The following is a 113127-nucleotide window of genomic DNA, read 5'->3' on the forward strand; positions in this document are numbered from 1 at the left end:
CGCTGCCGCCCGCCGTCCTGTGCTGCCGCCCGCCGTCCTGTGCTGCCGCCCGCCGTCCTGTGCTGCCGCCCGCCGTCCTGTGCTGCCGCCCGCCGTCCTGTGCTGCCGCCCGCCGTCCCGTGCTGCCGCCCGCCGTCCTGTGCTGCCGCCCGCCGTCCCGTGCTGCCGCCCGCCGTCCTGTGCTGCCGCCCGCCGTCCTGTGCTGCCGCCCGCCGTCCTGTGCTGCCGCCCGCCGCCCGTTTTGCCTAGTACCGGCGGGTGCTCCGGGTCGTCCCCCGACGCTCTCCCTCCGCCGTCCGCGTGCTCCTGGCCGCCGCCCTACGCAGCTGTGTCGCCCTCGGCAGTCCTCCGCAGTCCTTCGCCGTCCGCGTGTTGTCTGGTTGGCCCGCACCGCATTCAGCAGCCTGCGCCGCCGGTCGGCCCGCGCTGCCGATTCATCGCCTCGCGTTGACTCTCACTGCCGCGGGTTGGCTGGCTGCTGCCGTGTGCGCCCCGCGGTGTTTTTCATCGGCGTGCGGTGCCTTCGCTGCGCCTTGCCGACTCGCGCTGCTGGGCGGGTTGGCGTCGGCCCGGGTGGCGACAGTCGTGCGGTGCCGCGCACCGACTCGTGTATCGCCCTTGTGTGCAGGCTCCCGTTCCGCGTGCTGGGGCCCGTGCCGGTGGGGTGGGGGCGTGGTGGGGACGTGGTGGGGACGGGGTGCGGTCCGTTGCTCGGGGAGGCGGGCTGATACGTGTTCTAGAAGCGGGGCGGGTGGGCGTCCGGGATGAGATTCCTAACTAGAACCTGTTGCAGTTTTGCGGGTGCGCGCCTAGGGTCGTGGCTGTGCGGACACGAGTCACCGAACTATTCGGCATCGAGTACCCGATCTTCGCGTTCAGTCATTGCCGCGACGTGGTCGCGGCGGTGAGCCGCGCCGGCGGCATGGGCGTCCTCGGCGCCCTGCATTTCACCCCCGAGGAGCTCGAACTTGAGCTGAAGTGGATCGACGAGCACGTCGGCGGCAAGCCGTACGGCGTGGACGTCGTGATGCCCGCCAAGTACGAGGGCGCCGACGTGGGCGACGCCGAGGAGCTGCTCGGCAAGCTCCAGGGCATGATCCCGGCGCAGCACAAGGACTTCCTGGAGAACCTGCTGGCCGAGCACGGCGTCGACCCGCCCAGCGAGCAGGCCGGCAAGGCGCTGCTCGGTTGGACGGACGTGACCGCGCGGCCGCAGGTCGAGGTGGCGCTCAAGCACCCGATCGCGCTGCTGGCCAACGCGCTCGGCCCGCCCCCGGCGGACGTCGTCGAGCAGGCGCACGAGCACGGGGTGAAGGTCGCCGGCCTGGCCTCCAACGCCCGGCACGCCCGCAAGCAGGTCGACGTCGGCGTGGACATCATCGTCGCGCAGGGCACCGAGGCGGGCGGGCACACCGGCGACGTCGCCACGATGGTCCTCATCCCCGAGGTCGTGGACGCCGTCGGCGAGGACACGATCGTGCTCGCGGCGGGCGGCATCGGCCGGGGCCGGCAGATGGCCGCCGGCATGGCGCTCGGCGCGGACGGCGTCTGGACGGGCTCGATCTGGCTGACGGTGGACGAGGCCGACACCCCGGAGCGCGCCCTGCCGAAGCTGCTGAACGCCACGTCCCGCGACACCGTCCGCTCCCGGGCCTGGACGGGCAAGCCCGCGCGCTTCCTCAAGACCGCGTGGACCGAGGCGTGGGAGAGCGAGAACTCGCCGGGCTACCTGCCGATGCCCATGCAGTTCATGCTGATCGCGGACGCCCTGCCCCGCATCCAGCGGTCCGGCGACGGCGAACTGGTCACCTTCCCGGTCGGCCAGATCGTCGGCTCGATGAACCAGGTGAAGCCGGCCGCCCAGGTCGTCTACGACCTGATCGAGGAGTACGTGGAGGCGATCGAGCGCCTCAACACCATCACCGAGGGCTGACCGCCCGCGGGCCCCGGCCGGCGTCGTTCCTCCCGACGCCGGCCGGGGCCGCGCGCTTTCTCAGCTGCGGATCAGAAGCGGGTCATCCAGGACAGGGCGCGCGCCAGGACGTAGTAGACGGCGCCTGCGAGGGCCCAGTTGATGTAGAGCTGCTCGTCGGGGTCGGGCCGCGTGAACACGTCGTGGAACGGCGTGGCGAGCCAGCGTCCCGCGTCGAGGGTCGCGTCCACCAGGGTGTTCCCCGGATTCGCGTCGCCCCAGGTCAGCAGCATGCCGAGGGCGAGGATCGCGACCGCCGCCCAGCCCGCCGCCATGATCATCGCGCTGACCGGGTTCGGCCTGCTGCGCCGCCACCGCGGCGGCTTGCGCTCGACGGCCGTGCCGTCCGTCCGCCGCCAGAGCGCCCGCCGGGGCGGCCGCTCGGCCGTCTCCTCCGGGGTCTCGTGCCGCTTGCGTCCTAGATGCAAGGCCATGGCCTCGTCCTTCCGTGCTCGCCTTCGCCCCAGGCGGTGCCACGCAAGGAATCCCGCAAACCCGACCCCCGTTTACGGACAGCCCGTTATCCGCTCTCCGGCTCCAGGGGCCGGGCTCCCCGGTCGCGTGCGGGCTGCCCGGTCGCGTGCGGGCTGCCCGGTCGCGTGCGGGCTGCCTGGTCGCGCGCCGCGTTCGCCGGTCGTGTGCCGGGAGGGGGGTCACTTGCCGTGGTAGACGGGCGGGCGCTTCTCCTTGAAGGCGCGGGAGCCCTCCTTGGCGTCCTCGGAGCCGATGACCGGCCAGCCGATCTCGTCGGAGATCTTGAGGGCGTCCTCCTCGGAGAGGTGCTGGGTCTCGCGGTAGGTGCGCAGGATGCCCTGGACGGCGAGGGGGCCGCACTCGGCGATCTGGTCGGCGAGCTCGCGGGCGGCCGCGAGCGCCTGCCCGTCCGGGACGATCTTGTTGATCAGGCCCATCGCGAGGGCCTCCTGCGGGGTGACCGAGCGGGCGGTCAGCAGGATGTCCATGGCGTTGGCGTAGCCGATCTGGCGGGGCAGTCGGATCGCGGAGCCGCCCATGGGGAACAGGCCGCGCTTCGCCTCGTAAAGGCCGAGGGTGGCGCCCTCGGCGACCACGCGCAGGTCGGTGCCGACGAGCAGCTCGGTGCCGCCGGCGACGGCGTAGCCCTCGATGGCGCAGATCAGCGGCTTGGTCGGCTGGCCCTCGCGCAGCAGTCCCTTCCAGTGGAAGTTGGGGATCTGCGCCATCCGCTCCTGGACGCGGGGGTCGGACGGCTGCTGGCCCATCGCCTTCAGGTCGGCGCCGGCGCAGAACGTGCCCTCGGCCCCGGTGAGGATGCCGACGCGGACCTCGGGGGTGTCGGAGATGTAGGCCCAGGCGTCGGCGAGGCCGACCAGCATGGACGAGCTGAGCGCGTTGCGCGCCTCCGGGCGGTTCATCGTCACGATGACGACGTGGCCGTCCCGCTCGACGATGCAGTGCTCGGTGCTGATCGGCAGCCGTTCCGTCATGGTTCCTCCAGCTCAGATGTCAAACGAGAACAGATTCTAGTTAAGCCGTTGCCCTACCGGTAGGGGTTGAACTGCAAAACGAGAACGTGATCTACTTTGGCTGCCGGGCGCCCTCAGCGGGTGGCGGCGCGCTGTGGTTTCTGTGCTCTGTGCTTTCAGTGCTCTGTGTGCTCACGTAGGGAGATCCGATGGGGTCATTGGGCTTTTGGCGGCTGGCGCAGGCCGATCCCGAGTGGGTCGCCGCCGTCGATCCGGACGGGACGCGACACAAGGCGGGCGACCTGCTGTCCCGCGCGAACCGGCTCGTCCACGGCCTGCGTGCGCTGGGCCTTGAGAAGGGCGACGGCATCTGCGGGCTCGTCCCGAACGGCGCGGACGGGGTGGTCCTCTACTTGGCGGCGCTCCAGGCGGGCTGGTACTACACCCCGATCAACTGGCATCTGACCGGCCCGGAGATCGGCTACATCGTCGCCGACAGCGAGGCCAAGGCGTTCTTCGTCCACGAGCGGTACGCCGCCGAGGGCGCGCGGGCGGGCGAGGAGATCGAGGCCCACCGGCGGTTCGCGTTCGGCGAGGTCGAGGGCTTCCGGCCGGTCGCGGAGCTGGTCGACGGGCAGCCCGACACGCTGCCGGACGACCGCAGCAACGGCGCCACGATGCACTACACGTCCGGGACGACCGGACGGCCGAAGGGCGTCAAGCGGGCGCTGGCCGGGATCGACCCCGACGACAGCGCCGAGCTGATGACGTTCCTGCTCGGCATGTTCGGCATCCCGCCGGGCCTCCCCGCCGGTGGAGAGCACCAGGCGCACCTGGTCACCTCGCCGAACTACCACACGGCGGTGACCCAGTTCGGGGGCACGGCACTCCAGATGGGCCACACGCTCGTCTACATGGACAAGTGGGACGCCGAGGAAACCCTGCGGCTGATCCAGGAGCACCGCGTCAGCAACACCCACATGGTGCCGACGCACTTCAAGCGGCTCCTGTCGCTGCCGGAGGACGTCCGGTCCCGGTACGACGTGTCGAGCATGAAGTGGGCGATCCACGCGGCCGCGCCGTGCCCGGTGCCCCTCAAGCAGCAGATGCTCGACTGGTGGGGCGACTGCATCTGGGAGTACTACGCGGCGACGGAGGGCGGCGGGACGATCGCCAGCCCGGCCGACTGGCGCGCCCACCCCGGCACGGTCGGAAACGCGTGGCCGATCAGCGAGCTGCTGATCGTCGACGACGACGGCGAGCCCGTCCCGACCGGGACGCACGGCACGATCTACATGAAGATGGCCGGCGTCGAGTTCGAGTACAAGGGCGACAAGGAGAAGACGGAGAAGAACCGTCTCAAGGACTACTTCACCGTCGGCGACATCGGGTACCTGACCGAGGACGGGTTCCTGTTCCTGTCCGACCGCAAGGCCGACATGATCATCTCGGGCGGCGCGAACATCTACCCGGCCGAGATCGAGAACGAGATCATCCTGCATCCCAAGGTCGGGGACGTGGCCGTGTTCGGCATCCCGGACGAGGAGTGGGGCGAGCAGATCAAGGCCGTCGTGGAGCCCGCCGAGGGCGTCGAGCCCGGTCCGGCGCTCGCGGAGGAGATCCTCGCGTCGCTGGAGGGGCGGCTGGCCAAGATGAAGTGGCCGAGGACCATCGACTTCATCGAGACGATGCCGCGCGAACCCAACGGCAAGCTCCTCAAGCGCAAGCTCAGGGACCCGTACTGGAAGGACCGCGACAGTGTCATCTGACATCGCGCCATCTGACACCGCGCCATCTGACACGGCGCCCGCAGGCAGCACCGCGCAGGCAGCCACCGCGCAGGCCGAGCCGAACCACGTCCTGGAGTTCCCGGGCGGCTACACGCGCTCGGTCGGCCCGGTGATCGGCCGCTTCTTCAGCGAGCTGCGCGACGGCCGGCTGGTCGGCGTGCGGACGGCGGACGGCAGGGTCCTCGTCCCGCCGTCGGAGTACGACCCGGAGACCGGCGAGGACGTGACGGACGAGTTCGTCGAGGTCGGCCCGGTCGGGACGGTCACGACCTGGTCGTGGGTGGCGCACCCGGCGAAGGAGCACCCGCTGGACCGCCCGTTCGCCTGGGCGCTGATCCGGCCGGACGGCGCCGACACCGCGCTCCTGCACGCCCTCGACCTCGGCGTCTTCGAGCAGGGCGCGAAGCCGCCGAAGTTCCTCAAGACGGGCATGCGGGTCCGCCCCCGGTGGCGGGCCGAGCGCACGGGCGGGATCGGCGACATCGAGTGCTTCCAGCCCGAGGTCACGATGATCAACGCGCCGACGCGGCTGGAGTACCGCCTGAAGGGCGGTCAGGCTCTGCGGCGCTTCCTGGAGGGCATGTCCGAAGGCCGGATCCTCGGCCACCGCTGCCCGGTGTGCGAGCAGGTCATCGTCCCGATGAAGGGGCTGTGCCCGCGCGACGGCGTCCCCACCGCCGAGGAGGTGGAGCTGCCCGACACCGGCACCGTCACCACCTTCGCGGTCAACAACATCCCCGACCCGCGCGCGCCCGAGGTGCCGTTCGTGTCCGCCTACGTCCTGCTGGACGGCGCGGGCCTGACGATGCTGACGCTCGTGGCGGGCATCCCGGCCGACCAGGTGCGGATGGGCATGCGGGTGAAGGCGGCGTGGCGGCCCCGGGAGGAGTGGGAGCGGTCGATGAGCAACATCAAGTGGTTCGAGCCCATCGACGAGCCCGACGTCCCCTTCGAAGAGATCAAGGACTTCATGTGATGCCTCGTCCCGTAGCCGTGGTCGCGTTCGCGCAGACCGAGCACAGCGGTGAGGACCGGGGGACGGCCGAGATCGAGATCCTCGCCCCCGTCATCACCGAGATCAAGGAGCGGACGGGCCAGAAGCAGTTCGGCTTCACCTGCTCCGGGTCCTGCGACTACCTCGCCGGCGCGCCGTTCGCGTTCGTGTCGGCGCTGGACGCCCTCGGCGCGTGGCCGCCGATCTCCGAGAGCCACGTCGAGATGGACGCCGCCTGGGCGCTGTACGAGGCGTGGGTGAAGCTCCAGCACGGCGACATCGACACCGCGCTCGTGTACGGGTTCGGGAAGTCGTCGCAGGGCAGCCTCCGGGCCGTCCTCACCCAGCAGCTCGACCCGTACCACCTGGCGCCGCTCGGCATCGACGCGGTGTCCCTGGCCGCGCTCCAGGCCCGCGCCTACATGGAGCGGTCGGGTACGAAGGAGGACGACCTGCGCGCCGTCGCGGCACGGTCCCGCGAGGCCGGACGCGGCAACCCGTTCGCGCTGCACCTGCCTGAGCCGGAGGGCGACGGCGTCCAATCCGACTACGACGTCGCCCCGCTGCACCCCTACGACGTCGCGCCCATCACCGACGGCGCCGCCGCGATCGTCCTCGCCGCCGGCGACCGGGCCCGCGAGCTGTGCGAGCGCCCGGCGTGGATCACCGGGATCGACCACCGCACCGAGGCGCACGCGCCGGGCGTCCGCGACCTGAGCCGCTCGGAGTCGGCGCGCATCGCGGGTGAGAAGGCGGGCGCGACCGGGATCGAGGTCGCCGAGCTGCACGCGCAGTACACGCACGAGGAGCTGATGCTGCGGGAGGCGCTCGGCCTGGGCGAGGACGCGGTGGTCAACCCGTCCGGCGGGCCGCTGTCGGCGAACCCGATGATGGCCGCCGGCCTCATCCGGATCGGCGAGGCCGCGTCCCGCATCCACGACGGGTCGGCGTCCCGCGCGCTCGGGCACGCCTCGTCCGGCCCCTGCCTCCAGCAGAACCTCGTCTGCGTCCTGTCGGGAGAGAACCATGGCTAACCGTTGCGCGATCATCGGCGTCGGGCAGACGGCGTACAAGACCAAGCGGCTGGACGTGTCGATGGCCGGGCTGCTGCGCGAGGCGGCCCGGCGGGCGCTGGAGGACGCGCAGCTCACCTGGAAGGACATCGACGCGGTCGTCGTCGGCAAGGCCCCCGACCTGTTCGAGGGCGTGATGATGCCGGAGACGTTCCTCGCCGAGGCGCTCGGCGCGACCGGCAAGCCGATCATGCGGGTGCACACCGCGGGGTCGGTCGGCGGCTCCACGGCGATCGTCGCGGCGGGCCTGATCCAGGGCGGCGTGCACGACCGCGTCCTCACGATCGCGTGGGAGAAGCAGTCGGAGTCGAACGCGACGTGGGCGCTGACCGTGAACTCGCCGTTCACGACGTCGCTGGTCGTGGGCGCGGGCGGCTACTTCGCGCCGCACATCCGCGCCTACATGCGCCGGTCGGGGGCCCCCGACCACATCGGGACGCTCGTCGCGGTCAAGGACCGGCAGAACGCGCTGAAGAACCCGTACGCGCACCTGAAGATCCCCGGCATCTCCCGCGAGATGGTCGAGTCGACGCCCATGCTGTGGGAGCCGATCCGCTACCTGGAGACGTGCCCGTCGTCCGACGGCGCGTGCGCGATGGTGCTGGCCTCGGAGGACGCGGCGAAGAAGGCGCCCGCCCCGCCCGCGTGGGTGCACGGCACGTCGATGCGCTCGGAGCCGATGCAGTTCGCGGGGCGCGACACCGTGAGCCCGCAGGGCGGCAAGGACGCGGCCGCGGACGTGTACCGGCAGGCCGGTATCTCCGACCCGCGCCGCGAACTCGACTGCGCCGAGGTGTACGTCCCGTTCTCCTGGTACGAGCCGATGTGGCTGGAGAACCTCGGGTTCTGCGGCGAGAGCGAGGGCTGGAAGCTCACCGAGGCGGGCGCGACGGCACTGGACGGCGACATCCCGTGGAACCCGTCCGGCGGCGTGCTGTCGTCCAACCCGATCGGGGCGTCCGGGATGATCCGGTTCGCCGAGGCGGCGCTGCAGGTGCGCGGCCAGGCGGGAGAGCACCAGGTGGACGGCGCGCGGCGCGCGCTCGGCCACGCCTACGGCGGCGGAGCCCAGTTCTTCGCCATGTGGATCGTCGGCAGCGACAAACCCTGATTCCCGGAGGTCCGTCCGATGGAGTTCAACCACGCTGACCTGTTCGAGGGTGTCGCGGACGCGATCGGGGACCGTCTCGCCCTGGTGTGCGGCGACCGGCGGCTCACCTACGCCGAGCTGGACGAGCACGCGAACCGCCTCGCGCACCATCTGGCGGACGCGGGGGTGCGCCCCGGCCAGCACGTCGCCGTCCAGCTCTACAACGGCGTCGAGTACGCCGCCGCGCTGCTGGCCGCGCTGAAGATCCGGGCCGTGCCCATCAACGTCAACTACCGGTACGTGGAGAGCGAGCTGCTCTACGTGTACCGGGACTCCGACAGCGTCGCGCTGCTGTACGACGTGGAGTTCGAGGACCGCGTCGCGGCGACCGTCCCGGACGCGCCCGAGCTGCGGCACCTCGTCGCGGTGGGCGGCACGCCGTCCATCCCGGGGGCGGTCGCCTACGACGAGGCCTTGAAGAACGCGTCCGGAGCGCGCGGCTTCCCGGCGCGTTCCAAGGACGACGTCTACATCATCTACACCGGCGGGACGACCGGGATGCCGAAGGGCGTCATGTGGACGACCGAGCAGATGCTGCTCGCGTTCTGGAACCCGACGTACCCGCGCCCGACCAGGCCGGAGGACGTGGTCGACAACGCCCGCAACGGCGGGCCGATGACCATGATGCCGATCGCGCCGCTCATGCACGGCGCCGCCCAGATGGCCACCTGGATCGCCTGGTTCATGGGCGCGACGCTCGTCTACACGCGCAAGTTCGACGCGGCCGACGTGTGGCGGACGATCGAGCGCGAGAAGGTCAACTCGGTGACGATCACCGGGGACGCGATGGCGATCCCGATGGCCGAGGAGCTGGCGCGCGGTGACTACGACACCTCGTCCCTGCTGGCCTACGTCTCGACCGGCGCGATCTTCACCGGGACGGTCCGGGACCGCATCCAGAAGCTGCTGCCGAACACGATGATCCTGGACCGCTTCGGCTCCACCGAGTCGGGCTCGACGGCCGAGGCGGTCGCCGGGTCCACCCCGGAGAAGGGCCTGCGGTTCGCGCCGGACGTGGAGAACGTCACCGTCCTGGACGACGCGTTCCAGCCCGTCAAGCCGGGCTCCGGCGTGATCGGCCAGGTCGCCCGCACCGGCTACATCGCGCAGGGCTACTACAACGACCCGGAGAAGACCGCCAGGACGTTCCCCGTGGTGGACGGCAAGCGCTGGCTGCTCACCGGCGACATCGCGACCGTGGAGGAGGACGGCTCGATCGCCGTGTACGGCCGCGGCTCGCAGGCCATCAACACCGGCGGCGAGAAGGTGTTCCCGGAGGAGGTCGAGGCCGTCCTCAAGGGCCACCCGGGCGTGTACGACGCGGTCGTGACGGGCATCCCGGACGAGCGCTGGGGGAACCGCGTCGCGGCGGTGATCCAGCCCTCCGGGGAACGTCCGTCCGATGCGGAGCTGGACGAGCACTGCCGCAGGGAGCTGTCGGGCTACAAGGTGCCGCGCGTCTACGCGTTCGTCGCGGAGATGAAGCGCTCCCCGGCCGGCAAGGCGGACTACCGCTGGGCTAAGCAGGTGGCGGAGGAGGCAAGGTAGCGGCGGGCGCCGGACAGAGGTCGGCCCCGGACCTTCGTGGGATCCGGGGCCAGGAGCGGACCTCTGTTAGCGGTCCTAACAATGACCAGCGTAGGGGCCGTCCGGGTGTGGTGGGATCATTGACGCGTGTCGGCTGCGCCACACGCCGTCGCCGTCCCGCCTGGTCCTGTTCGGGGCGGGGTCGGTAGAATCTCCCTCAGAGAGTCGCTCTTGAAATGAGCGTCTCTATATGAGAGAAAAAGGGAGAGAGGTCTCAGGCGTGTCGACCCCGGAACGCGACCGGATGGCGGGCGAGCTGCAGATGGCGATGCAGCGCAGCACGATGTTCACGGTGCTGCTGCACCATGCCACCGCGAGCAAGGCGGGCATGAACGTCACCGACGCGCAGTGCGTCAACGCGCTGACGCTGGACGGCCCCCAGACCCCCGGCCAGCTCGCGCAGCTCATGGGCATCACGACCGGCGGCGCGATCACCGCCGTCATCGACCGCCTGGAGCGGGCCGGCTACGTCCGCCGCACCCGCGACCCCGACGACCGCCGCCGCGTGATCGTCGAACTGGTCGAGGAGAACGTCGCCCAGTTCGCCCGCTACTTCGAGCCGATAGGCCGCGCCTTCCGCGACCGCCTGGACACCTACACCGACGACCAGATCGCCCTCCTCCTCGACTGGATCCGCCACAACAACGAGACGATGCCGTCCGTAATAGAGGAAATCCGCAAACTCCCCTGACGGGCCAGAAGCAGCCGGTGTGCCACGACGCCTTTTCTAGGCCCGCGGGATATGGAGCCACGCGTCGGCTGAATACTCCTTGGTGGTGAAGTCGACGCGCTGAAAGGCCGCGGGATCGATGCCGGGGTAGCCGTTCGGTACGGTCTCCTCGTAGAAGTGGCGGGACAGCAGAGCGGCCGCCGGGACGGATTCCGGTGCCTGCGCCAGGGCCGTGCGCAGCGGTGCGGCGTCGAGCAGCCGGGCGAGGATCTCCAGCGGACGGCCGGTGGCCGTACCCATCTCATCTATGCCGACATCTCCGGCATGGAGGGCCACTCTGAGCCGGATCCGCGTCAGCGGCCGGGAGTGGGCGTTGTGGGCGCGGAGACGGTTCGCGAGGTCCTGGAGCAGCGGGTACACCATCCGGCTCTTCGGAGTGTCGCTGGGGGCCGCGACCCTGAAACCGTCGCCCAGGTCGTCGACCCGGCACCGCTCCCAGTCGATCCCGCTCTCCTCGAACGACCCGCGGAGCAGGGACAGGAGGGCTTTCCTGATGCTCTCCTGCGCGGCGGCGCCGCGACCTGCCGAACGTTCGATGTCGACGACCAGGAGCGGGCGATGGGCCGGGGGCTGGGACGCCGGTTCCGCCGCCGTTCCGCGCTCGATGCCGCCTCCTCCGGCATGCCGCACGTCGACGGTGGCGTGGTCGCCGACGACCACCGGGCCGGTCACGCTTCCGCCGATCTTCAAGGAGTGCCCGCCATCGGACCTCGCCATGGAAACCTCCGCACTGATCGGGTCGCTTACGACGACTAGTTCGAGGGGATCCGCTTCCATTCCCCGCATACGAAGCACTCGAAGTTGGGGACCTGGGAGCTCGCCGTGACGTTCGCCGTGGAGCCGTCCGGTGCGACCGCAATCGTGAGCGTCCCCGTCCCCTGCACGGGTCCGGTGCACGGGTCCCCTACGTGCACCGGCACTTGAGCGCTGTAGGAACCGCCGCTGCCGGTGATGTTCAGATCTCCGTCACACCGGGATTTGATGAGGTACGAGTCGGAGCCGGTGGCGACGACCGTCACCGGCCCCTGTCCGGTGCTCCAGTTCCCCGCCAGCCCGGTCGGCTCCGACAGGCCGCCTTGCCGCGTGATCACCTGGGAGGCGACGTTCACGACCGCCGCGCCGATGACCAGTGCCACCACGAGGCCGACGAGGGCGGCGACCTTCGCGGCCAGGCCCGCACCGATGACCGTGGACGCCAGGCCTCCGGCGGCCCCCGACACCGCCGTCCCGGCCGCCGCGGACCCGTGGGCCGCGGCCCCCGCCGCGGTATGGGGCATGGCGCCGGTGGCACCCGCATGGGTCGCCGCCGCGCCGGCGGGAAGGCCGGGCAGCGCTGGGACGGGGGCGGGAGGTGGCGGGCCGGGCGCCAGGCTCGCCATATGCGAGGCCGGTGATGGTGCGGCCCCTGGCATCGCGCTGGAGCCGTGCCCTGCCAAGGAGCTGTGTGCCGTCATGGAGTGATGCGCTGCCACGGGATCGTGCCCTGCCAGGGAGCTGTGCCCTCCCAGGGAGTTGTGCCCGGCCAGGGAGTTCTGCGCTGCGAGGGAGTCGGGCGTCGCCCCGGGGGCGGCCGGAGGCGGGGTGGAGGGCGATGGCAGGAACGGGGCGACGTGCTGGGCGGCGGCCGTCCCGTGCTCGTTGCCGAGGACGCGCCATAACTGGAACGCCGCCCCGATCAGCATGGCCGCGACGACCCGGCGGCCGCGGAGCAGACTGCGGACTCCCTCCTCGTGCAGGAAGTACGCTTTGGCGCCCTCGTCTCCCGCCGCCTCCGCCGCCTTGTAGCCGAGGCCCAGCATCCGCGCCCACGCGTCGAGCCGCCGCGAGCGCGCCAGCAACGGCTCCGCCGCCCGGGCCAGCCGTACGGCGGCGTCCGGTCGGCCGGCCGACAGCGTCAGCTCCACCGCGCGTTCCAGGACCCTGCTGCGGACGGCCACCTGGTCGGGTGTGGTGTCGGGCCGGTTCAGCCACGTGGCGTAGTAGTGCCAGATCTGATCCGCGGGGAAGGGCGCGGGCCGCAGCTGAACGATCAGCGGGAAGACGTCGGGGAGGCACCGGTAGCCGTCCTCCTCGGCGGTGGCGAGTCCGAGGCGGACCAACCGGTCGCACAGTTCGGCCGCGTCCGCCCTGCCGGTGAGCCCGCGGACGTCGGAGACGTCCACGGCGGTGCCGAACGTCGCCAGCAGGTGCAGCGCGTTGGTCGCCGGCTCGCCCAACCGGCCGAGGACCAGGGGGATCAGCTCGGCCACGTGTCCTGGGCGAGGCAGCCGGATATCGGCGTCCTCCGCGGCGCGGGCAAGCGCGGCGGCGCGCAGCAGCGGTAACGGCCGGCCTCCCGCGACCTCGCACAGGGCGACGGCCGTCGCCTCCTCGCGGGGAGGCAGCGTGCCCAGCTCTCGCGCGAGCAGTTCCATGCCCGTGGTTAGATCGAGTCCGCCGACCTCCAGCGCGAAACCGTCGTCCCCCAGCAGGACCCTCTGGTGGCCGGTGAAGACGAGTGTCGCGTCCGGGGCGCTGTCGGCCAGAGCCATGATCTGGTCACGCGTGAGGTCGGCGTTGTCGAGGTAGACGGTCACCGCGACACCCGCCATCAGGCGGCGCAGTTCCGCGGCGGACGGCACGTAGCCGCCGGTCTCGTAGCACGCCTCGAAGATCTCTTGGGCGAGGTCGTCGGCCTCGCGGTACCGGGCATCGAGGTAGACCACCCCGGCGCCCTCCGTCTCCGCCGCCACGTGCCGGACCAGGGTGCTCGTGCCGATCCCCGGCGGACCGTAGACCTGGACCAGCCCCCCGTCCCCGACAGCCCGGCGCAGTGCCGCGACTTCGGCGGATCGCCCGAGCGGCGCCGGCCGCCGCCGCGGCAGCAGTCGTATCACCTCCCGCCGGACCGGCGCGGGGCGCTCCTGCTCGGTGACCATCCGCACGGTCGAGCCGTACCTCGCGTCGACGACCAGGGCGTAGTCGCCCACCACCACCGGGCCGTCCACGTCGCCCTCGATGCTGACCTGGTACCTCGGACCGCCGGAACCCCGTCCGCGATCGTTCGCACTCTCGTCCAACCCTGTCTCACCACCCGAGAAAGCGTCCGGAACCACACGCGTGCCTGACGGCCGTCCGCATCCCGGCGACGGGCGCCCACGACCGAAGGCCCACTCTGCCAGCGGCGGCCGCCCCAACATGTGTCTACAGACGCAGATGTCTATTTGATCTGGTCTCTGACCGTCCCGAGCGAGAAGTCCCTGGTCAGGGGGTTAGGTGGCCTTGGAGAGGGGCGTCCGGGTGGCTTGGACGTCAGTGAAAGGGCCACGGTGCTGAAGGGGTGCATCGGTTCAGAGCGACGGTGCGGAGCTGAAGACGGTGTCGGCGGCCATGCCGGTGCCCAAGTCAGGACGCAGATCGCCGTCGGTCCCGCGCCGTGCAGGACACAGGGCTCTCAGCCTCGCAAATCAGATCCCGACTTCGTCGGTGTCCGCCTATCCAGGGGGCGACAGTAATGAAACCCTCGACCGGACGGGGATCGCTCATTTGTTCGATATACTCTGCGTATGTGTTCGGTCACGGATATGGATCTCGGTGTGGCGTCCACCCAGGAGTTGGTGGACGCCGCCGCCGTGATTGCCGCCGAACTCGCCACCCGCCCCGCCCCCGAATCCCCAGCGGCGTGCATGGAGCTCGCCGAGACGCTAGCGGCGGCGTCCGACACCCACGAGGCCGCGTTGGCCGGGTTCGTCGCCCGTGTGGACGCGGCGGGTGAGACGCGCCGGTGGGGGTTCCCCTCCACGCAGGCGTGGCTGCGGTCCCGACTGGGCATGCGCGACGCGCGCGCCAAGGAGCGCGTCACCCTGGCCCGCCATATCCACCGGCTCCCTGTGGTCGCCGAGCTCCTGGCCAGAGGTGAGTTGTCCTACGGCTACGCCACCACGGTCACCGACGCCGTGGCCCGCCTCGACGATGACGACTGCGCCAAGGCCGAGACCCTGCTGCTGGACATGATCGGCCAGGGCTTCTCGGCGGGGAAGGTCGCCGTGTTCGGGCGCCGCATCCGCGAGGTGATCGCCGAACGCGACGGGCACGAGCGGCCCCCCGACGACGTCCGGCGCGGGTATGAGCGGTCCTGGATCGACTCCACCCGGTCCCTGGACGGCGGCCGCTACATCAGCGGCTGGCTCAACCCCGAGGACGCCGCCGTCTGGGACGGCACCCTGGGTCCGCTGGCAAAGCCGGCCGGGCCCGACGACCACCGCGACCTGCCCGAGCGCACCGCCGCCGCCCTGTCGAGCGTGCTGTCGGGCGGGCACAAGGCCACCAAGGTCACCGTCATCTGCGACCTGGACACCCTCACCGGCGGCCACGCACCCGCCCGCCTCACCGACGGGACACCGATCCCCGCGCCCCAGGCCCGCCGCATCGCGCTGGCCGCCGGAGTCTCACCCCTGCTGCTGGGCACCGGGAACACGCCTCTGTACCTGGGGCACAAGGTCCGCTTCGCCACCGCCGCCCAGCGCCAGGTTCTGGAGACGCTGTATCCCACGTGCGCGGTGCAGGGCTGCGAGGTGCCCGGGACGCTGTGCGAGGTCGACCACGTCAACGGATGGGCCCTGGGCGACAGCCCCACCGACATCGACAAACTCGCCCTGTGCTGCGGATGGCACAACCGCTACAAACACACCAACTCCCAACAAATCCACACCACCCAAGACCCCGCCACCGGCCGCTACACCTACCGACTCCACCCACCCGGCACACCAACCAACCACCCACCCACCACCCCACCAACAGCCGAGCCATGGACGGCCGAGCGAAGGACGGCTGAACCATGGACGGCCGAACCATGGACGGCCGAGCCGCGACCAGGCGACCCGCAGACTGTCGAGCCATGGAAAGTCGAGTCGCGGACGGCCGAGTCATGGACGGCCGAGCCGCGACCAGACGAGCGGGGAACAGTTGAGCCGCGGGCCGCCGAGCCGTGCACGGGCGGGTCATGGAGCACTGGGCCGGGGACCACGGAGCCGCGGACGGCCGAGTCATGGACGGCCGAGCCGCGACCAGACGAGCGGGGAACAGTTGAGCCGCGGGCCGCCGAGCCGTGCACGGGCGGGTCATGGAGCACTGGGCCGGGGACCACGGAGCCGCGGACGGCCGAGTCATGGACGGCCGAGCCGCGGCCAGACGAGCGGGGAACAGTTGAGCCGCGGGCCGCCGAGCCGTGCACGGGCGGGTCATGGAGCACTGGGCCGGGGACCACGGAGCCGCGGACGGCCGAGTCATGGACGGCCGAGCCGCGGCCAGACGAGCGGGGAACAGTTGAGCCGCGGGCCGCCGAGCCGTGCACGGGCGGGTCATGGAGCACTGGGCCGGGGACCACGGAGCCGCGGACGGCCGAGCCGCGCAAAGGTGAGCCACTGCCGGTCGAGCCGCTGTTGTCCGAGCCGCTGTCGTCCGAGCCGTGGACGTCCGAGCCGCGAGAGGCCGGGCCGCGGGCTGGCGAGCCGCGAACGGGCGAGTCGCGGAGCACTGGGCCGCGGGCCACCGAGCCGCAAACAGCGGAGTCGCTGAGAGTTGACCGGCAAACAGCCGATCTGCGGACCGTCGAACCGCGGACCGTCGAACCGCGGACTGTCGAACCGCGGCCAGCCGGGCCGCGGACAGCCGGGCCGCCTACCACCTCCGGTCGGGCCGCCTAACGGGGGAACTGTTTCGGTGGGGGCTTGCGGGCGCGCTGATCCTGGTCCGGTCGGTGCGATCTCCCGGGGGTCGGAGAAGCTGCTGGTAGGGCGGTTGATCTCTGGCAAACGGCTACCGCTTGATCAGCGACTCCGCGTTGTGCTGCGTGTCGTTGCCGGGGCCGTTGCGGCTGCCGGGGCCACTAGCGTTGAGGGCCCCAACGGACCCACGCGGGCAGGCCTTTCGCCGACAGGACGAGGCGGGAGAGCGTCGCGGCCAGCGGGTCGTGCATGTTGCGGGCCAGTGTGGTCCGTTCCTCGGCGGCCGTCGCCTGCGCCGGCAGCTGCCGGCGCCTCCTCGGCGGCGGAGTGCTCCTCGAACAGGCGACGCAGCTCGAACAGGCGACGCAGCACGATGCCGACGAGCGCGGCGACCCCGCAGAAGAGGGGCCGCACCATGAGCAGTGACACTGCGGCGCCTTCGTCCTCGCGGGGTGGTTGGCGCAGTGGGCGGCGGTGCGGTGCCAGCCTGGTGCCGCTGCCGCTGCCGCTGCCGCTGCCGCTGCCGCTGCCGCTGGCGGTGCCGCTGGCGGTGCCGATGGCGGTGCCGATGGCGGTGCCGATGGAGCGGGTGCTAGGCCGTGTCTAGGAAGTCTCGTCCCAGGTCGGCATGTCGTGTCTGGGGATGAGTGAGGTCTCCGGTAGATGGATCAACGACCAAGAAGACCATCTGCACGGAGACCTCGGTGGCCAGGGTATCGATTGGAGCGCGTAAGGATCTGACCGACCGGCAGTGGCGGGTGCTGGAGCCGCTGCTTCCCCGGCCCAAGCGGCCGGACCGGCCTCGTAAATGGACGCGCAGGCAGTTGGTGGACGGGGTGCGGTGGCGGGTGCGGGCTGGGGCGCCGTGGCGGGATGTGCCCGATCGGTACGGGCACTGGCAGTCGGTCTACGGGCTGTTTCGCTGCTGGCAGCGAGCCGGGGTGTGGCCGCCGATCTGGGCGAGGCTGATGGCCTTCGCCGACGCCGCGGGCCTGGTGGGCTGGTCGGTGTCGGTGGACTCCACCATCTGCCGGGCGCACCAGCATGCGGCCGGTGCCCGCCGCGATGGGACCGCCCAGGCCGAGCCGCCCGGCGGGGCCGGTGGTCTCGAGCCGCCCGATCATGGGCTGGGCCGCTCACGCGGCGGGCTGACCACCAAGATCCATCTTGCCGCAGAGCAGGGCCGCAAGCCGATGGCGGTGCTGCTGACGGGCGGGCAGCGCGGCGACAGCCCGCAGTTCACCGCGGTGCTGGAGCGGGTGCGGGTCGCCAGGCTCGGGCCGGGACGCCCGCGGACCCGGCCCGAGCGTGTCCTGGCCGACAAGGCCTACAGCTCCCGCGCCAACCGGACCTACCTGCGGCGCCGGGGCATCCGGGCGACCATCCCGGTCAAGGACGACCAGCAGGCCCACCGCCAGGCCAAGGGCTCGGCCGGCGGACGACCACCGGCGTTCGACCCAGCCGCCTACCGGCAGCGCCACGCCGTGGAATGCGGCATCAACCTGCTCAAGCAACACCGCGCGGTGGCCACCCGCTACGACAAGCTCGCCGTCCGCTACCAAGCCACCATCCAAGTCGCTGCCATCAACATCTGGCTACAAGCCCTGGCCAACACCACTTTCTAAACACGGCCTAGCGCTGGGGGTGGCGCTGGCGCTGTGGGTGCGGTGCCGGTGTGGGAGTTGTTGCTGGTGGTGGTTTCGCTGGCATGTGGGGGCAGTGGTGCACTGTGGGTGGGGTGATGTTGCCGGCGTGGTTTGTCGGCGCGCGATTGTTTCGCAGGGAATGAGCCTGCTCTGCCGCTGGGTGTGCAGGCTCTTATGATCCGCGTCTGCCTGTGTAAAGGGGAAGTGGTCGGGAGAAGGGCCCGGACCAGGGGGTCAGGTTCCGGGCCCTCCCCATGCTTCACGTCTCAAAGCGGGTTGAGGTCGATGGATCACCTGCCTTTCTATGACGAGTGTCGCCAGGCGATGACGGGGAGGAACTCGCCTACTCCGTATCCCTGGATGGTCTGGCATGGGCCAGGTAGTCCCTGTACTTCTCGTCCTCACGTTCCATGAGGACCTTCAGCCGCTCTAAGGAGTCGGCTACCAGGCACGACTGGAGGCCGAACTCGATCTCGGCCTGTCCCAGCGGCCTTCGGGTGAAGACGGTCGGCTTTCCGGTTCGCTCGGAGAGGTAGGGGCAGGCCCATCGCCCTTCGGGCTGCGGAGGACACGGGAGCGGGTCCTTATGGCTGATGTGCGGGATGTCTGAACTGCGACTATTCGGGGAACTATGCGGGGGCATCGCGCTTCCAATTTTTTTTGCGTCTCCACCTCTTCGATGCACATCCTCAAGCATGGAGTTACGCTCGGATATGGAACCGCGCCTACAGATCCCCCCGTGCACCTACAGCGTGGTGTAGGTGGCCAGAGAGGTTCGCGTATGTCCGATATCGACCCCATGCTCTCCGCCCTCGACTTCTACCTCTTTCACATGAGGCGGCTCAGGGAGGGGGTGGGTCTCTCGCAGGAGGCTCTCGGCACGAAGGTCGGGTACACCGGCAAGTTCGTCGGCCTCGTGGAGACCAAGAAGCGCCGTCCCAATACCAAGCTCTCGGTCGCCATGGACGCCCTGTTCGAGATCCCGAAGTTCTTCGAGGCGATGCTTCCGCGCATCGCCGAGGAGGCCGGCCTCCCGCCCGGCTTCTGGGAGTACGTCGAGGAGGAGGCCCGGGCGTCCCGGATCCGGATGTACAACCAGAACTACATCCCCGGCCTGCTCCAAACCGAGGACTACGCCAGAGCAGTCGTAAAGGCCGGGAGGCGGCCCGACAAGGTGGAGGAGTTGGTGGCCACTCGAATGGGCCGACAGGAGATCCTTCTACAAGAGCTTCCGCCGAATGTCGTCGTCCTCTTGGAGGAAGGAGTCCTTCGAAAGGTGGCGGGGGACCTGGAAATCACCAGGCAGCAACTCTCTCGTCTGCTCAAGCTGATCCAAGAGCCGAACATCTCGATCTACGTCATCCCGACCAACGCGCAGGTCTTTCCGGAGAGCAGTTTCACCGTACTGTCCTTCGACAAAGAGCCCGACCTCGGCTACGAGGAATCCGTAGGGGGCCGAGGCCGCCTTCTGGAGGCGGGTCCACAAGTGACTGAGCTAGGAGTAGGGTTCGAAACGATCAGAGAATCCGCCCTGACGGCAGTGGACTCCGAGGCTCTGATCCGGTCGTTGTTGGAGGGTGCATGAACACGCAGACCACGTGGCGCAAGAGCAGTTACAGCGGCGGGGAAGGCGGCCAATGCGTCGAGTTGGCGGCGGTGGACGGCTCCGTGGGTATCCGGGACAGCAGGAACGTCTCTGGGCCCGCCTTGATGGTGGGCCGTGACGCTCTCAAGGGGCTCGTCGGGCGGATCAAGGCCGGAGATCTGGACCTTTAGGCCGCGGTGTCCGTGGCCCGTTCCGGGAGGGGCGGGCCACGGAGCATGGTTCTCGGCGGGGACTGGGGGCAGGGCGGGGAAGCTCGCCCAACCGCCGCCGCCTTGCCGATCGTGGTCGTCCTGGATTGCGGAGCCGCGCGAAACATGACGGTGGCTGTCAGGGTTTGCGGCGAGCATGGGCGACACCGGTCTGTGTTGGAGGACGTGGACCGGTGCCTACTGACAAGGACTTGCCATGCGTGAAACCCGTGAAGAACTCATCGAGCTCCAAGCCCTCTTGGACGACTCCCTCTCCCGCTCCACCTCGCATCTGCGGTCGATCATCAACGCGGAGAGGTCGCTGACCGCGGAGCAGCTCTGCCAGGTCCTCACCGGCATGTGCACCCTCGCGCTGTCCACGGTGACCGCCAAGGGAGAGCCGCGGATCAGCGGCGTGGACGGGCACTTCCTGCACGGGAAGTGGCACTTCGGCACGGCGCGCGACGCGGCCAAGGCCCGCCACATGGCCGCCCGTCCCGCCGTCAGCGCCGCGCACATGCGCGGGGAGGACCTGGGCGTGTTCACCCACGGAACGGTGGAGATCCTCAACCCTCCGGGCGGCGAGCCCGCCGCGGACTGGCCGGACCTGCTCGCCTACTTCAAGGGCTTCTACGGTGAGGACGCCTTCGACTGGGACAACGACATCGTCTACTACCGGCTGCGTCCGCACTGGATGGCCGTCTACGCGCCCGACTTCGCCAAGCTCATGACGACGGCGTGATCGGTGTGGCGGGGGTGACCTCCTGGCGGTGGACGATCACGTCGAACCACTGACGCAGCGTGCCGCCGTCCATGTAGGACCCGGGGCCGGTGTGGGGCAGGCCCCGGGTCTGGATGGGGGCGTCCACCCATCTGCGCACCGGCGGGGGAGCCGGTGTGCGCAGGTCGATGGTGAACTGCTTGGTGCGGACGCCTCCGAAGGGACGCTCGAACCAGTTCGGGGCGGGGCGCGGCATGGGCGCGGTCCGACCGCCGCCGAGGCTCACCGTCCCGTGGTCGAAGGTGAAGCCGATCGACCGGTAGCGCGGGCCGTACCAGCGGCGCAGGTACGAGCCGGCGGCGGCGAAGCGCATGTCCGGTTCGGGCGGCCCGACGATGCGCATCCGGGGCGCGTCGGCGGTGTGCGGGGAGGCCGCCCAGTACGCGATCTTGTCGCCGCTGAACCCGCGCCACCATTTCAGGTTCCGCGCCGCGTGGGCGTCCCGGTAGGCGTGCTGGTCGGGCTCCGGCAGGCTGTAGTGCTCGTAGAACGAGAGGATCTGCCGGGCGTTGTGCACGGCCAGGGCGTGCGCTCGGTCTCCCGGTCGATGCGGCAGCCCTTCGACCAGCTCGTACATCGCGCGGGCGTGGCGGACGTACGGCCGCTTGTCCTCCACGTCTCTGTACTTCATGACGTAATCCCACATGTCCGAAGTCCGGGGCCGGAGGAAGCGCAGGTGCCGCCGAAGTTCGGGGAGGCGGTCCGGCGCGGTCGCGGTGACATGGGCTCGGACGGCGTCGTAGGCCGGCAGGCCGGTGAGGAAGTACTCCACACCGACGAAACGCACCTTGTCGGCTCGGCCCGCGTTGAAGTCGCGGAGCCAGCGCAGCACCTCGGCGACCTCACGGGTCTGGTACTGCGGGAGCATCCGCTGCATCAGCGCGTCCAGGTCGCCTTCGCCCGTCCGGATGTACCGGTCGATCTGGACGCCGGTCGTCCAGTCCTCCTCCCACGCCACGGACCTGAAGCCGAGCCGCTCGACCAGGAGGCGGAGCGTGCGGTGCTTGAGCCGCGTCTCCTCGCGGGTGCCGTGCACCGACTCGCCGAGGCCGACGACGGTCGCGCCGCCGATCGAGCGCAGCAGCGGCGCCTGGTCGTCCAGCGGCGCCGCGGGGTCGAGGGTGCGCAGGGCCGCGGCGTTGTGGCCGACCCACGCGGTCACCGGCTCCGTGCGGGGCTCGGCGTTTGCGGCGGGGGCGCCCGCGAACACGGTCCCGATGCCGGTGGCGGCCGCCAGAAGCAACGCCGCCTGTACGTTCCGTCCAAGGTGGTTCATCGTTTCTCCTTTCGGCCGTCATCGTGGCTCGCCGGTTCTGCGGGGCACGTCCCACCAGGGGCGGTACGTCGAGTACGCCCGGCGGCGTAGGCCGGCCTTCGGTCGGCCCTCGGTCGGGCTGCGACGCGCGGCTAGGAGAATTCGCGATGGTCAGGCGGTGAGGCGGCCTCGGAGGAGGGCCGTCAGGGTCGCCTGGACGTCGGTCAGGGGGCGGCCGGGCTGGAGGGCGCGCCAGTCCAGGGCGACGGTCAGGACCATGCCGAAGACGGCGGAGGCGGCCGTGCCGGTGTCCAGGTCGGGGCGCAGGTCACCGGCGGCGACCGCGTCGCGCAGGACGTCGGCCACGACGCCGATGGCGCGTTCGCGGATGAGGCGGGCGGCGTGCTGCCAGTCGCCGCCGGCCCGCCACGTCTCGGCGATCAGGAGCCGGGCGAACGACTCGTGCTCGCCGATGTAGGCCAGTTCGGCGGCGACGACGGCCTCCAGTGCCTCCAGCGGGGGGCGGCCGGACGCCGCGTCGCGCAGCGCGGTGGCGAGCCGGTCGACGCCGTACTCCAGCAGCGCCGAGAACAGGGCGGCCTTGCTGCCGAAGTTGTAGTAGACGGTGCCCTTGGCCACGCCGGCGCGCTCGGCGATCTGGTCGACGGTCGTCGCGGCGAGCCCGCTCTCGGCGATGAGTTCGATCGCCGCGGTGAACAGCTTCTCCCGGGTCGCGATGCGGGCCACGTCCCCTGCCTCCGATCAGAGTTTCAGCGCCGGGTGCAGGCGCTTCATCGTCCAGACCCGGTTGTGCCGGACGGCCAGGGCGGTGAGCGCGAGCCCGCCGGCCAGGAAGGCGACCAGCACCGCACAACCCTGCCACACCGACGTCAGGTCGCCGCCGCTGATGAGGTGCCGGACGGCGTCCACGACCCACGGCATCGGCAGGTACGGGCGGACGGCCTGGAAGAACGCCGGGCTCGTCTCGATCGGGTACGTGCCGGCCGCCGAGGTGAGCTGGAGCATCAGCAGCGCCAGCGCGATGATCCGGCCGACGGGGCCGAAGCGGGCGTTCACCCACTGGATCACCGCGAGGAACGCGGCCGAGGCGAGCGCCAGGAACGCGACGAGGCCCGGCCAGTGCTCGGCGCGCAGGCCGAGCGCGAAGCGCAGGACGGCGAGGACGACGCAGGCCTGCGCCGCGCCGATCGCCGCGGCGGGCAGCCAGCCCGCGACGGCGACGCGCCGTCCGGGCGCGGTGCCCGCGAGGGCCCGGGGGTTCAGCGGGCGCAGCAGCATGTAGATGATCATGCCGCCGACCCACAGGGAGAGGGGGACGAAGAAGGGGGCGAACCCGGTCCCGTAGTTCGGCACCTCGTTCTCGGTGGCGCTGGCGAGCCGCACCGGGTTGCTCATCATGTCGTCGCGGGCGGCGCGCTCCTTGGCGTCGTAGTCGGGGATCTGGGAGACGCCCTCGTTAAGGCCGTTCGCCAGTTGCTCGTTGCCGTTGGAGATCTGCGCGAGCGCCGTCTCCAGCGTCACCGCGCCGCCGGACAGCTGCCCGAGGCCGCCCTGGAGCTGGCCGGCCCCGCCCGACAGGACGCCGAGGCCGCTGGTGAGCCGGGACGAGCCGGAGAGCAACTGGCCCGCGCCCGCGTTGACCTGCTGGGTTCCGGCGTTGAGGCGGTCCACGTCGCGGCGGGCCTGCTCGACCCTGGCGGCGAGGGTGGGCGCGTCCTTGGCGATCTTGCGGGCGGCGCGCTCGACCGTCCGGGCGTCGGCGGCGACCTTGCGCAGGTCGCCGGTGTGGTCGCTGATGTAGCCGTCCACCTGCTTCGCGACGGTGACGACCTGCGCGGCGGCCCGGGTGAGGTCCCGCCTGACGTCCGGGGGGATCTCCGGGTGCGCGGCCAGGTAGGTGTTCAGCTCGGCCTGGGCCTTCTCCGCGCGCTGGACGGCGGCGGCCGTCTGGGCGGGCAGCCGTCCGGCGCCGTCGGCGAGGGCGTCCGCTCCCCGCGCGACGGCGAGCGCGGCCTGGCGGATCTCGGGGGCGTTGTCCCTCAGCAGCGGGACGAGGGTGTCGCTCGCGCGGTCGACGGTCGTGGTGAGCTGCTGCATCCCGGCGGCGACCTGGCCCGTCCCGGTGCGGAGCTCCTCCAGGCCGGAGGTCAGCTTGCCGCTGCCGGAGCGGGCCTCGTCGATGCCGCCCTTCAGCTTGCCCGCGCCCGCCTCGGCCTTGCCTGCGCCTTCGGCGAGCTTGCCCGCGCCGTCGTGCGCCTGGCCCGAGCCCTCCGCGAGCTTGTCCGCGCCCTGGGCCGCCTTGCCGAGTTCGCCGTGCAGCTTGCCGAACGACAGGAAGATCTGGTCGAAGTAGCCGTGCACGGCCTCGCTGCCGGCGGCGGCGCTGATCTCCTTGAACGCGGCCTGGGCGAGCGTCCCGACCACGTAGTTGTTCGCGTCGTTCATCTCCAGCCGCAGCCCGGCCGGGGTGGGCGTCCCGTTCCCGGACGGCGACGCGATCCGGGCGCTGAAGTCGGCGGGGATCGTCAGCGACATGTAGTACTTCCCTGACCGGACGCCCTTCTCGGCGTCCGCCGCCGAGACGGTCCGCCAGTCGAAGACCTTGCGCTTCTTCAGCTCGTCCGCCAGGTCGGCCCCCGCGTGGACGGTTTTGCCGTCCGCCTTGGCGGGCTTGTCCTGGACGACCAGCGCGACCGGGACGTGCTGGAGCCGCGCGTACGGGTCCCAGAACGACCAGAGGTAGAGCCCGGCGTACAGCAGCGGCAGCAGCACGAGCCCGGCCATCGCGACGCGGGTCAGCCGGTTGCGCTGGAACCGGCGCAGCTCAAGGCCGCCCGGGGTCAACGCGGGAAGTCTCATCGGGGGGTTTCTCCTCGGCTAGAGCGGGAGGGTGTGCGTGGCGAGGCCCTCGGCGGGCGCGGCGTCGTGGCAGGACGCGATCACGGTGACGCCGCCGGCGGCGATCTCGGCGAGGCGCCGCCACAGGTCGCGCTGCCGGTCGGCGGGCAGGCCCTCGTCCACGTCGTCCATCAGGAGCAGTCCGGGGTCTCCGGCGAGTGCCAGGGCGGCGCCCAGCAGCTGGGCCTCCTCGGGGGCGAGTTCCTCGGCGAGCGTCCCGGGGTCGAGGTCCAGGCCGACGCGTTCGAGGGTGCGGCGCCTGCGGGCCTCACGGCCGCGGAACCGGCCGAAGACGCCTTCGCGCAGCGCCAGCGCCTCGTTGACGTGCTCGCGGACGGTCAGCGTCGGGTCGAGTTCGGTCACCCCCGGCACGATCCCGAGGGCCGCGACCCGCTGGATCTGCCGGAGCCCGGTGAGCCCGCCCACCGCGACGGCGCCCTCGGCCGGCCGCATGCGCCCGGCGCAGGTGAGCAGCAGCGCGGTGCGGCCGGTGCCGGCGATGCCGCTGACGGCGACGAGCGCGCCGGCCGGGACGTCCAGCTCCACGTCGCGGAAGACCCACCCCCGCGCGCCCCTGACGCCGAGGCCCCGCGCCCGCACGGATGATCCGCGTGCGGGCGCGGGACCGGCTCCGGGGCGGCCCCCGCCAGCCCCTGAGCCGATCGGGCGGGGTCCAGAGACGGCCGCCGCGGTCCCCCCGGCCGCAGCGGCCGCCCCTGGAGTCTCGTGCTCGGACGTCATCGCGACCCTCCGCGGAGGTTGGATTTGCACTGACCGGTCAGTACAAATTTAGCTCCACTTGAACGTCGTGGATCCGCCCGGAGCGGTGACATCAGACACGTGCCCCCACGTCCCGCGTCACACGGAACAGGGGGCGTGATTTGAATCACAAAAGTCGCATCTGACCAGGGAGTCTGCGGCGTCACTATTGGACGGGATGTCTGATCTGAGAGACTGCGGGAATGACCGCGGCAACGAACGACTCGTCACGCGCGCACCGCCGGCTGGCCACGCTCATGGCCGGGATGGGCACCCTGCACATGGTCGCTCCGAGGCCGTTCGACGCGCTCGTCCCCGAGCGGCTCCCCGGCGGCGCGCGGACCTGGACCTACCTCAGCGGCGCCGCCGAGCTGGCCTGCGCCGCGGCCGTCGCCCACCCGCGCACCCGCAAGGCGGGCGCGCTCGCGACGGCGGGCCTGATGGCGGCGGTCTTCCCGGCGAACGTGAAGATGGCCCGCGACTGGCGCCGCCGCCCGCTGCCCTTCCGCGCGGCCGCCTACGGCCGCCTCCCCCTCCAGGCCCCCCTCATAGCCTGGGCCCTCCACGTAGCCCGCACCGCCGACTGAGAACCCGCCCCCGCGGCGCGACCGGTGCCTTAAGATCAACCACCGCAGTGACCCCGCAACGGCCTCATGCCTGCGATCGCGTCCGAAGGCAGGTTCGAGCGGAGCGAGAATCTGATCGCGAAGCGAGCCGCAAGGCGAGACGGAGCGATGCCAGCGATCGCCCGCGTTTCTCGACGTTGGAGGGCCTCCAGGCCCGAAGGAGGAGAAAACGCAGTTGAGCGCAGAGGCACTTCGCGCGGAGGACCCTGCTGAGGTCGGCGGGTATCCGCTGCTGGGGCGGCTGGGCGCCGGCGGCATGGGGCAGGTCTACCTGGGGCTGACCGGCAGCGGCCGGCACATCGCGCTCAAGGTGATCCGGGAGGACTTCGAGGGTCCGACGGCGCTCGCCCGCTTCCGCCGCGAGGTCGCGACCGTCGAGCGGGTGCGCGGCCGGTTCACCGCGGCGATGGTCGGCGCCGGGCTGGACGCGCCGCCGTACTGGCTGGCCACGGAGTACGTGCCCGGGCCGACGCTCCGGCAGGCCGTCGCCGAGCACGGCCCGCTGCCGCCCGACACCTGCCTGCGGCTGCTCGCCGAGCTGGCGCAGGGGCTGCTGGAGATCCACCGGTACGGCGTCCAGCACCGCGACCTCAAGCCGGGCAACGTGATCCTCGCCCCGGACGGGCCGCGGCTGATCGACTTCGGCATCGCGCGCGGCGAGGACCAGACGCAGATCACCCAGACCGGCGCGTGGAACGGCACCCCCGGCTACGTCGCGCCCGAGGTCGTCCGCGAGCAGCAGCCCCTGCCCGCGTCCGACGTGTTCTCGCTCGCCGGCACGATCGCCTACGCCGCCACGGGACGCCCCCCGTTCGGGGGCGGGCGCATCGAGGCGATCATCCACCGCACGCTCGGCGGCGACATCGACCTGGAGGGCGCCGCCCCGCGCGTCGCCGACCTCGTCCGGCAGTGCGCCGAGAAGGAGCCCGAGGCCAGGATCACGCTGGAGCGGCTGCTGCGGACGGCCGCCCTCGCCGGGCCTGCCGCCGCTCCCCTCGCCGCCGACCCCGCCTACCGGCGCATCGTGGGCGCCCCTCAGCCGATGCCCGCCAGCGTGCCCGACGCCGTCGCGTCGGGTCTCGTCCCTGCGGACCGCACGAGGACCGTCCCGGGCATCGCGCGCGGACGGTCGCGGGCGGCCGTCATCGCGGCGGGCGCCGGGGTGGCCGCCGTCGTCCTGACGGGCGCCCTCCTCGCGCGGTTCGCCCTCAACGGCGACGAGTCGGGCGGCAAGGGCGGGGGCGACCCGCAGGGCGGCCAGGGCACGGGCGGGAACTCGCCCGCGGCCCAGGGCGGGTCGCAGGCCGGACGGACCCCCGGCCCGGGCGGCCGCCCGCCGGACGTGATCCTCGTGAAGCAGCCCACCAGCGACTTCCAGAGCGTCGCGTACTCGGTGAAGGACGGCACCTGCCTGCCCGCCGTCCGCACCGAGGACGAGGCGCTCTCCGGTCAGCTGCAGGTCTCGGCGCCGCGCCAGCCGTACTCGGGCAAGACCGTCAAGGTCGGCATGCGGTTCAAGTGGGATTCGCCGTCCGGTTACTACCTGGCGGCCCAGCTCCGCCCGCCGGGCCCGTACGGCAGCGCGGGGCCCGGATGGATGCAGAGCAAACCGCACCTGTACCCGTCCGGCTCCAGTGGGCTGGACCTCACCTTCCCCGCCGACTTCGCATGGGACGGCTCGGGCGCGGGGACGGTCCCGGAGCTGCGGTCCGGTGTCTGGACGGTCGTGTGGATGCACGTCCACCCGAACGGCGACGCCTACTACATGGGCTGCGACGGCTTCACCGTGAAATAGGCGTCAGCGGACGGCGATGACGGCGGAGCCGTGGCCGAAGAGGCCCTGGTTCACGGCGATGCCGGCTCGCGCGTCCTCGACCTGGCGGCCCTCGGCCTGGCCGCGCAGCTGCCAGGTCAGCTCGCAGACCTGCGCGATCGCCTGGGCCGGGATCGCCTCGCCGAAGGACGCGAGCCCCCCGCTCGGGTTGACCGGGATGCGGCCGCCGAGCGCCGTGGCACCCGACCGGAGCAGCTCCTCGGCGCCGCCCTTCTCGCACAGGCCGATGTCCTCGTACCAGTCGAGCTCCAGGGCTGTGGACAGGTCGTAGACCTCGGCGAGCGACAGGTCCTCGGGACCGAGGCCCGCCTCCTCGTAGGCGGCGTGCGCGACGGCGGACCGGAACGGGCGCTCGGGCTCCGGGACGGTCATCGCCGAGTCCGTCGCGAAGTCGGGCAGGTCCAGGACGGTCTTCGGGAACGTCGGCGTCACCGTCGACAGCGCCGGGATGCGCACCGGGTCGGCGATCCCGTGCTTCCTCGCGAAGTCCATGGACGTCAGGACGAGCGCCGCGCCGCCGTCGCTGGTGGCGCAGATGTCCAGGAGCCGCAGCGGGTCGGCGACCACGGCGGACTCGCGCACGTCCTCCACGGTCACTTCCTTGCGGTATCGGGCGTTCGGGTTCGCGAGCCCGTGGCGGGCGTTCTTCACCTTGACGGCGGCGAAATCGTCCAGCGTCGCGCCGTACATGGCCATCCGCCGGCGCGCGTACAGGGCGAAGTAGATGGGGTTGGTCGCGCCCAGGAGGCGGAAGCGGAGCCAGTCGGGGTCGTCTGGGCGGTCGCCGCCGACGGGCTTGAAGAAGCCCTTCGGCGCGGCGTCGGCGCCCACGACCAGCGCGACGTCGCACAGGCCCGCGAGGATCTGCGCGCGCGCCGTGTTGATGGCCTGCGCCCCGGACGCGCATGCGGCGTAGCAGCTGGAGACCCGCGCACCCGACCAGCCGAGCGCCTGCGCGAACGTCGCACCCGCGATGAACCCCGGGTACCCGTTGCGGATGGTGTCCGCGCCCGCCACGTACTGGACGTCCGTCCACGCGAGCCCGGCGTCCGCGAGCGCCGCCCGTGCCGCCGCCAGCCCGTACTCGACGAAGTTGCGGCCCCACTTGCCCCACGGATGCATGCCCGCACCCAGCACGGCGATGTCGCGCGTCATTTCACGGGCCTCCACATCCAGACGGTGTACTCGGCCTCGTCGTCCTCGTAGAGGACGCCTTCGGTGAGTTCGACCTCCATGCCGACCTCGAGGTCGTCGACGGTGTGGCCGGGGGCGACCTGGCCGAGGACGACCATGCGCTCGGCCTCCAGTTCGACGGCCGCCACGGCGTACGGGACGAACGGGTCGGGGGAGACGTACGGGGGCGGCGGCTTGTACCGGGAGTCGGCGTACGACCAGATGCGTCCGCGCCCCGACAGCGCGTACGGCTCCAGCTCGGAACCGTCCTTCGGGCCGGTGCAGCCAGGGTTGCGGCACGCCAGCTCGTTGCGCGGGAAGTACGGCGTTCCGCAGGCGCCGCAGCGGGTACCCAGCAGGCGGACGTCGCCGTCCCCCGTGGTGAACCAGCCTTCGATCGCCGGACGGCGTTCCTTGGTCGTGGTCACGCGGTCCTCCTCGTCTCCGACGGGGCGCAGCGTAACAACCGGGCAGGCGCCCGAACCCCGGCATGTCCGGTGAGCGGGACGGACCGGGCGCCCCGATCCGCCGCCCACCCACCTAACTGACTCGTCAGTCACTTCGCTACAGTGAACCGAGTCGGATTCTGCTCATGCCGCCCGGCAGGTGCGGGACGGGTGAGCCGCGGACACGTAACAGGGTGCGGACAGGTAAGGGAGCATGCGGATGCGGACTGGACTCGAAGGGAAGACCGCGCTGGTCACCGGGGCGTCCCGGGGGATCGGGAAGGCGATCGCCACCGCGTTCGCCGCCGAAGGCGCGAACGTCGTCCTCTCCTCCCGCAAGCAGGAGGCGCTGGACGAGGTCGCGAAGGAGATCCGCGCGGCCCACCCGGGCGTGGGCGTCCTCCCCAAGGCCGCGCACGTGGGCGACGCCGAGCAGGCCGCCGCGTGCGTCGACGCGGCCGTCGCCGAGTTCGGCGCCCTCGACATCCTCGTCAACAACGCCGGCACGAACCCCTACTTCGGCCCGATGGCCGACATCGACCCCGCCGCCGCGGCCAAGACCGTCCAGGTCAACCAGTTCGCGATCGTGCAGTGGACGCAGCTCGCGCTGCGCGCCTCGCTCGCCGAGCGCGGCGGCGCCATCATCAACATCGCGTCGGTCGGCGGCATGGTCACCGAGCACGGCATCGGCTACTACAACGCCACCAAGGCCGCGGTGATCCACCTCAGCCGGCAGTTCGCGATGGAGCTGGCCCCGAAGGTCCGCGTGAACTGCATCGCGCCCGGCCTGGTCAAGACGCACCTCGCCCGCGCCCTGTGGGAGAACAACGAGGCCGAGATCAGCAAGTACATGCCGCTCGGCCGCATCGGCGAGCCCGAGGACATCGCGAACGCGGCCGTGTTCCTCGCGGGCGACGCCTCGTCCTGGATGACCGGGCAGACGCTCGTCGTGGACGGCGGCGCCATCATCCGGCCCTCGATCGCCTGATCCCGCCCTCGCCCAGGAACGACTCCCGGAAAGACCGCCCACGCACCACCGTCCAGGAACACCGCCCAGGAAAAGGGATACGCGCATGTCACGCTGGGGACTGACCATTCCGCTGACCGGCCTCCCGCTGGCCGAGCACCGCGAGATCGTTTCCGGGCTGTCCGAGCTCGGCTACACCGACGCCTGGTCGGCCGAGACGAACGGCGCCGACGCGTTCACCCCGCTGGCGCTCGCCTCGCAGTGGGACCCCGGGCTGCGCCTCGGGCCGGCGATCGTGCCGGTCTACACGCGGGGCCCCGCCCTGCTGGCGCAGCAGGCCGCCACCCTCGCCGACCTCGCGCCCGGACGGTTCGTGCTCGGCATCGGCACCTCGTCCGACACGATCGTGGAGCGCTGGAACGGCATCCCGTTCGACGAGCCCTACAAGCGCACCCGCGACACGCTGCGCTTCCTCCGCAAGGCGCTCGCGGGGGAGAAGGTGAAGGAGGAGTACGAGACCTTCGCCGTGAAGGGCTTCAAGCTGGAGAGCGCGCCCGCGACGCCGCCGCCGATCGTCCTCGCGGCGCTGCGTCCCGGCATGCTGCGGCTCGCCGCCCGCGAGGCCGACGGCGCGATCACCAACTGGCTCGCGCCGAAGGACGTCCGGACGGTCCGCGGCGCGCTCGGCGACGAGCCCGAGCTGATCGCGCGGCTGTTCGTCTGCCCGACCGCCGACGCCGAGGAGGCCCGCGCGATCGGCCGCTGGATGATCGCCGCCTACATGACGGTCCCCGTCTACCGGGCGTTCCACGAGTGGCTCGGCCGCGGCGAGGCGCTGCGCCCCATGAACGAGGCGTGGGCGGCCGGCGACCGCAAGAAGGCGCTGGAGGTCATCCCGGACGAGGTGGTGGACGACCTGATCGTGCACGGCTCCCCGGAGGCGTGCCGCGCCCGCGTCCGCGAGTACGTCGACAACGGCCTCACCACGCCGGTGCTGGCCGTCGTCCCTGGTGGGGGCCTCTCCCAGGCGGAGGCGGTGCGGGCGCTCGCCCCGAGTGCGGACTGAGATCACGCGATCACGTCCCGATGTTTACGGCCATGGGGATCGGGGAGGGTGGGGCAAATCCTGCATGAAAACGACGTGAGGAGCTGATCGTGCTCACGCTGACCAGCGGTGCCGTCCAGGTCATCCGTACGGTGACCGCCAATCCGGAGCTTCCGCCCGAGACCGGTATCCGCATCGAGTCCGGGCTCGACGGCTCGGACGCGCTGCGGCTCTCGGTGGCCCCGGCCCCCGAGGCCGGCGACCAGGTCGTGGAGGAGGAGGGCGCCAAGGTGTACCTGGAACCCACGGTCGCCGAGATGCTCGACGACAAGACCCTCGACGCCCAGGTCGACCCGCAGGGCGACGTGGCCTTCACCATCGCCGAGGGGTCCGAGGGAACCCCGACCTGACGCGACCGGGACCGGGGCGCGCCCTCCGGGCCGTCCCGGTCTCGCGCGCCCGGCCCGGTCAGCGCATGGCCGGGACTCAGCGCATGGCCGGGACTCAGCGCATGGCCGAGACGACGGCGACCACGGCGAAGACGAACGCGACGGCGGTGAGGACCGCGAAGGCGGCGATCACCGCGCAGGCCAGGCCGCGCGGCTGATCGCGCAAGGCGGCCGAGGAGCGGTCGCGCCACATCGAGGAGCGGTCGCGCCAGGTCGAGGAGCGGTCGCGTGCCTGCCGATCCGGTTTCCGCCGGAACGAGCGTCCCGCGTCCGGGGGGTCGGGCGAAGGCGGGGTCGTCACGAGCGCCAGTGTTGCAGATAGACCGCTCCACTCGCCGCGCGCGGGCGCCGTGCGGTTCGCGGCGCTCGCCCGGCCCCGCCGGCCGCCGGACTCCGCTCCGCCGAACGCGCCGCTCAGTCGCCGAACGCGCCGCTCAGTCGCCGAACGACGGGTGCGGGCCCAGGGCCCAGTACTCGAAGAGGCCGTGGCCGGTGGCGGTCTCGGCGGGCTGCGCCCCGTCCAGGTACTCGTACCGGCCGACCGCGTCGACCATGCCCCACATCCGGGCCGCGTCGTCCGGTTCGCGGGTGTCGTAGGCGACGCCCTGCACCTTCAGGTCGGGCCCCTGGTACATGCCGTGCTTCCAGTCGGGCTCCAGCCCGTAGCCGGTGCCGACCATCATGTGGACGGGCAGGATCGGCGTCGCCCTCACCTCGAAGGGCTTCCCGCCGGGCGGCGCGAACCGGATCGTGGCCGTGACCACGTCGCGGGTGCCCTCCGCGTACTCCGGGAGGTACTCGGGACGTCCCAGGTACTCGGGCTCGCGGTCGCCGTCGGGCCACACGCGGGTGGCCTCCTCCAGCAGGCGGCGCCCCTTCTCGTCCTCCTGCACGATGCAGAGGATCGAGTGGTCCTCGAACTGCATCGGCGCGTACAGCCAGTAGAACGTCCCCGCGTTCTTGGCCTGGATGCCGGGCGGCTCCGACTCGCCCACCGGACGGATGCCCCAGGAGCGGTCGCGCGAGCCCCACCAGTGGTCGGGCGTGACCTCGATGGTCTCGCCGTCCACCGTGATGGCGCCCGTCCAACGGCCGGTCTGCGCGAGGCGGCGGGAGTCGAAGATGACGCGCTCCTGCCAGCGCAGGTAGTGCGGCGGCTCCAGCGTGGCCGGGATCGCGCCCTCCCACGTGAGGTCGAACGAGAGGCCGTGCCCGGTCTCGTCCAAGACGACCCTGAGCCGCTTCAGCCCCTCGATGACCTCGACCCGGAACGGCCCGACCGTGGTGTCCATCCGGTCGTTCCCGAGTTCGCGGGACGCCCGGACGACCTTGTGCAGCGGCCCGCGCCGGACGACCGCGAACGCGTCCATCACGCCGAGGTTCGGGTACTGCCCGATCCCGATGATCAGCATCAGCTCGTCCGAGCACGGGTGGACGTTGAAGTAGTACCGGTCGTAGAAGTTGCGGTCGGAGGTCGTGACGTGCCGCATCACCTCCGGCGCCTGGTGGATCGGGTAGTCGTCGAGCGGCGAGAGCGTCACCGTTCCCCTCCCAGGATGCGGGCGAGCAGCTGCGTGCAGTTGTTGTTGTAGGGGAAGTCGGCCGACTCCTCGATCCAGCCGAAGTCGATCATGGCCTGCCCGATCCGCGCCATGATCACCGAGAACTTGAAGCCGGACAGGATCTCGTAGTACGCCATGTGCCGCATCGGGCGTCCGAGCAGCTCCTCGTACCGGGCGACGGTCTCGGCGTAGGACGGGAAGCCCTCCAGCCGCTCCGCGCCGACGCCCTCGGAGTGGTGCCGGTCCAGGAACATGAACCAGGCGAGGTCCTCCTCGGGGGCGCCGAGCACGGCGCCCTCCCAGTCCAGCACCGCCGCCGGCGCGCCCTCCTGGAAGATCACGTTGCCGATGCGGGCGTCGCCCCACAGCGCGACGGGGGCGTCCGGCTCGTCAGGGCGGTTCGCCTTCAGCCACTCCAGGGCCTTCAGCGCCGTCTCCTGCGGCCCCTGGTAGGCCCAGCCCAGGTAGTGCTCGTAGTAGTTGAGCCGCTGGTCGAGGCCGGGCGCGCCCCAGTCCGGCTGGTCGAGGAAGCCGAGGCCCAGCTCCCCGACGTCCAGCCGGTGCAGCCGCGCCATGACCTCCAGGGTGGACCACCACATCGCGGCCCGCTCGTCCGGCGGGACCTCGGTCACCCACCCGTCCATGTGGTACGGCGGCATGTCGGTCGGGACGCGGCCGTCGACGCGGCCCATCACGAAGAACGGGGCGCCGAGCACGTCCGGGGACGGCTCGTACCACCGGATCGGCGGCACCGGGATGGAGGTCCGCTCGTCCAGGATCCGCATCAGCCGGTACTGCTCCTCGAACCGCGGCTCGGGGAAGATCTGGTACTTCTCCGGGGCGACCCGCGCGACGAACGGCTCGCGTCTCGGCGCGCCGCCGCCGTCCCACTCGGCCTCGAAGAGCAGGGTCTCGTTGGAGAACCCGCTGGTCTGGGGCGTGTTCACGTGCGGGATGCGGACGCCGGGCAGATGGCCGTCCAACCACCGGGCGAGGGTCCGCCGGGTGAGCTCGGGATCGCGCTGGTCGGGAACGGGCATCGCACCGCCTCCTTGCCGTGCCTGCCGGCCGGGGCCGCACCCGGACCGCGCAAAACTGAAACGTGTTCTATCAACGGTCCGGGGGGCGGTCAATGGGCCGGGAGAACGGCCGTGAAAAAATCGGCGGATGCGTCTCACCAAGCTCGGACACGCGTGCGTGCAGCTCACCGAGGACGACCGCACGATCCTCATCGACCCCGGCTCGTTCAGCGAGGCCGGGGACGCGCTGGCCGCCGCCGACGCCGTCCTCATCACCCACGAGCACTTCGACCACTTCGACGCCGACGCGCTGCGCGCCGCGATGGCCGCCCGCCCCGAGCTGGAGGTGTGGACGTCCCGCGTGGTGGCCGAGAACCTCGCCGACCTCGGCGGGCGCGTCCACCAGGTCGGCCACGGCGACGCCGTCACGATCGCCGGATTCGACGTGCACGTCTACGGCGAGGACCACGAGCTCATGCACCCCGACCTGCCGCCCGTCCCGAACGTCGGGTTCCTCGTGGACGGCGAGGTCTTCCATCCGGGCGACGCGCTGACCGTCCCGTCCGAGCCCGTCCCGACGCTGTGCCTGCCGGGCAACGCGCCCTGGATGCGCGCGCTCGACCTGTACGAGTACACGCGGGCGGTCCGCCCGGGGCGCGCCTTCGCCATCCACGACGGGCTGCTCAACGACATCGGCCTGACGGTGATGGAACGCGTCCTCACCAGCGCCGGCGACGAGCTCGGCAAGGAGTTCCGCCGCCTCGCCCCCGGCACCACCGTGGATCTGGCCGCCAAGTGAACGCTTCCCCCCACCTCCCCCCGGTCACCCCTCCGACCGCCGGCGGCGGTTTCGAGCGCGGAGCGGACGTCCTGCCGCAGGCGGAGGAGCCGCCGGGCGACGGCGAGCGCATCCCCGCGCCCCGCTCCATCCAGGCCGTGTTCTTCGACATCGGCGAGACCCTCATCAACGAGGGCGAGATCTACGGGCGCTGGGCCGACTGGCTCGGCGTGCCCAGGCACACCTTCCTCACCAAGCTCGGCGCGCTGCTCGCGACCGGCGGTGACCACATGGACCTGTTCGAGTACTTCCGCCCCGGGTTCGACCTGGAGGAGGAGCAGCGGCGCCGGGACGAGGCGGGTGTCCCGAACGGCTTCGGGCCGGACGACCTGTACCCGGACGCGCGGGCCTGCCTGTCCGCCCTGCGCGACCAGGGGCTCTTCGTCGGGATCGCGGGCAACCAGCCCGTCCAGGCGGCCGAGCAGATGGCGGAACTGGGCCTGGACGCGGACGTGGTCGGCATCTCGGACGTGTGGGGCGTCAGCAAGCCGTCCCAGGAGTTCTTCGAGCGCTGCGCCCAACTCGCGGACGCGCTGCCCGACCGCGTCCTCTACGTGGGGGACCGCATCGACAACGACGTCCGCCCGGCACTTGAGTTCGGGATGCGGGCGGCGTTCCTGCGGCGCGGCCCCTGGGGGCACATCCAGAAGGACGAGGAAGCGCTTCGCGAATGCCTGTTCGTGCTGGACGACCTGGCCGGCCTGCCGAGCCTCGTCGCCGAGCACAACGCCGGCCGCCGGCCCCTAGGGGACGTCCCGTACTCCTGAGGTAGCAGCCCGGAACAGGCCGAACGGGCGATGTGAGGCCGGTCGTCCGGTTCGTAGCGTGAGACACGTAAGAACGAGAACGCAGCCGCCGAAAAGCGCGGCCGCGTTCACAGCTCGACGAATCGGGGAGAGAAGAACCCATGAACGGCCTCTATCGTCCGCGTCGCGACCGCGTCATCGCGGGTGTCTGCGCCGGTCTCGCACGCCGGTTCGGCATGACCCCCTGGACCGTCCGGATCCTGTTCCTGCTCTCGTGCCTGCTGCCCGGTCCCCAGTTCGTCGTCTACCTGGTCCTCTGGGCCATGATGCCGAACGAGGACCGCCACATGGCGGGCGTCCGCTAGCTCAAGATCAACGATTCTGCTCGACCGGGGCCCGCCCGGAGGTGTTAGATCGGGGCACCACCATTCCCGTGGGAAGGGGAGGAGCCGCGGTGCCTGACGAGGCTCCGGGCCCCGGCCGGCCGGGCCGGGCCGCGGACGAAGCCGCCGCGCGGGAGGCAGACCACGCGGCGCGCCTGCTCGGGTACCTGCGCGACCTGGCGCGGGCCCGGCGGCGCCCGTCCCGCGACCTCGCCGACCACGACCACGTCCACTGGCTGGCCGAACTGCCCGGCGACGTCTACGTCGAGACCGACGCCGGGCCGGGCGAGGTGCTGTTCAGCGTCCCGGTCATCCCGCTGACGCCGCCGGTCGTGCTGGAGGAGTTCGACGGCTGGCTCGCCCTGCGCAACTGGTACCGGGTGCTGCGCGAGCTGTCCGGCGAGGAGGCGGTCCTCGCGACGGGGCTGCTGTCCTGGCGGCCGGCCGTCCACGACCACCTGCTGAGCACGCCCGTCCGGATCGTCCTGGACGAGCGGACCGAGCGCGTCGACGTCGTCCTCGCCGGGCACACGACCCTGCGCGACCGGGAGCTGCTGTCGGGGCACCCCGGCTTCCGTCCCGCCGACTGGATCGCCGACGCCGTCCAGGCCGGGCAGGGCTTCGGGCTGAACGCCTCCGTCGGCGACGTCCTGCGCAAATGGTGCCAGGTCGCGCTGACGAGCCCCGCCGACTACCGCGAGGACTGGGCGCCCGACGCCGACGCCGCCTCGCCCGTCCCGCGCCTGCGGCTCGCGCCCGCGCTCGTCGTCCGCCCGGCGGGCCGCGAGGCCGTCGCCGACCACCACGCCCGGCTGCTGAGCCTGCTGCCGCGCGGCGTCCCGCAGGGGGTCGCACGGTTCGTCTCGCCGTCGCTGAAACCGCAGGTCATGCATATCCCGGAGCGTGCGCCGGAGACCGTCCCCGACCTGCTGGCCGGGCTGCTCGCGCGGGGCCGCCGGGTGCTCGTCGCCACGTCCGGCCCGGCCGCGTCCGCCGCCCTGCGCAGCGCGCTCCCGCCCGGCCTCGCGGCCCTCACCGCCACCGACCCGGCCATGGCGGCGCGCGTGACGGACGCGATCCGCGCCCGCGGCACGTCGCAGGGCTCTGGCGCGTCGCAGGGGCCTGGCACGTCGCAGGGCCCAGGCGCGTCGCAGGGCTCTGGCGCGTCGCAAGGGCCTGGTGCGTCACAGGCTCCAGGGGCGCCACAGGCCCTCGGCGTCGAGGCGCTCGCCGAGCGGGAGGACGCCGCCGCCCTGCGGGTCGCCGAGCTGACCGAGCGCCTGCGCGGCGGCGAACCGGCCGAGCCGCCGCCGGACCTGCGCGGCGAGGAACCCGAGCTGTCGTGGATGCCGGTCCGGCCCGACCTGCCGCCGGGCCCGCCGATCTCCCGGTCCGAGGCCGCCGAGCTGGTCGTCCTCCTCGCGGAGGAGAGCGGCGAGCGCAAGGCCCGCACCGCGCAGCGCGACGTCGACCCGGGCGCGCTGCCGAGCGCCGCCTACGTCCGCACACTGATCGAGGCGGAGGCCGCCGCGGCCGAGCGCGCCGAACGGTCGAAGACGGAGCTGTCGCAGCGCCTGCGCGACAGCGACGTCACCCTCCTCGCCCGCCTCGACGGGGACGCCTCCGTCGTCGCCGCCGCGCTGCGCGACCTCGGCCTGGAGGGGCACCCGGGCGGGTGGAACCCCTCCGACCTCGCCGTCCGCGCCCTCGGCGACGCGCTCGCCGAGCGGCGCCCGCTCATCTGGGCCCGCGTCGTGGAGATGACGTCCCGCGCCCAGTGGGCCGAGCGCGCCCTCGCCGAGCTCAGCGGGCACCGCGTCGACCTGCCCCCCGACGCGGACCTGCGCGGCCTCGCCGCCGCCGCCCAGGACCTGCGCGCGTACCTGGCCGACGGCGGCGCGCTCAAGCGCGGACCGCTGCGGTCCGGGGCCCAGCGCCAGGCCGAGCCCCTCCTCGCCACGGTGAAGGTGGACGGCGCGTCGCCGACCACGCCCGAACTGCTCGACATCGTCCACACCGACCTCATGGTGCGGATCACCTGCCGGGAGCTCCAGTACGTGTGGGAGGCCGCCGGGATCTCCTTCCCCGCCGACCTGCCGCCCGCCGAGCGCGTCGCCCGCTTCGTCCGCGCGCACTCCCGGCTCGCCCGCGTCCGCGACGCGATGACCGCCCTCGACTCGACGCGGCGGCTCCTCGAACGCTCCGGCTTCCGCGTCCCGCTCGTCCATCCGGTCCAGTGGCACGACTACGCCGCCGCGCTCCGCAACGCCCTCGAAGGGGTCGGCGTCGGCCGCGCCACCGCCGACCTCGACGCCCTCCGCGACTCGATCGGCCCCGTCGACGACGACGATCCCCCCGAGCTGCGCGCCGCGCTCGCCGCCGTCGACGCCCGCGACGCCGCCGCCTACGGCCGCGCCCTCGGCGCGCTCGCCGAGGCCAGGCACGAGCGCTCCCGGCAGATCCGCTGCGAGGAACTGGTCGCCCGCGTCCGGGCCGTCCACCCCGACCTCGCCAACCTCATGATCGCGACCGACGGCGACGAGGTCTGGCACGACCGGACCCGCCGCTGGGACGAGGCCTGGACGTGGGCCCGCCGCCGCGCCGCGTCCACCGGTCCGGCCGCCGAGGAGCGCCTCCGCGAAGCACTGGCCGAGGCCGAGGAAGCCCTCCGCGAGGCCCGCGCCGACCTCACCGCCGCCCGCGCCGCCGCGTCCGCCCTCGCCCGTCCGGGACCCGACATCGTGCCCGCCTGGATCCTCCCCCTGTGGCGCATACCGGACGTCCTCCCGCCCGCCCCCGACGCCTTCGACGTCGTCATCGTGGACGGCGAGCACGAGGCAGGCGCCGAGGCCCTCTACGTCCTCTGGCACGCGCCCCGCACCATCCTCGTGGGTCCGTCCGGCCCCGACCTCCCGCCCCCCGAAGGCCCGCCGCCGAGCCCTCGCCTCCCGTCCCACCTCCACGACGCGATCACCCCCACGACACCGCTCTTCGCCGCCCTCACCGCTCCCCGCACCCCGCCGGATGCGCGGCCGCTGTCCGAGCGTCCGGACGTGACCCAACGGGACATACCGATCCAGCCCCCGGGCCCGCAGGACGTGGGAGCGCGCCCGCAGGCTCCCGTCACGGGCTCGCCCGCGCGCGAGGAACGGCCGGACGCAACGCAACAGGACCTGCGCCCCCGTCCTTCCACCGTCGCCGCCCCACCCACGACCCCTCAGGCCCCGATCTCCGGCAAGGAAGCGGAAACGAGACCCCGCGACCCCCGCCCGCTGGAACGACCAGAGGAACAGAACAGGGACCCGCGCCCGCCCGCAAGTCCCCCAGCTCCCTCCGGAAGGCCCCCCGCGCTGTCGGAGGAGAGACGCCAGGACACGAGAGGCCTCCCACCTGGACGTCCCCTGGGCCAGCCCCCACACAGGGAACACGCACGCCCTCAAGACCCGCGCGCGCTGGAACGCCTGGAGGACGAACGCCAGGCCACGGAAGGTCGCCCACCTGCACGCCCGCCGCGTCCCGCCTCCGCCCAGCCCCCGCGCAAAGAGGAAGACGCGCGCCCCCCGGACCCGCGCGCAGCGGCGGAGGACCGCCGCGACGTGCACGGTAGGCCGCCTGCGCACCCGGCGGGTCCCGTATCGGGCCAGCCTCCGCGCGAGGAGGAAGACGCGCGCGGCCAGGGTCCCCGTGCGTTGGCGGAGGAGGGGCGGCAGGACCTGCGCGGTCGGCCGCCTGTGCGACCCCCAGGTCCCGTCTCCGGCCAGCCTCCGCGCGAGGAGGAAGACGCGCGCATCCAGGACCCGCGAGTGGTGGAACGGCAGCAGGACGAACGCCGGGACCTGGTAGGTCGGCCGCCTGCGCGACCGGCGGATCCCGTGTCCGGCCAGCCGCCGCGCGATGAGGAAGTTGCGCGTGCCCAGGACCCGCGCGCGGCGGAGGACCGCCGTGATGTGCGCGGTCGGCCGCCTGCGCGTCCGCCGGGTCTCGCCTCAGGCCAGCCGCCGCGCGAAGAGGAAGACGCGCGTGCCCAGGACCCGCGTGCGGTGGAAGAGGACCGCCGGGACTTGCGCGGTCGTCCGCCAGCGCGTCCGCCGGGTCCCGCCTCGGGCCAGCCTCCGCGCGAAGAGGAAGACGCGCGCATCCAGGGCCCGCGAGCGTTGGGCCGGCTGGAGGGCGAAGGGCAGGACACGGGAGGTCGGCCGCCTGCGCGACCGGCGGGTCCCGTGTCCGGGCAGCCTCCGCGCGAGGAGGAAGTTGCGCGTGGCCAGGACCCGCGTGCGGTGTCGGAGGAACGTCGGGACGTGCGGGGGCGGCCGTCGGCGCGTGCGCAGGGACCCGGTGCCGGTTCGGGGGTGCCTGAGGAGGCGGATGCGCAGGCGCGTGAGCCGCGGGAGCGGCCGGATCTGACGCAGCGGGACGTGCGGGGGCGGCCGTCGGCGCGTCCTGGTGCGGGGGTGCCGGGGCAGCATGTTCCGCCTCGGCGGTTGGACGCGGCGTGGCGCGAATCGCAAGAGGCTGAGCAGCAGGAGCAGGGCGCGTCGCCGCCGCGACCGGGCGGGCGCGGTGGCAGCCTTCCGCCCCGGCGGCTGGACGCGACGAGGCGTGACCAGCTTGCTCCGGAGCCGGGCACCGAAGCGCCGGGCACCAGCCCGCGCGCCCCGGAGCAGGAACCCGCTCCGCCTCCCGGCCGATCGGAGATCCCCGCGATCTGGGGCAGGCCCGGCCCGCGACCGGCACCACCGCAACAAGCACAGCCCCCGCAGCAGGCTCAGCCCCGTCCGCGGACGGAGGAACCGTCGCGGAGAGAGCCCCCACAAGACCAGCGCCCGCAGCAGGCGCGGCCTGGCCCGGGGGCGGAAGAGTTGTCGCGCACGGAGCCGCCGCGACAGCAGCGTCCGCGGCAGGCTCAGCCTCCCCCTGGAGCGGAAGAGCCCCCGCGGACTGGGCCGCCGCGGCAACTGCGTCCGCCGGGACAGCCTCGCCCGGGAGCGGCGGAGACGTCGCGTACGGAGCGGCGGCCGCAGCAGGCGCAGCCTCGGCCCGGAGCGGAGGAGCCCCCGCGGATTGAGCCGCCGCGGCAACTGCGTCCGCAGCAGGGGCCGCCTGGCCCGGGGGCAGGGGCGCCGTCGCAGCAGAGGACCTCGCCGCCGGCGCGGGCGGAGGGGCCGCGGCCACCGGGGCCGCCGCAGGCACAGCCGCCACGGCATGCGCGGCCTCGGCTGGAGGGGCAGGCTCCGCAACCGCAGCGTTCGGAGCAGGCCCCACCACGGGCGGAAGGTCCGGCGCAGCCTGCGACCTCCTCGCAGTCCGGGGCGGCGGCGCGGCCGGGTTCGGGTGGGCAGGCGAAGGTGCGGCGCGGGCGGTCGATCGCGACCTACAAGCGGCCCGAGCTGGTCGAGATCGTCGGGCATATCGCCGAGCGCGAGCCGGATCTCACGGACGAGCAGATCGTCGAGCTGGTCACCCGCCTCCTCGGATGCCCGGAGGACGAGTCGCTGCTCGTCGGGGCGCGGCTCCGGTACGCGGTGGAGGTGTACCGGGAGGGCACCCGGTAGTGGTCAGCGGCCCGCGCGGCGGCGGGCGCGGTGGGCGGCGACGGTGGTCCGGCTCGCGCACGCGTTGGAGCAGAAGCGTCGGCTGCGGTTGCGGGAGTCGTCCACGTAGAAGCGGGCGCAGCCGTCGGCGCGGCAGCGGCCCACGGTCACGTCCGGGTCCCCGCACAGGACGTGGGCGAGCGCGGCGGTGCAGCTCCGGCCGAGCCACTGGACGCCGTCCTCCCCGTCGCGGGCGAAATGCAGGTGCGGGCCGTCCCCGTCGTGCTCGGCGACGCGCATCTCGGGCGGGTAGCGGTCGAGGAGGAGGTTCACGGGGAGGGACGGGCCGCCGTCCGCGACCGCCGCGATCGCGTCCCGCAGGGCGGGCACCAGGTCTCGCAGGTCGTCCGGCTCCGCCACGTGGTGCTGCTGGAAGAACTCCCGCCGCAGGTCGCTCGGCTCGTCTCCGTTGACCAGTTCGACCGCCAGGCGGGTCAGGTTGCCGATGTAGGCAACGTAACGCACTTGACCACCTACCTTCCCGTCCCCAACAGTAGGGGGCATGATAAAGAACACTACCTACATCGCGCGCGCCCTCCAGCGGGCCGGCCGCTGGGACCTCGCGCTGGACGTCCTGGAGCCCGAGGCCGCGGCCCTGCGCGCGGAGATCCTCACCGACTCCTTCTGGTGGCGGCTCGAAGGCGCCGCGGAGGCCGAGGACGCCGTCGCGGCGCTGCGCGAGTCCGAACCCGCCCGGGCCGCGTTCCTGGACGGCCAGCTCGCCTACACAAGGACGCTCTTCGGGGTCGACACCCGTCCCGATGACGCCGAACGCGCCCGCGCCGGGTTCACGACGGCCGCGTCCGACCCGGAGTTGGCCCCGTGGGCGGCCTTCTGGCTGGGCGTCGTCGCAGAGCTCCTGGACAAGGACCCCGAGGCGGCCGCCGAGCACTACCGCCGGGCCCTCGCCGGCGCGGACGACGACCCGCTGCTGGAGTCCTACGCGATCAGGCACCTGGGCGGCCAGGCCCTGGAGAGCGGTGACTCGTCGGGCCTCGACAGCCTGCGCAGGTCGTACCACCTGCGCGCCGCGCTCGGCGCCCGGCCGCAGACGGCGGCCGCGGCGGTCACGCTCGCCGACCGCCTCCCCGACGGCCCCGAGGCCCGCGACCTGCGGGAGATCGCCCGGGCGACGGCCCGCGAGCTCGGGCTGCGCTGGCTTATGGAATAGAGCATTCCGTTCTGTTAAAATCGAGGCATGACGCGGATGCTGGACCGCCGGACGCTGAACCGGGCGGCGCTGGAGCGGCAGCTGCTCCTTGAACGCTCGGCCATGCCCGTCCTGGAGGCGGTCGAAAGGCTCGTCGCCATCCAGGCGCAGGAGACCAACATGCCGTACATCGGGCTCTGGACGAGGCTGGAGGGCTTCCGCCGCGACGACCTCACGAGCCTCCTCTACGACCGGTCCGCCGTGCGCAGCTCGATCCTGCGGGGGACGCAGCACATGGCGTCGGCCGCCGACTTCGTGTGGGTGCGTCCCCTCGTCCAGGAGAGCCTCCTGCGCGGGCGCCAGGCGGCGTTCGGCAGCGTCACCAGGGACTGGGACCTGGAGAGCCTCGCCGCCGAGGCCCGCAGGCTGCTGAAGGGGCGGACCCTCACCCGCCCGCAGCTCGGCCGCGCCCTCGCCGAGATCTGGCCGGGCCGCGACCCGCAGGTGCTCGGCTGGTCGGCGCAGACGCTGGTCTCGGTCGTCCATCCGCCGCCCAGCGGGACGTGGGACACCGGCGGCGCGACCCCGTTCGCCCTGGCGGAGGAGTGGATCGCCCGGCCGCTCGCCAAGGAGTCGCCGGACCGGCTGATCCGCCGCTACCTGGCCGCGTTCGGCCCCGCCTCCGTAAAGGACTTCCAGATGTGGTCCGGGATGCGCCGCATGGACGCCGCCTTCGAGGAGCTCCGCCCGTCCCTCCGGACCTACAGGGACGAGGACGGCGCGGAGCTGTTCGACCTTCCGGAGATGTCCCTCCCGGACGCAGGCGCCCCCGCACCCGTCCGCTTCCTCCCGGCCTTCGACAACCTGATCCTCGCCTACGCCGACCGCCGCCGCATGATGACGGACGAGCAGCGCAAAGCCGTGTGCGTGGGAGCCGTCACGAGGCCGACCCTCCTGGTCGACGGACGCGTCCACGGCGTCTGGACGCTCAAGCACGACCGGAAGGCGGCCCGTGCCGACCTGACCGTCGAGCTGTTCGCCCCCCTCGAAGACGAAGGGCCGGTCCGCGACGAGGCGGCCCGCCTCCTGGCCTTCGCCGCCACCGACGCCGACCACGCCCTGCGCATCACGCCCTGGACGGGATGAGCCCGCCGGCCGTCAGGTGATCGGCATGGTGACCGCGAGCGGCCAGGCCAGCAGCACGCCGCCGACGACCGCGGTCACCCACGCCGGGGCGCGCACCGCGCGCAGCGCCGCCGCCTGGACGCCCTGCCAGGCCAGGAGACCGGCGATCAAAGGCGACACCAGCAGCACCAACGGTGAGACGGCCCCGACGAGGGCGGCCGCGCAGAGGGCGGCCAGCGCGGCCGTCGCCGACCACGCGTGCACGCCGATCGCGGTCAGCCGCTCATGCCCGGCGCACAGCGCCTCGACACCGAGGCAGTACAGGCCGGTCCCCACGGTGATCGGGACGAGCGCCCACACTCGCGGCCCCACCGGCACCGCGTGCGCCCACCCCAGTTGGGCCGGGACGGCGAACGACACCACCGTCAAAAGGACGAGGACGGCCGCCGCCGCGATCGTCCGCACCCTGGGCCGCCCGCCGAGGAAAGCCGCGTCCCGCGCGCAAACGAGCGCCACCACGCCGGCGACGCCGAAGAAGCCTGCGAGCGGCCCGGCCACCGCGAGCGGCAACTGGAACACCCCCATTACGGGCACCGCAGCCGCGACGGCGAACGCCGCCGCCACCAGCGCGAACCTCACCGAGACGCGGCGGCGCGCCTCGCGGTGGTCGGACGGCCGCCCGAGCAGCGCCGCGGCGATCGCCCCGAAGCTCAGCACCGCCGCGAGATGCAGCAGCATCGCCGCCCCCGCCCGCTGGACGGCGCGCACGTCCGCGACCGGAGGCGAGCGATGACCGAACGCCGCGTCGAGCCAGGCGCCGGTCTCGCGATGGGTGCGCGGGCTGAACAGCACCCCGGCGTGCTCGACGCCCCCGACGATGACGGCCCGCCGCGCCGTCCCGTCCTGCGGGTCGCCGTACGTCCTGCCCGGCCGCCCCTCCGGGTAGACGTCTCGCAGTGCCCGGACGGCGCCGTCCCGGTATGCGGGGAACTCCAAGCCACCGGCGAGCAGCAGCACGTTCCGGGCCGAGGCCGGCACCGCCATCTCCCCTTGCGAGATCGCGACCGTCGCGCCGACGGACGGATGCGCCGTGCCGTACCGGATGACCGCGGCGGCCCCCAGCGAGTGCCCGACGAGGCCGATGCGCTCGCCGTCCACGAACGGCATGGCCCGCAGATGCCGGACGGCGACGTCCAGATCCCGGTCGAGCCGCGCCTCGGCGGCCGGCCCGGCCCCGTTCCCGGGCAGCCGCCGCGTACTGGCCCCGTGCCCCGCGAGATCGACCAGCGCCACCGCGTACCCGCGCCGCGCCAGCGTGTCCGCGAACCCGCGCATGAGCCGCCCGCCGGCGCCGAGCCCGTGCGCCACCACGACCCCCGGCATCCGTCCGGCCGCCCCGGCACCCCGCACGACCTCGACCGGCACCCCCTCGACCACCACGCCCCGCCGCTCGACCCCGCGATCCGCCGTTAGAACCCCCACACCCCCGACAAGGGCACAAACAACCCCCACCACCACCGCCGCGATCCGCATCGGAGTCAGGCCGCGGCGTCCTCTCCCACGGTGATCGTGAAGGTGGTGTGCATCGCCCTGGCGATCCGGTCGAGCATTGCCAGGGTGGGGACTCCGCCGCCGCCCTCCAGCCGCGACAGCGCAGGCTGAGTGATACCGGCGCGCTCGGCCACCACCGCCTGCGTGAGCCCCAGTTCAAGGCGCCGTTCGCGCACCATGTCACCGAGCCGCAGGTCGAGACCCGCCTGCTCGTACTCAGGATGGGCCGTGCCCTCCTCTCGCAGCCGCTTCGCGCGGTAGGCCCGCCACCCGGTATGCCCGGCCATCACTTACTCCTCTCGTAGACGTGCCCCGCAGGCTCCAAGTGGGACGACTCACAGATCCTTCGCATGAAGATCGCTCGTTCCACGTCCCCGGGCTGGGAGCCATTGCGCACCTTCTGGAAAGCCGTGAGCAACATGATCAGGCGTCCGCGCGCTGCTGGCAGCCAGTAGGTGATCCGCCATGTGGTGTCCTCCAGGTGAAGACGGAGCTCTCGAACGCCGTCCCGTAAGGCCCGGGTGTGATTGCCGTCGAGCATGTTTCCACGATTCACCAGGTAGTCGTCCACGTTGCGCATGACGCGCTGGTACTGGACGTAGGTCAGGGTGTCCAGCCATGCGACGACCTCGGGTTCCATCTCGATGTCGAACATACCCTCAATGATATATGTCATCGATGATATGACGCTGACGATTGAGAAGTCCAGGTCTTGCGGGCGCTGAATCGGGGGCGTCTGTCAGTGGATGTCTGTACAAATGGGGGCGTGACGGAGTGGGACGAGGCGGCGCTGGCGCGGTTGCGGGCGGTCGCGCACCTGGGCATCGGGGATGCCGGCCTGCTCCGGGGGCGTTCGCTGAGTCCCGTTCTCCAGTACGCCGGGGACGTGCTCGTCGCGGCGCTGGCCCAGGGGAGTGACGTGCGGTCGCTCGCCCTCGCCTGCCTCGACGAGCTGAACAAGCGCGGTCTGCCGGGCGACGCCGAGCTGGCGGACGAGCTCGCCGCCGCCCTCGGGGAGCGGGCGCCGACCGGGCTGGCTCCGCTGCCCGTCGATCTCGGGGCGGTGGCGGCGGCGATGGACGACGGGTTCCAGGTCCTCGATCCCGAGCGCGGGGACGTGCTCCCCGCCGACGAGGCGGACGGGCTGCCGGTCCTGCCGGGCGTCCTGCCGGAAGGGGAGGACGCCCGGCGGGGAGCGGCCCGCGCGTGGCTGGCGGAGCAGGGGTTCCGGCCCGTCCCGCGGAGCCTCTAGGAGCCGGGGCGCACCAGGGGGAACGGGATCGTCTCGCGGATGCTGCGGCCCGTCAGTGTGATCAGCAGCCGGTCGATGCCCATGCCCATGCCCCCGGCGGGCGGCATCGCGTACTCCAGGGCGCGCAGGAAGTCCTCGTCCAGCTCCATGGCCTCGGGGTCGCCGCCCGCGGCCTGCAGCGACTGCTCGGTCAGCCGCTGCCGCTGCAGGATCGGGTCGATCAGCTCGGAGTAGGCGGTGCCGAGTTCGAGGCCGAAGATGATGAGGTCCCACTTCTCGGCCAGGCGCGGGTCGTCGCGGTGCGGGCGGGTCAGCGGGGACGTCTCGGCCGGGTAGTCGCGGACGAACGTCGGCGCCGTCAGGTGCTCCTCGACGAGCGCCTCGAACAGCTCCTGGACGACCTTGCCCTGCCCCCACTGCGGGTCGGCGTTCAGCCCGAACCGCTCGGCGAGCGACCGGACCCGGTCCGGCGCGGTGCCCGGGGTGATCTCCTCGCCGAGGGCCTTGGAGACCGACTCGTAGACGGTGATCTCCTGCCACGGCTCGGCGAGGTCGTGCTCGACGCCGTCCCGGACGACGACCGTGGTGCCGAGGGCGGCGCGGGCCGCGTCCACGACGAGGGAGCGGGTCAGCTCGGCCATCGTGTCGTAGTCGCCGTAGGGCTCGTAGGCCTCCAGCATCGTGAACTCGGGGTTGTGCCGCGGCGAGACGCCCTCGTTGCGGAAGCTGCGGTTCAGCTCGAAGACGCGGCCGACGCCGCCGACGAGGAGGCGCTTGAGGTACAGCTCGGGCGCGATCCGCAGGTAGAGCTGCATGTTGTAGGCGTTGATGCGGGTCGTGAACGGGCGGGCCGTGGCGCCGCCGTGCACGGGCTGGAGCATCGGCGTCTCGACCTCCAGGTACCCGCGGGCGCGCAGGCCGTCCCGGACGGCGGCGACGGCGTCGCCGCGCATCCGCAGCATCCGGCGCGACTCGTCGTTGACGATGAAGTCGACGTACCGCTGCCGGACGCGGGCCTCCGGGTCCGCCAGGCCGGTGCTCTTGTTCGGCAGCGGGCGCAGGCACTTGGCGGCGAGCGTCCACGAGGACGCGAGGACCGACAGCTCGCCGCGCCGCGACGTGACGACCTCGCCCCGCACGCCGACCTGGTCGCCGAGGTCGATGAGCGACTTCCAGCGCCGCAGCGACTCCTCGCCGAGCGCGTCGGAGGTCAGCATGACCTGGAGGTCGCCGGTCTCGTCCCGCAGCGTGACGAAGATCAGCCGGCCGTGCTCGCGGGCGAGGACGACCCGTCCGGCGATCGCGACGGCGTCGCCGGTGCGGGTGTCGGGCGCGAGGCCGGGGTGCCGCGCCCGGACGGCGGCGGCGTCGTCGGTGCGCTCGCAGCCGAGCGCGTACGGCTCCATCCCGGCGGCGCGGATCTGGTCGAGCTTGGCGTGCCGGACCCGTTCCTGCTCCGACAGCCGGCGCTGCGGCGCGCGGGCCGCCTCCGCGGCCTCCTCGATCTGCTTGATCTTGTCGACGAGGTCGTCGGACGGGACCATCGCGGCGGCGCGGTCCAGCTTGGGGCGGTTCAGGCTCGGCAGGAACCCCTCGGCGCGGGCGTAGGCGAGGCCCAGCCGGACGATGTGCCGCCCGTGCTCGTAGCAGATGAAGCGGGGCCGCCAGTCGGGCATGTACTTGGCGTTCGACAGGTACAGCGACTCCAGCTGCCAGAACTTCGACGCGAACGACAGGAGCCGGTAGTAGAGCCGGGCGACCGGGCCCGCGCCGATCTGGGAGCCGCGCTCGAACGCCGAGCGCAGCATCGCGAAGTTCAGCGACAGGTGCTGCGCGCCGACCGCGGCGGCCTTCTCGGCGAGCTTGGCGACCATGTACTCGTTGAGGCCGTTCTCGGCGAGCCGGTCGCGGCGCATCAGGTCGAGCGACAGGCCGGCCCGCCCCCAGGGGACGAAGCTGAGCAGGCCGCGCAGCTCCCCGTGCGCGTCGAACGCCTCGACCATGACGCAGCGCCCGTCGGTGGGGTCGCCGAGCCGGCCGAGCGCCATCGAGAAGCCGCGCTCGGTCTCCTCGCCGCGCCAGGCGTCGGCGCTGCGGATGAGCTTGGCCATCTCCCAGCCGGGGATCTGCGAGTGGCGGCGGATCCGCACCGTGTACCCGGCCCGCTCGACGCGCCGGACGGCCTGGCGGACCTGCCGCATCTCGCGGCCGTCCAGGTTGAAGTCGGTGAGGTCGACGATGGCCTCGTCGCCGAGCTCCAGCGCGTCGAAGCCGTGCCGCCTGTACACGCGGGCGGCGCGCTCGCCGACGCTGACCGCGCCGGGGATCCAGGCGTGCGCGCGGCACTCGCCGAGCCACGCCTCGATCGCCTGGTCCCACGACTCGGGGTCGCCGAGCGGGTCGCCGCTGGCCAGCGAGACCGCGCCCTCCACCCGGTAGGCGATGGCCGCCTTGCCGTTGGGCGCGACGATGACGTCCTTGTCGCGGCGCAGCGCGAAGTAGCCGAGGGAGTCCTGGTCGCCGTACTCGGCGAGCAGCGCGCGCGCCGCCAGTTCCTCCGGGGGGCTGAGGACGGCGTCGCGCCGCCCCGGCCTGAACAGGGCCCAGAACGTGGCGATCAGCAGCCCGGTGCCGAGCACCCACAGGATCACGTCCACCCAGAACGGCACCGACACGTCGATCGGCTTGCCGGTGACGCGCGGCCCGAGGACGGTCTGGGAGATCGCGTAGAGCGGGTGCGTCCAGAAGTCGCCGCGGGGGTTGCGGTCGGTCAGCGTGACCAGGAACGTCCCGATCCCGCCGGTCACGATCAGCAGGCTGGTGAAGACGAGGGTTGCGAGGCGCCGGTTGGCCCGGTCGGGCAGGGTGGTGAACTGGCCGCGCGCGGCGATGAGCAGGCCGAGCACCGCGAGGTACACGGCGGCGGTGACGATGAGGCCGACGGGGGTGGGCTTGGCCGGGTTGAACAGCGTCGTCAGGACGGCGGTGACGCCGAGCGCGGTGGGCAGGCAGAAGATCAGTACGAGGATCCGCCACGCGGCCTTCTTGCGCCGCCGGACGCCCATCGAGAGCAGGATCCACAACAGGCCGATCGGGACGCTGGGGAACCAGCCGAGGTAGCCGATCCATCGCAGCGCCCAGATATCGGCTATCTCAAGGATGAGACCATAGGAGACCCATGCGAGCAGCGACAGGATCCCGGAGAGTCGGGTGTACCAGAAGAAGATCGTCGGCGCGGCCTGGATCAGGCGGCTCCACTCGCCCCGCAGGCCACGCTGCGGGCCCTGCTCGGTCATGGTCCCCTTTCTACCGGGTCGCACGTCGATCACGTCTCCGACCCCGCGCGCCCGTCCGGCGGCGAACCCCGGGGTGATGTCGGGCGTCGTACGGGTAAGGGGATGTGGCTTGCACTCTCGGTCCAAGGTTGTCAGCAAAAGTCGATATGGTCGCGGATATGCCAAATGAACCCACCGGTGAGCGGTTGCTCGCCCGCCGCTACCGCCTGGTGACCCAGGTCGGCCGAGGCGGCATGGGGACGGTCTGGCAGGCGCACGATGAGGTCCTCGGTCGTGACGTTGCGGTGAAGGAGGTCATCCTCCCGCATGGTCTCACCGATGAGGAACGCGCCGTGCACCACAAGCGCACGTTCCGTGAGGCCCGGACCGCGGCGCGGCTCAGCCACCCCGGCGTCGTCGCCGTCTACGACGTCGTCGAGGAGGACGACCGCCCCTGGATCATCATGGAGCTGATCAAGGCCCGCTCCCTGGACCAGGTGATCAAGCAGGAGGGGCCGCTGGAGCCGCGCCGGGCCGCGGAGATCGCCCGGCAGATGCTCGCCGCGCTGCACGCCGCGCACGAGGCCGGGGTGCTGCACCGCGACGTCAAGCCGAGCAACGTGCTGATCACCGGCACGGGCCGGATGGGCGAGCGCGCGGTGCTCACCGACTTCGGCATCGCGACCGCCTCGGGCGACGCGACCCTCACCCAGACCGGGCTCGTCATGGGCTCGCCCGCCTACATCGCTCCCGAACGGGCCCGCGGCCGCGTCGCCGGGCCCGCCTCCGACCTGTGGTCGCTGGGCGTCACGCTGTACGCGATGCTGCACGGCAAGTCGCCGTTCGAGCGTCCCGAGCCGATGGCCGCGCTGGTCGCGGTGATCTCCGACGAGCCGGACCCGCCGGAGAAGGGCGGCCGGCTCGTCCCCGTCATCGAGGGCCTGCTGCGCAAGAACCCCGAGCGGCGGATGGACGCGATCGAGGCGGGCCGCATGCTCGACGAGATCGTCCGGCAGGAGACCGTCGACACCCAGCGGACGATGGCCGTCGAGTACCCCGTCGATGAGGCGCCCGCCGCCCAGACCACCATCCCGGAGGCCCCCGAAGAGGCGCCCCGCCCGGTGGACGGCGGAGCCCGCCCCGACCAGCTCACCAGCTTCGACCTCCCGAGGGGGGTGCCGAACGCGCAGGGCAAGCCGAGCGCGCCGGAGCCCGCCGACCCGGCCGAGACCGCGCCCGACCCCGACCGGGTCAGTTCGTGGCGGCCCGGCCCCCGCACCGAGCCCGCCGCGCAGGCCACGCGGGCGAGCGAGAGGCCGGAGCCGGGACCGGACACCCACTTCCCGCCGACCACGCACCACCCGTCCGCCGGACGTCCCGCGCTCGCGTCCAACCGCAACGTGCTGATCATCGCGGCGGTGGTGCTGCTGGTGATCCTGGTCATCGCGGGGATCGCGCTGGCGAGCAACGGAGGCGACGACAAGGGGCAGAAGGAGAAGAAGAGCACCTCGGGCCCCTCGGCCACCGGGAAGGCCTCGTCGTCCTCGCCGGTCAAGTCGAAGAAGCCGAGCCCGGCCGTCCCCGCCGGGTTCAGGACGCACAAGGACCGCAGCGGCTACTCCATCGCCGTTCCCGGCGACTGGAAGGGGCCCGAGCGCAAGAACGGCGGCGACTTCTTCTACGCGCCCGGCCGCAAGACCTACATCCAGATCGACCAGACCGACGACCCGGGCCCCAGCGCGATCGACGACTGGCGGCGGCAGGAGCGGGGCGGCTCCGGCTGGCCCGGCTACCGGAAGCTCAGGATCGAGGCGACCGGCGACCACCCGCCGGTGCCCGACACCGGCAACGGCGACAAGTCCGCGGACTGGGAGTTCACCTACAACGGCGACGGAGGCCGGGTGCACATCCTCAACCGCGGGTTCGTGACGAAGGGCCACGGCTACGCGATCCTGCTCCGGGCCCCCGACTCCGACTGGGACGAGGTGTACTCCGAGCTCCAGCCGGTCTACCGGTCCTTCAAGCCCGCGGACGCCTGATGGAGGGGCGTCTTTTGGCCGGCCGGTACCGGCTCGAATCCGTCGTGGGACGCGGCGGCATGGGCACCGTGTGGCGCGCCCGCGACGAGACCCTCGACCGCGAGGTCGCGGTCAAGGAGGTCGTGCTGCCCTCGGGCCTCAGCGACGAGGAGCGCGAGAACCGGCACCGCCGGACGCTGCGCGAGGCCCGCGCCTCGGCCAGGCTGAACCATCCGGGCGTCGTGACCGTACACGACGTCGTGGACGAGGACGGCCGGCCGTGGATCGTCATGGAGCTGGTGCGGGCCCGCTCCCTCCAGGAGATCGTGGACGAGGACGGCCCGCTGCCGCCCGGACGGGTCGCGGCGATCGGCGCCCAGATCGCGGGCGCGCTGCGGGCGGCGCACGCGATCGGCGTCCTGCACCGCGACGTCAAGCCGGCGAACGTGCTGGTCACCGGCGACGACCGGGCCGTGCTCACCGACTTCGGCATCGCGCAGCTGGCGGGCGACGCCACCCTCACCGGCACCGGGCTGATCATGGGGTCGCCCGCGTACATGTCGCCGGAGCGGGTGAACGGCGACCCGGCGATCCCCGCGTCCGACCTGTGGGCGCTCGGCGCCACCCTGTACGCGGCGACGGAGGGCAGGGCGCCGCACCACCGCAGTGACGCGATGGCCGTCCTCGCCGCCGTGATGACGCAGGACGTCCCGCCGCCGAAGAACGCGGGGCCGCTCGCGCCCGTCCTCACCGGCCTGCTGGAGCGCGACCCCGTGCGGCGGCTGCCGGGCGACCGGGCCGAGGAGGCGCTGAAGGCGATCGCCTCCGGGCACGCCGCGGACGTGGCCGCCGCGCAGATCGCCGCGAACGAGGCGACGGCGGCCGAAGGCGGCCCCTGGACGGCGTACCCGCCCGCGCAGTCGCCCCCGGCCGCGCAGACGCCCCCGGCCGCGCAGTCGCCCGTGCCCGCGCAGGCGTCCATTCCGGTGCCCGTGCCGTCCGAGATGACGACGCACTACCCGCCGGGAACCGGCACGCAGTGGACGCCGGGGCAGCCGCCCGCGCAGGCGCGCAGGAGGTCCCCGGTCGTGCCGGTCCTCGCCGGCGTCGTCGCCGCGGCGGCGGTCCTGGCGGTCGCCGCGTTCGCCTTCTGGCCGCGGGGCTCGTCGGCCGGCGGCCCGGACGCGTCGCAGCCCCCGCAGGCCGCCGGGCAGCCCACGCAGGGCACGCAGACCGGGCAGACCACGCCCACCGCGCCGTCGAACACCCCCAAGCCCACGAGGGGTTCGGGCGACCGGCGGCTTCCGGACGGGCTCGTCCTCGCGAGCGGCCCCGGCTACACGATCGGGGTCCCGCGCGGGTGGCGGCGCTCGGTGCAGGGCAACAGCGTCGTCTGGACCGACCCCGCGTCCAGCGCCTACGTGCAGGTCGACCGGACGGTCTGGTCCGGCGACCCCTACGAGCACTGGGTGACCTGGGAGCGGGAGGCGATCGCGGACGGCAAGCTCAAGGACTTCCAGCGGATCGGAGAGATCACCCGCACGACCGTCGCCGGGCGGCCCGCGGCCGACATCGAGTTCACCTGGTCCCGCTCGGGCGTCACGCGCGCGAGGGACCGCGGAGTGATGGTGAACGGCCGGCCCTTCGCCGTGGTGGTGGCGCTACCCGCCTCCCAGTGGAACGGGAACGAGGCACTCGTGAACAATGTGCTCGACACGTTCCGTCCCTCCGGGGTGGGATGACCAGTGGGGGGACCTTCTAGAAATGGCACAGGCACGTCTGCTCGGTAACCGCTACCGGCTCGACTCGGTGGTCGGCCGCGGCGGCATGGGCACCGTGTGGCGCGCCTTGGACACCATGCTGGGCCGCGAGGTCGCGGTGAAGGAGGTCGTCCTCCCGCCGGGTCTGAGCGACGCCGAGCGGGCCGTCCTGTACGAGCGGACGTTCCGCGAGGCGCGCGCGTCGGCGCGGCTGAACCACTCCGGGGTGGTGACCGTCCACGACGTCGTCGAGGAGGCGGACCGGCCCTGGATCGTGATGGAGCTGGTCCTCGCCCCGTCGCTCCAGGACATCATCGAGCGCGGGCCCATGGAGCACCGCCGGGTCGCCGACATCGGGCTCCAGATGCTCGGCGCGCTCCAGCACGCCCACCAGAAGGGCATCCTGCACCGCGACGTCAAGCCCAGCAACGTGCTGGTCACCGACACCGGCCGGGCCGTCCTCACCGACTTCGGCATCGCGCAGATGGAGGGCGACTCGACCCTCACCCAGACGGGCCTGGTCATGGGATCGCCCGCCTACATCGCGCCGGAGCGGGTGCAGGGCGAGCGCGCTGTGCCCGCCTCCGACCTGTGGGCGCTCGGCGCGACCATGTACGCGGCCGTGGAGGGCCGCTCCCCCTACGAGCGGTCCGACGCGATGTCGTCGCTGCAGGCCGCGCTGATCGAGCCCGTCCCGCCCGCGCGCAACGCCGGGCCGCTCGCCCGGGTGCTGGAGGGGCTGCTCGTGCGCGAGCCGTTCCACCGGATGACGGCGGCGCAGGCGATGCCGCTGCTCACCCAGGTGGCGGCCATGTCCGCGCCGCCCCCGCCGATGCCGACGCGGCTGGACGAGACGGTGGCGGACGAGCCGTCCGCCCGCTACCTGCCCGGCGGACGGTCCGAGGGCGCGTCGGAGACCGTCCTCGACCCCGAGGACCTCGACCCGGTCACGCGCCGCGACCCGGGGCAGGACACCGACCTCGATCCGGTGACCCGCCGCGACCGCGGCGAGCCCGGCCCGGTGAACCGCCGCGGCCCGGGCCCGTTCCACGACCGGAACGCCTCGCACCCCCCGCCGCCGTCCCCGCCCCGGCCGGAGCCGGAGTCGCGGACGATGCTGGAGACGGAGTGGGCGCCGCCGCCCCCGTCCCAGCACCCGGCGGTGCGGCAGCCGCATCCGAGCCTTCCGCCGCAGACGCCTCCGCCGTGGGAGCAGCCGCAGCAGTACACGAACTGGCAGCAGCCACCGCCGCCGCCCGTCCACGACCGGCCCGGCGGTGAGCGCCGCAGGACGGTGCTGGTCGTCACGGTCGCGGTCGTCCTCGTCGTGGCCGCGGTGCTGCTGGGCGCGTTCATCCTGCGCGGCAAGCTGAGCACCGGCGCGCTAGGCGGAGCCGCCGGTCAGCCGGCGCCCCCGGCGGCGAGGCCGCTGATCTGCGCTCCGCCGGCGGTGACGGCGGGCTGCTCGGAGACCACGTCCGTCAGCACCATGTAGGGCGGGGTCAGCGGCGGCGGTGTCGCGGGGGTGAAGGTCACCGGGACGCCCAGCAGCTTGGCCGACATCTTCGTCGTGTACATGACGACGTCGCCGCTCAGCGTGAGGCCGCCGGTCCGGGTCCGGGCGGTGGCGCCGCCGTGCACGGCCGTCTGGTCCACGTTCTTCAGGACGGCCTTGGACATGCTGAACTTCAGCGCCTTCACCGTCCCGCCCGCCGAGGGGAGGGACGCGACGCCGTCGTAGCTGAGCCCCGACATCGTCAGCGAGTCGGCGCGCAGCGTCCCGGTGTCGGCGTACAGGCGCGGCCCGGTCCCGGCGTCCTTGGCCGGGGCGGGCGTCGCGGTGGGCGTGGCTGAGGGTGTGGCAGTGGGCGTGGCAGTGGGCGTGGCAGTGGGCGTGGCAGTGGGCGTGGGGGTCCCGCTGGTACTCGGCTGCGGTGACGGCGTCTGGCTCGCGGAAGGCGTCGTCGGCGCGGAGGTCTGCGCGGAGGACGGCGCGGAGGGCGAGGGAGACGGCGTCGTCGAGGCCGCGGCCAAGGCCGGGGCCGGGGTCGGGGCGGACGAGTCCGACGGCGACGGTGACGGCGACGGAGCCAGCAGGTGGACGCCCAGGAGGGCCGGGACCGCGAGGGCCGTCAGCCGCCCGCCGCGCGGCGCCGCGTGCGTCCCGGGACCGCCGCCCCGGGACGCGGTGCGGCGCCGGGGCCCGTCCGGGGACGGCGACCAGGCGAAGCCGAGGGCGCCGCCGAGCACGCCCAGCAGCAGGCCCACGAGGAACCCGCCGAAGTTGGACGTGAGGAACGACGCCAGCGACAGCAGGACGGCGAGGACGCCGTAGAAGCTGCGGTGGGCGGGCTGGAACCACAGCAGCGCGCCCGCGGTGACGAGCAGCGCGCCGATGAGCCAGCTCGCCACCCCGGCCATGCCCTGGTGGACGACGAGCGGCATCGGGGCCAGCGGGATGGCGATCAGCTCGACGCCGCCGAGGACGGCGAACACGCCTCCCCAGAAGGGGCGTGTCCGCCGCCAGCGGCGGAACCCGCGCGGCGCGCGCCGGCCCGGCCCGGTGGGGTGGGCCGGCCCGGCGCGGGGAGCGGATCCGGCGGGGCGAGGGGGTTCGGCGGGGCGAGGGGGTTCGGCGGGAAAGGTCATGGCCTCAGAAGCACTCGGCGCCGAGCTTCATGCTGAGGTCGTTCAGCTTGAAGGTCCCGGCGGTGGTCGCCCACGCGACCTGCCTGACGTTCCGCAGCTCGATCGTGGACGCCTGCTGCCCGAACATGCCCGCCGCGCCCTGGGCGCCGTCCGGGCCCTTGTCCAGCGTGCTCGCGTCCCGCCCGATCTCGATGTTGGAGAACGTGGCGTCGGCGTCGAGCTGCTCCACGTCCAGGACGAGGTCGCTCGCCTCGACGGGCTTGGCGCCGGTGCCGGCGGTCAGGCGCAGCGTGAACGGGCCGACCTTCACCGACTGGCACATGTCGCGGATCTGCGCGGACCTGATGGCCGAGACCTGCACCGGGTGCTTGGCGCCGTCCTTGCTCGCGTCGATCCCGCCGTACTGGACGAAGCCCTGCCCGCTCAGCGAGTCGGCGCTGACCTTGAAGCTGCCGCCCGAGACGGCGAAGGAGGAGGCGATCGCGCCCTGCGCGGTCATGAAGACGAGCGCGCCCGCGCCGACCGCGGCGGGGGCGGCGATCGCGGCGAACCGCTTCCAGCGGACGCGGCCGAGCGCGGCGTCGGATGAGGGGGACATGGGGGCTCCCGGGGGGTCGTGGTCCTCGACGGACCTCGGTGACACGGGTCACTGATGTGACGCAGAGTGCAAGTTACCCCCAAGTACTTACTTGCGACAAACCGGACAAGCAATACGAAAGGTAAAAGATTCGAGTCGGCTGACCTGCAAGATCATGTTCGGGCGGGGGAGGGGGCCCGGACGAGGCCGAAGCGGAGACCGGCTACGGTAAGTAGCTGCTGACGGGCGCGGCAGGCGCCGCCCCGCAGGGGAAGGAGAGGTTCAGGCGCCCGCGGTCAGGGCGTCGAGCGCCATGCGCAGATCGGCGACATGGGCGTCGAGGTCGTCGGCGGACTCGCCGGACCGCATCCGGGCGACGTCCGCCTCGATGCGGGAGACCCGCTGGTCGAGGGCCGCCAGGAGCCTGTCGTACCCCGCCGCCGAGCCCTCGCCCTCCTCCAGCGTCTGGCGCAGCAGCCGGGCCTGCTCCCGCAGCTGCTGGTTGCGGCGGTGCAGCTCCACGAACACCGACACCTTCGCGCGCAGCAGCCACGGGTCGAACGGCTTGGTGAGGTAGTCGACGGCGCCCGCCGCGTAACCGCGGAACGCCTGCTCGCCGGTGCCGCCGCCCGCGGTGAGGAAGATGATCGGGACGTCGCGGGTGCGCGGCCGGGACTTGATGTGCTCGGCCGTCTCGAACCCGTCCATCTCCGGCATCACGACATCGAGCAGGATCAGCGCGAAGTCGTCGTTCAGCAGTTCCTTCAAGGCGGCCTGGCCGGAGGTGACGGGCACGACCTCGACCGGCAGCGCGTCGAGCACGGCCGTGAGGGCGGTGAGATTCTCCTCGCGGTCGTCGACGGCCAGAATCCTCGCGTCGTGCGGCACCGGACTCCCTAGCGTCGGTGACGGCCTGTACCGTCCACCCTGTCATGGTCCTGCGGGCGACAACAGTGAATCGCCGCAGAGTAAAATTTCTAGGGCAGCCAGCCCGGTTTGACCAGTCCCGACTCGTAGGCGAACACGACGAGCTGCGCCCGGTCCCGCGCCCCGAGCTTCACCATCGTGCGGCTGACGTGGGTCTTCGCCGTGGCGGGGCTCACCACCAGCCGCGCGGCGATCTCCTCGTTCGACAGCCCCTCGCCGACCAGCGCCATCACCTCCCGCTCCCGCTCGGTGAGCGCGTTCAGCCGCGGCGAGGGCGCGGGCTCCTTGGCCCGCGCGGCGAACTCGGCGATCAGCCGCCGCGTGACGCTCGGCGACAGCAGCGCGTCCCCGTCCGCGACGGCCCGGACGGCGTGGATGAGCTCCACCGGCTCGGTGTCCTTCACCAGGAACCCGCTCGCGCCGCCGCGCAGCGCCTCGAAGACGTACTCGTCCAGCTCGAACGTGGTGAGGATCACGATCCGCACGCCGTCCATCCGCTCGTCGGAGGCGATCCGCCGGGTCGCCTCCAGGCCGTCCAGGCCGGGCATGCGGATGTCCATCAGGATGACGTCGGGGCGCAGCCGGCGGGCCCGCTCCACCGCCTCCGCGCCGTCGCTCGCCTCTCCGACGACCTCGATGTCGGGCTGCGCGTCCAGCAGCGCCCGGAACCCGGCCCGCACCAGCACCTGGTCGTCGGCCAGCAGCACCTTGATCATCGCGCGTCCCCTCCGGCCCGTGCGTCCGCCTCGGCGTCCAGCGGAAGCCGCGCCCGCACGGCGAACCCGCCGCCCGGCCGCGGACCGGCGTCGAACGCGCCGCCGAGCGCGGCGGCCCGCTCGCGCATGCCGCGGATCCCGCTGCCGGCCGGACGGTCGTCCAGCGGGGACACGCCCCGGCCGTCGTCCTCGACCTCCACCACGATCTCGTGCTCACCGTAGGCGATGCGGACCCGCGCCGTCACCGGGCCGGGCCCCGCGTGCCGGGTCACGTTCGTCAGCGACTCCTGGACGATCCGGTACGCGGCCAGGTCGGCGCCGGCGGGCAGCGGCCGCCGCTCGCCGGTGGTCTCGGCCTCGACCGCCAGCCCCGCGGACCGGGCGCGGTCGAGCAGGTCGTCCAGCCGCTCCAGCCCGGCGGTCGGGGCCCGCGGCGCGGTCTCGCCCTGCGCCCGCAGCGCGCCGATCACCCCGCGCATCTCGGTGAGCGCCTCCTTGCTGGCGTCCTTGATGGCGGCGAGCGCCGTCCGGGCCTGCTCGGGGTTCTCGTCCATCAGGTGCAGCGCCACGCCCGCCTGCACGTTGATCATCGAGATGTTGTGCGCGAGCACGTCGTGCAGTTCGCGGGCCATGCGCAGCCGCTCCTCGCTGGCCTGGCGGCGCTCCTCCTCGGCGCGCGTGCGGGCGGTCTCGGCGGCGCGCTGCGCGCGCATCCGGATCAGCTCGGCGGTGACGAGCACGACCAGCGCCCAGCCGATGACGAAGGCCGACCCGCCGAGCGTCGGCCGCTCCACCGGGAACGGGCCGCCCTGCCCGCGCTCCGCGGCCGGGACGCCGATCAGCGCGGTCAGGCCGAGGTAGGCCGCGAGGCCGATGCCCGTCCCCGCCCAGACCAGCAGCCGGTGCCCGGCGACGACGGCGGCCATCATCGCGACGACCAGGGACAGCGGCGCCGGGCCGTAGGTGTAGGCGCGCAGGAAGTACACGGCGGTCACCGCCGCGGTGGAGCACACCGTGAACACCGGGTACCGGCGCCGGAACAGCAGCAGGACGGGCCCGGCGAGGAGCAGCGCGAAGCCGAGCGGGTCCAGCGCGGTCTGCCCGACGTCGTCGCCCCCGTGCCTCCAGGGCGGGCCGTCGGACGACCGCCCCTGACGCCCGTTGTCCTGCGCGCCCAGCGACCCGAACACCTGGAAGAAGGCGAGCAGGAGGGGGACGACCCACACCGGCCACTCGGCGGGCCGCGGCCAACGCGGCGGCGAAGTGCTCATTCCTGCACGTTAGGACATGCGCTTGCGGCGCCACGTCGGCCGTGGGGAGTCAGCGCCCCTACTCCGCGGGAGGTATCCGGAGCCGGGCGCCCAGCCATGCCAGGACGCCCGGGACGTGGTCGCGCCACTGGGACGCGGACGCGGGGGAGCCGTCCACCAGGGACGTCCCGACGCGCATCGGAGGGCGCGCCAGTGAGACGAACCGCCGGGCCTGCTCGTCCTGCTTGCCGGACGCGACCAGGACCGACACCGGCGGCGGCGGGACGTTCTGGAGCCGCCACAGAAGGTCGCCCGCGAGCCGGTAGCGCTCGCTTCCGCCGTAGAGGTCGCCGTCCGGCGCGCCGAACCGGCCGCCGAGGCTCGCGGCGGCGGTGAACCGGTCGGAGCGCAGCATCGCCAGCCGGGCGGCGCAGTACCCGCCGGCGCCCGTCCCCGCGACGGCCCATCCCTCGCCGCCCCGCGCCACCCGGTACTGCGAGGCCAGGGCCTCCGGAACGTCCTGGGAGAGGTAGGTCCCGCCGAGCGTGGCGTGCCGCCCCGGCACGTCCATGCAGTCGGCGGCGCCGTGGATCCGCACCATCGCGTACACCATCGGCTGCGTCCCTCTGGCGGCCGATGGCAGGCCGGCGTCCCGCAGCCAGTCCGCGGGCGCGCCCTCCGCCATGAGGACGACGACGGGCAGCGGCTCGGCCCTCTGGAAGTACTGCGGCGGGAGGTAGACGTACGCCTCGCCCTCGATGCCGCTCCGGCCGCCGTGGATCGTCAGGCGGTCGACCCGCCCGTCCTCGGCGGGGTCCTGCTTGTGACCCGCCCGCTTGGGCGCGAGATCGGTCACGGTGCGCTGGACGAGGCGTCCCGCCGCGTGCTGCGGCTGGACGTGCTGGACGTGGACCTTCGCGGGGTCGTTGCCGAGCAGGTCGTTCCACGTCGCGTAGAACACGAAGTACCGGTTGGCCAGCAGCACGACCGACGCGGTGAGCGCGGCCTGCGTGGCCAGCAGGAGTCCCGAGCGCGCCAGCACGGCCCGGACGCCGGGCCCCGCCGGCCGCCGCCACAGGACGACGGCCGCGACCGCGCAGCCCAGCGCCAGCAGGCACACCGGCCCGATGAGGGCGGCGCTCACCGGTTCCATGTCAGCTCACCGGTTCCATGTCGGCTCCCGTTCCGGGTCACTCGGCCCTCAGCCGCGCGCTCAGCCACCTGATGGACGGCGGGATGTACTTGCGGAACGTCTTGAAGTTGTGGCCGCCGCTGCGCAGCAGCACCTTGTCCACGACCAGCGGAGGGCGCGCGGCCCGCATGAACCGCTGCGCCGACGGGAACGTCTTCTCGCCGACGTCCGCCGAGGCGACCAGGATCGACACCGGCGGCGCGGGCAGGTGCCGCAGCCGCCAGACGAGGTCGTCGCTCAGCCGGACGGCCCGGCTCCCGCCGTACAGGTCGCGGGTCGTGGGGTCGAGCAGCGCGTCGAAGTGCCCGGCCATGCTGACGGCGGCGAAGAACCGGTCGGAGTGGAGCATCGCGAGCTTCGCGGCGCAGAACCCGCCGGTGGAGTAGCCGGCGAGCCCCCAGCCGCTCCGGTCCCGCGGCACCCGGTAGGTCCCGGCGACCGCCTCGGGGACGTCCTGCGCGAAGAACGTCTCGACCTGCGGCCCGCCGGGCACGTCGGCGCACTCGGTGTCCCAGCCGCGCACCACGGTCGGCCGCATCATCACGTAGATCATCGGCTGGATCCGCCGCTGCGCCTGCGCCCGCGCGACGTCGGCGGGGACGTGCCCCTGGCGGATCCACGCGAGCCGGTCCGCCGCCGGGTAACCGGCCAGCATGAGCACGACCGGGAAGCGGCGGGCGGCGTAGGCGCGCTGGAAGTACTGCGGCGGCAGGTACACGTACGCCTCCGACGCGAGGCCCGTCCGGACGCCGCGGATGTCGAGCCGCTCGACCTGGCCGTCCTTGGCCGGGACGTGCTCGGCGCGCGGCCCCGGGTCGAGGCCCGACTGCACCGTCCGCACGGCCCGCGTCGCGGCGGCGGCGTTGCCCCCGGGCGGCCGGTGCGGCTGCGCGCTTCCGCCCGCGGCGCTCAGCAGGTCCGTCCAGGAACCGTAGAAGAGGTAGTGCGCGTTCAGGGCCGCGAGCAGCGTGAGCAGGATGACTAACTGGCAGCCCGCCAGCATCAGCGTGCGGACCCCCACGGCCCGCGGCCCGGACGAAGCGGCGCGCGGCCAGGCGCGCACGGTCGCGGCCATGCAGCCGACGGCCAGCAGAAACAGCAGGCTCAGCGTCCCCGCGCTCGTGAGTCCCACGCATCTACTACGACCGAGCGGCGGAAAAAGTTCAGCGCGCCCAGCGGACGGGCAGGTGCGCGAATCCGTGCCGGGCGCTCGACCGCAGCATCACCGGCTCGCCCGCCGGCTGCGGCAGGCCGGGGCGTTCGAGCAGCGCGACGAGCAGCGCGCGCAGGTGCACCCGGGCGAGCCGCGCGCCCAGGCAGGCGCGGTGCCCGAACCCGAAGCACAGATGGGACGGGCCGTCCCGCAGGAACCGGTCGGGGACGAAGCGCCCCGGTTCGGCGAACACCTCGTCGTCGTGGTTCGCGGACACCAGCCACAGCATGACCTCCTCGCCCGCGAGCAGCGGCACGTCGCCGACGACCGTGTCGCGCTGCACGGTGCGCCGGACGTGCAGCACCGGCGTCCACCAGCGCAGCATCTCCTCGACGGCGCTGTCGATGAGCCGCTCGTCCCGCCGCCCCTCCCGGAGCCGGACGTACTCGGCGGGATGGCGCAGCAGCGCGTGGAGGCCGCCGGCGAGGGTGTTGCGCAGCGTCTCGGGGATGTCGCGGGCGACCTCGCGGACGAAGTCGACCGGCTCCCGCGGCGGGATCCGCGCGAGCATCGCCGCGGTGGGCGGGTCCATGTCGATCAGCGCGGCCTCGCCCGGCGGCTCCTCCCCGCTCAGCGGCCCGTGCACGACCCCGTCCACCTGGGGGGAGAACAGTTCGGGATGCAGGAGGGCGTACCGGACGTCGCGGTGGCGCAGCACGGCCCAGGCGCCCGGCCGTCCGGCCGTGCGCCCGTCCAGCCACACCACGGGCGTCCGCGTCCGGAGCCGTTCGAGGCTGTCGTGGGGGACACCCCGCGCGTAGGCGTCCGCGCAGTCGAGGACCCCGGCGTCGGAGACGGGCAGCGTGCCTCGCCGTTGAGGCATGGGTACCTCCTCTACCAGGCAGACGCTAACGCGTTGCGGCCGCGTGCTGAAGGGCCGGTTTCGGCCGTGCCCGCCGCAAACCCCGCCGAAACGGCGTGCACGCTATCCCGCGAGCCACTCTCCGGTCTCCACGCTGACGAGGCCGTGCCGCGCGGCCTCGATCACCGCCTCCCGCTGGGAGTGCACCCCGAGCTTGCTCAGGACGCTCTGGACGTGGCTGCGCGCCGTGCTGCGCGTCACCCCCATCGCCTTGGCGAGCGCCTGGGTGGACTCGCCCCGCGCCAGCCGCGTCAGCACCTCGCGCTCCCGCGGCGTGAGGAACCGGGCGAACCGCCGCGCCTGGTCGTGCCGGCGGGCGTCGCCCTGGCGGATCCCCTGGTCGACGACGACCTCGCCGTCCGCGATGCGGCGCAGCACGGCGAGGATGTCGCCGGCCTGCTGCCCCTTGTGCGCGAACCCGCGGACGCCCGCCGCGATGCCCGCCTCCAGCACCGGCCGCTCCAGGAAGCCGGTCAGCACGACGAACCTCGTCCGCGGGGACGAGCCGCGCAGCCGCGGCATCCAGTCGAGCGCGGTGCCGGACGGGAAGTGCAGGTCGATCAGGCAGAGGTCGGGCTGCGCGGTACGCAGCACGGGCAGCGCCTCGGCGGGGGAGTAGGTCACCGCCACGACGCTGTGGCCGGCGTTGGCCAGCACCAGGGAGAGCGACTCGGCGAAGACCGCGTGGTCGTCGCAGATGACCGTTCTCATGGATGCGGCCGCCAGTCGTCGGCGAGCGCGTCGGCGAGCGCGTCGGCGTGCGTATCGGCGTGCGTATCGGCGAGGGCGTCCGCCGGCCGGTCCTCGGGGGGCGGCGACGCCGGCAGCAGGATGCGGACGCGCGCCCCGCCCATCTCGCAGGTGCGGATCTCCAGCCTGCCGCCGTACCCGGAGACGAGGTCGTGGACGATGCCGAGGCCGAGCGACGCCAGGCCGGGCCGGGCCGGGGCCTTCCCGGCATGCGGCCCCTTGTCCGTACCGAACCCGGGACCGTCGTCGTCGACCTGGACGACGAGCCAGCCCTGGTCGGTCTCCACGCGCACGTCCACGCGTCCCTCAGCGACGCGGCACGCGTTCTCGGTGACGTTCCGGACCGCACGCCACAGGGCGACCGGGTCGATGTGCGCCCACGCCTCCCCGGCGGTGAGGCGTACCTCGTGCGGGGTGACGAGCCGCATCGCGGCGACGACCTCGGCGGTGAGGTCGTCCACCCGGATCCGCTCCGGGTTGGGCGCCGGGCGGTCGTCGTCGTCCTCGTCGAGCCGGCGCAGCAGGTGGTCGAGCCACCGCGTCTCGCCGAGCAGCTGGTCGATGCGGGCCCGGCTGGTGTCGCCGACGTCCTCCGCGACGACGACGGCCGAGGCCAGCATGATGATCGTGCCGAGTTCGTGTCGGATGTCGTGCCGCAGCCGCCGCCGCCAGAGCGACTGGCCGCCGCGGTCGGACGCACCCGTCCGGTCGCGGCGGTCGTGGCATCTGCCCTCCCAGACGCCCGTGCCCGCGAGCGTTCTCCCCCCGATGGGAGCGTCCGCCCGGGAAGACCGAGCCCACCCGTTGTTCATGAGGACCACCAGCCCCGAAGTTCCAGCACCGTCTCGACGGTCCCCCGGCCGCCCCGGAGATGTCCAGTAGATCGTCCGCCATATGTCACCATTTGTCCGGAAGCGGTCATTTTGTCGCAGAGCGTAAACTCAGCCCCTTTACGTGGCGTCTCAGTCGACATATCGAGACCGCGAGGTATTTCTTTCATGCTGACGGCGTAGTCGCTTTACGCATTCCGGCGGGTGTGCCGCGGGAGGCGCGGAGAGACAGTCTGACCATGCCGACGGTCACATTCATCGGACATGCGGGGGTGGCGGTGGACGCGGCCGCGTTCCATCTGCTCGCGGACCCCTGGCTCTCTCCGGCCGGGGCCTTTCTCGGGGCCTGGCACCAGTATCCGAGAAACGATCACTTGGATCCCGGACCCCTGCTCGACGCGGACTGGGTGGCGGTCTCGCACGAGCATCTGGACCATTTCGACCCGTGGGTCATCGAGCGACTTCCGGTGCGAACCCGGATCCTCATTCCGGGTTATCCCGGGCCCGTCTTCCGGGAACGCGTGGCGGCCGCCGCCGGCGGGCGCCAGGTAATCGAGGTGCCGCCATGGGAGAAATTCGCGCTCGACGATCGCGGATCATGGCTCACCGTCATTCCGGAACTATCTCCCATGTGCCATGACGCCGCCTTTTTGATCGTGGCGGACGGCCGCGGGATCCTGCACTGCAACGACGCCCGGCTCACCGCCGCGCAGGCCCGGCGGGCCAAGCACATGGCGGGCGGCCGGCTCGACCTGATGGCGCTGCAGACGTCCGGGGCGTCCTGGCACCCGATCTGCTACGAGTACCCGGCCGGCGAGATGGCCGAGGTCTCGATGGCCAAGCGCGTCGCCAAGCTGCGCGCGGCGCAGCGGCTCGTCCGGCAGACCGAGCCCGTGCTGGCGGCCCCGTTCGCCGGGCCGCCGTGCTTCCTGGACGCCGAGGTCGACCACCTCAACTGGGTGCTCGACCAGGAGGGCGGCGCGTTCTGCGACCCGGAGGCCGCCACCTCCTGGCTGCGCGAGCATCTGCCGGGGCAGCGCTGGGAGTGCTTCAAGCCGGGCGACGCCGTCGACCTGGACACCGGCGAGATCACCCGCGACCCGGTCTCGGCGGAGTTCTCCTTCGCCGACGCCGACCGGGACGCCTACCTCCGGCGGTACGCCGCCGACCGGGCGGCCGCCATCGCGGCCGTGCTGGCCGGGCATCCCGAGCCCGGCCCGGACCTGTTCGACCGGTTCACCGCCCACTTCGCCCGGCTCGGCGGCCTCAGCGACTACTTCCTCCAGCGCATCGCGATGATCGTCCGCTTCGAGGTGACCGGGCCGAACGGCGGCACCTGGGACGTGGACTTCTCGCCGGACGGCCTCACGGTGTCGGAGGCGTCCCCGGACGTCCGCCCGCACTACCGGATCACCACCGCGGCCCGCTGGCTGGACGGCGTGCTCGCCGGCCGGATGGCGTGGGAGGACCTGCTCATCTCGTTCCGGCTCAGCCTCTACCGCGACCCCGACGTCTACAACGACCACCTGGTCGGGCTGCTCAAGCACGCGAACGCGCCGGCGCTCGACGCCGTCGAGGCGTACGAGACCGGACGGGACGAGAGCGAGCGCATCGTCGTCGCCGACGGCGGCGCCCGCTACGACATCCCGCGCTACTGCCCGCACGCGGGCGAGGACCTGTCGGTCGGCGCGGTCGTCCGGGACGGGCGGATCCACTGCCTGGCCCACAACTTCGCCTTCGACCTCGCCACCGGCGAGTGCCTCAACGCCCGCGCCGCCAACCTCACCAGCCGGCCGCTCTGACCCTGTCCCCCCACCCACCCACCCCGCCCCGTCGACTTGCGGCGTGTTGCCCTTATCCGGCCTCGCATAAGGGCAACCCGCCGCAAGTCATCGGACCTGCCGCGGGCCGGGGCGGTCGGGCGGGGTCCCGCGGGGTCACAAGACGGTTGCGAATGGTGAGGCGCGGCGTGTCCGGAACGGGGTTTGGATCGCGGCATGTTAGCTTTTCGCTTGCTATTTGGGGGTTTGAAGGGGTGTGCGGTTGAACCGCAGGAAGCTCGGCCTTATGGCCGTCGCGTTGATTCTGGCCGTCGGTGTGATGGAAGTCCTGGCTTTGAGGCTCGGCTCACTGGAGTTCCCGGTCCCGTCGAGATCGCAGCATCCGGCCGTGGCCGACCAGCCCGGCGGCAACTGACCACTCAGCGCGCCGTGTTGCGGGCCTTCATGAGGCTCTGCAGATCGGGGTGGGCGCCGCCGGACGCGTCCGAAAGGGCGGGGCAGGCCCACTCCTCCTGGCGTCCCCAGGAGTAGGAGATCTCCAGCGGAGGCCGCGGCGCGAGCCGGTCCCAGCGCGCGAGGATCTCGCGGAACTGGGCCTGCGTCGGCATCCAGTACTGCTTGTCGCCCTTGGTGCAGCTCTGCCCGAACGTCTGCAGGACGGGCGCGACCTTGGCGCGCGGGATGCCGGCGGCGTCCGCCATCCTGACCATCCGGTCGATCGCCCCGATGTCGCAGTGCTCGCGGGTCTCCGGCGAGCCCTTGCAGGGGTAGGGGTCCAGGCCGACGAGGTCGACGCCGACGCGTCGCGGCGTCAGCGGCTTCATCGGCCAGTCGGTCAGCGAGATGAACGAGACCTGCCCGGGCGCGTTCGCCTCGATGTGGCGGGCGCGGCGGCGGATCTCGCCGGCGACCTCCGGGCAGTCGCCGGTGTTCGGCTCGTCCGACAGGTACCACCCGTACACCCTCGGGTCGTGGCCGAACCGCTGGACGGCCCGCTGGAACGCCTCCCAGCCGAGTTCGAAGTCGCCGCAGGTGAAGTTGCCGACCCAGAGCAGCGCCTGCATCCCGGCGGGGACCCCGGCGACGAGCGCCGGGTCCGCCTTGACGTCCACCAGGTCGTAGCCGAGCGCCCGGAGCCGCGGATAGTCGGACGGCCGGGTGTTCAGCGCGATCCGGCGGGTCCCGCCGGGCTCGGTCGCGGGCGTCCCGGGCGGGGCCGCCGGACCCCGGTACGGCTCGTACCCGGACGCCCGGTCGTGCAGGTAGAGAAGGAATCCGGCCGCGAGCACGACCGTCGCGGCGGCGGCCGCGATCTTGAATCGGGCGTCCCGGAGGTCCATCCCGCGTCACTCCCCGAAAGCGGTGGTCAGGCGGCGGAGCCGGGCTCCTCGGCGGCGCGCACCGGCTGCTCCCGCGGCTCCCTGACGGTCGTCTCCCTCACGGTCGTCTCCCTCACGGTCGTCTCCCTTACGACGGTCTGCTCGACGGTCCCGGCGGCGTCCACCCGGAGGGGCGGGACCGTGAAGCCGAGGATGTGCCTGACGGTGTCCCAGAGCGCGCCGAGCGTGGCCCGCATCGACGGGTCCCGCAGGTAGATCGCGTCGACCGCCACCCGCGCCGGGACGATCCGCTCGATGTAGCCGGCGAGGTCGACCTCCTCCCCGGGGCCGAGCACGTCGAAGTCGCGGAACCGGACCTCGGACACGCCCGTCAGCCCGGGCCGGTGCTCGAAGACCCAGCGGCAGCCCCGGTCGTAGTGGACGGCGAGGTCGTAGGTCTCCGGGCGCGGCCCGACGAGGGTCATCTGGCCGCGCAGGACGTTCACCAGCTGCGGCAGCTCGTCCAGCGACCACCGGCGCAGGACCTTTCCGACCCTGGTCAGGCGCGGGTCGCAGTTGGCGGTGACGGTGAGGCCGCCGACGCCCTGCCGCATCGTCCGGAACTTGTACATCGTGAACGGCCGCCCGCCCTGCCCGACCCGCGTCTGCCGGAACACGCCCGGCCCCCGGCTGGACAGCCGCACCAGCAGGTAGACGAGCACCAGCGGGACGCTGAGGAGAAGCAGTCCGGCGACCGCGCCGGCGACGTCCAGCACGCGGCGCGCCGCGGACGGGGGGATGCCGTCGGAGGTGTCGACGGGACGGCTCGCGAACTCGGACATGGTCACCCCTTGTCGTCGTGTGCGGGGGGCTCGGGTGCGGATGGCGCGGGCGGTGCGGGGGACGCGGGCGCGGTGTTCCGGACGTGCCGGAACCAGACCAGCAGCGCCGCCGTCGTGGCGACGAACGAGACGGACGTGGCGACCGCGGCGCCGACCGCGCCGTGCGCCGGGATCAGGACCGCGCCGAAGACGACGACGACCGCGAGGCCGATCCCCTGCCCGGTGGACGCGGCGCCGGGCCGTCCGACCCCGTACAGGTAGGCCATGACGAGCCCGGTGACGCCGAACGTCGTGACGCCGGCGAGCCGGATGTAGGTGGGCACGACCGCGTCGTCGAACACGTCGCCGAAGATCCAGGGCAGCGCGGTCCCGGCGGCCAGGGCGAGCGGCAGGGCCGCCAGGGCGGAGACGCCGAGCGCGGGCAGGATCAGGCGGGCCGTCCGCCTGGTCGCGGTGTCCCGGTCCTCCTTGGCGAAGTCCGGGTACAGGATGTAGTTGACCGCGAGGCCTGGAAGCTGCACGAGCTCGGCGAACTTGCTCGCGACCGTGTAGACGCCGAGCACCTTCGGCCCGGCCAGCGCGCCGAGCAGCGCCATGTCGAACCGCAGTTGCAGCAGGTCGATGAGCTGGCCGAGGTAGCCGCGGAGCCCGTACCCGGCGATGGACGCGCCGAGCCGCCGGTCGGGGCGCCCCCACCCGGCGAAGAACCCGCGCCGCGCGAGCCGGCGGGCGATCCACGCGGCGGCGGCGACGTCGGCGAGCACCAGCCCGGTGATCAGCGCGCCGGGCCCGTACCAGCCGGTCAGGAGCACGAGGTAGATCGGCAGGAAGACGAACTCCTCGACGGCGATGGCGAGGCTCGCGCCGGGCTGGTCGTCGGTCCCCTGGAGCAGGCCCTTGCCGACCGAGACGAAGCCCTGCGTGAAGGACGGCACGGCGGCGGCGACCGTGACCCACCACCCGAACGACTGGAAGAACACCAGGTGGACCAGCGGGCTGAGCGCCAGCCAGCCGACCCCGGAGACCGTCGCGCCGATCACGGTGAGCCACGCCAGCGTGGGCCGCACGCGGCTCTGGTCGTAGTCGCTCCGGGCGAGGAAGAACGGCGCCGCGCCCGGCAGCCCGGCGCTGGACAGCTGGCACAGCAGCCCCGGCAGGATCCGGACGAGCGTGAACGCGCCGACGAGCTCGGGCCCGCCGATCCGCGCGACCATGATCGTCGCGAGGCCGAGCGAGGCGAGCGCGCCGATCCTCCCCGCCATGTTCCCCGCGACCAGCGCCAGCAGCCTGCGCCGGGCGCTCCCCGCCCGGCTCCCGGCGTCCGGGCCGTCCGCGGGGGGCGGTGCGGCGACCGCCGCGCCGTTCCGGTTCGCTTGGCCGCTCACCGCGCGACCTCCCTCTCGCGAACCCGGACCCTGCCTTGCACGCGATGGGGGCCGGGCCGATGGGACGGTGGACTCGACTCCACGGACGGCCGGACGAGCCGGCGGTCGGGGGAGTCGCCGCGGCGTCCGAAGAGGTCGAGGGCGGCGATCAGGCCGAAGACCGCCCAGCCGTGCCGGTAGTGGAGCGTCTCGTAGAAGAGGCCGGAGACGAGGAAGACGGCGACGAGCGCGCCGAGCAGCTCGGGGCGCGGCACGAGCCGCGCGTACTCGCCGGTCAGCGCGTCCCGGCGGGCGATCCGCACGCACTTCAGCAGCAGGACGAAGACCAGCGCGATGAGCGCGACGCCGCCGAGGAAGCCGCGCTCCAGGACCGCGGCGACGTAGTCGTTGTGCGCCTCCCGGACGTAGGTCTCCTGCCGCACCAGCATCTGCCTCTCCGTCTGGCCGGGGCCGATGCCCCACGGGTGCGTCTGGTCGCCGATCATCTGGAGGGTGGTGGCGAGGACCGTGCCGCGCGAGTTCGTGCTCTCCCCGGTCGTCCGTCCGATGGAGTCGCGCAGGATCGGGGACGCCTGGCTGGCCTGGTCCAGGAACGGCTGGACGTCGACCTGCGTGACGACCGCGACACCGGCCCCGCCCACGAGGAAGGCGGACAGGCCGACCGCGACCGCGTGGTGCGCCTTGCCTTCGCGGAACAGCCGGAACAGGTAGCCGAGCAGGATCGCGACGCAGAGCGCGAGCAGGCCGCCGTTCGAGCCGGTGAGGATCTCGGCGGCGAGCAGGATCCCGCACACCGTCCACCGCCTCCCCGGCGTCTCCGGCCATCGGGTGGCGCGGGCGATGAAGAAGACGCAGATGAACCAGTTGGACGCGTAGTTGGCGTCGCCGAACGTGAACATCGCGCGCTCGCCGTCGACCTGCTTGCCGGACAGCGCCTCGATCCCCAGCACGAAGCCGACGATCATGACGAGCGCGTAGAACGTCCCGATCCATACGAACGCGCGGAGCGCGACCCTCAGCAGCGCCGGGTCGCGGCCGAGGTTGGCGACGCTCACCGCCCACAGCAGCACGAACAGGTCCTTGACCAGGGTCAGCGCGCCCGCGTCGTTGACGACGGCGGCGATCCCGCCCGCGACGATCGTCATCAGGGTCGGGACGAGGAACGGCCAGCGGACCGGGAGCCTCCGGGTGCCCGCCCACAGCAGCGTCGTCGCGGTGAGGCCGACCAGCGCGAGGTCGGGCAGTCCGGTGTTGCCGGGGCCCGGCGGAAGGCCGGCCGGCATCAGCATCGGCAGCGAGGCGATGCCCGCGACCAGCGCCACCGACGTCAGCCGCGTGCGGCGCCTCAGCGGCGGCGGCGCGGGCGGGGCCTCGGTCATCGCGGTCATGGGCGGCGGGAGTTCCCTCGGTAGGTCTCGTCCAGGACGGTCCCGAGGTACTCCGGCGAGAACCACTCGCCGACCCTGGCGCGCGCCCGCTCGGCCATCCGCGCGGCGGCGGACGGGTCGTTGAGCAGCGCCGACACGGCGGTGGCGAGCCCGTCCGGCTCCTCGGGCGGGACGAGCATCCCGGTCTCCCCGGCCAGCACGAGGTCCTGGTTGGACGGGACGGCCGTCGCGACCAGCGGGATCCCCGCCCCGATCGCCTCGACCAGCGCGCACGGGAGCCCCTCCCAGCGGCTCGCCATCGCCATCACGTCGAAGGCGGGCAGCACCTCGGCGACGTCGCCGCGGTGCCCGAGCCAGCGCATCCGGTCGCCGATGCCGAGCCTCGCGGTGAGCTTCTCCATCTCGCCCGCCATCGGGCCGCCGCCGACCCACAGGCCGAACACGTCGTCCGGCAGCCGGGCGATCGCCTTGGCGAAGACCTCCGGGCCCTTCTGGAACGTCAGCCGCCCGACCGACCCGACGACCTTCACGCCGAGCGGCAGGTCGAGGAGGCGGCGGGCCCGGGCGCGGGACCCGGGAGCGGCCGCGTAGGCGTCCACGTCCACGGCCGGCCAGGACAGCCGGACCCGCTCCGGTGTGGTGAGCCCGAGCCGCAACGCCGTCGTCACCGTCTCCGACCCGATCGCGAGGAACGCGTCGGTGCGCTTGGCCGCGATCCGTTCGAGTCCTATGTAGGTGCGTCGCCGCGCCCACGACTGGAACTCGTTGAACGGGAACCCGTGCCAGGTGTGGACGATGCGGGGGACGCCCGCGCGGGCCGCCGCGACCCGTCCGATCACGCCGCCCTTCGCGCTGTGGGTGTGGACGACGTCGTACCGCCCCTCCGCCAGGACGCGGGTCAGCGTCCGCAGCGCGGCGAGGTCGTCGCGCGGCGAGACCTGCGGCACCAGCGGCCCCACCTGGACGATCTCCATCCCGGCCGCGTGCGCCTGCCGGGTGAGGTCACCGGCGGCGGCGTTGGCGACGGCCTCGTCCCCGAAGAGGACGCCGTTGCCGGTGGACGAGGCCGTGCTGTCCATGCCGACGCCGCCGGTGACGATCGCGTGCTGGTAGTCGCCGTCCGGCAGCGCCAGCGCGCCGTTCAGCGCGACCCGGCCGGCGCCCCCGTTGAACCGGGTGATCACCGTGGCGACCCGGAGCTTCCGCGCGGTGCTCACGCACGGCTCCGCAGCGCCTCGGAGAGTGCCGCGACGACGCGTTCGACGCCGTCGTCCGACAGCCCCGGATACAGCGGCAGCGACAGCAGCTCCTCGCCGACCCGGTCGGTCACCGGCACCTGCGCGCACTCCTCGGCGCCCAGGATCTCCTGGTAGGCCGTCATCTGGTTCGCCGGGATGAAGTGCACGGACGTCGCGACGCCCGCCGCCTCCAGCTCGGCGCTGACCGCGTCCCGGTCCGGCACCCGCACCTGGTAGAGGTGCCAGGCGTGCTGGACGCCGTCCAGGTGCCGCTGGGGCAGCACGAGGCCGGGCAGGTCCCCGAGCGCCGCGTCGTAGCGGGCCGCGATCTCGGCGCGCTCCCGCTGCCAGCCCGGCAGCGCCGCGAGCTGCGCCCGCCCGATCGCCGCCTGGACGTCGGTCATGTTGGCCTTCAGCCCGAGCGTCCGCACGTCGTACCGCCAGCTCCCGCCGGGCAGGTACCGCCGCCACGAGTCCTTGCTCATCCCGTGCAGCCGCATCGCGCGGACGCGGTCGGCGAACTCCCGGTCGCTGGAGGCGACCGCGCCGCCCTCGCCGATCGGCATGTTCTTGGTCGCGTAGAAGGAGAAGCACGCCGCGAACGACTCCGACCCGACCGGCCTGCCGCCGCGCGCGGCGCCGGGGCCGTGCGCCGCGTCCTCGACGACCCTCGTCCGGTCGAGGCCCGCCGCCTCGGCGAGCGCCGCGACGTCCACCGGGTAGCCGCCCTGGTTCTGCACGACCATCGCCGCGGGCGCGGTGCGGCGCGCCGCCTCCCTGACCGTCGCGGGGCTCGGGACCAGCGTGTCCTCGTCGATGTCGACCAGCACGGGCAGGTGCCCCGCGTGCAGGATCGCGTTGATCGCGCCGCAGAACGTCAGGCTCGGCGTCAGCACCGCCGAACCCGGCGGGAGGTCCAGCGCCCGCAGGCACAGCTCCAGCGCGGCCGTGCACGAGGAGACCGCGACGACGTGGGCGGCGCCCAGGTGGTCGGCGAACTCCTGCTCGAACGCGGCCGTCTGCGGCCCCGTCGTGATCCAGCCCGAGTCGAGCACCTTGACGACGGAGTCGGACACCTCGCCGGACACCGACGGAACCGTGAACGGAACGGACGCACTCACCTGGTCACCCCTTGATCTTCCGGGACGCGGCGACGACGCCGAGCAGCGGCCAGCCGGACGCGGCGACCAGGTCCCGGACGGTCTCCAGGCCCGCGACCCTCGTCACCGGACCGACCACCACGACCACGCCCACCTCGTCGTCCGAAGCGGGATCGATCTCCTCGAACGCGTGCACCTGGCAGAGCCGGCGCACCGGGACCGGCCGGCGGACCTCCGAAGGGGAGATCTCGGACTTCTTCGTCATCACGCCGGTGCCGGCGCCGGCGCGGACCACCGACGTGCTGGTCTTCCCGCCGGGCCCGCTGCTGTTGAGCGACGGCCCGTCGGTGCCGCCGTCCTCGCCGCGGTCGCCGTCCGGGGCGTCGTCTCCGGGCCGGGCCTTGACGATCTTCGTGTCGTCCCCGTACACCGCGGACGCGACCGACGACACCAGGTCGGCCGGCAGCGGGCCGGGCGCCCCGACCAGCACGACCCGTCCGACGCCCTCCTTCTTCGCGGCGAGCCGGACGCGCCGCCCGAGGTCGGCGAGCCGGGCGGGGCCCCGGTCGGCCCAGCCGAGCAGCGGCACCCCGAGCCGCCGCGCGACCCGCCGCTGCCCCGGGATCGTGGGACGGGCCATCTCCGTCACCACCGCGATCAGAATCCCGCCGACCAGCCCGACCAGACCTGCGATGGCCGCCGTCATGACGACCGGGTTCTTGCGCGGCGCCAGCACCGCCGGCTGGACGACCGACGCCGTCCCGGCCGACGAGAGCTGCGTCTGCAGGTCCGACCGGTTCGACCGCAGGTCGGTGAGCTCCGCCTGCACTCGCTCGCGCTCGTTGGCGGCGCCGATGTCGGGGTCCGGCTGCCGGCCCGCCCGCCGCGCCAGCGGGCCGAGGTCCTTCTCCAGCTTCCGGACGCGCTTGTCGATGTCGGCCATCTGCCGCCTGATCGAGCCCTGGTTGGACTCGTTGATCTCCTGGACGACCGCGGCGCCGATCGCGTCGGCCAACCGCCGCGCCACCTCCGGGTCGCGGTCCTTCACCGACAGCTCCACCACCGTGGACGTGCCGAGGCCGGTGACCTCGATCGCCTTCGCCGTCTTCACCGTCGACCGGTCGAGCCGCTGCCGCCGCAGCACCCCGCTCAGCAGGTTCTCGCTGGTCGCGAACGCCTTCACCTGGCTGACCACGATGGACACGCCCGCGTCCCCCGGCGCCGCGTCGGTCGCCCTGCTGCTCGCCTGCAGCCGCGCCCCGGCCGTGTACGGCGGCTCCCGCCCGCTCATGACGAGCCCCACCAGCACCAGCGGAAGGACCGTCATGACCAGCAGGACCGCCCAGTAGCTCCGGACCACCCGCGCGGCGACTTCGTCGATCTCCACTCTTCCCTCCGGCTTCGTCACGGCGAGCGTAAGAAGCCCCTCCGCCGGAGGGATCGTGCAAAAGACGACCCCGTTCTACGCCGTTTGCACCAGAGCGCGCCCGGGGTCAGTAGTCGTCCGAGGTGGGGCGCATCCCGGCGCGCATCGCCAGGGTGATCGCCTCCAGGGCGGAGTGCATGTCGAGCTTGGCCAGCAGGTTCTGCGTGTGGGTGCGGACGGTGTTCGCCGACAGGCACAGCCGCTCGGCGATCTCCGCGCGGCCGAGGCCGTCCACCATGCACTGCAGGACCTCGCGCTCCCGCGGTGTCAGCTCGGCGATCACTCCGCCGGCGTCGTCCTCCCGCAGCCTGCGCAGCACCTCGCCGAGCACGTCCGGCGGGATCCAGCCGCCCCGCCGCGCCGCGGAGCGGATCACCCGGGCGACGAGGTCGGCGCTCTCGGTCTTCTCCACCCATGCCACGGCGCCCGTCCGGATCGCCCGCACCATCGCGTCCACGTCGCTCATCGCGGTCAGCATCACGACCCGGACGTCGGGGTACCGCTTGCGGACCCGGTCCAGGACGTCCAGCCCGCTCTCGGTGTCCAGCGTCATGTCGAGGACGATCACCCGCGGGCGCTCGGCGGCGGTCAGCGCCAGCGCGCGCCGCACGTCGGCGGCGATCGGCAGGATCACCAGATCGGGCTCGCTCCCCAGTCGCGCCGCGAGGGCCTCGGCGAAGAGCGCGTGATCGTCCACGATGAGGACGCGGATCGGTTCCATGTACCGACCATGACCGCTGCGCGCGCTCCGCGGATCCTGCAAACGCTGTACTTCGTTTCGGCCGTCCGATCCGCGGCGGAGGCGGCGCCGGGGAAGACTCGTGCGCGGACGGCGGCCGGGCCCCGCCGGTTCACACGCGTCCGGACCCGGTCACCGAGAGTGCCAGACATTGACCATCCGCGGCCGGCTGCCGATTCTGTGGCTGACACTCAAGGGGACGCACTGGCCTGCAGGGATGCCACATGAAAGTGCTGATCACAGGGGGAGCCGGCTTCATCGGCAGCACGATCGCCTCCGCCTTCGCCGAGCACGGGATCACTCCCGTGGTGCTCGACAGCCTCATCACCGGACGGCAGGAGTTCACCGCCGGCAAGGTCTTCTACCAGGGCGACATCGGGGACGGGGACCTGGTCGACGAGATCTTCCGCGACCATCCCGAGATCGTCGCGACCGTGCACTGCGCCGCGCTGATCGTGGTGCCCGACTCGATGACCGACCCGCTGCGCTACTACCGGGTCAACCTGTCCAGGACCCTCGATCTCGCCGGCCACCTCGTCCGCAACGGCTGCGATCGCATGATCTTCGCGTCCACCGCGGGGATGTACCGCCCCGAGGCCGACCTCTCGGTCTCCGAGACGTCCGAACTGGAACCCCAGAACCCCTACACCCGCTCGAAGATGATGGCGGAGCTGCTCCTGCAGGACTTCTGCAAGGCGTACGGGCTGCGCGTCATCTCGCTGCGGTACCTCAACCCGATCGGCGCCGACCCGCGGCTGCGCACCGGCCTGCAGAACAGCAAGCCGACCCACGCCCTCGGCAAGATGATCGAGTGCTACTCGCTGGGCGTCCCCTTCAAGATCACCGGGGTGGACTGGGAGACCCGCGACGGCACCGCGATCCGCGACTACATCCACGTCTGGGACATCGCCCGCGCCTTCCACGCGGCCGCGACCCGCTTCGACGCGATCATCCCGCCGACCGGCGACCACTCCCGCTACGAAGTGATCAACCTCGGCACCGGCGACGGCACCACCGTCCGCGAACTCGTCGCCGCCTTCCGCGAGGTCGTCGGCGACGACTTCCGGGCCGAGGACGCCCCCGCCCGCCCCGGCGACGTCGTCGGCGCCTATGTCGTCCCGTCCAAGGCCTGGGAACTGCTCGCCTGGAAACCCGAGTACAGCATCGAGGACGCCATCCGCCACTCCCTCCAATGGGCCGACCGCCGCCGCGCCCTGGACGTGGCCTGACCCACGACCCCGTCCGGTCACCCCACCTTCCGCAAAGGGGTGACCGGACGAACTTTCGTCCGCGGTCTTTCGGGAGAACGCCCGTACACCGAGTAGGGCCGCTGACCTGATCAGGTCAGAGAATGGCGGCCCGGCTTATTCGTCGCCACCGCGGCCGGCTGATGCCCCTGTTACTCGCGTTGCCTTTTGATGCGCCCGGTGCGCGAAACGCGCTTGCCAAAGCTCTTGGTGCAGTGGCGGATGCGGCCAGCGACTAGGGGCGACCTCTTTTGGGTATCGCTATCGTTGGCAGTGCAGGGATGCGCCCAGTTTAATGATCAAGGAGTACACATGACCTCGTCGCCGGGGCCAGTGGTCGTCCGTGCCCTCTTGGTCGCAGAACTGCGCACTCTGCGTCATCGCCGGGCGCCCGGCGGGGAGGCGGCCGCGCGGGATCCCGATTGGACTCCGGGACGGTTGGCGCGGGTGGAGAACTGGACGCCGCGAACCCCTGTCGAGGACCTCGCCGCATTACTGGACCACCGGGGCGCCGCTCCGGAGCAGAGGGAACGGCTCCTGCGACTCGCGGAGGAGGCACGGCACTCCGCCTGGTGGGAGCCCTATCTGACCGGCTGGGACGACCCGGAGTTCGCCCGCTACCTCGCCTACGAGGCCGCCGCCGTCTCGATCAGCGCGGTCGAGGTCCTGCACGTCCCGGCGCTGCTCCAGACCGAGGAGTACGCGCGCGCCGTGCTCGGCGCGTACTGGCCGGACGCGACGCGGGAGCGGATCGACACGCTGGTGGAACTCCGGCAGCGGCGCCGGCTCCAGCTCGACGAACGGGACGAGCGGGACGTCACCCAGGTCTATCTGCTCGACGAGGCGGTCATCCGGCGCCGGACCGGCTCGACCGAGGTCATGCTGGGCCAGCTGGACCGGCTGCTCCAGGAGGCCGGCCGCCCGAACGTGACGATCCAGGTGCTTCCCATGGCCGCCGCCCACACGGCGTTCACCGGTCCCTTCTGGCTGCTGGAGACCGGAGAAGGCATCGATGACGTGCTGCACCTCGAGAGATCCCCGCGGAGCAGCACGTACATCGGTGCGTCGCCGGAACTCGCCGAGCACCGCGTCGCCTTCGCCCGGCTCGGCGACGACGCGCTGAGCCCGGACCGGTCCAGGGAACTGCTGGAGACGGTGCGTGCCGAAATGGCCTGAAGGCGGCTAGCGCATGCTCACTCCGGGCGGAACCCGGACTTCACCTGATGGATGAACCTGCGCCACTCGTCCATGCCGTAGAACTGCACTGGACCATCCGGATCCTTGGTGTCACCGACGATGACTCCGCTCGCCAGTGCGGCCGCCCGGATGCAGTTGCCGCCGCCGCTCGCGCTGGCGACGATCCATTTGGGTTCGGCGGAGGCGGCCTCGGCCGATGGTCCACGTGTCATGGTTCTCCTTATCATGGACAGCGAACGTTCCAGCGGCTCGGCGAGCCTATGAGATACGTCCGATCATTGTGGTGATGAGGTCCTGCGAATCCGCAGGGCTCAGGGCGGAGGCGCGCAGGTGGTCGACCGCTTCCCGGTACCGGTCGATGTCGTTCCTGCCCTCCAGATATATTTCGCCGCTCAGCCCTTCGGTGTACACGATGGGCGACAGCGCGATGTCGGTGAATTCCACCAGGGAGAAAGCACTGTTCAGGCCCGGGTGAGCGCCGACCTTGAAAGGCACGACCTGAATGGTGACCTGCGGTAGCAGCGATTGCTGATGCAGCTTGTCGAGTTGCGCCTTCATGGTCGAGGCTCCACCGACGTGCCGGATCAGTACTGATTCGTCGAGCAGGACCCAGAGCCGAGGCGGATTGTCCTGGGTGAGGAGGCTCTGCCGCCGCATTCGCGCCTCGACGCGCTCTTCGAGCACGTCCTCCCGGATTCTCGGCAGGAGACCGCGCACGGCGGAGCGGGCGTACTCCTCGGTCTGGAGCAGGCCGGGGACCAGGCAGGAGTCGTACTCGGTGATGGAGGAGGCGCCGTCCTGGTAGTCGATCAGCGACGTCACCTCGCCGAGATCGCTGTACTGCCGCCACCACGACCGCTGGCGCGCCTCTCTGCCGAGGCGCATCAGCTCGTCCTTGACCGCCGGGTCGGTCACCCGGTACAGCTCGCACAGATCCCGGATGTCGCGCGCGGTCGCGACGCGCTGACCGGTCTCCATCCGGCTCACCTTGCTGGTCGAGCACAGGAGCGCCTGCGCCACCTCGTCGATCGTCTTGGAGGATTCCAGGCGAAGCTTCCGCAGCCGCGAGCCGAGCTCACGCCGGCGGATGGTCGGGCTGCCGCCATCGGTCATGACCAGGTCACCGCCCCTTGATCGAACGTCTGCCCCGACGCTGCGCGCGTCGTTGCCAGAGGAAGGTGCCAGTGTCCACCACAAGTTGGCACTTGAAGTTTGGCACTTGCCAAATCTTACTTGCCGACGGAACATGACGGTAGCAGCTTCGGGACAAAGAGACGGCAGAAGACGAGCGATCAAGTGATCACGGGGAGCCCGCCCGGGGGCAAAGAAGCGGGAGGTGCGCGAAGCAGCTGATCGACAGCGCAAAGCAAGTTGGGCCGGTCGGCACACCGGCCCAACAACGACACCCCGGCTATTGAAGAGCGACGGAGGTCGTAACGTTGAATGTAAGCGAACACATGGGGGAAAGCAATGGCGGAGGGCTCCCGGTCGGGAGCCCTTGTCCCAGGTCAGGGCAGGGAAAGGGCCGCAGCGGGCGCCGTCCGCCGAACGCCGGAGACGTCGCATGACCGCCACGGGCCGCCGAGGCGGCCCTTCCGAAGGCGACCGCACCGACGACCTTCCGCTCCGGCGCTCCGCGCCGGGTTCCGCGCCGGGGCCGTCGCTCGTGCTCTACGCGGCGAGCACCATCGGCGGGCTGGCCCTCCTGGCGGCGGTGCTCGCCGGCACGGGGATGCTGGCGGGCCCGGTCTGCCTGGCCGTGGTGGCGGGCACCCTGGTGCTCGTCAACCGGCGCCTCTGCGAGCTGGCGGACGCCGCCCGCGCTCGCACGCCGGCCGTTCCCGACCATGGCGCATCGATCGGGCCTGCTCACGACGGCCGGGTGGGCGAGCTGGAATCCGGCTCCGAGCGCCCCAAGGCGTTCTGGCAGTCCCTCAGCGACGACGAGCGCGGCCTCCTGCTGGCCCTGGGGCGGCGCCGCACGTTCCGCGAGGGTTCCGCCCTCTTCCGCAAGCACGACCAGGCCGACCAGGTGTTCGTCCTGCTCAGCGGATGGACCAAGATCTGCGTGTCCGAGGGCGGGACGGAGCGGGTGCTGGCCCACCGCGGCCCCGGACAGCTGATCGGGGAGCGCGCGGCGCTGCGGACCGCCGTCCGCTCCGCCAGCGCCATGGCACTGGACGACGTCGTCGCGCTGGTGATGAGCACGGCGGACTTCGCGAGCTTCATCGCGGAGCACCCCCACGTGCTCGCCATCGTCGAGGACCAGATCTACGACCGGCTCATCGAGCCTTCCGAGGGCGGCGCGGCAGGCGGGGAGGCCGCGCCCCGCCCGGCGTGCGCAGGACCCTCCGCGAGCCCGAGACAGGTGGAACGCCCCCGCTTCGAAGGGCAGTACTGCACCGTCCTGCTGTTCGACGTGGCGGGCTTCGCCGCCTCTATCCGTACCGACGAGGACCGCTACTTCGTGCGCCAGAGCCTGTTCGACGTGGTGCAGGGCGCGTTCGTGCTCGCGGGACTGGGCGACCTTGACCGGTGCCACTGGGAGGACAGGGGCGACGGCCTTCTGATCATCGTGCCGCCGACCGTGCCCGCGAGGACGGTCCTGGAGTCCCTGCCGCCCCGGCTGGAGGTCGCGCTCCAGCAGCACAACCGGCGTTCGGCGGACCCGGTCCGCATGAAGCTGCGGTTCGCGATGACCGTCGGCCCGGTGGCGTCCGACCCGGTCGGGGTGTCCGGAGAGGCGATCATCGAGGCGGCTCGGATCCTGGAGATCGACGCCTTCAAGCGGGCGCTGGCGGCGAGCACCGCCTGCCTCGGCGTCATCGCGTCGGCCTCGGTCTACAGGGGCCTTATCCGCCACTACGTCGAAGCGTTGCGCGCCCACGAGTACAAGGAGATCCGCAGCCGGGTCAAGGAGTCCAAGGTCACCGCCTGGATGCGCCTCACCGGCCACCTGTCGCCACCCGATTCCCCCTGATGCCGGCACGCCCGCAGAGACGGCCCGAGAACGGAGGCAGCACTGGCGCTGCCTCCGCCGAGCCCCTCCGGCCCCCGGCCGCCGTCTGGGGTTTTGTGGAATTTGACGCGGTGTGATGCGTGGCTGCGGCGATAGCGTGATCTCCCGGATCGGGAAGGCGGGATCGCGTGGGCGTCGCACGTGCCAAGAACTGGGTGCCGAACAGGCCGGTGCAGGACTCCAGGCTGGCGTGGGAGGCGGCGGTCCCCGAGCTGCGCCGCCGGGCGAACCCGTGGTGGGCGGTGCCGCTGAGGGTTCTCGGCGCGGTGGTCCCCATGGGGCCGACGCACAAGCACACTCCCGGCGGTTCAGTCGGTTATGCCAGGGAGATCGGCCAGGAGGCGTCCGGCGGGAGGCTCAAGGAGTTCGCGGTTCCGGTCGATGTCGTGGCCGAACGTCTGAGCCCGGACGAGCGCAGGCTCCTGCGGGCCGAAGGGGCGCTGCCCGACTGGTTCTTCGACGCCGTCGAAGAAGAGCGCCGCGCCCGAAAGAGACGGTGAGGATCAGCGTGTAAAGGGGGCGGCTCTGCCGGGAGTACTGGGTGAAGGTCACCTACTCATCGAAGGCAGGGGCGGATGGATGATCCCCGAAAACGCTTCGCCGATCTGTACGACGAGAACTACCGGCGGGTGCTGGCGTACGCGCTGACCCGCACCGAGCCGCATACGGCCGAGGACGTCGCCAGCGAGACGTTCCTCATCGCCTGGCGGCGCCTGGCCGACATACGCGAGCCGGCGCTTCCGTGGCTGCTGGGCGTGGCCCGCAACCTGCTGCACAAGCAGCGGACGGGCGGATACCGGCGCCATGCGCTGGCCGACCGGGTCGCCGCCATGACCACCGATGCCGATCTCATCGCGTGGGACGTGGCCGAGCACGTCACCGAACGCGACAGCGCCGTCGCCGCCCTGGCCGCGATGACCGAGAAGGACCTCGAGGTGCTCACCCTCGTCACCTGGCACGGCCTGACGCCGCGCGAGGCCGCCAAGGTCGTCGGCTGCTCGACGGCGGCGTTCCAGGTCCGCCTGCACCGGGCCCGGCGCCGGCTCGTGAAGGCCCTCGACGACGCTCCCGCGCGGCGTACCCGTCCCTCCGTCACCGGCAGCGCCGAGCGGGTGACCCGATGAGCTCCGGAGCAGACATGAAGCGGAACCCCGACAGCACCCTCCAGGCACTGAGGCCCCAAGCCCTCGACGAACTCGCCGCCGAGTCGTACGCGCGCCGCCGCGAGGAGGACATCGCCCGCGTCCTGGCCGCCACGTCCGAGGAGCCCGCGCCCCGGACCGAACGGCGCCGGATGCCTCGGCTCCTGACCGCTGGACTGGCGGCCGGCGCGGTGGCCGCCGCGGCGGTCGGCGTCATCGTCGCCACCGACGACTCCAGCGGCCCTCGCACGCCCGTACCGGTCGCGTCGCAGCGGCTGGACGCGCGCACGGTACTCCTGGCCAGTGCCGAGGGCGCGGCCAAGGCCCCCGCGACGACCGGGAAGTACTGGTACCTCCGGGAACGCGATACCCGACTCGTCGGCCCCAGGAGGGGGTCCCCCAGCAGCGAGGCGGTGGCGAAGAAGCGAGGGAAGAAGTTCCCGCCGGTGAACGCCTACGTGACAACGACGCAGGAGACGTGGAGTGGCCGTGATCGCCGCGACCGCACGATCGTCGGCATCGACCGGCAGATCACCTTCCCGAACGCGGCCGAGGAGGCCAAGTGGAAGGCGCTCGGCTCACCGGAGCTGGAGCCGTGGTCGGCCAAGCGGCACGTCAACGACTACGACTTCTCGGACCTCAAGCTCACCAAGACCCAGCGGAACCAGACGGTCTCCGCACTGGCCAAGCTGCCCTCCGAGCCCAAGGCCCTCGAGAAGGCGCTGCGAGGGTGGTACCGGGACGACAACCAGGTGTCCGTCGAGCACGACGGCGTGCCGATGTCGGAAGACTTCGCCCAGTACGTCTTCGGCACCGCCCAGGATCTGCTGGTCGGCCCGATCACGCCCGCCACGAAGAGCGCCCTCTTCCGGATGCTCGCCAAGCAGCCGGGCATCACCTACCTCGGGACGGGCACCGACCGGCTCGGCCGCAAGGGCGCGGTCCTCGCCATGAAAGGCGGGGTCGAGATCCGCCTGATCATCGACCCGCAGACCGGACAGCTCCTCGAACAGGACTCGGGCGACCGGAAGTCCCCCATGCTCGTCATGACCTACCAGTCGATGGGCTGGGTGAACCACCTCGACGACCGCCCCTGAACCCCCTGATCCCGCCCGGGCCCACAGCGAGTGGTCCCGGGCTCGCGGGGGCATGCCCGGATGGGGCCGGGGCGAGGCGGGCGTGGAAATCATCGGGGTGCGGGCTGGGCCGGGGATCGGTATCACTGCGATGAGCAGGTGTTTCTGGTTCGGGAAGGAGCGGTACGCCAGTCCCATGAAGGATGATCCAGTGGTCACCGACCCGGAGCTGTACCGGGTCCTGTGGGAGAACGACCGGGTGCGGGTGCTGGAATACCGGGACGCGCCGGGCGATGCGACGCACCCGCACTCCCATCCCGACAGCGTCATGGTGACCCTGTCCTCGTTCCAGCGGGTGATCTCGGCCGGAGGCCGGGAGGCCCGGGTGGAGTTGGAGGCAGGCCAGGCCCGCTGGCTGGACGCGCAGGAGCACCAGGGCCGCAATGTCGGCAGCACTCCCACCCATTCCGTGTTCATCGAACTCAAGGAACCCCGCCCCGGCGCCCCGCGCCCGGATGCCGCGTTGGGACCGTCCGCCCCCTGAACCCCGCCCGGCACCACCTGGCCAAGGCGTTAGGCATCACCAGGTGGACGGGAACATGCGGTGTTTGAGGAGCGCGTCCACTTGGTCGGCGGCGTGTTCGGTGTCGCCGCAGGGGGAGAGGTAGCCGTGCCTGCCGCGTCCGGCCTCGAAGTAGGCCCAGTTCCGGCCGGGCGTGGCACGGACGCGCACCGTCAGGCGGACGTGGTCGTCCGGACTGAACGCGAGGATCCACAGCAGCGGCGACCGGGAGTGGAAGTCGTCCGCCCGGTAGTGCTTGATGCAGCGGTATCCCTTGGCCTCGATCGCGGCGGCGAGCAGTTCCAGGTGGAGGATGGCCGTCGCGCGCCCCAGCCGGGTCCGCCACCCCAGCAGGTGCCCTCCGACCTGGACGATCAGCGAGCGCAGCGGGCCCATGTGATCTTCCCTTCCTCGTTGAGCGGCCGGACGCCCCAGTCGTGGACGAGTTGCTCGATCAGCATCAGCCCGCGCCCGCCCTCGGCCTCGTCGGATGCGCACTGGATGACGGGGAGGGCACTGCTCTCGTCCCACACCTCGATGACGGTGAGCGGCTCGCGCACGTCCGGGAAGACGCGCACGACGATGTGCCCGGCCCCGACGTGCTTGTAGGCGTTGGTAACCAACTCCGTAACCACAAGCCGCCCGACGAAGTCGTCGGGATGGCTGAGCTCGGCGAACCGTTCGGTCAGATAGCGGCGCGCTAGCCCTGGTGCCTGCTTGTTCGGCACCAGGACGAGCGCCGGGGCCTCCGGCGCAAGAGCGACAGCTGACATCGGTATGACCCTTCGTCGTCTCCGGTCCTTCGTATCTCTCAGTAAGCACCCCGGAGACACAGGGTTATGGTTAACCTCAAGAAAGCAGAAACAACTCGATGTTGATCTGCTGATGCCGGTGAATGCTGGTGTCACCCGGTTAAGGAGCGGTGCTCATGGCCTCCCCTCGACGACGTGCGATGACGTCGCCGGCACTGGCGGCATTCGGGCGGCAGTTCAGGCGCTACCGGGAGCGTGCGGGGTTGAGCCAGGCTCGCGTGGGACATCGCACCGGCAAGACCGCGTCCTTCGTCTCCCAGAGGTCGAAAGCGGGAAGAAGCGGTGCAGACGCGACTTCGTCGAGATAATGGACCCCGAACTCAGGGCGGGCGGCGTCCTCCTCAACCTCTATGACGACCTGAACGGCGACGGAGGGCTGGGCTTTCCGACGTGGTTCGACTGGCCCGAGGTGGAGGGCGAGGCAGACGTGCTGACCTGGTGGGAGCACTCGGTCATTCCAGGGCTTCTGCAAAAGGAAAGCTACGCCCGTGCCTTCCTGACCGCCGATGAGGCCGTGGCCGCGCGCATGGCACGCTAAGAGATTCTCACACGCGAGGTCCCCGATCCTGTATCCCTTATTGCGTACATCAGCGAGCGAGCGCTTACGAACCTCATCGGCTCGAAAGAGGTCATGCGAGAGCAGCTCGAACATCTGACGGTGATGGGCGAGATGCCGAACGTGACGGTCCAGGTGGTTGTGAACGATGACGGTGTTCCGGTCGCGACCGGCGGAGCCTTCATCGTCGCGACCATGAAGGACCGGAGTGAGGTGGCGTACCTTGAGACGACGGTGCGCGGCATCACGACCGATGATGAGAGCGATCTCGCGGGGTTGGCTCGCACGCTGAGAACCTTGGGGAGTAAGGCTCTGCCGGCGAACATGTCGCGGGAGCTGATACGAAAGGTGATGGAAGAGAAATGGACCTGATCGACGTCACGTGGCGCAAGGCGACGAAGAGCGGCGAAAACGGCGGCGCGTGTGTCGAGGTCGCTTCAGTCTCGGATGTCCTGGCCATCCGTGACAGCAAGGACCCCGCTGGTCCCAAGCTCATCATCGGTCGCGCCGACTTCCGGCACTTCGCCAGGGTGCTCAAGGGCCTTTAGCTTCCCTGTCTGACCCCAAGGCGGATCGGCGTCCTTGAAGGGTGCCGCACTCGGCTAAAGGTGGCTGGCTGCCCCGTAGTTCCTTATGCACAGCTAGAGCATGTGGATCGAGTGTGGGTGGATGGGGCTTCGCAAGGTTGTCAGTTCCCTTGCGGGTCGGTTAGCGGGGGGTCAGGGTTATGGGGAATTCGGTTACGCCTCTTACGAAGGCGTTGCGGAGGATTCGGGGGCCCTCGTCGTCGGCCCATTCGGCGGTGGCCACGCGGGCTATGAACTCTTCGAAGAAGATCTGGAGTTCCAGGCGGGCCAGGGAGGCGCCCAGGCAGAAGTGGGGGCCCAGGCCGAAGGCAATGTGGTCGCCGGGGCGGCGGGTCACGTCGAAGACGTCCGGGTCCTCGAAGACGGCTTCGTCGCGGTTGGCGCTGCCGTACATCAGGAGGACCTGGCCGCCTGCCGGGATCTTCACGCCGGCGATCTCGGCGTCGGTCGCGGCGACGCGGCACATGTTGAGGATGGGGGTCGTCCAGCGGACGAACTCCTCCACGGCGTCCGGGATGAGGGACGGGTCGTCGCGCAGCTTGCGCCATTCGGCGGGGTTGCGGATGAGAGCGTCCAGGGCGGTGGCGATGACGGTCCGGGTCGTCTCGGCGCCGCCGACCAGCAGGAGCAGTGCCTCGTGCGCGAGGTGCTCGTCGTCGTAGGCAGGCTGGTCCGGGCCCGCGTTCGACCAGACGGACAGCAGGTCGTCGGTCGGGCAGGCGCGGCGGTCCTTGGCCATCTCCAGCACCGCGACGGCGTACTCGCCGGCGGCGATCGTCGCGTCGTCGGTGACGTAGCGCAGGCCGCCGCCCGCGTAGACCGCCGCCGCCGACCAGTGGACGAGCCGCGGCCAGGCGTCCTCCGGGAAGCCGAGCAGCCAGCCGATGACGCGGGCGGGCAGCGGAGCCGCCAGCGCCGGGACGGCGTCCACGGTGCCCGCCTCCAGGGCCGTCGTGATGCAGTCGACGGCGGTCGCGCGGATGCGGTCGGCGTAGCGGGAGACGCCGCGCGGGGTGAAGCGCTGGTAGACCATGCGGCGCCGGTGGGCGTGCTCGGGGTCGTCCTGTCCGATCATCGACGGGTCGGCCGGGAGCTGCGGGCGGTAGCCGCCGGAGTTCGTCCACACCTTGGGGTTCCGCTCGATCGCGAACACGTCGGCGTGGCGCGCGACGCCCCAGAGGCCGTTCTCCTCGTCGTGGTAGACGGGCGCCTCCGCGCGCAGCCGCGCGTAGACGGACCAGGGGTCGGTGGCGTACATCTCGCCGTCGAGCAGGTCGATGTCCACGGGCTCGCTCCTCTGGGCGGGGAGAGACGTGCGTCGAGACCACCATCTCACCAAGCAAGCGGTAGGTCTATCGTCAACGGGAGGGCGCCGCCGGTAAAGGGGGCGTACGTCCGGGATGCACGCGTTCGGGGCCGATGTACGGAAGAATGGGGGACGGTCACGGCGAGGCGGGCCATGCGGAGAGGCAGGGCGAATTGAGCGGCGATGCGCGGTTCACCGTCACGCGGACGCTGAGCAAGGATCAGCAGGCGCGGCGCGAGCGGCTGATCGACTCCGCCCGCGAACTCGCGCTGGAGGGCGGCTACCCGGCCGTCACCATGCACGACGTGGCCGACCGCGCCGGTGTCGCCCGCGCGACCGTCTACCGGTACTTCGCCACCAAGGACCACCTGCTCACCGAGGTGGCGGCGACCTGGGCGCACCGCGTCACCGACGACATCGACGCGCTCGCCGTCGGCGACACCCCGCAGGAGCGGCTCACCGCGCTGCTGGAGCGCATCGTGTACGTCGCGGCGGCGGAGCCCACCCTCACGTCGGCGATCATCCAGGCGGTGACCTCGGACGACTCCAGCGTCGACGACGCCCGCACCGTGCTGTTCCTGTTCCTGCGCGACCGGCTCTCGACGGCGATCGGCGACCCGGTGCCCGAGCGGGACGACGTCGAGATCGTCCTCGGGCACATCCTGCTCGCCGCGCTGATCAGCCTCGCCTCGCTGCGCCAGCCGGCCGACGAGGTCGCCTCGATGGTCCGCACCGCCGGCCGCCTTGTCCTCGCCGGCGCCTTCGCCGCCCCCACTCCGACCTGATCTGGTCCACTCGCCGCGACGCTGATTGGACCTGGGACGTAGACCATCCCGGTCATAGCGTGCGCATGTGACGAATCCGCTGCTGTTCCTGCTGGCCGCCCTGACGCTCGTCGCCATCCCGGGCCCGAACCACCTCTACATCACCACGCGCAGCGTCGGTGAGGGCCGTCGCGCCGGGATCGCGTCCGCGTTGGGCGTCGAGACCGGCACGCTCGTCCACATCGGCGCGGCGGCGGCCGGGTTGTCCGCCGTCGTCGCCGCGTCCGCGACCGCGTTCGGTCTCCTGCGCTACGCGGGTGCCGCATACCTGGTCTACCTCGCATACCGGACGCTGCGCACCCGCCATGAGGCCGGTGAACCCTTCCTCCGGCCGCGGCCGCTTCACCGCGTCTACCTGGACGGCGTGCTCGTCAACGTCCTCAACCCGAAGGTCGTGCTGTTCTTCCTCGCGTTCCTGCCCCAGTTCGTCGACCAGGAGGCGGGCGCGGTGCCGCTGCAGATCGCGGTGATGGGGGCCGCGACCGCGCTGATCGGGCTGGCCAGCGACATCGTCTACGCGGTCGCCGCAGGCTCGATCGGTGCGTGGCTGCGGGCCCGCCCCGCGTTCCGGCGGCGGCAGCGGTACGCGACCGGGCTGATCTACCTCGCGCTCGGCGCCGCGGCCGTGTTCGCCGCCCCCAGCCCCCGCCGTGCGTGAAGTCCGTCGCGATGCGCATGCCCGCTCGGCGCTCCTTCGGGGGTTTGTCAGTTCGCTTATAAGTGACGCTGCGCAATGCGTAGCGCGTCTTGCAGCCCGCCCGGACGGTCCTCTGTAGCTTCCGGTGCGGGAGGTGAGAACGTGACGACGAGCCTTGGAGAGCGCTCACCGCTGAAGCCCCTGGCCGGCGTCCCCCGCGAGCTGTCCGCCATGTTCCGGCCTCACCTGGACGCGCTCGCCGAGGAGATGATCGAGGAGATCCTCGCCGGGATCCCCGAGTACTCCCGGCCGCAGGACGAGGAGTACGCGCGGCTCGTCCGGCTCGCCGTCGAGGGGGCGCTGCGCCAGTTCGTCGACCTCATCATGGACCCGGGCAGCTCCTGGGAGCCGGTCGCCGCCGTCTACCGGGAGATCGGCTGGGCGGAGGCGCGCGAGGGCCGCAGCCTGGACGTCCTGCAGACCTCGATGCGGCTCGGCGCCCGGGTCGCCTGGCGCCGGTTCGCCGCCGAGTCGGAGCGGTACGACATCTCCCCGCGCACTCTCGCCGGCATCGCCGAGGCGATCTTCGCGTTCCTGGACGAGATCGCCCGCGCCGCCACCGAGGGCTACACCAAGGCCCGCGCGCAGGAGGCAGGCGAGCTGGAGCACCGCCGCCGCCGGCTGCTCGACCTGCTGCTGGCCGAGCCGCCCGCCGCCCCGCAGGCCGTCGCCGACCTGGCCCGCCTCGCCCAGTGGCGCGTCCCGCGCACGGTCGCCGCCGTCGTCCTCTACGAGCGGGAGCGGCGGCCGTTCTCGCCGCCGTCGCTGCCGCCCGAGGTGCTCGCCGACGTCAACCGCCGCGAACCCTGCCTGCTCGTCCCCGACCCCGAGGGCCCGGGACGCGGCCGGATGCTGGAGTCGGCGCTGCGCGACTGGGTCGCCGCGCTCGGCCCCACCGTCCGCACCGAGGACGCGGCCAGGTCCCTGCGCTGGGCCCGGGAGGCGCTGCCGCTCGCGCGCCGCGGCATCCTGCCGTCCGACCGGCTGATCCGCTGCGCCGAGCACATGCCGGCGCTCGTCGTCTTCAAGGACGAGGAACTGGTGCGTGCCGTCGCCGAGCAGCGGCTGGCGCCGCTGAAGAGCGTCCGGCCCCGGCACCGCGAGCGGCTCATGCGGACGCTGCTGTCCTGCCTGCAGAACGGGTTCAACGCCACCGAGGTCGCGCACCGGCTGCACGTCCACCCGCAGACCGTCCGGTACCGGCTCCACCAGCTGGAGGAGCTGTTCGGCGAGCGGATGTACGAGCCGGAGCTGCGGCTGGAGCTGGAGATGGTGCTGACCGTCTGGCTCACCGCGCCCCCGGCGGTTCAATCAAGCGATTGACCGAGCGCGGTCCGAGCGCCTAGCTTTGGCCGCATGAGCAGCAGCGACAACGGGCGAGAGCGGATCATCGAGTCCGCGACCCGGCTGTTCGCCGCACTGGGCTACGACGGGACGTCCACCCGCATGATCGCCGAGGCGGCGGGGCTGAACGTCGCCACCGTGGCCTACCACGTCGGCGGCAAGCGCGACCTGTACCTCATCGTCATGGAACGTGCCCACCGCGCCGAGCGGCAGGTCCTGGAGAAGGCCATCGCCGAGATGACCCCGGACGAGGAGGGCCTCCTCACCCTCGTCGACCGGTACGTCGTGCTCTGCCTGGAGCAGCCCGAGATCCCCGCCCTGTGGATGCACCGGTGGCTGTCGGACGCCGCCGACGTCGCGCATCTGGACGACGACTACGTCCGGCCGCTGATGCAGATGACCAGCGACGCCGTCCGCGGAATCGTGGGCGACGAGGTCGATCTCGACTACCTCGTCTGGACGGTCGTCTGGTGCACGCACGGGTTCGGCGCGGGCGGCATCCTCGACCAGCAGGGGAAACGCCGGAACCTGGACGACCCGCAGGCGGTCGCCCGGTTCCGCGCCCACATGCGCCGGACGGTCGCCGCCGCGATCCGGATGCGCTCCGGCGGCGCCGGATGACCACCGCGCCGCTCCAAACGAATACCGCACTGCCCCGCCGGCGCCTCTTGGGCTACGGCGTCGGCTCGATCGGCACCGGTGTCTTCTCCTCGGTCCCCGGGTTGCTCCTCCTCTACTACCTCACCGACGTCCTCGGCGTGACGGCCGCGATCGCCGGGGCCGTCCTGGTCGTGCCCAAGGCGTGGGACGTGCTGCTCAACCCGGTCGTCGGCGCCGCCAGCGACCGCGAGGCCGTCCGGACCGGGCGCCGCACCCGCCTGCTGCTGCTGGGCGCGGTGACGCTGCCGCTGCTGTTCGCCGGGATGTTCGCCGTCCCGGTCGACTCCCCGGGGTTCGCCGCCGGCTGGGCCGGGGTCATGTTCCTGCTGGCCGCGAGCGCGTTCGCGTGTTTCCAGGTGCCGTATGTGGCGCTGCCCGCGGAGATCTCGGGCGAGCCGTCCGAGCGCGGCCGCGCGATGGCGTGGCGGGTCGTCTGCCTGACGGTCGGCATCCTGGTCGCCGGCGGGCTCGCGCCCGTCCTGACCGGCGCCGCCGGCGGCGGGCGCGCGGGATACGCCCTGATGGGTGCCGTGATCGGGCTCATCATGGGCGCGGCGATGGTGGCCAGCACGCTGGCGACCCGCTGGATCCCCTCCCGCCCGGGACCGCACCCGCTCGGGCTGGTCGCCGCGCTGCGCACCGCCCGCGGCAACCGGCCGTTCTTCCTGCTGCTCGGCGCGCACGTCGGGAACACCCTCGCCGTCGCGATCATGCTGGCGGGCGCGCCCTACGTCGCGACCTACCGGCTGGACGACTACGGGCTCACCTCGGCGATGTTCGTCTGCATGGTGGCGCCGAGCGCGTTCGCCGTCCCGCTGTGGCGGTGGCTGGCGCGCAGGTACGGGGAGGTCGGCTGCTACGCCGCGGCGCTGGTGGTGTTCGCCGCGGCCGCCGCGGCGGCCTACCCGCTCATCACCTCCACCGCCGGCGTCCTCGCCCTCAGCGCCGTGGTCGGCGTCTGCTACGCCGCCGTCCAGTTGCTGCCGCTGTCGCTGATGCCCGAGACCGTCCACGCCGACGCCGGACGGACCGGGCACGCGCAGTCCGGCGCCTTCACCGGGCTGTGGACGGCGGCGGAGACGGGCGCGCTCGCCCTCGGCCCCGGTGTCTTCGCGCTGATCCTGGCCGCCTCGTCGTTCCAGTCCTCCGACCTGGACACCCCCGTCGTCCAGCCGGACTCGGCCCTCAGCGGGCTGACCGCCGGGTTCACGCTCGTCCCGGCCGTGCTCCTGCTGCTCAGCGTCCCCCTCCTGCTGGCCTACCGTCGGCGGGCCGCCGCCCACCTCCCGATCGAGGAAACACCGGAACATGCCGTCTGACCCCCTTCCCGAAGCCGGCCGCCCCGCCGCCGAGCTGCTCGCCGAACTCGCCCGGCTGCGGGACGCCGACCTGCCCGTGCGCGGCGGCCAGGTCACCGCCTACGTCTACGACACGGGGCGGGAGGCGGTGCACGACCTCGCCGCCACCGCCTACCAGGAGATGCTGGAGGTCAACTGCCTGGATCCGACCGCCTTCCCCAGCATCGTCGCGCTCGAACGGCGGATCGTCGGGGCGGTCGCCGGCAAGCTCGGCGGCGGGTCGGGCATCTTCACCAGCGGCGGCACCGAGTCGATCATGCTGGCGGTGAAGGCGGCGCGGGACGCCCGCCCGGTGGACGGCACGCCCCAGATCGTCCTGCCGACGACGGCGCACCCCGCGTTCCACAAGGCCGCGCACTACCTCGGCCTGGAGGTCGTGCACGTTCCCGTGGACGACGCGTTCCGCGCCGACCCGGCCGCGACCGCCGCCGCGCTCACGCCCCGGACGGTGCTCGTCGTCGCCTCCGCGCCGTCCTACCCGCAGGGCGTCATGGACCCGGTCCCGGAGATCGCCGCCATCGCCGCCTCCGCCGGGGTTCCGTGCCACGTGGACGCCTGCGTCGGCGGCTGGGTGCTGCCCTGGCTGCGCGACGCCGGACGGGACGTCCCGCCGTTCGACCTGTCCGTGCCGGGCGTCACGTCCCTTTCCTGCGACCTGCACAAGTACGGCTACTCGCCCAAGGGGGCCTCGGTCGTGCTGTTCGCGGACGAGTCGCTCCGCCGGCACGCCTATTTCGCGTCCGCCGAATGGCCCGGCTACACCGTCATCAACGCGGGCGTGCAGAGCAGCAAGAGCGCGGGGCCGCTGGGCGCGGCGTGGGCGACCCTCATGGCGGTCGGCGCGCGCGGCTACCGGGAACTCGCCGAGTCCGCGATGAGCGCGGCCGAGCGGCTCGCCGCGGGCATCGCGGACATCCCGGGCCTCCGGGTGCTCGGCGAGCCCGCCGCCCCGCTCGTCGCCGTCGCCTCGTCCGACCCGGAGCTGGACGTGTTCGTCGTCGCCGACGAGGCCCGCGCCCGCGGCTGGTTCTTCCAGCCGCAGCTGTCCTACCAGGGCATCCCGCCGAACCTGCACTTCACGCTGACCGGCGTCAGCGACTTCGACGCGCTCCTGGCCGCGCTGGCCGACGCGGTGAAGGCCGCCCGCGCCGCCGGGCCGCCGGACGTCCCGTCCGACCTGGTGGACGCGCTCGCCGGCCTCGACCTCGACAGCCTGGACGACGCCGGGTTCGCGGGGCTGCTCGCGTCGGTCGGCGTGGACCTCGCCGGCGGCGCGGAACCGGAGATGGCCATGGTCAACGCGATCCTGGACGCCCTGCCGCCCGCCACCCGCGAGGCCCTGCTGATCCGCTTCCTGTCGGCCCTGTACGCCTGACGCGGGGCCGGCCCGACGCCGAAGCCCCCGCGTTGCCTTGCGGCGTGCCGCCCAGTCAGCGCTTGGACAGGGGCGGCACGCCGCGCGTCGACGTCGCTAGCCGAGGCGCGTCAGCCGCTTGACGAGGGACGGAGGTCGTCCCGTGCCGACCTTCACCGGCACCCGGGCGCTGCCCGCGTCCACGACACCGGCCTTGGTGCCGCGCTCGGGCTCGGCGGGCGGGTCGCCGTCGAACCGGACGGGCACGGTGAGGCCGGGCCAGCCGACGACGTTCAGCGGCGACGCGGCGGTCAGCGCCTTCCGGCCGCCGAGCCCGTCGTCGAGCCAGCCGACCGTCTGCCCGGGGCGCGCCAGCGGCGCCGCGACCATGGCCTGCTCGGCGGCGACGAGGATGCCCTCCGCCGTGTTGACGGCGTCCGCCGCGCTGGGGGAGCGCTGCCCCATCACCGCGCCGACGATCAGGGTCTGCGTGCCGCCGACGTCCCGGCGCGCGGCGAACACGTAGTTCCCGCCCGCCGCGTCGGTGTAGCCGGTCTTGCCGCCGACCACGCCGTTGCGCCCGAGGAGGAAGTTGCCGCCCTGCCGGGGGGAGCCGCCGCCGTCCGGCACGTACATCCGGTTGTTCACGATCTCGGTGAAGGCCGGGATCCTCATCGCCGCCCGCAGCAGCTTCACCTGGTCGGCGGCCGTGCTGACGGTGCCGGAGTGGTAGCCGCTCGGGTCGGTGTAGCGCGTGGAGGCCATGCCGAGCCGCTGCGCCGCGGCGTTCATCTTCGCCACGAACGCCTGCTCGTTGCCGGAGTCCCAGCGCGCCAGCTCGTGCGCCACGTCGTTCGCCGAGATGATGAGCAGGGCCTCCAGCGCCTTGCGCTGCGTCAAACGCTGGTTCGCCGTGACTTCGAGGAGCGACTCGCCGCGCCTTTTGCGCGCCGGGATCTGCGCCGCCGCCTGCGGTGACACGGTCAGCACCGGCCCCGCCTCGCCGGGCTTCAGCGGATGGTCGTTCAGGTACACGTAGGCCGTCATCACCTTGGCGACGCTCGCCGTGGGCGTCGGCACCGCGCCGCCCGACGAGCCCATCGTCCCGACCCCGTCCACGTAGAGCACCGCCTGGCCCACCCCGGGCCACGGCAGCGTCGGGGCCTGCCCGGGGAAGGTGTGGCTGGACGCGATGGTCAGCCGCACCGTCGGGTCGGGCGGCGGCCGCAGCAGCTGCCCCGCCACGACCCCGGCCACGAGGACCAGCATGGCCGCGACGACGACGAGCCAGCGCCGCTTGCCCTTGCGCTTCTCCGGCGCGACGGGCGCGGCCGGTTGGGCGGGTGGTGCCTCCCCGTCCCAGGGCACGCTCCATTGCCCGGACGTCCGCGCCGTCGGGGCCGGAAGCGAAGCCTCCCAGGGGCCGCCCTGCGACAGGTCCGGCAACCGCTCGACCCGCGTGGGTCCGGCAGGGGAGTGCGCTTGAGGACGGACGTCGCCGGGCGCTTCCTGCTGCGTCCCCGGCCCGGCCGCGCCCCGGGGCCGTTCGGTGTCGGGCGGGGCGGGGTGTCGTTGCGGCGCGGGCAGCGCCCGGTTGCCTCGCATCTCGTGGACGTCACCGGGACGCTCCTGGCGCTGCGGTGGAGCGGAACGGGCCGCACCCTGGCCCCGCTCGCTCTCCCGAGGCACCACATGCCGCGACGGGGCGGCCGGCGCCGCGCTCCCGTGCGCTCCGCCGGGACGTTCCTGGTGCGGCGCGGGCGCGCCCTGAGGGCGCTCGTCGTCAGGGGGCGCGTGTCGGCCCCAGTCGCCCCGTGTTTCATGGACGTCACCCGGACGTTCCTGCCACTGCGGCTGCGCAGGAGTAGGGCGTGGCGCCCCGCCCTGGGGCCGCTCGTTCTCCCGAGGCGCCGCCTGACGGGATGCGGCGGGTGGCGCGACATTCCCACGCGCTTCGCGGGCGTCACCGGGCCGTTCCTGGCGTTGCGGCTGGGCCGGGCTGTGGCGTGAGGGCGCGCCTTGGGGGTGCTCGGTCTCCTGCGGTGCTGCTTGTTGTGACCGGGCAGGCGGCGCCGCGCTCCCGCGCGCCTCGCGAGGTGTTTCCTGGCGTGCGGCGGACGCGGGCGTGCTCTGCGGGCCGCGCTCGCTGTCAGCGGGCGCCGGCCGGGCCCGCTCGCCGCGTGGTTCTTGGCCGTCGCCCGGACGTTCCTGCGGTTGCCGCTGAGCCGGAGTGGCGCGGTGAGCTGCGCCTTGGGGCCGTTCGGTCTCCTGAGGTGCCGCGTGTTGTGGTGGGGCGGGTGGTGCTGTGTTACCGCGGGCGTCGCTTGGGCGTTCCTGGCGTTGCGCGGGAGCGGGGCGGGGTGCGCCCTGTGCCCGCTCGCTCTCCTGAGGTGCCGCCTGTTGCGGTGGGGCGGGTGGTGCTGCGTTCTCGTGCGCTTCGCTGGGGCGTTCCTGGCGTGCGGCGAGTGCGGGTGTGTTCTGCGGGCCGCGTTCGCTGTCGGGGGGCGCCGGGCGGGCTCGCTTGCCGCGTGGTTTTTGGGCGTCGCCCGGGTCTTCCTGGGGGGCTTCGCCCTGGGGGCGTTCGGGGGCGGGGTGTGCCGCGTGCCGGCCGCTGGTTCGGGGTGTCACGGCCGGTGGTGGGGCGGCGCTGGGCGCCGGGGGCCCGGCATGGCCAGGGGCCGAGGCGCCGCGCCCTTCGCGCTCCTGCGCGGCGGGGGCCGCGCGGTCCTCTTGGGGCGCGGTGGTCTGGGTCGGGTCGTCGGCGGGGGGCTCTTCGGCCGGGGCCTCGTCCGCCGGGGACGCGGCCTCTTCCTCCTGGGCCGCCTCTTCCTCCTGGGCGGGCTCCTCGTCGCGGACGGACTGGGACGTGGGGCGCCAAGGCTTGGTCTCCGGAGGCGGAGGCGCGGCAGGGGACGGCGTGTCCCGTTCGGGCTCCTCCGCCTCGGGAGGCGTGAACTGGACGTACCAGGTCGGGCCCGCCGAGGGCTTCTCGCCCGACTCTTCCGCCGCCTCCTCGTCGCCGGACGCGTCGGCCGACTCGTCGCCGGCCTCGTCCTGCGGTTTCACCGGACGGCGGACGGCGATGTCCGGACGGGTCATGTTGACCTTCGCCGGTACGCGGAACTCGGCGGTTCTGTTGCGCGCCGCTTCCTCGTCAAGTTCGGCGTCGTCGCCCACGTGCAGACCCCCTCTGCTCGTACCCCGACAGGCGGCGGAGCGGTCCTGCCGACAACCCCGTGCATATGAGGATGCGCATTTTATCGGGAAGGTTCGCCGGAATCCGTATCCGCGGGGCCGTGTCTCAGGTCCAGCGTGAACCCGGAAGGCGGGTTGCGGAGATACACCGCTGACAACGTCCCCGCACGGGAAGGCCCGGTGCGCATGCCATGGTGGCCGCGATGACCGTTCCCCCCACGGCTCGGGAGTGCGACGCGGCTCTCATCGAGAGTTCGCTCGCCGATCCCGAGGCGTTCGCCGCGCTGTTCGACCGCTATTCGGCGATGCTCTACCGGTACGTCTCCCGCAGGCTCGGTCCGGAGCCCGCGGAGGACGTCGTCGGAGAGACGTTCCTGGTCGCGTTCAGCAAGCGGCACCGCTACGACCTGGCGCAGCAGGACGCGCGGCCGTGGCTGTTCGGCATCGCGACGAAGCTGGTCGCGCGGCACCACCGTGCGGAGGCCGCGCGCTACCGGGCGCTGCGGCGCAGCCCCGTGGACGGCCCGGTGGAGGGGCCCGACGACCGCGTCGCGGCGGGGGTGACCGCGTCGGCGACGCGTCCCGCGCTGGCGGCGGCGCTGTCCGGCCTGGCGCGCCGCGACCTGGACGTCCTGCTGCTGGTGGCCTGGGGCGACCTGTCCTACGAGGAGGCGGCGCGGGCGCTCGGCATCCCGGTCGGCACGGTCCGCTCCCGCCTCAACCGGGCGCGGCGCAAGGTGCGCGCGGCGCTCGGCGACACCGACCCGACGCGCGAGGAGGCGTGACCGTGGACGACCTGGAACTGCTCCGCGACCTCGGCCGCGACCTGGAGCACGAGCCGCCGCCGTCCCTCGTCCGGCAGCGGAACCGGCTGCTGGACGGGGCGAGGCGCAGGCGCCGCGGTCCGGGGCGGTGGACGCTGCTCGGCGTGGTCGCGGCGGTGACGGCCGCGGCGATCCTCGTTCCGGTGGGGCTGCTGCACGGGCGCGGCGCGCGGCCCGCGACGCCGAACCCGACCCCGCCCGCGGCGGCCAAGGCGTTGAACGTGCTGGTCATCGGGCTGGACGCGCGCGGTGGCGGCCCGCCGCGCTCGGACACCCTGATGCTCGTGCACGTCCCCGCCGACCGGAAGAAGCCGCAGGTGGTGAGCATCCCGCGGGACGTCCTCGTGCGGATCGGCTGCCGCGGGATCCGTGCGCAGCAGGGAACCGTCAACACCGCGTTCCCGCTCGGCGGCACCGCCTGCACGTGGAAGACGGTGGAGGGGCTGACCGCCGTCCCGATCGACCGGGCCGTGGTGATCGACTTCGAGGGGTTCAAGAGGATGGTGGACGCGCTCGGCGGGATCGAGATCACATTGCCCAAGGCGGTAAACGACCAGATGTCCGGGCTGCGCCTGCCCCCGGGCAGGCACCTGGTGAACGGGACGCAGGCGCTCGCCTACGTCCGGGCCAGACACGGCCTGGGCGACGGCTCCGACCTGGACCGCATCAAACGCCAGCAGTGGTTCCTCGCCTCGGTGGCGCGGAAGGCCAGGGAGATGATGTCGCGGGACCCGCTGAGGTTCGCGCGCTTCCTCGCCGTCGCGGCCGGTTCGGTCGAGGGCACGCCGAAGCTGGACGCCGGGACGCTGCGCTCCCTCGCGCGGGGGTTCGACAAGGGCGACGGGGCCGCCTTCCGCACGATCCCGGTCCGTCCCGCGCCTTCCGACCCGAACCGGCTCGTGGTGGACGAGCCGGCCGCGCGGCGGGTGCTCGCACCGTTCCGGACGCGATGAGTGATAGCGCCTTCGGAGGGTAGGGGCCGCATCGATCCCGGCTACGACCCACGAGCAAGGAGTGTGTGAGCGATGGCCACGAAAGTCCGCGACATCATGACCGGCTCGCCCACGTCGGTGTCGCCGGAACTCGACATCGTGACCGTGGCGCGTGCGATGCGCGACGAGGACATCGGTGCGGTCCTGGTGGCGGAGGGCGACGACCTGAAGGGCGTCGTCACCGACCGCGACCTGGTGGTGCGCGGGCTCGCCGCGGGCGGCGACCCCGCCAAGGCGAGGATCGGCGAGATCGCCAGCAAGGTGACCGCGACCGTGGGGCCCGACGACTCCCTCGACAGGGCCGCGCAGATCATGCGGGAGCGGTCCGTGCGGCGGCTCCCGGTCATGGAGGACGGCCGTCCGGTGGGCATCGTGTCCATCGGGGACCTGGCGATCGAGAAGGACGCCGCGTCGGCGCTCGCCGACATCAGCGCGGCGCGTTCCAACACGTGAACTGCCCGGCCTAGGGCAGCACGGACAGGAGCCGTTCCAGCTCCTCGTCGGTGTTGTAGTAGTGCACGGAGGCCCGCACGGCCGCTGGACGGACGTGCGGGTCGTATCCGTGTGAGGCCGGGTTGGTGACGTTGACATTGACGCCGACCTCTCTCGCCGCCGCCTTGACGGCCGCCGGGTCGCGGCCCTCCACCGTGAACGTGACGATGCCGGACGGGCGGGCGCCCTTGTCCAGGACGGTGACACCGGGCCGCGCGGCCAGCTCCTCCCTGAGCCGGGCGGCGAGGCCGAGGACGCGGGCCTCGATCTCCGCCATCCCCAGGTCGGCCGCGTAGTCGGCGGCGACGCCCAGCCCGATCTGCCCGGCCACGTGCCGTTCCCACGTCTCGAACCGCTGCGCGTCGTCGCGCATCACGAACCCGTCCGGCGCCTTCCAGTCGGCGGCCTGGAGGTCGAGGAACGGCGGGACGAGCGTCTGCAGGATTCCGTGCCGGACGTACAGGAAGCCCGTGCCGCGCGGGCCGCGCAGGTACTTGCGCCCTGTGGCCGACAGGATGTCGCAGCCGATCTCGTCGACGTCCATGGCGAGCTGCCCCACCGACTGGCACGCGTCCAGGAGGTACAGGACGCCGTGCTCGCGGCACAGCCGCCCCACTTCGGCGGCCGGGTTGACGAGCCCGTTTTGCGTGGGGATGTGGTTCAACGACACCAGCCGGACGTCGCCCTTGGCCAGTTCGGCTTCCAGCGCGTCCAGGGAAAGGGTGCCGTCGGGCTCGTCCGGGACGACCTCCACATGCGCGCCCTTGGCCGCAGCCACCTGCTGGTAGGCGATGGCGTTGCTGGAGTACTCGCTCGTCGTCGTCAGGATGCGGTCGCCGTCCGCGAAGGGGATCGCGTAGAACGCCATGTCCCACGCACGGGTGGCGTTCTCCACGAAGGCGATCTCGGCAGGACGGGCCCCCAGGAGCCTGGCGACGGCGTCGTAGAAGTGCGCGATCGGCGCCTCGTTGCGCTCGGCCGCCTCGTATCCGCCGATCAGCGACTCCAGTTCGAAGTGCCCGGCGACGGCGTCGATGACGGGACGCGGCGGCAGGGCGGCCCCGGCGTTGTTGAGGTGAGCCACCTTCGCGCAGCCGGGGGTGTCGGACCGGAGCTCGTCGATGTCCACAGGCCGCCTTCCTCTCGCGGAATGTCGTACCCCCGCGGGACCCTGGGATCCGGCGGCGGCTTGACCTCAACCTTTCTTGAGGTCGCATGCTCGCTGTTCCAGGCTAACGATCACAGGGGGCTCCATGGACATGGAAGTCACGGCGTGGATGTCGCTGCACCACGCCATGAACGCACGGGACAGCAGGCCGTTCTCCAAGGCGACGCTGGGGCGCATCGGCCGCTTCGCCCGCCCGCACCGGGGGCTGCTCACGGCATTCCTCCTGCTCAGCGTGGTGATGGCGGTCATCGCGGTGGCGACACCGGTGCTCGCCGGGTGGGTCGTCAACGCGATCGTCGACCATGAGGCGACGTCCACCGTCGTGTGGCTCGCCGTTCTGATCGCCGTACTGGCGCTCGCCGAGGGCTCCCTCGGCCTCCTCAACCGCTGGCTGTCCGCGCGCATCGGCGAGGGGCTGATCCTCGACCTGCGCACGGCCGTGTTCGACCACGTCCAGCGCATGCCGGTCGCCTTCTTCACCCGGACCCGCACCGGCGCCCTGGTCAGCCGCCTCAACAACGACGTGATCGGGGCCCAGCGCGCGTTCAGCGACACCCTTTCCGGAGTGGTCAGCAACCTTGTGACCGTCCTGCTCACCTTCGCCGTGATGGTGCGCATCTCCTGGCAGATCACCCTGCTCGCGCTGGTCCTGCTGCCCGTCTTCGTCCTCCCGGCCCGCCGGATGGGCAGCCGCCTGGCGAAGCTCGAACGCGAGGCCGCGGCGCACGACGCCGCGATGAGCACGCAGATGACCGAGCGCTTCTCCGCCCCCGGAGCGACGCTGGTGAAGCTGTTCGGGCGCCCCGCCCGCGAGTCGGCCGAGTTCGCCGCCCGGGCCCGCCGCGTCCGCGACATCGGCGTCCGCACCGCGATGGTGCAGCACGTCTTCATCACGGCGCTCACGATGGTCTCCGCGCTCGCCCTCGCGCTCGTCTACGGCGTCGGCGGGTTCCTGTCCCTGCGCGGCCACCTCGACGCCGGCGCGGTCGTCGCCCTGGCCCTGCTGCTCACCCGCCTGTACGCGCCGCTGACCGCCCTGGCCAGCGCCCGCGTCGAGGTGATGAGCGCGCTCGTGAGCTTCGAGCGGGTCTTCGAGGTGCTCGACCTGAAGCCGCTCGTCAGCGAGAAGCCCGAGCCGCGCGACGTGCCCGAGGGCCCGGTGGCGGTCGAGTTCGACAACGTCACGTTCGCCTACCCGTCCGCCGACAAGGTCTCCCTCGCCTCCCTCGAAGAGGTCGCCACCCTCGACACCCGCGGCGGCGTGGACGTCCTGCACGACGTCTCGTTCCGCGCCGAGCCCGGCCAGATGGTCGCGCTGGTCGGCTCGTCCGGCGCGGGCAAGTCGACGATCGCGCAGCTGCTGCCGCGCCTCTACGACGTCGACTCCGGCGCCGTCCGGCTCGGCGGCGTCGACGTCCGCGACCTGTCGTTCCAGGCCATCCGCGACACGCTCGGCATGGTGACGCAGGACGGCCACCTGTTCCACGAGTCGATCCGCGAGAACCTCCTGCTCGCCCGCCCCGAGGCGACCGACGAGGAGCTGTGGGACGTCCTGCGCCGCGCCCGCCTCGACACCCTCATCGAGGGCCTGCCCGACGGCCTCGACACCATCGTCGGCGAGCGGGGCTACCGGCTGTCCGGCGGCGAGCGCCAGCGCCTCACCATCGCCCGGCTCCTGCTCGCCCGGCAGCGCGTCGTGATCCTGGACGAGGCCACCGCGCACCTCGACTCCACGTCCGAGGCCGCCGTCCAGGAGGCCCTGACCGAGGCCCTCGACGGCCGCACCGCCGTGGTCATCGCCCACCGCCTGTCCACGGTCCGCGCCGCCGACCTGATCCTCGTCGTGGAGAGCGGCCGCATCATCGAACGCGGCACCCACGAGGAGCTCCTCGCCGCGGGCGGCCGCTACGCCGACCTCTACCGCACCCAGTTCGCCGACGAGCCGCCCCTCGAACCCGTCGCCTGACCGAGCGCCTGGAAGTGCTCACCGGCCTGCGACGGGGGTCAGCGCAGGTCGGTGAGGGCTTCCCGGAGGGCGCGGAAGATGCCGGAGCGCCAGCCGCCGCCCATGCCGCGGAAGGCGTAGGCGTTGACGGGGTCGTCGAGGTCGAAGCCCGCGTGCTCGACGAACAGGCGGGTCCCGCGCCCCTCGGCGACGAGCCGCCACGTCACCGTCGTGTCGAGGCCGCCGCCGCGCCAGCTGATGCGCAGCAGCCGGAGCTCCTCGATGTCGAGGACGCGGCACTCGATGGTCCCGTCGAAGCCGACCGCCGGGATGGGCTTGGCCGCGAAGGTGAAGCGGTGCCCGACGACGGGCTCGAAGTCGTTCGGCATCAGCCAGCGAGCCAGCAGCTCCGGCTCGGTCAGCGCCCGCCACACCTTCGCGGGCGGGTGCGGCAGGAACTCGTCCACCTCGATCGAGGCCCGCTCACCACTCATGTCCCCCCACCTCCACATCGCACCCCCGCGCACAGTCGTGCCCCTGTGCTGAAGTCGCGTCCTCGCTTATTGCATCCTGCGCCCTCGTCGTGGCCAGCGCCCATGTCACACCCTGCGCCCAGGCCGCCATCCGCCCACGTCGTGCCGTGCGCCCACGTCAGACCTTGCGGAAGCGGGTTAGGGCGATGGCACCGGACAGCAGGACGATTCCGGTGGTCCACGCCAGGGACCGCCAGACGTAGTCGCCGGGGGAGTGGCCTAGGGCCGCCGCGTCGCCCTGGGTGAGAACGCGCACGGCGTCCATCATCACGGTGACCGGCTGGTGCTCGGCGAAGCCGCGCAGCCACCCGGGCATCGTCTCCACCGGGACGTAGGCGCCGGAGACGAAGCTCAGCGGCAGCGCCAGGAAACCCACGCCCTGCGCGGCCTGCGGGTTCGCGGTCAGCAGCCCCAGCGCCACGAACATCCACACGAAGGCGAACCCGAACAGCACGCACAGCCCGAACCCGGCCAGCGCCGACCCCCAGCCCGCGTGCACCCGGAACCCCACGGCGAACGCCAGCGCGGCGCTCACCGCGAGGATCAGCGCGACCCGCACCGTGTCGGCCGCCACCTGCCCCGCGAGCGCGGCCGTGCGCGGCATCGGCAGCGACCTCAGCCGGTCCAGGTAGCCGGACGCGAGGTCCTCGGCGACCGCTACCGCCGCGCTCATCCCGGCGAACAGGCCGCTCACCGTCAGCAGCCCCGGGATCATGTAGTCGACGTACCCGACGCCGCCCGTGCCGATCGCTCCGCCGAACACGTACCGGAAGATGAGCAGGAACGCGACGCTCTGTACGAGGCCCATGACGAGGATCTGCGGCGTCCGGAGCGTCCGCCGGATCCCCCGCTGCGCGACCGCCCAGGTCGCGGCCCCGAACCCGGCCCCGCCGGCCACCCGAGTCATCGCCATGTCGACCCCCCGGTCCGACCGCTTCCACGCTCCGAGGGGGCGTGGGTCTTCGACCGGGCTCCGAGCAATGTGGGGGTGGCGGTCGCGCCGAGGTCAGGTGCCGGCGCCGTTCGGGCGCGTTCGCTCGGCGGGTAGTGGTCTGCGGCGGTTTCCAGAAGTCGCGGGATGGTCATGACGGGGTCCGTTCTGGGGTGGTGGTGAGGGCTAGGAAGACCTCGTCGAGGGTGGGGCGGCGCAGGGCGACGTCCTCGATGGCCACCTGGTGGTCGGACAGTGCCCGGACGGCTTTCAGCAGGTCGTCGGGGCCGTCCTCGGCGGGCATCGTCACCAGCAGGGACGACGGGTCGGTGTGGACGGGGGCGATCGGTTCGAGGGCGCGGGCGGCGGGGGCCAGCGCGGCGCGGTCGCGGACGTGGACCTCGACCAGGTCGCCGCCGATCCGCGACTTCAGTTCCCCGGGCGTGCCCTCGGCGGCCACCCGTCCCCTGTCAATGATCACGACGCGGTCGGCGAGGCGGTCGGCCTCGTCCAGGTACTGGGTGGTGAGGAGGACGTTCGTGCCGCCCGCCACCAGGCCGCCGATGGCGTCCCACAGTTCGATGCGGCCGCGCGGGTCGAGGCCGGTGGTGGGCTCGTCCAGCAGCAGGAGCCGGGGCGCGCCGACCAGGCTCGCGCCGAGGTCCAGGCGGCGGCGCGTCCCGCCCGAGTAGGTGCGGACGAGACGGTCGGCGACCTCGCCCAGGGACAGCCGGTCGAGCACCTCGGCCGCGCTCGCGCGAGCGGTCCGGCGGCCCTGGCCGAACAGGCGGGCGATCATCTCCAGGTTCTCCCGCCCGGTCATCGCCGCCTCGACCGCCGCGTACTGGCCGGCCAGGCCGATGAGCCGCCGCACCCGGCCCGGCTCGCGGGCCGCGTCGACGCCGTCCACGCGAAGGGTGCCGCCGTCGGGCCGGACGAGCGTCGCCACCGAGCGGACGAACGTCGTCTTCCCCGCGCCGTTCGGGCCGAGCAGTGCGACGACCTGCCCCGGTTCGGCGACGAGGTCGAGCCCGTCGAGGGCCCGCACGCCCCCGAACCGCTTGACCAGCCCGGCCGCCTCGACGACGGGGGTCACAGGTCCTCCTCGTCCAGCAGATCGCGCAGGTCGGCGAGCTTCTCCCGCCAGAACCGCTCGTAGGGGGACAGCCACTCCGAAAGCTCGCGCAGGGGCGCGGGCTCCAGCCGGTAGAGGCGCTGCCGGCCGCTGCGCCGCTCGCTGACCAGCCCGGCGTCGCGCAGCACCCTGAGGTGCTCCGACACGCTCGGGCGGCTCATCGAGAAGTGCGCCGCGAGGTCGTTGACCGGGCGCGGCCCGTCCAGCAGGAGCGCGGTGATCTCCCGCCGGACGGGGCTGGCCAGGGCCGCGAAGACGTCCACCGTCACCGCGCGGCCGGCGCGATGCCGTTGCCGTCGGAGTCGAAGTCCCTGGCCGCGTCCTGGCCGGAGAGCGGCACGGTCAGCAGCCGCACATGCGTGATGTTCATGCGCACGAAGATACGTAGGGGATTTCCTACCTGTCAAACGTAGGGAACTGCCTACGTGTTGCACGCCATGTTTGCCGGGCCGGTCGGGTGGCAGGTTGAGGGAATGCGTGCCGTCACCTATGACTCCTTTGCCGCCGACAACTCGCGCCTCCGGGTCGGGGACGTCCCGGACCCGAAGGTCGGGCCCGGGCAGGTCCTGATCGAGGTCCGCGCGGCGGGGGTCAACCCCGTGGACTGGAAGGTCATGGCCGGCGGCCTGGACGGGATGATGGACGCGCTGTTCCCCGTCATTCCGGGCTGGGACGTCGCCGGCGTCGTGCGGGGCAGCGGCCCCGACACGCCGGACTTCGCGGACGGCGACGAGGTCATGTCCTACGCCCGCAAGGACGTCGTCGGCGCCGGGACGTTCGCGCAGTACGTCGCGGTCGCGGCCGACGACGTGGCGCGCAAGCCCGCGGCGCTCGACTGGAACCAGGCCGGCGGGCTGCCGCTCGTCGGCATGACCGCGCAGCGCTCCCTGGACCGCCTCGAGATCGGGCCGGGCGACGTGCTGCTGGTCCACGCGGCGTCCGGCGGGGTGGGGAGCCTGGCCGTCCAGATCGCCCGCGACCGCGGCGCCCGCGTCATCGGCACGGCCTCCGAGCGGAACCACGACTTCCTGCGCGGCCTCGGCGCCGAGCCCGTCGCCTACGGGGACGGGCTGGTCGAGCGCGTCCGGGACCTGGCGCCCGGCGGCGTGTCCGCGGTCGCCGACTTCGTGGGCGGCCAGCTGGACACGACCCTCGCCGTCCTGGCCGAGGGCGGGCGGCACGTGTCGGTCGCGGACAACACGGTCGAGGAGCACGGCGGCCACTGGATCTGGGTCCGCCCGAGCGGGGCGAAGCTCGCCGAGCTGGCGGCCATGGCCGACCGCGGCGCGCTCACGGTGGAGGTGGCCGGGACGTTCCCGCTGGAGAAGGCGGGCGAGGCGTTCGACGAGAGCCGCGGCGGGCACACGCGCGGCAAGCTCGTCATCACGCCGTAGCCGCTAGATCCTCTTGCGCGCCAGGCCGGCTCGCCTGGCCCGCTCCTGGCGCTCGGGGCCTGCCTCGCGCCGGGCCTTGTCGAGCGCGCCCCAGTTCTCGGGCTGCATGCACATCAGCTCACCCGTGCCCGGGACCAGGATCACGCCGCCGAAGGGCTCGTCCCCGGCGAACCACGCGCCGAGGCCGATCTCCTTGGGCCACCGGTCGGAGAACAGCGGCTCCCGGGCGGACATGCGCGGCGCGGCGTCGCCGCCAAGGATCAGGGAGCGCACTCCCTTGGCCCCCAGGTTCGTCTTCCGTATGGGGGCGCGGAACTCGAAGTCGTAGATCTTCAGGACCCGGGCGCATCTCCGCGCGGCGATGATCTGGGGAAGCCAGAACCTCGTCCCCATCCCCAGCGAGATCAGCCCCGCGCCGAGGAACGGGCCGAGGTAGCCGACGCCGACGGCGAGCGGCACGGCCACCAGCACGGCGGCGACCGCCATGACCAGCAGGTAGCGCCTGACCAGGACCTTGTAGTGGTACTTCACCGGGCCCTGGCGGTCGGTGCCGTCCGTGGCATAGGGGACGGGGCCGCCGAACGGTCTGTAGAGCGCCAGCTGCAATGCCAGGAGCACCACGATGGCGAGCCCGAGCATCCCCAGGACCGCGACCCAGTAGAAGGTGTCGCTGCGGACCGCCAGAAGGAGCACGAAGGAGACCGCGAAGCCCGCCGCCAGGTAGGACGGCCGCCACATCCATTGCCGGCGGTCGTCGTTCGTGGAGGGACGCCCCTTCGCCCGCGGCTCTCCGCCGGTGCTGCCAGGTCCGGCCGAAGGCTCCGACATACCTCTCCATCCGCTTTCGTCTGCCACGTCCGTAGATCACGTGATCGTCCAAGGTAGGGCGATCGTCCCGGCGTGGCCACCCCGCGCCGCTGTTCACCCCCGCCAGGCAAGGCCCCGCATGGAGCAAAACTGGTAACTTGGTACCATGGTAAAAGTTGAGCGAGTGCAGACCGGCGTGCGCATCGAGCGCAACGTGCTCAAGGTCCTCAAGGCGCTGGCCGAGTACCTCGACCTCTCCCTCGGCGATCTGGTCGAGGGCATCGCCCTGCACGCCTTCGAGGGCAGGGCCCCCTTCTCGCCGGAGACGCTCGCCAAGATCGAGCAGCTCAAGGACGTCTACGGCCTGACGCTGACCGCCGCGGACGCGCACACCCTGGACGAGCCGCGATGAGCGGCGTCCGGCACCGCCTCACCGGCCGCATCACCGTCCCGCTGCCCCCGGCCGAGGCGTTCCCCCTCTTCACCGCACGGGGCGAGCGGCGCTGGGTGCCGGGGTGGGAGGGAGCCGCCCAGCTGCACCGGTTCGCCGACGGATACCCCGCCTTCCTCGCGACCTGGCAGGACGCCATCACAGATGCCCTCCAAGCCGAAGCCCTCCAGGCCGACGCCGTGCGAGCCGCCAACCCGGGCCCGGCCACCTGACCACCCCTGGGGGAATCGCTAGGAAGGACACCGAAGGGCCGCACACGCCCCCGTACCGCCCCGCATGCAGAGGGAACCCGTTCGCGGCGACCGGTCGAGTACCGGGTGACAGCCAACCGAAAGGACCCCCATGAACGGACGTGGCCCATGTTGACCGCGCCTTCCGGGACGGAACCGGACGTCCCTCCCGGTCCGGTGACCGACGCCGCGGTCCTGCGGGAGTCGCTCCGGCGGCCCGAGCGCTTCGCGGAGATCTTCGACCGGCACGGCGACGAGATCCACCGCTACGTCGCCCGCCGCCTCGGCCCCGACATGGCCGAGGACGTCGTCGCGGAGACGTTCCTGGCCGCGTTCCGCAAGCGCGGGCGGTACGACCTCGGACGACCGGACGCGCGCCCGTGGCTCTACGGGATCGCCACGCACGCCCTGCGCGAGCACCGCCGGGCCGAGGCCCGCCGGAACCGGGCCCTCGCCCGCGCGGCGCCGGACCGGCCGGACGAGGGCTTCGACGAGCGCAGCACCGCCAGGGTGGCGGCGGGCCGGCTGCGGCCCGAGCTCGCCGCGGCCCTCACCCGCCTCTCGGCCGCCGACCGCGACCTGCTCCTGCTCATCGCCTGGGCCGACCTGAGCTACGACGAGGCGGCCCAGGCCCTCGGCGTCCCCGTCGGCACGATCAAGTCCCGCCTGCACCGGATCCGCAAGAAGCTCCACCGCGCGTTCGGCGGCACCCACCCCCTCCAGGAGAACACGACATGACCACCGACGAGATCACCCTGTTCCGCGAGGGCCGCCCGGACGTGCCCGAGTACGACCGCATGGCCAAGGCCCGCCTGCGCGTCCGTCTCAGCGATGACGCGCCCGCGTCCCCGACCCGGCCGTGGCCGGGCCGCCGGCGCCTCCTCACGGCGGGCGCCCTCGCCGGGGCCATGGCGGTCGCCGCCGTCGTCGCCATCGGACAGGATGACCGGGAGCCCGAGCCCGTCGCCCTGCGTCCGGTCGGCAGCCCTCAGGACCTTGCCCGCAACGCCGCCCTGGTCGCGGCGACCAAGCCCGTCCCGAAGCTCGGCCCGGCGCAGTGGGCCTACGTGAAGACCGTCTACGCCGAGACCCGGGAAGGCGGCGGGCGCCCGCTCTTCGGCACCCCGGCGAAGACCCGCACCCAGGAACTGTGGCGCCGGACGGACGGCAAGCGGTTCGCCGTGGTCGAGAACGGGAGGCTGCGCGTCGCCGAGGGCTCGAAGTACACCCCGGCCTATCCCGAACTGCTCTCCCTGCCGACCGACCCCGGCGCGGTGCTCGCGCGGATCTACAAGACGGTCGACGCCGAGTACGCCCGGCGTCTCGCGGAGTGGAGCAAGCCGGTCCCGGAGGGACTGCCGAAGCGGACACGCGAGAAGTACGCGCTGATGAAGAAGGCGAAGCCGAAGCCGCCGACCGCCGAGGAGCGCGACTCCGCGGCGTTCGAACTCGTCACCCGCTCCATGCGCGACGCCGTCCTCCCCTCGAAGATCGAGGCGGCGCTGTACGGCGCCGCGGCCAGGATCCCCGGCGTGCGCTACGAGCCCGCGGCCGCCGATCTCGGGGGTCGCCGCGGGGTCACCCTCTACCGCGTCGAGAACGGCTACCTGCGCAGTGAGATCCTCATCGATCCGAAGAGCTACGCCTACCTGGGCTTTCGCGCCATAGCCGTGAAGGACCACCGGGAGCCCGGCCTGCTGCCGGTGAAGCGGGGGCAGATCACCGGCTGGGGCGCCCTGACGGCCTCGGCCTTCGTCCCGAAGCCGGGCGCTCGCGGCTGAGCCGGGACGGAACGCCGGGATGACGCCTCGCCCGGGCCCGCCGGGGGTGCGGACCAGCGGAGCGGGCGAGGCGTCACCGCCCCCGTCGCGCCGTCTCTCCGCGCGCGAGGAGCGGGGGAGGCGGCGCCGAGAAGGTCCCCGTCAGTCGACCAGGGCGCCGGCGGTGATGTTGACCTGCGTCGAGGTCAGGCTGGCGGCGTGGTCGGAGGCCAGGAAGGCGGCGACGCGGCCGACGTCGGTGAGCGTCGCGGCGCGCTTGAGCAGGGTGGCGTCCACCATCTGCTGCTTGACCGGCTCCATGTCCGGGATGTCCGGCATGGACTCGGGGATGCCGCCGGTCCGCATCGACAGGACGCGGACCGAGTGCGGCCCGAGCTCGCACGCCCACTGGCGGCGCATCGCCTCGACCATGTCGCAGCCGATCTGCACCGTCCCGATGCCGGGCATGCGGTTGCTGCTGTCGGAGCCGCCGAAGTGCAGGATCACGCCCGAGCCCTGCTTGACCATGTGCCGCGCGGCGGCCTGGGTGGTCAGCAGGAACGAGCGGGCGACCTTCTCCATGGCCCGGCCGAAGTCCGCCACCGGCATGTCGATCAGGGGCACGAACAGCGCGTCCTGGGAGATGACGTTGACGGACACGTCGACGCTGCCGGCCGTCTCCACGACCGAGTCGACCCAGCCGTTCACCGCGTCCTCGTCCAGGGCGTCCACGCGGGCCGTCTCGGCGAGGCCGCCGGCGCCCCGGATCTCCTCGGCGACGGCGTCGAGCGTGGCGGGGGTGCGGCCGGCGAGGAACACGCGCGCGCCCTCGGCCGCGAAGGCGCGCGCCATGGCGCCGCCGATCGCCCCGCCGCCGCCGTAGATCACCGCGGTCTTGTTCTCCAGAAGCATCGTGGTTCTCCGTTCGTTCGAGGTGCCACGACGCTACGAGCGCGACCGGACGGCCCGCATCGGTCATCGAACGGATGTGCAACATCCCAGGCCAGCGGGGGTGGACGGGCCCAGAGGGCGGTGTCGTCGGGGCGGGGCCGGCGGGTGCGCCGGTCAGGGTAAGTCAGATGTCCGATACCAGCCGGGCCAGCTCCACGCGGCGGGTGACGCCGATCTTCGGATAGGCCTTGTAGAGGTGGTGCCCGACCGTGCGGGGGCTGAGGTAGAGCTGCGCGCCGATCTCCCGGTTGCTGAGCCCGGCGGCGGCGAGCCGCACGACCTGGAGCTCCTGCGGGGTCAGCCGCTTCAGGGGGTCGGCGTCCCCGGACCGGGCCGCCGGGCGGTCCCCGAGGACCTCCAGTTCGGCGCGGGCGCGCTCGGCCCAGCACTCGGCGCCGAGCCGGGCGAACGCCTCCCGCGCCGCGGTCAGCTCCTCCCGCGCCTCGGTGCGGCGGCGCCGGCGACGCAGCCACTCGCCGTACAGCAGCCGGGTCCGCGCGGTGTCGTAGGCGCGGTCGCCGTGCAGGCTCAGGGCGGTGCGGTAGTGCTCGTCCGCCTCGTCCCCGGCGGCGAGCAGGGCGCGGCACCGGGAGACCAGGGCGGTGCTCGACGCGGCCGCCGCCCACGTCTCGAACGCGGGCAGGTAGGTGCGGGCCAGCTCCGGACGCCCGGCGCGCACCGCCGCCTCCGCGTGGTCGGGAACGGCGCGGATCAGCACGTCGTGCCGGGCGGGGCCGGAGCACACCGCGTCCAGCCGCTCCAACGCGGCGCGGGCGTCCCCCTCGGCGAGGTCGAGCAGGCCGAGGCCCCAGGACGCGAGCGCGGCGTTCGTCGGGTGCAGGTCGGCGTGCCCGAGGACGTCCGGCGCCAGGGCGCGGCTGCGCTCGGCGTCCGACTCCAGCCGCACCGTGATGCACTTCAACGCGGTGACCTGCATGTCCATGCCGATGTCGGCGGCCAGCGACATGCCCTCGGCCGCCGCCGCGTCCGCGCCGCGCAGGTCGCCGAGCAGCACCCGCCCGATCGCGAGGGGCTCCAGGATGTAGGGGAGCCAGCCGAGCGCGCCCCTGGCCCTGGCCTCCGACGCCATCTCCACGAGCAGCCCGGTCGCGCCGCGGTCGTCGGCCACGAGCAGGCCCATGAAACCGCCGATGAGGCGTTCGACGACGTCCTCGATCCCGCCGTTCCGCGCGGCCTCGAAGAGGGCCCGCATCGGCGGGACGGCCCCCGGCGCGCCGTCCGGCAGCCGCCCGTAGGCGATCAGTGCGGCGGTCACCGGCGCCTTCGCCGAACCCGCGGGCAGCCGCACCTTCCCGAGCAGCTCGACGCTCTGCCGCACCAGGTCGTGCGCCCCGGCGTCCCGGGCGGACCAGACGGCCTCCGTGAGCATGGCCACCGCCTGCTCGGGGTCGCTCTCGGCGATGAGCGCCGCGCCCCGCAGCGCCAGCTCCGCGTCGGCGGCCGGGGAGGTGCGCTCGTAGGCGACCTGGGCGCGGATGAAGGTGGCCTCGGCGACGACTCCGTCCTCGGCGGTGAGGTGCTCGGCCTCCTCGGCGAGGCGGGCGGCCTGGTCGGGCCGGCCCGCGTCGTAGGAGGCCCGCGCCGCGTGGACGAGCCGCCGGGCCCGGCCCTCCGGCTCGGTGCTGAGCCGCGCGGCGCGCTCGTAGGCGGTGGCGACGGCGGCGGTCCCGCCGCGCAGCTCGGCGCGGTGCGCGACCCGTTCGAGCTCGGCGGCGACGCCCTCGTCCGGGCCGGTCGCGGCCGCCGCCAGGTGCCAGGCGCGCCGGTCGGCGTGCTCGTCGCCGCCGAGGACCCGCGCCAGCGCGCCGTGGATCTCGATCCGCCGGTGGTGCGCCGCGTCCTGGTAGGCGACGGCGCGGATGAGCGGGTGCCGGAACCGCACCTCCTCGCCGTCGAGGACGACGAGCCCGGCCTCCTCGGCGGGTTCGAGGTCGGCGGGGGTCAGGCCGAGCGCGTCCCCGGC

The 113127-nt window shown here is 72.7% G+C and carries 106 protein-coding genes and 1 pseudogene (1 of these 107 only partly in view); 57 read left to right on the plus strand and 50 right to left on the minus strand.

Going from position 1 to position 113127, the window contains the following annotated elements; all coding sequences use genetic code 11:
- The first annotated feature begins 823 nt into the window (after positions 1-823).
- Complete coding sequence (locus AB0C21_RS20335; protein ID WP_149259247.1) at positions 824-1933, plus strand: NAD(P)H-dependent flavin oxidoreductase; 1110 nt, start codon at positions 824-826, stop codon at positions 1931-1933.
- A 71-nt stretch (positions 1934-2004) separates the two neighbouring features.
- Here the strand turns inward: AB0C21_RS20335 and AB0C21_RS20340 are convergent, their stop codons facing one another.
- Positions 2005-2406 (minus strand): hypothetical protein, encoded by a 402-nt coding sequence (locus AB0C21_RS20340; protein ID WP_500205973.1) that lies wholly within the window; start codon positions 2404-2406, stop codon positions 2005-2007.
- Positions 2407-2625: 219 nt separating this feature from the next.
- The gene (locus AB0C21_RS20345; RefSeq protein WP_500205975.1) at positions 2626-3438 is read right to left on the minus strand and encodes a crotonase/enoyl-CoA hydratase family protein; all 813 of its coding nucleotides are present in this window, start codon (positions 3436-3438) and stop codon (positions 2626-2628) included.
- A gap of 188 nt (positions 3439-3626) precedes the next feature.
- Between AB0C21_RS20345 and AB0C21_RS20350 the strand changes: the two genes are divergently transcribed.
- The 6 genes from AB0C21_RS20350 to AB0C21_RS20375 all read left to right on the plus strand — a co-directional run bounded on the left by AB0C21_RS20350 (position 3627) and on the right by AB0C21_RS20375 (position 10702).
- Entirely contained in the window at positions 3627-5186 is a 1560-nt protein-coding gene (locus AB0C21_RS20350) for an acyl-CoA synthetase (protein WP_500205977.1), read from the plus strand.
- A 91-nt stretch (positions 5187-5277) separates the two neighbouring features.
- Positions 5278-6183, plus strand: coding sequence for a Zn-ribbon domain-containing OB-fold protein (locus tag AB0C21_RS20355; RefSeq protein ID WP_500206188.1), 906 nt, complete (start codon positions 5278-5280; stop codon positions 6181-6183).
- Positions 6183-7235 (plus strand): thiolase family protein, encoded by a 1053-nt coding sequence (locus AB0C21_RS20360; protein WP_500205978.1) that lies wholly within the window; start codon positions 6183-6185, stop codon positions 7233-7235. The genes AB0C21_RS20355 and AB0C21_RS20360 overlap by 1 nt, the downstream gene beginning before the upstream one ends.
- Positions 7228-8385 carry a thiolase family protein gene (locus tag AB0C21_RS20365; protein ID WP_149259253.1) on the plus strand — a complete coding sequence of 386 codons (1158 nt, stop codon included), beginning with the start codon at positions 7228-7230 and terminating at the stop codon, positions 8383-8385. Before AB0C21_RS20360 ends, AB0C21_RS20365 begins: the two co-directional genes overlap by 8 nt.
- Before the next feature lie 18 nt (positions 8386-8403).
- Complete coding sequence (locus AB0C21_RS20370; RefSeq protein ID WP_500205980.1) at positions 8404-9972, plus strand: acyl-CoA synthetase; 1569 nt, start codon at positions 8404-8406, stop codon at positions 9970-9972.
- A 259-nt stretch (positions 9973-10231) separates the two neighbouring features.
- Positions 10232-10702 carry a MarR family winged helix-turn-helix transcriptional regulator gene (locus AB0C21_RS20375; RefSeq protein ID WP_500205981.1) on the plus strand — a complete coding sequence of 157 codons (471 nt, stop codon included), beginning with the start codon at positions 10232-10234 and terminating at the stop codon, positions 10700-10702.
- Between the two features lie 36 nt (positions 10703-10738).
- On the opposite strand, the gene AB0C21_RS20380 is transcribed toward AB0C21_RS20375, so the two are convergent.
- Together AB0C21_RS20380 and AB0C21_RS20385 are read right to left on the minus strand one after the other, a co-directional pair.
- Entirely contained in the window at positions 10739-11458 is a 720-nt protein-coding gene (locus tag AB0C21_RS20380) for a hypothetical protein (protein WP_500205983.1), read from the minus strand.
- A gap of 35 nt (positions 11459-11493) precedes the next feature.
- The gene (locus AB0C21_RS20385; RefSeq protein WP_500205985.1) at positions 11494-13800 is read right to left on the minus strand and encodes an ATP-binding protein; all 2307 of its coding nucleotides are present in this window, start codon (positions 13798-13800) and stop codon (positions 11494-11496) included.
- A 504-nt stretch (positions 13801-14304) separates the two neighbouring features.
- On the opposite strand from AB0C21_RS20385, the gene AB0C21_RS20390 reads away from it, so the two are divergent.
- The 7 genes from AB0C21_RS20390 (at position 14305) to AB0C21_RS20420 (ending at position 20628) form a co-directional block, all read left to right on the plus strand.
- On the plus strand, positions 14305-16425 hold the full coding sequence (locus tag AB0C21_RS20390; protein ID WP_500205987.1) for an HNH endonuclease signature motif containing protein: 2121 nt from the start codon (positions 14305-14307) through the stop codon (positions 16423-16425).
- Positions 16426-16695: 270 nt separating this feature from the next.
- Positions 16696-16872: a hypothetical protein gene (locus tag AB0C21_RS20395; protein ID WP_500205989.1), complete on the plus strand. Its 177-nt coding sequence runs from the start codon at positions 16696-16698 to the stop codon at positions 16870-16872.
- Complete coding sequence (locus tag AB0C21_RS20400; RefSeq protein WP_500205991.1) at positions 16862-17053, plus strand: hypothetical protein; 192 nt, start codon at positions 16862-16864, stop codon at positions 17051-17053. Before AB0C21_RS20395 ends, AB0C21_RS20400 begins: the two co-directional genes overlap by 11 nt.
- A 97-nt stretch (positions 17054-17150) precedes the next feature.
- Positions 17151-18071 carry an IS5 family transposase gene (locus AB0C21_RS20405; RefSeq protein WP_500205993.1) on the plus strand — a complete coding sequence of 307 codons (921 nt, stop codon included), beginning with the start codon at positions 17151-17153 and terminating at the stop codon, positions 18069-18071.
- Positions 18072-18873: 802 nt separating this feature from the next.
- Entirely contained in the window at positions 18874-19677 is an 804-nt protein-coding gene (locus tag AB0C21_RS20410; RefSeq protein WP_500205995.1) for a Scr1 family TA system antitoxin-like transcriptional regulator, read from the plus strand.
- The gene (locus AB0C21_RS20415) at positions 19674-19868 is read left to right on the plus strand and encodes a DUF397 domain-containing protein (RefSeq protein ID WP_500205997.1); all 195 of its coding nucleotides are present in this window, start codon (positions 19674-19676) and stop codon (positions 19866-19868) included. The genes AB0C21_RS20410 and AB0C21_RS20415 overlap by 4 nt, the downstream gene beginning before the upstream one ends.
- Positions 19869-20103: 235 nt before the next feature.
- Positions 20104-20628 carry a pyridoxamine 5'-phosphate oxidase family protein gene (locus AB0C21_RS20420; protein ID WP_500205999.1) on the plus strand — a complete coding sequence of 175 codons (525 nt, stop codon included), beginning with the start codon at positions 20104-20106 and terminating at the stop codon, positions 20626-20628.
- On the opposite strand, the gene AB0C21_RS20425 is transcribed toward AB0C21_RS20420, so the two are convergent.
- From AB0C21_RS20425 to AB0C21_RS20440, 4 genes are all read right to left on the minus strand, one after another.
- Complete coding sequence (locus AB0C21_RS20425) at positions 20612-21943, minus strand: erythromycin esterase family protein (protein ID WP_500206001.1); 1332 nt, start codon at positions 21941-21943, stop codon at positions 20612-20614. The two genes, AB0C21_RS20420 and AB0C21_RS20425, sit on opposite strands and share 17 nt — an antisense overlap.
- A gap of 150 nt (positions 21944-22093) precedes the next feature.
- On the minus strand, positions 22094-22669 hold the full coding sequence (locus AB0C21_RS20430) for a TetR/AcrR family transcriptional regulator (RefSeq protein WP_500206003.1): 576 nt from the start codon (positions 22667-22669) through the stop codon (positions 22094-22096).
- 15 nt (positions 22670-22684) lie between these two features.
- The gene (locus AB0C21_RS20435; protein WP_500206005.1) at positions 22685-24802 is read right to left on the minus strand and encodes a YhgE/Pip family protein; all 2118 of its coding nucleotides are present in this window, start codon (positions 24800-24802) and stop codon (positions 22685-22687) included.
- An 18-nt stretch (positions 24803-24820) separates the two neighbouring features.
- The gene (locus tag AB0C21_RS20440) at positions 24821-25441 is read right to left on the minus strand and encodes an ATP-binding cassette domain-containing protein (RefSeq protein WP_500206007.1); all 621 of its coding nucleotides are present in this window, start codon (positions 25439-25441) and stop codon (positions 24821-24823) included.
- A 362-nt stretch (positions 25442-25803) separates the two neighbouring features.
- Here AB0C21_RS20440 and AB0C21_RS20445 point away from each other — a divergent pair, with 362 nt between their 5' ends.
- Positions 25804-26187: a DoxX family protein gene (locus tag AB0C21_RS20445; protein WP_500206009.1), complete on the plus strand. Its 384-nt coding sequence runs from the start codon at positions 25804-25806 to the stop codon at positions 26185-26187.
- Between the two features lie 214 nt (positions 26188-26401).
- Positions 26402-28021, plus strand: a complete 1620-nt coding sequence (locus AB0C21_RS20450) for a serine/threonine-protein kinase (RefSeq protein WP_500206010.1) — start codon at positions 26402-26404, stop codon at positions 28019-28021.
- A gap of 3 nt (positions 28022-28024) precedes the next feature.
- Here the strand turns inward: AB0C21_RS20450 and AB0C21_RS20455 are convergent, their stop codons facing one another.
- Both AB0C21_RS20455 and AB0C21_RS20460 read right to left on the minus strand, forming a co-directional pair.
- Positions 28025-29215, minus strand: coding sequence for a lipid-transfer protein (locus tag AB0C21_RS20455; RefSeq protein WP_353817233.1), 1191 nt, complete (start codon positions 29213-29215; stop codon positions 28025-28027).
- Positions 29212-29661, minus strand: coding sequence for a Zn-ribbon domain-containing OB-fold protein (locus tag AB0C21_RS20460; protein WP_500206012.1), 450 nt, complete (start codon positions 29659-29661; stop codon positions 29212-29214). The genes AB0C21_RS20455 and AB0C21_RS20460 overlap by 4 nt, the downstream gene beginning before the upstream one ends.
- Positions 29662-29899: 238 nt before the next feature.
- On the opposite strand from AB0C21_RS20460, the gene AB0C21_RS20465 reads away from it, so the two are divergent.
- The 3 genes from AB0C21_RS20465 (at position 29900) to AB0C21_RS20475 (ending at position 32101) form a co-directional block, all read left to right on the plus strand.
- Positions 29900-30667 (plus strand): SDR family oxidoreductase, encoded by a 768-nt coding sequence (locus tag AB0C21_RS20465; protein WP_500206014.1) that lies wholly within the window; start codon positions 29900-29902, stop codon positions 30665-30667.
- Positions 30668-30752: 85 nt separating this feature from the next.
- The gene (locus AB0C21_RS20470; protein WP_500206016.1) at positions 30753-31712 is read left to right on the plus strand and encodes an LLM class F420-dependent oxidoreductase; all 960 of its coding nucleotides are present in this window, start codon (positions 30753-30755) and stop codon (positions 31710-31712) included.
- An 89-nt stretch (positions 31713-31801) separates the two neighbouring features.
- Positions 31802-32101 (plus strand): Fe-S cluster assembly protein HesB, encoded by a 300-nt coding sequence (locus AB0C21_RS20475; RefSeq protein WP_089310191.1) that lies wholly within the window; start codon positions 31802-31804, stop codon positions 32099-32101.
- Between the two features lie 94 nt (positions 32102-32195).
- Here the strand turns inward: AB0C21_RS20475 and AB0C21_RS20480 are convergent, their stop codons facing one another.
- The 3 genes from AB0C21_RS20480 to AB0C21_RS20490 form a co-directional block, all read right to left on the minus strand.
- A complete protein-coding gene (locus tag AB0C21_RS20480) occupies positions 32196-32441 on the minus strand; it encodes a hypothetical protein (RefSeq protein WP_500206018.1) in 246 nt (81 codons plus the stop codon).
- A gap of 133 nt (positions 32442-32574) precedes the next feature.
- Positions 32575-33681 carry an Rv3169 family protein gene (locus AB0C21_RS20485; protein WP_500206020.1) on the minus strand — a complete coding sequence of 369 codons (1107 nt, stop codon included), beginning with the start codon at positions 33679-33681 and terminating at the stop codon, positions 32575-32577.
- Entirely contained in the window at positions 33678-34742 is a 1065-nt protein-coding gene (locus AB0C21_RS20490) for a phosphotransferase family protein (RefSeq protein ID WP_500206022.1), read from the minus strand. Before AB0C21_RS20490 ends, AB0C21_RS20485 begins: the two co-directional genes overlap by 4 nt.
- Positions 34743-34869: 127 nt before the next feature.
- Here AB0C21_RS20490 and AB0C21_RS20495 point away from each other — a divergent pair, with 127 nt between their 5' ends.
- The 4 genes from AB0C21_RS20495 to AB0C21_RS20510 all read left to right on the plus strand — a co-directional run bounded on the left by AB0C21_RS20495 (position 34870) and on the right by AB0C21_RS20510 (position 42240).
- Positions 34870-35520, plus strand: coding sequence for an MBL fold metallo-hydrolase (locus AB0C21_RS20495; RefSeq protein WP_500206023.1), 651 nt, complete (start codon positions 34870-34872; stop codon positions 35518-35520).
- Positions 35517-36326, plus strand: a complete 810-nt coding sequence (locus AB0C21_RS20500; protein WP_500206025.1) for an HAD family hydrolase — start codon at positions 35517-35519, stop codon at positions 36324-36326. The genes AB0C21_RS20495 and AB0C21_RS20500 overlap by 4 nt, the downstream gene beginning before the upstream one ends.
- 140 nt (positions 36327-36466) lie before the next feature.
- The gene (locus tag AB0C21_RS20505) at positions 36467-36670 is read left to right on the plus strand and encodes a PspC domain-containing protein (RefSeq protein WP_500206027.1); all 204 of its coding nucleotides are present in this window, start codon (positions 36467-36469) and stop codon (positions 36668-36670) included.
- An 89-nt stretch (positions 36671-36759) separates the two neighbouring features.
- Complete coding sequence (locus tag AB0C21_RS20510; RefSeq protein ID WP_500206029.1) at positions 36760-42240, plus strand: hypothetical protein; 5481 nt, start codon at positions 36760-36762, stop codon at positions 42238-42240.
- A 3-nt stretch (positions 42241-42243) separates the two neighbouring features.
- Here AB0C21_RS20510 and AB0C21_RS20515 read toward each other — a convergent pair whose 3' ends face one another.
- Positions 42244-42744 (minus strand): CGNR zinc finger domain-containing protein, encoded by a 501-nt coding sequence (locus AB0C21_RS20515; RefSeq protein WP_500206031.1) that lies wholly within the window; start codon positions 42742-42744, stop codon positions 42244-42246.
- Positions 42745-42781: 37 nt separating this feature from the next.
- Here AB0C21_RS20515 and AB0C21_RS20520 point away from each other — a divergent pair, with 37 nt between their 5' ends.
- Together AB0C21_RS20520 and AB0C21_RS20525 are read left to right on the plus strand one after the other, a co-directional pair.
- Positions 42782-43450, plus strand: coding sequence for a hypothetical protein (locus tag AB0C21_RS20520; RefSeq protein WP_500206033.1), 669 nt, complete (start codon positions 42782-42784; stop codon positions 43448-43450).
- A gap of 27 nt (positions 43451-43477) precedes the next feature.
- Positions 43478-44575: a winged helix DNA-binding domain-containing protein gene (locus tag AB0C21_RS20525; protein ID WP_500206035.1), complete on the plus strand. Its 1098-nt coding sequence runs from the start codon at positions 43478-43480 to the stop codon at positions 44573-44575.
- 12 nt (positions 44576-44587) lie between these two features.
- On the opposite strand, the gene AB0C21_RS20530 is transcribed toward AB0C21_RS20525, so the two are convergent.
- The 3 genes from AB0C21_RS20530 to AB0C21_RS20540 form a co-directional block, all read right to left on the minus strand.
- Positions 44588-45994, minus strand: coding sequence for an alpha/beta hydrolase (locus tag AB0C21_RS20530; protein WP_500206037.1), 1407 nt, complete (start codon positions 45992-45994; stop codon positions 44588-44590).
- A gap of 98 nt (positions 45995-46092) precedes the next feature.
- Complete coding sequence (locus tag AB0C21_RS20535) at positions 46093-46392, minus strand: helix-turn-helix domain-containing protein (protein WP_500206039.1); 300 nt, start codon at positions 46390-46392, stop codon at positions 46093-46095.
- Positions 46392-46760: a type II toxin-antitoxin system RelE/ParE family toxin gene (locus tag AB0C21_RS20540; RefSeq protein WP_500206041.1), complete on the minus strand. Its 369-nt coding sequence runs from the start codon at positions 46758-46760 to the stop codon at positions 46392-46394. The genes AB0C21_RS20535 and AB0C21_RS20540 overlap by 1 nt, the downstream gene beginning before the upstream one ends.
- Before the next feature lie 111 nt (positions 46761-46871).
- Here AB0C21_RS20540 and AB0C21_RS20545 point away from each other — a divergent pair, with 111 nt between their 5' ends.
- Positions 46872-47357, plus strand: coding sequence for a hypothetical protein (locus AB0C21_RS20545; RefSeq protein ID WP_500206042.1), 486 nt, complete (start codon positions 46872-46874; stop codon positions 47355-47357).
- Here the strand turns inward: AB0C21_RS20545 and lysX are convergent.
- Positions 47354-50653 (minus strand): bifunctional lysylphosphatidylglycerol synthetase/lysine--tRNA ligase LysX, encoded by a 3300-nt coding sequence (gene lysX / locus AB0C21_RS20550; RefSeq protein ID WP_500206044.1) that lies wholly within the window; start codon positions 50651-50653, stop codon positions 47354-47356. The genes AB0C21_RS20545 and lysX overlap by 4 nt on opposite strands.
- 158 nt (positions 50654-50811) lie before the next feature.
- On the opposite strand from lysX, the gene AB0C21_RS20555 reads away from it, so the two are divergent.
- The 3 genes from AB0C21_RS20555 to AB0C21_RS20565 are packed head-to-tail and all read left to right on the plus strand — an operon-like array spanning position 50812 to position 55905.
- Positions 50812-52671: a serine/threonine-protein kinase gene (locus tag AB0C21_RS20555; RefSeq protein WP_500206046.1), complete on the plus strand. Its 1860-nt coding sequence runs from the start codon at positions 50812-50814 to the stop codon at positions 52669-52671.
- Positions 52671-54392, plus strand: a complete 1722-nt coding sequence (locus tag AB0C21_RS20560) for a protein kinase domain-containing protein (RefSeq protein ID WP_500206047.1) — start codon at positions 52671-52673, stop codon at positions 54390-54392. Before AB0C21_RS20555 ends, AB0C21_RS20560 begins: the two co-directional genes overlap by 1 nt.
- A 22-nt stretch (positions 54393-54414) precedes the next feature.
- Positions 54415-55905: a serine/threonine-protein kinase gene (locus tag AB0C21_RS20565; RefSeq protein ID WP_500206049.1), complete on the plus strand. Its 1491-nt coding sequence runs from the start codon at positions 54415-54417 to the stop codon at positions 55903-55905.
- On the opposite strand, the gene AB0C21_RS20570 is transcribed toward AB0C21_RS20565, so the two are convergent.
- The 10 genes from AB0C21_RS20570 to AB0C21_RS20615 form a co-directional block, all read right to left on the minus strand.
- Positions 55812-57059 carry a DUF6114 domain-containing protein gene (locus tag AB0C21_RS20570; RefSeq protein ID WP_500206051.1) on the minus strand — a complete coding sequence of 416 codons (1248 nt, stop codon included), beginning with the start codon at positions 57057-57059 and terminating at the stop codon, positions 55812-55814. The genes AB0C21_RS20565 and AB0C21_RS20570 overlap by 94 nt on opposite strands.
- A gap of 4 nt (positions 57060-57063) precedes the next feature.
- Positions 57064-57657: a DUF6230 family protein gene (locus tag AB0C21_RS20575; RefSeq protein ID WP_149259284.1), complete on the minus strand. Its 594-nt coding sequence runs from the start codon at positions 57655-57657 to the stop codon at positions 57064-57066.
- Positions 57658-57918: 261 nt separating this feature from the next.
- On the minus strand, positions 57919-58524 hold the full coding sequence (locus AB0C21_RS20580; RefSeq protein ID WP_149259285.1) for a response regulator: 606 nt from the start codon (positions 58522-58524) through the stop codon (positions 57919-57921).
- Positions 58525-58613: 89 nt separating this feature from the next.
- Positions 58614-59279 carry a response regulator gene (locus AB0C21_RS20585; protein WP_149259286.1) on the minus strand — a complete coding sequence of 222 codons (666 nt, stop codon included), beginning with the start codon at positions 59277-59279 and terminating at the stop codon, positions 58614-58616.
- A complete protein-coding gene (locus tag AB0C21_RS20590; RefSeq protein ID WP_500206056.1) occupies positions 59276-60550 on the minus strand; it encodes a sensor histidine kinase in 1275 nt (424 codons plus the stop codon). The genes AB0C21_RS20585 and AB0C21_RS20590 overlap by 4 nt, the downstream gene beginning before the upstream one ends.
- Positions 60551-60608: 58 nt before the next feature.
- Positions 60609-61682 carry an alpha/beta hydrolase gene (locus AB0C21_RS20595; protein WP_500206057.1) on the minus strand — a complete coding sequence of 358 codons (1074 nt, stop codon included), beginning with the start codon at positions 61680-61682 and terminating at the stop codon, positions 60609-60611.
- A gap of 37 nt (positions 61683-61719) precedes the next feature.
- The gene (locus AB0C21_RS20600) at positions 61720-62853 is read right to left on the minus strand and encodes an alpha/beta hydrolase (protein WP_500206059.1); all 1134 of its coding nucleotides are present in this window, start codon (positions 62851-62853) and stop codon (positions 61720-61722) included.
- A 31-nt stretch (positions 62854-62884) separates the two neighbouring features.
- A complete protein-coding gene (locus AB0C21_RS20605) occupies positions 62885-63757 on the minus strand; it encodes a cytochrome P450 (RefSeq protein ID WP_500206060.1) in 873 nt (290 codons plus the stop codon).
- Positions 63758-63859: 102 nt separating this feature from the next.
- Positions 63860-64507: a response regulator transcription factor gene (locus AB0C21_RS20610; RefSeq protein WP_500206061.1), complete on the minus strand. Its 648-nt coding sequence runs from the start codon at positions 64505-64507 to the stop codon at positions 63860-63862.
- On the minus strand, positions 64504-65358 hold the full coding sequence (locus AB0C21_RS20615; protein WP_500206063.1) for a sensor histidine kinase: 855 nt from the start codon (positions 65356-65358) through the stop codon (positions 64504-64506). Before AB0C21_RS20615 ends, AB0C21_RS20610 begins: the two co-directional genes overlap by 4 nt.
- 392 nt (positions 65359-65750) lie before the next feature.
- Here AB0C21_RS20615 and AB0C21_RS20620 point away from each other — a divergent pair, with 392 nt between their 5' ends.
- Both AB0C21_RS20620 and AB0C21_RS20625 read left to right on the plus strand, forming a co-directional pair.
- Entirely contained in the window at positions 65751-67178 is a 1428-nt protein-coding gene (locus AB0C21_RS20620) for a Rieske 2Fe-2S domain-containing protein (RefSeq protein WP_500206064.1), read from the plus strand.
- Between the two features lie 241 nt (positions 67179-67419).
- Positions 67420-67572, plus strand: a complete 153-nt coding sequence (locus AB0C21_RS20625; RefSeq protein WP_500206066.1) for a hypothetical protein — start codon at positions 67420-67422, stop codon at positions 67570-67572.
- Positions 67573-67576: 4 nt separating this feature from the next.
- Here AB0C21_RS20625 and AB0C21_RS20630 read toward each other — a convergent pair whose 3' ends face one another.
- From AB0C21_RS20630 to AB0C21_RS20665, 8 genes are all read right to left on the minus strand, one after another.
- On the minus strand, positions 67577-68497 hold the full coding sequence (locus AB0C21_RS20630) for a hypothetical protein (RefSeq protein WP_500206067.1): 921 nt from the start codon (positions 68495-68497) through the stop codon (positions 67577-67579).
- Positions 68498-68523: 26 nt separating this feature from the next.
- Positions 68524-69318 (minus strand): sugar transferase, encoded by a 795-nt coding sequence (locus AB0C21_RS20635; protein WP_500206069.1) that lies wholly within the window; start codon positions 69316-69318, stop codon positions 68524-68526.
- Positions 69319-69320: 2 nt separating this feature from the next.
- A complete protein-coding gene (locus AB0C21_RS20640) occupies positions 69321-70703 on the minus strand; it encodes a lipopolysaccharide biosynthesis protein (RefSeq protein WP_500206071.1) in 1383 nt (460 codons plus the stop codon).
- Positions 70700-72091, minus strand: coding sequence for an O-antigen ligase family protein (locus AB0C21_RS20645; RefSeq protein ID WP_500206073.1), 1392 nt, complete (start codon positions 72089-72091; stop codon positions 70700-70702). The genes AB0C21_RS20640 and AB0C21_RS20645 overlap by 4 nt, the downstream gene beginning before the upstream one ends.
- On the minus strand, positions 72088-73308 hold the full coding sequence (locus AB0C21_RS20650) for a glycosyltransferase (protein ID WP_500206075.1): 1221 nt from the start codon (positions 73306-73308) through the stop codon (positions 72088-72090). The genes AB0C21_RS20645 and AB0C21_RS20650 overlap by 4 nt, the downstream gene beginning before the upstream one ends.
- Positions 73305-74450 carry a DegT/DnrJ/EryC1/StrS family aminotransferase gene (locus tag AB0C21_RS20655; protein ID WP_500206077.1) on the minus strand — a complete coding sequence of 382 codons (1146 nt, stop codon included), beginning with the start codon at positions 74448-74450 and terminating at the stop codon, positions 73305-73307. The genes AB0C21_RS20650 and AB0C21_RS20655 overlap by 4 nt, the downstream gene beginning before the upstream one ends.
- 4 nt (positions 74451-74454) lie before the next feature.
- The gene (locus AB0C21_RS20660; RefSeq protein WP_500206078.1) at positions 74455-75816 is read right to left on the minus strand and encodes a hypothetical protein; all 1362 of its coding nucleotides are present in this window, start codon (positions 75814-75816) and stop codon (positions 74455-74457) included.
- A 106-nt stretch (positions 75817-75922) separates the two neighbouring features.
- Positions 75923-76576, minus strand: coding sequence for a response regulator (locus tag AB0C21_RS20665; RefSeq protein WP_500206080.1), 654 nt, complete (start codon positions 76574-76576; stop codon positions 75923-75925).
- A 242-nt stretch (positions 76577-76818) separates the two neighbouring features.
- On the opposite strand from AB0C21_RS20665, the gene galE reads away from it, so the two are divergent.
- A complete protein-coding gene (galE, locus tag AB0C21_RS20670) occupies positions 76819-77823 on the plus strand; it encodes a UDP-glucose 4-epimerase GalE (RefSeq protein WP_500206081.1) in 1005 nt (334 codons plus the stop codon).
- Between the two features lie 330 nt (positions 77824-78153).
- Positions 78154-79017 carry a DUF5753 domain-containing protein gene (locus AB0C21_RS20675; protein ID WP_500206083.1) on the plus strand — a complete coding sequence of 288 codons (864 nt, stop codon included), beginning with the start codon at positions 78154-78156 and terminating at the stop codon, positions 79015-79017.
- Positions 79018-79034: 17 nt separating this feature from the next.
- Here the strand turns inward: AB0C21_RS20675 and AB0C21_RS20680 are convergent, their stop codons facing one another.
- Positions 79035-79250 (minus strand): DUF397 domain-containing protein, encoded by a 216-nt coding sequence (locus tag AB0C21_RS20680; RefSeq protein ID WP_500206085.1) that lies wholly within the window; start codon positions 79248-79250, stop codon positions 79035-79037.
- A 46-nt stretch (positions 79251-79296) separates the two neighbouring features.
- The gene (locus tag AB0C21_RS20685) at positions 79297-80151 is read right to left on the minus strand and encodes a helix-turn-helix domain-containing protein (protein ID WP_500206086.1); all 855 of its coding nucleotides are present in this window, start codon (positions 80149-80151) and stop codon (positions 79297-79299) included.
- A 451-nt stretch (positions 80152-80602) separates the two neighbouring features.
- Between AB0C21_RS20685 and AB0C21_RS20690 the strand changes: the two genes are divergently transcribed.
- From AB0C21_RS20690 to AB0C21_RS20710, 5 genes are all read left to right on the plus strand, one after another.
- Positions 80603-82018 (plus strand): Crp/Fnr family transcriptional regulator, encoded by a 1416-nt coding sequence (locus tag AB0C21_RS20690; protein ID WP_500206088.1) that lies wholly within the window; start codon positions 80603-80605, stop codon positions 82016-82018.
- A 167-nt stretch (positions 82019-82185) separates the two neighbouring features.
- On the plus strand, positions 82186-82557 hold the full coding sequence (locus AB0C21_RS20695; RefSeq protein ID WP_500206089.1) for a hypothetical protein: 372 nt from the start codon (positions 82186-82188) through the stop codon (positions 82555-82557).
- A 75-nt stretch (positions 82558-82632) separates the two neighbouring features.
- Positions 82633-83181, plus strand: a complete 549-nt coding sequence (locus tag AB0C21_RS20700; protein ID WP_235036777.1) for an RNA polymerase sigma factor — start codon at positions 82633-82635, stop codon at positions 83179-83181.
- 14 nt (positions 83182-83195) lie between these two features.
- Positions 83196-84296, plus strand: coding sequence for a CU044_5270 family protein (locus AB0C21_RS20705; protein WP_500206091.1), 1101 nt, complete (start codon positions 83196-83198; stop codon positions 84294-84296).
- A gap of 175 nt (positions 84297-84471) precedes the next feature.
- A complete protein-coding gene (locus tag AB0C21_RS20710) occupies positions 84472-84819 on the plus strand; it encodes a cupin domain-containing protein (protein WP_500206093.1) in 348 nt (115 codons plus the stop codon).
- A gap of 36 nt (positions 84820-84855) precedes the next feature.
- Here the strand turns inward: AB0C21_RS20710 and AB0C21_RS20715 are convergent, their stop codons facing one another.
- Both AB0C21_RS20715 and AB0C21_RS20720 read right to left on the minus strand, forming a co-directional pair.
- A complete protein-coding gene (locus AB0C21_RS20715; protein WP_500206094.1) occupies positions 84856-85233 on the minus strand; it encodes a hypothetical protein in 378 nt (125 codons plus the stop codon).
- Entirely contained in the window at positions 85212-85610 is a 399-nt protein-coding gene (locus AB0C21_RS20720; protein WP_500206096.1) for an ATP-binding protein, read from the minus strand. Before AB0C21_RS20720 ends, AB0C21_RS20715 begins: the two co-directional genes overlap by 22 nt.
- A gap of 179 nt (positions 85611-85789) precedes the next feature.
- Here AB0C21_RS20720 and AB0C21_RS20725 point away from each other — a divergent pair, with 179 nt between their 5' ends.
- The 3 genes and pseudogenes from AB0C21_RS20725 to AB0C21_RS20735 all read left to right on the plus strand — a co-directional run bounded on the left by AB0C21_RS20725 (position 85790) and on the right by AB0C21_RS20735 (position 86753).
- Positions 85790-85957: a helix-turn-helix domain-containing protein gene (locus tag AB0C21_RS20725; protein WP_500206190.1), complete on the plus strand. Its 168-nt coding sequence runs from the start codon at positions 85790-85792 to the stop codon at positions 85955-85957.
- A pseudogene (locus tag AB0C21_RS20730) lies at positions 85957-86577 on the plus strand (DUF5753 domain-containing protein). The gene AB0C21_RS20725 and the pseudogene AB0C21_RS20730 overlap by 1 nt, the downstream one beginning before the upstream one ends.
- Positions 86568-86753: a DUF397 domain-containing protein gene (locus tag AB0C21_RS20735; RefSeq protein WP_500206097.1), complete on the plus strand. Its 186-nt coding sequence runs from the start codon at positions 86568-86570 to the stop codon at positions 86751-86753. Before AB0C21_RS20730 ends, AB0C21_RS20735 begins: the two are co-directional and overlap by 10 nt.
- Positions 86754-86913: 160 nt before the next feature.
- Here AB0C21_RS20735 and AB0C21_RS20740 read toward each other — a convergent pair whose 3' ends face one another.
- A complete protein-coding gene (locus AB0C21_RS20740; RefSeq protein WP_500206099.1) occupies positions 86914-88077 on the minus strand; it encodes a cytochrome P450 in 1164 nt (387 codons plus the stop codon).
- A gap of 194 nt (positions 88078-88271) precedes the next feature.
- Here AB0C21_RS20740 and AB0C21_RS20745 point away from each other — a divergent pair, with 194 nt between their 5' ends.
- The 6 genes from AB0C21_RS20745 (at position 88272) to AB0C21_RS20770 (ending at position 94356) form a co-directional block, all read left to right on the plus strand.
- Positions 88272-88883, plus strand: coding sequence for a TetR/AcrR family transcriptional regulator (locus AB0C21_RS20745; RefSeq protein ID WP_149259313.1), 612 nt, complete (start codon positions 88272-88274; stop codon positions 88881-88883).
- Positions 88884-88950: 67 nt separating this feature from the next.
- Positions 88951-89580: a LysE family translocator gene (locus AB0C21_RS20750; protein ID WP_500206101.1), complete on the plus strand. Its 630-nt coding sequence runs from the start codon at positions 88951-88953 to the stop codon at positions 89578-89580.
- Positions 89581-89721: 141 nt separating this feature from the next.
- A complete protein-coding gene (locus AB0C21_RS20755; protein WP_235036778.1) occupies positions 89722-90942 on the plus strand; it encodes a PucR family transcriptional regulator in 1221 nt (406 codons plus the stop codon).
- A gap of 33 nt (positions 90943-90975) precedes the next feature.
- Positions 90976-91584 carry a TetR/AcrR family transcriptional regulator gene (locus tag AB0C21_RS20760; protein ID WP_500206103.1) on the plus strand — a complete coding sequence of 203 codons (609 nt, stop codon included), beginning with the start codon at positions 90976-90978 and terminating at the stop codon, positions 91582-91584.
- Entirely contained in the window at positions 91581-92942 is a 1362-nt protein-coding gene (locus tag AB0C21_RS20765; RefSeq protein ID WP_500206105.1) for an MFS transporter, read from the plus strand. The genes AB0C21_RS20760 and AB0C21_RS20765 overlap by 4 nt, the downstream gene beginning before the upstream one ends.
- Entirely contained in the window at positions 92932-94356 is a 1425-nt protein-coding gene (locus AB0C21_RS20770; RefSeq protein ID WP_500206107.1) for a pyridoxal phosphate-dependent decarboxylase family protein, read from the plus strand. Before AB0C21_RS20765 ends, AB0C21_RS20770 begins: the two co-directional genes overlap by 11 nt.
- A gap of 96 nt (positions 94357-94452) precedes the next feature.
- Here the strand turns inward: AB0C21_RS20770 and AB0C21_RS20775 are convergent, their stop codons facing one another.
- On the minus strand, positions 94453-95703 hold the full coding sequence (locus AB0C21_RS20775) for a D-alanyl-D-alanine carboxypeptidase family protein (protein ID WP_500206109.1): 1251 nt from the start codon (positions 95701-95703) through the stop codon (positions 94453-94455).
- Positions 95704-95817: 114 nt separating this feature from the next.
- On the opposite strand from AB0C21_RS20775, the gene AB0C21_RS20780 reads away from it, so the two are divergent.
- The 4 genes from AB0C21_RS20780 to AB0C21_RS20795 all read left to right on the plus strand — a co-directional run bounded on the left by AB0C21_RS20780 (position 95818) and on the right by AB0C21_RS20795 (position 99799).
- On the plus strand, positions 95818-96345 hold the full coding sequence (locus AB0C21_RS20780) for a hypothetical protein (RefSeq protein ID WP_500206110.1): 528 nt from the start codon (positions 95818-95820) through the stop codon (positions 96343-96345).
- Between the two features lie 1388 nt (positions 96346-97733).
- Entirely contained in the window at positions 97734-98315 is a 582-nt protein-coding gene (locus AB0C21_RS20785) for an RNA polymerase sigma factor (protein ID WP_235036780.1), read from the plus strand.
- Entirely contained in the window at positions 98312-99307 is a 996-nt protein-coding gene (locus AB0C21_RS20790; protein WP_500206112.1) for an LCP family protein, read from the plus strand. Before AB0C21_RS20785 ends, AB0C21_RS20790 begins: the two co-directional genes overlap by 4 nt.
- Before the next feature lie 72 nt (positions 99308-99379).
- On the plus strand, positions 99380-99799 hold the full coding sequence (locus AB0C21_RS20795; protein WP_149259321.1) for a CBS domain-containing protein: 420 nt from the start codon (positions 99380-99382) through the stop codon (positions 99797-99799).
- Between the two features lie 10 nt (positions 99800-99809).
- Here the strand turns inward: AB0C21_RS20795 and AB0C21_RS20800 are convergent, their stop codons facing one another.
- The gene (locus AB0C21_RS20800; protein ID WP_500206114.1) at positions 99810-100967 is read right to left on the minus strand and encodes an aminotransferase class V-fold PLP-dependent enzyme; all 1158 of its coding nucleotides are present in this window, start codon (positions 100965-100967) and stop codon (positions 99810-99812) included.
- Positions 100968-101091: 124 nt separating this feature from the next.
- Here AB0C21_RS20800 and AB0C21_RS20805 point away from each other — a divergent pair, with 124 nt between their 5' ends.
- Positions 101092-102972, plus strand: coding sequence for an ABC transporter ATP-binding protein (locus AB0C21_RS20805; protein ID WP_149259323.1), 1881 nt, complete (start codon positions 101092-101094; stop codon positions 102970-102972).
- A 38-nt stretch (positions 102973-103010) separates the two neighbouring features.
- Here the strand turns inward: AB0C21_RS20805 and AB0C21_RS20810 are convergent, their stop codons facing one another.
- The 4 genes from AB0C21_RS20810 to AB0C21_RS20825 form a co-directional block, all read right to left on the minus strand.
- Positions 103011-103445, minus strand: coding sequence for an SRPBCC family protein (locus AB0C21_RS20810; RefSeq protein WP_500206116.1), 435 nt, complete (start codon positions 103443-103445; stop codon positions 103011-103013).
- Positions 103446-103602: 157 nt separating this feature from the next.
- A complete protein-coding gene (locus AB0C21_RS20815) occupies positions 103603-104397 on the minus strand; it encodes an ABC transporter permease (RefSeq protein WP_500206118.1) in 795 nt (264 codons plus the stop codon).
- A 169-nt stretch (positions 104398-104566) separates the two neighbouring features.
- Positions 104567-105511: an ATP-binding cassette domain-containing protein gene (locus tag AB0C21_RS20820; protein ID WP_500206120.1), complete on the minus strand. Its 945-nt coding sequence runs from the start codon at positions 105509-105511 to the stop codon at positions 104567-104569.
- Positions 105508-105813 carry an ArsR/SmtB family transcription factor gene (locus AB0C21_RS20825; protein ID WP_500206122.1) on the minus strand — a complete coding sequence of 102 codons (306 nt, stop codon included), beginning with the start codon at positions 105811-105813 and terminating at the stop codon, positions 105508-105510. The genes AB0C21_RS20820 and AB0C21_RS20825 overlap by 4 nt, the downstream gene beginning before the upstream one ends.
- Positions 105814-106023: 210 nt before the next feature.
- Between AB0C21_RS20825 and AB0C21_RS20830 the strand changes: the two genes are divergently transcribed.
- Positions 106024-106944, plus strand: coding sequence for an NADP-dependent oxidoreductase (locus AB0C21_RS20830; protein WP_500206124.1), 921 nt, complete (start codon positions 106024-106026; stop codon positions 106942-106944).
- 3 nt (positions 106945-106947) lie between these two features.
- Here AB0C21_RS20830 and AB0C21_RS20835 read toward each other — a convergent pair whose 3' ends face one another.
- On the minus strand, positions 106948-107772 hold the full coding sequence (locus AB0C21_RS20835) for a hypothetical protein (protein WP_500206125.1): 825 nt from the start codon (positions 107770-107772) through the stop codon (positions 106948-106950).
- 145 nt (positions 107773-107917) lie between these two features.
- Between AB0C21_RS20835 and AB0C21_RS20840 the strand changes: the two genes are divergently transcribed.
- From AB0C21_RS20840 to AB0C21_RS20855, 4 genes are all read left to right on the plus strand, one after another.
- Positions 107918-108163, plus strand: a complete 246-nt coding sequence (locus AB0C21_RS20840; protein WP_500206127.1) for a hypothetical protein — start codon at positions 107918-107920, stop codon at positions 108161-108163.
- Positions 108160-108414, plus strand: coding sequence for a hypothetical protein (locus AB0C21_RS20845; protein ID WP_500206128.1), 255 nt, complete (start codon positions 108160-108162; stop codon positions 108412-108414). The genes AB0C21_RS20840 and AB0C21_RS20845 overlap by 4 nt, the downstream gene beginning before the upstream one ends.
- Positions 108415-108561: 147 nt before the next feature.
- On the plus strand, positions 108562-109170 hold the full coding sequence (locus AB0C21_RS20850) for an RNA polymerase sigma factor (RefSeq protein WP_500206130.1): 609 nt from the start codon (positions 108562-108564) through the stop codon (positions 109168-109170).
- Positions 109167-110213 carry a CU044_5270 family protein gene (locus AB0C21_RS20855; RefSeq protein WP_500206132.1) on the plus strand — a complete coding sequence of 349 codons (1047 nt, stop codon included), beginning with the start codon at positions 109167-109169 and terminating at the stop codon, positions 110211-110213. The genes AB0C21_RS20850 and AB0C21_RS20855 overlap by 4 nt, the downstream gene beginning before the upstream one ends.
- A 141-nt stretch (positions 110214-110354) precedes the next feature.
- Here AB0C21_RS20855 and AB0C21_RS20860 read toward each other — a convergent pair whose 3' ends face one another.
- A complete protein-coding gene (locus AB0C21_RS20860) occupies positions 110355-111104 on the minus strand; it encodes an SDR family NAD(P)-dependent oxidoreductase (RefSeq protein ID WP_500206134.1) in 750 nt (249 codons plus the stop codon).
- Positions 111105-111267: 163 nt separating this feature from the next.
- On the minus strand, positions 111268-113127 hold the 3' portion of the coding sequence (locus AB0C21_RS20865) for an ATP-binding protein (RefSeq protein WP_500206192.1). 822 nt of this gene lie beyond the right edge of the window; only the last 1860 of its 2682 coding nucleotides appear in the window; the start codon falls outside the window, past its right edge; its stop codon occupies positions 111268-111270.

Source organism: Spirillospora sp. NPDC049024, from assembly GCF_040649235.1.
GTDB lineage: Bacteria > Actinomycetota > Actinomycetes > Streptosporangiales > Streptosporangiaceae > Spirillospora.

Coding starts and splice junctions, on each gene's coding strand:
- AB0C21_RS20470 (WP_500206016.1), top strand. CDS start 30,753: ATGTCACGCTGGGGACTGACCATTCCGCTGACCGGCCTCCCGCTGGCC.
- AB0C21_RS20720 (WP_500206096.1), bottom strand. CDS start 85,610: ATGTCAGCTGTCGCTCTTGCGCCGGAGGCCCCGGCGCTCGTCCTGGTG.
- AB0C21_RS20565 (WP_500206049.1), top strand. CDS start 54,415: ATGGCACAGGCACGTCTGCTCGGTAACCGCTACCGGCTCGACTCGGTG.
- AB0C21_RS20700 (WP_235036777.1), top strand. CDS start 82,633: ATGGATGATCCCCGAAAACGCTTCGCCGATCTGTACGACGAGAACTAC.
- AB0C21_RS20390 (WP_500205987.1), top strand. CDS start 14,305: ATGGATCTCGGTGTGGCGTCCACCCAGGAGTTGGTGGACGCCGCCGCC.
- AB0C21_RS20665 (WP_500206080.1), bottom strand. CDS start 76,576: ATGGAACCGATCCGCGTCCTCATCGTGGACGATCACGCGCTCTTCGCC.
- AB0C21_RS20690 (WP_500206088.1), top strand. CDS start 80,603: ATGACCGCCACGGGCCGCCGAGGCGGCCCTTCCGAAGGCGACCGCACC.
- AB0C21_RS20735 (WP_500206097.1), top strand. CDS start 86,568: ATGGACCTGATCGACGTCACGTGGCGCAAGGCGACGAAGAGCGGCGAA.
- AB0C21_RS20465 (WP_500206014.1), top strand. CDS start 29,900: ATGCGGACTGGACTCGAAGGGAAGACCGCGCTGGTCACCGGGGCGTCC.
- AB0C21_RS20445 (WP_500206009.1), top strand. CDS start 25,804: ATGACCGCGGCAACGAACGACTCGTCACGCGCGCACCGCCGGCTGGCC.
- AB0C21_RS20760 (WP_500206103.1), top strand. CDS start 90,976: ATGAGCAGCAGCGACAACGGGCGAGAGCGGATCATCGAGTCCGCGACC.
- AB0C21_RS20345 (WP_500205975.1), bottom strand. CDS start 3,438: ATGACGGAACGGCTGCCGATCAGCACCGAGCACTGCATCGTCGAGCGG.
- AB0C21_RS20795 (WP_149259321.1), top strand. CDS start 99,380: ATGGCCACGAAAGTCCGCGACATCATGACCGGCTCGCCCACGTCGGTG.
- AB0C21_RS20860 (WP_500206134.1), bottom strand. CDS start 111,104: ATGCTTCTGGAGAACAAGACCGCGGTGATCTACGGCGGCGGCGGGGCG.
- AB0C21_RS20805 (WP_149259323.1), top strand. CDS start 101,092: ATGGACATGGAAGTCACGGCGTGGATGTCGCTGCACCACGCCATGAAC.
- AB0C21_RS20710 (WP_500206093.1), top strand. CDS start 84,472: ATGAAGGATGATCCAGTGGTCACCGACCCGGAGCTGTACCGGGTCCTG.
- AB0C21_RS20570 (WP_500206051.1), bottom strand. CDS start 57,059: ATGACCTTTCCCGCCGAACCCCCTCGCCCCGCCGAACCCCCTCGCCCC.
- AB0C21_RS20615 (WP_500206063.1), bottom strand. CDS start 65,358: ATGAACAACGGGTGGGCTCGGTCTTCCCGGGCGGACGCTCCCATCGGG.
- AB0C21_RS20705 (WP_500206091.1), top strand. CDS start 83,196: ATGAAGCGGAACCCCGACAGCACCCTCCAGGCACTGAGGCCCCAAGCC.
- AB0C21_RS20415 (WP_500205997.1), top strand. CDS start 19,674: ATGAACACGCAGACCACGTGGCGCAAGAGCAGTTACAGCGGCGGGGAA.
- lysX (WP_500206044.1), bottom strand. CDS start 50,653: ATGACCGAGCAGGGCCCGCAGCGTGGCCTGCGGGGCGAGTGGAGCCGC.
- galE (WP_500206081.1), top strand. CDS start 76,819: ATGAAAGTGCTGATCACAGGGGGAGCCGGCTTCATCGGCAGCACGATC.
- AB0C21_RS20400 (WP_500205991.1), top strand. CDS start 16,862: ATGAGCAGTGACACTGCGGCGCCTTCGTCCTCGCGGGGTGGTTGGCGC.
- AB0C21_RS20675 (WP_500206083.1), top strand. CDS start 78,154: ATGACCTCGTCGCCGGGGCCAGTGGTCGTCCGTGCCCTCTTGGTCGCA.
- AB0C21_RS20830 (WP_500206124.1), top strand. CDS start 106,024: ATGCGTGCCGTCACCTATGACTCCTTTGCCGCCGACAACTCGCGCCTC.
- AB0C21_RS20840 (WP_500206127.1), top strand. CDS start 107,918: ATGGTAAAAGTTGAGCGAGTGCAGACCGGCGTGCGCATCGAGCGCAAC.
- AB0C21_RS20630 (WP_500206067.1), bottom strand. CDS start 68,497: ATGGACCTCCGGGACGCCCGATTCAAGATCGCGGCCGCCGCCGCGACG.
- AB0C21_RS20680 (WP_500206085.1), bottom strand. CDS start 79,250: ATGACACGTGGACCATCGGCCGAGGCCGCCTCCGCCGAACCCAAATGG.
- AB0C21_RS20575 (WP_149259284.1), bottom strand. CDS start 57,657: ATGTCCCCCTCATCCGACGCCGCGCTCGGCCGCGTCCGCTGGAAGCGG.
- AB0C21_RS20765 (WP_500206105.1), top strand. CDS start 91,581: ATGACCACCGCGCCGCTCCAAACGAATACCGCACTGCCCCGCCGGCGC.
- AB0C21_RS20535 (WP_500206039.1), bottom strand. CDS start 46,392: ATGGCCGGGCATACCGGGTGGCGGGCCTACCGCGCGAAGCGGCTGCGA.
- AB0C21_RS20595 (WP_500206057.1), bottom strand. CDS start 61,682: ATGGAACCGGTGAGCGCCGCCCTCATCGGGCCGGTGTGCCTGCTGGCG.
- AB0C21_RS20815 (WP_500206118.1), bottom strand. CDS start 104,397: ATGGCGATGACTCGGGTGGCCGGCGGGGCCGGGTTCGGGGCCGCGACC.
- AB0C21_RS20785 (WP_235036780.1), top strand. CDS start 97,734: ATGACCGTTCCCCCCACGGCTCGGGAGTGCGACGCGGCTCTCATCGAG.
- AB0C21_RS20495 (WP_500206023.1), top strand. CDS start 34,870: ATGCGTCTCACCAAGCTCGGACACGCGTGCGTGCAGCTCACCGAGGAC.
- AB0C21_RS20340 (WP_500205973.1), bottom strand. CDS start 2,406: ATGGCCTTGCATCTAGGACGCAAGCGGCACGAGACCCCGGAGGAGACG.
- AB0C21_RS20455 (WP_353817233.1), bottom strand. CDS start 29,215: ATGACGCGCGACATCGCCGTGCTGGGTGCGGGCATGCATCCGTGGGGC.
- AB0C21_RS20420 (WP_500205999.1), top strand. CDS start 20,104: ATGCGTGAAACCCGTGAAGAACTCATCGAGCTCCAAGCCCTCTTGGAC.
- AB0C21_RS20520 (WP_500206033.1), top strand. CDS start 42,782: ATGATAAAGAACACTACCTACATCGCGCGCGCCCTCCAGCGGGCCGGC.
- AB0C21_RS20810 (WP_500206116.1), bottom strand. CDS start 103,445: ATGAGTGGTGAGCGGGCCTCGATCGAGGTGGACGAGTTCCTGCCGCAC.
- AB0C21_RS20525 (WP_500206035.1), top strand. CDS start 43,478: ATGACGCGGATGCTGGACCGCCGGACGCTGAACCGGGCGGCGCTGGAG.
- AB0C21_RS20360 (WP_500205978.1), top strand. CDS start 6,183: ATGCCTCGTCCCGTAGCCGTGGTCGCGTTCGCGCAGACCGAGCACAGC.
- AB0C21_RS20560 (WP_500206047.1), top strand. CDS start 52,671: ATGGAGGGGCGTCTTTTGGCCGGCCGGTACCGGCTCGAATCCGTCGTG.
- AB0C21_RS20835 (WP_500206125.1), bottom strand. CDS start 107,772: ATGTCGGAGCCTTCGGCCGGACCTGGCAGCACCGGCGGAGAGCCGCGG.
- AB0C21_RS20350 (WP_500205977.1), top strand. CDS start 3,627: ATGGGGTCATTGGGCTTTTGGCGGCTGGCGCAGGCCGATCCCGAGTGG.
- AB0C21_RS20370 (WP_500205980.1), top strand. CDS start 8,404: ATGGAGTTCAACCACGCTGACCTGTTCGAGGGTGTCGCGGACGCGATC.
- AB0C21_RS20685 (WP_500206086.1), bottom strand. CDS start 80,151: ATGACCGATGGCGGCAGCCCGACCATCCGCCGGCGTGAGCTCGGCTCG.
- AB0C21_RS20395 (WP_500205989.1), top strand. CDS start 16,696: ATGTTGCGGGCCAGTGTGGTCCGTTCCTCGGCGGCCGTCGCCTGCGCC.
- AB0C21_RS20850 (WP_500206130.1), top strand. CDS start 108,562: ATGTTGACCGCGCCTTCCGGGACGGAACCGGACGTCCCTCCCGGTCCG.
- AB0C21_RS20605 (WP_500206060.1), bottom strand. CDS start 63,757: ATGCCTCAACGGCGAGGCACGCTGCCCGTCTCCGACGCCGGGGTCCTC.
- AB0C21_RS20540 (WP_500206041.1), bottom strand. CDS start 46,760: ATGTTCGACATCGAGATGGAACCCGAGGTCGTCGCATGGCTGGACACC.
- AB0C21_RS20645 (WP_500206073.1), bottom strand. CDS start 72,091: ATGACCGCGATGACCGAGGCCCCGCCCGCGCCGCCGCCGCTGAGGCGC.
- AB0C21_RS20365 (WP_149259253.1), top strand. CDS start 7,228: ATGGCTAACCGTTGCGCGATCATCGGCGTCGGGCAGACGGCGTACAAG.
- AB0C21_RS20845 (WP_500206128.1), top strand. CDS start 108,160: ATGAGCGGCGTCCGGCACCGCCTCACCGGCCGCATCACCGTCCCGCTG.
- AB0C21_RS20725 (WP_500206190.1), top strand. CDS start 85,790: ATGACGTCGCCGGCACTGGCGGCATTCGGGCGGCAGTTCAGGCGCTAC.
- AB0C21_RS20610 (WP_500206061.1), bottom strand. CDS start 64,507: ATGAGAACGGTCATCTGCGACGACCACGCGGTCTTCGCCGAGTCGCTC.
- AB0C21_RS20555 (WP_500206046.1), top strand. CDS start 50,812: ATGCCAAATGAACCCACCGGTGAGCGGTTGCTCGCCCGCCGCTACCGC.
- AB0C21_RS20425 (WP_500206001.1), bottom strand. CDS start 21,943: ATGAACCACCTTGGACGGAACGTACAGGCGGCGTTGCTTCTGGCGGCC.
- AB0C21_RS20435 (WP_500206005.1), bottom strand. CDS start 24,802: ATGAGACTTCCCGCGTTGACCCCGGGCGGCCTTGAGCTGCGCCGGTTC.
- AB0C21_RS20635 (WP_500206069.1), bottom strand. CDS start 69,318: ATGTCCGAGTTCGCGAGCCGTCCCGTCGACACCTCCGACGGCATCCCC.
- AB0C21_RS20490 (WP_500206022.1), bottom strand. CDS start 34,742: ATGCCCGTTCCCGACCAGCGCGATCCCGAGCTCACCCGGCGGACCCTC.
- AB0C21_RS20590 (WP_500206056.1), bottom strand. CDS start 60,550: ATGAGCACTTCGCCGCCGCGTTGGCCGCGGCCCGCCGAGTGGCCGGTG.
- AB0C21_RS20770 (WP_500206107.1), top strand. CDS start 92,932: ATGCCGTCTGACCCCCTTCCCGAAGCCGGCCGCCCCGCCGCCGAGCTG.
- AB0C21_RS20715 (WP_500206094.1), bottom strand. CDS start 85,233: ATGGGCCCGCTGCGCTCGCTGATCGTCCAGGTCGGAGGGCACCTGCTG.
- AB0C21_RS20380 (WP_500205983.1), bottom strand. CDS start 11,458: ATGGCGAGGTCCGATGGCGGGCACTCCTTGAAGATCGGCGGAAGCGTG.
- AB0C21_RS20855 (WP_500206132.1), top strand. CDS start 109,167: ATGACCACCGACGAGATCACCCTGTTCCGCGAGGGCCGCCCGGACGTG.
- AB0C21_RS20505 (WP_500206027.1), top strand. CDS start 36,467: ATGAACGGCCTCTATCGTCCGCGTCGCGACCGCGTCATCGCGGGTGTC.
- AB0C21_RS20585 (WP_149259286.1), bottom strand. CDS start 59,279: ATGATCAAGGTGCTGCTGGCCGACGACCAGGTGCTGGTGCGGGCCGGG.
- AB0C21_RS20410 (WP_500205995.1), top strand. CDS start 18,874: ATGTCCGATATCGACCCCATGCTCTCCGCCCTCGACTTCTACCTCTTT.